This window comes from Canibacter zhoujuaniae (genome assembly GCF_011752005.1).
In the GTDB taxonomy this organism is placed as follows: Bacteria; Actinomycetota; Actinomycetes; order Actinomycetales; family Microbacteriaceae; genus Canibacter; species Canibacter zhoujuaniae.
Genome location: NZ_JAAIJZ010000001.1, coordinates 57672 through 171667 on the forward strand (window position 1 = coordinate 57672; position 113996 = coordinate 171667).

113 protein-coding genes, 2 tRNA genes and 1 other RNA gene (2 of these 116 cut by a window edge) are annotated in these 113996 nt (G+C 53.4%); 77 read left to right on the forward strand and 39 right to left on the reverse strand.

What is annotated here, in order from left to right; translation table 11 throughout:
- The 3 genes from HCR00_RS00260 to HCR00_RS00270 form a co-directional block, all read left to right on the forward strand.
- On the forward strand, positions 1-199 hold the final stretch of the coding sequence (locus HCR00_RS00260; protein ID WP_166985396.1) for an FtsB family cell division protein. 329 nt of this gene lie to the left of the window's left edge; only the last 199 of its 528 coding nucleotides appear in the window; its start codon lies off the left edge, out of view; the stop codon is at positions 197-199.
- Between the two features lie 7 nt (positions 200-206).
- Complete coding sequence (locus HCR00_RS00265) at positions 207-698, forward strand: DUF501 domain-containing protein (RefSeq protein WP_167141790.1); 492 nt, start codon at positions 207-209, stop codon at positions 696-698.
- A 108-nt stretch (positions 699-806) separates the two neighbouring features.
- A complete protein-coding gene (locus HCR00_RS00270) occupies positions 807-2141 on the forward strand; it encodes an NAD(P)/FAD-dependent oxidoreductase (protein WP_167141792.1) in 1335 nt (444 codons plus the stop codon).
- Positions 2142-2232: 91 nt separating this feature from the next.
- Here the strand turns inward: HCR00_RS00270 and HCR00_RS00275 are convergent, their stop codons facing one another.
- On the reverse strand, positions 2233-3753 hold the full coding sequence (locus HCR00_RS00275; protein WP_166985387.1) for a helix-turn-helix transcriptional regulator: 1521 nt from the start codon (positions 3751-3753) through the stop codon (positions 2233-2235).
- A 136-nt stretch (positions 3754-3889) separates the two neighbouring features.
- Between HCR00_RS00275 and HCR00_RS00280 the strand changes: the two genes are divergently transcribed.
- Complete coding sequence (locus HCR00_RS00280; protein WP_167141795.1) at positions 3890-5695, forward strand: phosphoenolpyruvate carboxykinase (GTP); 1806 nt, start codon at positions 3890-3892, stop codon at positions 5693-5695.
- 190 nt (positions 5696-5885) lie between these two features.
- Here HCR00_RS00280 and HCR00_RS00285 read toward each other — a convergent pair whose 3' ends face one another.
- Genes HCR00_RS00285 through HCR00_RS00295 form a run of 3 tightly spaced genes read right to left on the reverse strand, consistent with a single transcriptional unit; the run spans position 5886 to position 7790 of the window.
- On the reverse strand, positions 5886-6497 hold the full coding sequence (locus tag HCR00_RS00285) for a CbiQ family ECF transporter T component (RefSeq protein WP_167141798.1): 612 nt from the start codon (positions 6495-6497) through the stop codon (positions 5886-5888).
- Positions 6490-7158: an energy-coupling factor ABC transporter ATP-binding protein gene (locus HCR00_RS00290; RefSeq protein WP_167141800.1), complete on the reverse strand. Its 669-nt coding sequence runs from the start codon at positions 7156-7158 to the stop codon at positions 6490-6492. Before HCR00_RS00290 ends, HCR00_RS00285 begins: the two co-directional genes overlap by 8 nt.
- Before the next feature lie 32 nt (positions 7159-7190).
- A complete protein-coding gene (locus tag HCR00_RS00295; protein WP_167141803.1) occupies positions 7191-7790 on the reverse strand; it encodes a biotin transporter BioY in 600 nt (199 codons plus the stop codon).
- A gap of 114 nt (positions 7791-7904) precedes the next feature.
- Between HCR00_RS00295 and HCR00_RS00300 the strand changes: the two genes are divergently transcribed.
- Positions 7905-7986 (forward strand) — tRNA-Leu (locus tag HCR00_RS00300).
- Between the two features lie 42 nt (positions 7987-8028).
- Here the strand turns inward: HCR00_RS00300 and HCR00_RS00305 are convergent.
- Positions 8029-8667 (reverse strand): SDR family oxidoreductase, encoded by a 639-nt coding sequence (locus HCR00_RS00305; protein WP_167141806.1) that lies wholly within the window; start codon positions 8665-8667, stop codon positions 8029-8031.
- Positions 8668-8826: 159 nt separating this feature from the next.
- Here HCR00_RS00305 and HCR00_RS00310 point away from each other — a divergent pair, with 159 nt between their 5' ends.
- From HCR00_RS00310 to HCR00_RS00320, 3 genes are all read left to right on the forward strand, one after another.
- Positions 8827-9402, forward strand: a complete 576-nt coding sequence (locus tag HCR00_RS00310) for a LemA family protein (RefSeq protein ID WP_167141809.1) — start codon at positions 8827-8829, stop codon at positions 9400-9402.
- Between the two features lie 20 nt (positions 9403-9422).
- Positions 9423-10298, forward strand: a complete 876-nt coding sequence (locus HCR00_RS00315; RefSeq protein WP_166985366.1) for a M48 family metalloprotease — start codon at positions 9423-9425, stop codon at positions 10296-10298.
- Between the two features lie 160 nt (positions 10299-10458).
- On the forward strand, positions 10459-11949 hold the full coding sequence (locus HCR00_RS00320; RefSeq protein ID WP_166985363.1) for an aspartate ammonia-lyase: 1491 nt from the start codon (positions 10459-10461) through the stop codon (positions 11947-11949).
- Positions 11950-12057: 108 nt separating this feature from the next.
- On the opposite strand, the gene HCR00_RS00325 is transcribed toward HCR00_RS00320, so the two are convergent.
- On the reverse strand, positions 12058-12924 hold the full coding sequence (locus HCR00_RS00325; protein WP_167141810.1) for a fumarylacetoacetate hydrolase family protein: 867 nt from the start codon (positions 12922-12924) through the stop codon (positions 12058-12060).
- A gap of 59 nt (positions 12925-12983) precedes the next feature.
- Between HCR00_RS00325 and HCR00_RS00330 the strand changes: the two genes are divergently transcribed.
- The gene (locus tag HCR00_RS00330) at positions 12984-13349 is read left to right on the forward strand and encodes an FKBP-type peptidyl-prolyl cis-trans isomerase (protein ID WP_166985357.1); all 366 of its coding nucleotides are present in this window, start codon (positions 12984-12986) and stop codon (positions 13347-13349) included.
- Positions 13350-13356: 7 nt separating this feature from the next.
- Here the strand turns inward: HCR00_RS00330 and HCR00_RS00335 are convergent, their stop codons facing one another.
- Positions 13357-14196, reverse strand: a complete 840-nt coding sequence (locus tag HCR00_RS00335; protein WP_167141813.1) for an inositol monophosphatase family protein — start codon at positions 14194-14196, stop codon at positions 13357-13359.
- Positions 14197-14359: 163 nt separating this feature from the next.
- Between HCR00_RS00335 and rpsO the strand changes: the two genes are divergently transcribed.
- Positions 14360-14629, forward strand: a complete 270-nt coding sequence (gene rpsO, locus HCR00_RS00340; protein ID WP_167141816.1) for a 30S ribosomal protein S15 — start codon at positions 14360-14362, stop codon at positions 14627-14629.
- A gap of 166 nt (positions 14630-14795) precedes the next feature.
- On the opposite strand, the gene HCR00_RS00345 is transcribed toward rpsO, so the two are convergent.
- The 3 genes from HCR00_RS00345 to HCR00_RS00355 form a co-directional block, all read right to left on the reverse strand.
- Positions 14796-16313 (reverse strand): NCS2 family permease, encoded by a 1518-nt coding sequence (locus HCR00_RS00345; RefSeq protein ID WP_167141819.1) that lies wholly within the window; start codon positions 16311-16313, stop codon positions 14796-14798.
- Positions 16314-16469: 156 nt separating this feature from the next.
- Positions 16470-17864: an aspartate aminotransferase family protein gene (locus tag HCR00_RS00350; RefSeq protein WP_166985345.1), complete on the reverse strand. Its 1395-nt coding sequence runs from the start codon at positions 17862-17864 to the stop codon at positions 16470-16472.
- Between the two features lie 2 nt (positions 17865-17866).
- Positions 17867-18331, reverse strand: coding sequence for an Lrp/AsnC family transcriptional regulator (locus HCR00_RS00355; RefSeq protein WP_243854473.1), 465 nt, complete (start codon positions 18329-18331; stop codon positions 17867-17869).
- A 132-nt stretch (positions 18332-18463) separates the two neighbouring features.
- Here HCR00_RS00355 and prfB point away from each other — a divergent pair, with 132 nt between their 5' ends.
- The 7 genes from prfB (at position 18464) to HCR00_RS00390 (ending at position 23809) form a co-directional block, all read left to right on the forward strand.
- Positions 18464-19582 carry a peptide chain release factor 2 gene (gene prfB, locus HCR00_RS00360; protein WP_167141822.1) on the forward strand — a complete coding sequence of 373 codons (1119 nt, stop codon included), beginning with the start codon at positions 18464-18466 and terminating at the stop codon, positions 19580-19582.
- 65 nt (positions 19583-19647) lie between these two features.
- Positions 19648-20628: a cell division ATP-binding protein FtsE gene (gene ftsE / locus HCR00_RS00365; RefSeq protein WP_167141825.1), complete on the forward strand. Its 981-nt coding sequence runs from the start codon at positions 19648-19650 to the stop codon at positions 20626-20628.
- Complete coding sequence (gene ftsX, locus HCR00_RS00370) at positions 20625-21539, forward strand: permease-like cell division protein FtsX (RefSeq protein WP_166985336.1); 915 nt, start codon at positions 20625-20627, stop codon at positions 21537-21539. The genes ftsE and ftsX overlap by 4 nt, the downstream gene beginning before the upstream one ends.
- Positions 21540-22019 (forward strand): SsrA-binding protein SmpB, encoded by a 480-nt coding sequence (gene smpB / locus HCR00_RS00375; RefSeq protein WP_166985333.1) that lies wholly within the window; start codon positions 21540-21542, stop codon positions 22017-22019.
- Positions 22016-22582 (forward strand): 1-acyl-sn-glycerol-3-phosphate acyltransferase, encoded by a 567-nt coding sequence (locus HCR00_RS00380; RefSeq protein WP_167141827.1) that lies wholly within the window; start codon positions 22016-22018, stop codon positions 22580-22582. Before smpB ends, HCR00_RS00380 begins: the two co-directional genes overlap by 4 nt.
- An 83-nt stretch (positions 22583-22665) precedes the next feature.
- Complete coding sequence (locus HCR00_RS00385; protein WP_166985327.1) at positions 22666-23259, forward strand: hypothetical protein; 594 nt, start codon at positions 22666-22668, stop codon at positions 23257-23259.
- A 22-nt stretch (positions 23260-23281) separates the two neighbouring features.
- Positions 23282-23809, forward strand: a complete 528-nt coding sequence (locus tag HCR00_RS00390) for a methylated-DNA--[protein]-cysteine S-methyltransferase (protein WP_167141830.1) — start codon at positions 23282-23284, stop codon at positions 23807-23809.
- A gap of 69 nt (positions 23810-23878) precedes the next feature.
- Here the strand turns inward: HCR00_RS00390 and HCR00_RS00395 are convergent, their stop codons facing one another.
- The 5 genes from HCR00_RS00395 to HCR00_RS00415 all read right to left on the reverse strand — a co-directional run bounded on the left by HCR00_RS00395 (position 23879) and on the right by HCR00_RS00415 (position 31679).
- Complete coding sequence (locus HCR00_RS00395; protein ID WP_243854474.1) at positions 23879-24730, reverse strand: carbohydrate ABC transporter permease; 852 nt, start codon at positions 24728-24730, stop codon at positions 23879-23881.
- A 31-nt stretch (positions 24731-24761) separates the two neighbouring features.
- Positions 24762-25493, reverse strand: coding sequence for a carbohydrate ABC transporter permease (locus tag HCR00_RS00400; RefSeq protein WP_243854475.1), 732 nt, complete (start codon positions 25491-25493; stop codon positions 24762-24764).
- Between the two features lie 320 nt (positions 25494-25813).
- The gene (locus tag HCR00_RS00405; protein ID WP_167141832.1) at positions 25814-27067 is read right to left on the reverse strand and encodes an ABC transporter substrate-binding protein; all 1254 of its coding nucleotides are present in this window, start codon (positions 27065-27067) and stop codon (positions 25814-25816) included.
- Positions 27068-27230: 163 nt separating this feature from the next.
- On the reverse strand, positions 27231-29285 hold the full coding sequence (locus tag HCR00_RS00410) for a prealbumin-like fold domain-containing protein (protein ID WP_167141834.1): 2055 nt from the start codon (positions 29283-29285) through the stop codon (positions 27231-27233).
- 297 nt (positions 29286-29582) lie between these two features.
- Entirely contained in the window at positions 29583-31679 is a 2097-nt protein-coding gene (locus HCR00_RS00415; protein ID WP_167141837.1) for a hypothetical protein, read from the reverse strand.
- A 368-nt stretch (positions 31680-32047) separates the two neighbouring features.
- On the opposite strand from HCR00_RS00415, the gene HCR00_RS00420 reads away from it, so the two are divergent.
- The 5 genes from HCR00_RS00420 (at position 32048) to HCR00_RS00440 (ending at position 36186) form a co-directional block, all read left to right on the forward strand.
- The gene (locus HCR00_RS00420; protein ID WP_167141840.1) at positions 32048-32338 is read left to right on the forward strand and encodes a hypothetical protein; all 291 of its coding nucleotides are present in this window, start codon (positions 32048-32050) and stop codon (positions 32336-32338) included.
- Positions 32339-32526: 188 nt separating this feature from the next.
- Positions 32527-32769: a hypothetical protein gene (locus tag HCR00_RS00425; RefSeq protein WP_167141843.1), complete on the forward strand. Its 243-nt coding sequence runs from the start codon at positions 32527-32529 to the stop codon at positions 32767-32769.
- A gap of 3 nt (positions 32770-32772) precedes the next feature.
- On the forward strand, positions 32773-34443 hold the full coding sequence (locus HCR00_RS00430) for a cytochrome c biogenesis protein DipZ (RefSeq protein WP_167141845.1): 1671 nt from the start codon (positions 32773-32775) through the stop codon (positions 34441-34443).
- Positions 34424-35152, forward strand: coding sequence for a response regulator transcription factor (locus HCR00_RS00435; protein WP_166985300.1), 729 nt, complete (start codon positions 34424-34426; stop codon positions 35150-35152). Before HCR00_RS00430 ends, HCR00_RS00435 begins: the two co-directional genes overlap by 20 nt.
- The gene (locus HCR00_RS00440) at positions 35152-36186 is read left to right on the forward strand and encodes a sensor histidine kinase (protein WP_167141849.1); all 1035 of its coding nucleotides are present in this window, start codon (positions 35152-35154) and stop codon (positions 36184-36186) included. Before HCR00_RS00435 ends, HCR00_RS00440 begins: the two co-directional genes overlap by 1 nt.
- A gap of 341 nt (positions 36187-36527) precedes the next feature.
- Here the strand turns inward: HCR00_RS00440 and HCR00_RS00445 are convergent, their stop codons facing one another.
- Positions 36528-37187, reverse strand: coding sequence for a response regulator transcription factor (locus HCR00_RS00445; protein WP_166985294.1), 660 nt, complete (start codon positions 37185-37187; stop codon positions 36528-36530).
- Positions 37180-38220, reverse strand: a complete 1041-nt coding sequence (locus HCR00_RS00450) for a sensor histidine kinase (RefSeq protein WP_167141851.1) — start codon at positions 38218-38220, stop codon at positions 37180-37182. Before HCR00_RS00450 ends, HCR00_RS00445 begins: the two co-directional genes overlap by 8 nt.
- 553 nt (positions 38221-38773) lie before the next feature.
- On the opposite strand from HCR00_RS00450, the gene HCR00_RS00455 reads away from it, so the two are divergent.
- Together HCR00_RS00455 and HCR00_RS00460 are read left to right on the forward strand one after the other, a co-directional pair.
- A complete protein-coding gene (locus HCR00_RS00455) occupies positions 38774-39595 on the forward strand; it encodes a hypothetical protein (RefSeq protein ID WP_167141854.1) in 822 nt (273 codons plus the stop codon).
- Positions 39595-39882 carry a hypothetical protein gene (locus HCR00_RS00460; RefSeq protein ID WP_167141856.1) on the forward strand — a complete coding sequence of 96 codons (288 nt, stop codon included), beginning with the start codon at positions 39595-39597 and terminating at the stop codon, positions 39880-39882. Before HCR00_RS00455 ends, HCR00_RS00460 begins: the two co-directional genes overlap by 1 nt.
- Positions 39883-39970: 88 nt before the next feature.
- Here the strand turns inward: HCR00_RS00460 and HCR00_RS00465 are convergent, their stop codons facing one another.
- From HCR00_RS00465 to ssrA, 3 genes are all read right to left on the reverse strand, one after another.
- A complete protein-coding gene (locus HCR00_RS00465) occupies positions 39971-40717 on the reverse strand; it encodes an ABC transporter permease (protein ID WP_167141859.1) in 747 nt (248 codons plus the stop codon).
- A gap of 3 nt (positions 40718-40720) precedes the next feature.
- Positions 40721-41434 (reverse strand): ATP-binding cassette domain-containing protein, encoded by a 714-nt coding sequence (locus HCR00_RS00470; RefSeq protein WP_167141862.1) that lies wholly within the window; start codon positions 41432-41434, stop codon positions 40721-40723.
- A gap of 122 nt (positions 41435-41556) precedes the next feature.
- Positions 41557-41929, reverse strand: a transfer-messenger RNA (tmRNA) gene (gene ssrA, locus HCR00_RS00475).
- A gap of 193 nt (positions 41930-42122) precedes the next feature.
- Here ssrA and HCR00_RS00480 point away from each other — a divergent pair.
- From HCR00_RS00480 to HCR00_RS00490, 3 genes are all read left to right on the forward strand, one after another.
- Entirely contained in the window at positions 42123-42581 is a 459-nt protein-coding gene (locus tag HCR00_RS00480) for a carboxymuconolactone decarboxylase family protein (protein WP_208317284.1), read from the forward strand.
- A 62-nt stretch (positions 42582-42643) separates the two neighbouring features.
- Complete coding sequence (locus HCR00_RS00485) at positions 42644-43843, forward strand: trans-sulfuration enzyme family protein (protein WP_167141865.1); 1200 nt, start codon at positions 42644-42646, stop codon at positions 43841-43843.
- Complete coding sequence (locus HCR00_RS00490) at positions 43840-44250, forward strand: DUF4870 domain-containing protein (protein WP_167141868.1); 411 nt, start codon at positions 43840-43842, stop codon at positions 44248-44250. Before HCR00_RS00485 ends, HCR00_RS00490 begins: the two co-directional genes overlap by 4 nt.
- 164 nt (positions 44251-44414) lie before the next feature.
- Here HCR00_RS00490 and HCR00_RS00495 read toward each other — a convergent pair whose 3' ends face one another.
- From HCR00_RS00495 to pdxY, 3 genes are read right to left on the reverse strand one after another with little or no spacing between them, the layout of a single operon-like run.
- Complete coding sequence (locus HCR00_RS00495; protein ID WP_167141871.1) at positions 44415-46061, reverse strand: inorganic phosphate transporter; 1647 nt, start codon at positions 46059-46061, stop codon at positions 44415-44417.
- 57 nt (positions 46062-46118) lie between these two features.
- Positions 46119-46829: an SDR family oxidoreductase gene (locus HCR00_RS00500; RefSeq protein ID WP_167141873.1), complete on the reverse strand. Its 711-nt coding sequence runs from the start codon at positions 46827-46829 to the stop codon at positions 46119-46121.
- 2 nt (positions 46830-46831) lie between these two features.
- Positions 46832-47683 carry a pyridoxal kinase PdxY gene (gene pdxY, locus HCR00_RS00505; RefSeq protein ID WP_167141876.1) on the reverse strand — a complete coding sequence of 284 codons (852 nt, stop codon included), beginning with the start codon at positions 47681-47683 and terminating at the stop codon, positions 46832-46834.
- 55 nt (positions 47684-47738) lie between these two features.
- Between pdxY and HCR00_RS00510 the strand changes: the two genes are divergently transcribed.
- From HCR00_RS00510 to HCR00_RS00540, 7 genes are all read left to right on the forward strand, one after another.
- Complete coding sequence (locus HCR00_RS00510) at positions 47739-48572, forward strand: ABC transporter ATP-binding protein (RefSeq protein ID WP_424945184.1); 834 nt, start codon at positions 47739-47741, stop codon at positions 48570-48572.
- Positions 48557-50200, forward strand: a complete 1644-nt coding sequence (locus HCR00_RS00515; protein WP_167141879.1) for a hypothetical protein — start codon at positions 48557-48559, stop codon at positions 50198-50200. Before HCR00_RS00510 ends, HCR00_RS00515 begins: the two co-directional genes overlap by 16 nt.
- 26 nt (positions 50201-50226) lie before the next feature.
- Complete coding sequence (gene hemQ / locus HCR00_RS00520; RefSeq protein WP_166985258.1) at positions 50227-50922, forward strand: hydrogen peroxide-dependent heme synthase; 696 nt, start codon at positions 50227-50229, stop codon at positions 50920-50922.
- A gap of 160 nt (positions 50923-51082) precedes the next feature.
- A complete protein-coding gene (locus tag HCR00_RS00525) occupies positions 51083-51955 on the forward strand; it encodes a MetQ/NlpA family ABC transporter substrate-binding protein (RefSeq protein ID WP_166985255.1) in 873 nt (290 codons plus the stop codon).
- A 75-nt stretch (positions 51956-52030) separates the two neighbouring features.
- The gene (locus HCR00_RS00530; protein ID WP_166985252.1) at positions 52031-53071 is read left to right on the forward strand and encodes a methionine ABC transporter ATP-binding protein; all 1041 of its coding nucleotides are present in this window, start codon (positions 52031-52033) and stop codon (positions 53069-53071) included.
- Positions 53068-53739, forward strand: coding sequence for a methionine ABC transporter permease (locus HCR00_RS00535; protein WP_167141882.1), 672 nt, complete (start codon positions 53068-53070; stop codon positions 53737-53739). The genes HCR00_RS00530 and HCR00_RS00535 overlap by 4 nt, the downstream gene beginning before the upstream one ends.
- Before the next feature lie 9 nt (positions 53740-53748).
- Positions 53749-55314: a UDP-N-acetylmuramoyl-L-alanyl-D-glutamate--2,6-diaminopimelate ligase gene (locus HCR00_RS00540; protein ID WP_167141885.1), complete on the forward strand. Its 1566-nt coding sequence runs from the start codon at positions 53749-53751 to the stop codon at positions 55312-55314.
- A 30-nt stretch (positions 55315-55344) separates the two neighbouring features.
- Here HCR00_RS00540 and pdxR read toward each other — a convergent pair whose 3' ends face one another.
- A complete protein-coding gene (pdxR, locus tag HCR00_RS00545) occupies positions 55345-56709 on the reverse strand; it encodes a MocR-like pyridoxine biosynthesis transcription factor PdxR (RefSeq protein WP_167141888.1) in 1365 nt (454 codons plus the stop codon).
- Positions 56710-56792: 83 nt separating this feature from the next.
- Here pdxR and pdxS point away from each other — a divergent pair, with 83 nt between their 5' ends.
- Genes pdxS through HCR00_RS00560 form a run of 3 tightly spaced genes read left to right on the forward strand, consistent with a single transcriptional unit; the run spans position 56793 to position 59875 of the window.
- Positions 56793-57689, forward strand: coding sequence for a pyridoxal 5'-phosphate synthase lyase subunit PdxS (gene pdxS / locus HCR00_RS00550; protein WP_166985241.1), 897 nt, complete (start codon positions 56793-56795; stop codon positions 57687-57689).
- Positions 57683-58294 carry a pyridoxal 5'-phosphate synthase glutaminase subunit PdxT gene (gene pdxT / locus HCR00_RS00555; RefSeq protein WP_166985238.1) on the forward strand — a complete coding sequence of 204 codons (612 nt, stop codon included), beginning with the start codon at positions 57683-57685 and terminating at the stop codon, positions 58292-58294. Before pdxS ends, pdxT begins: the two co-directional genes overlap by 7 nt.
- Before the next feature lie 60 nt (positions 58295-58354).
- Positions 58355-59875: an APC family permease gene (locus HCR00_RS00560; RefSeq protein ID WP_167141891.1), complete on the forward strand. Its 1521-nt coding sequence runs from the start codon at positions 58355-58357 to the stop codon at positions 59873-59875.
- 45 nt (positions 59876-59920) lie between these two features.
- Here the strand turns inward: HCR00_RS00560 and HCR00_RS00565 are convergent, their stop codons facing one another.
- From HCR00_RS00565 to HCR00_RS00580, 4 genes are all read right to left on the reverse strand, one after another.
- Positions 59921-60739 carry an inositol monophosphatase family protein gene (locus tag HCR00_RS00565; RefSeq protein WP_166985232.1) on the reverse strand — a complete coding sequence of 273 codons (819 nt, stop codon included), beginning with the start codon at positions 60737-60739 and terminating at the stop codon, positions 59921-59923.
- A 103-nt stretch (positions 60740-60842) separates the two neighbouring features.
- Positions 60843-60915, reverse strand: a tRNA-Lys gene (locus HCR00_RS00570).
- Between the two features lie 121 nt (positions 60916-61036).
- On the reverse strand, positions 61037-62341 hold the full coding sequence (nhaA, locus tag HCR00_RS00575) for a Na+/H+ antiporter NhaA (protein ID WP_166985170.1): 1305 nt from the start codon (positions 62339-62341) through the stop codon (positions 61037-61039).
- Positions 62342-62455: 114 nt separating this feature from the next.
- Positions 62456-62722, reverse strand: coding sequence for a hypothetical protein (locus tag HCR00_RS00580; RefSeq protein ID WP_166984537.1), 267 nt, complete (start codon positions 62720-62722; stop codon positions 62456-62458).
- A 97-nt stretch (positions 62723-62819) separates the two neighbouring features.
- On the opposite strand from HCR00_RS00580, the gene ilvD reads away from it, so the two are divergent.
- The 17 genes from ilvD to HCR00_RS00665 all read left to right on the forward strand — a co-directional run bounded on the left by ilvD (position 62820) and on the right by HCR00_RS00665 (position 82936).
- The gene (ilvD, locus tag HCR00_RS00585; RefSeq protein WP_166985167.1) at positions 62820-64514 is read left to right on the forward strand and encodes a dihydroxy-acid dehydratase; all 1695 of its coding nucleotides are present in this window, start codon (positions 62820-62822) and stop codon (positions 64512-64514) included.
- Between the two features lie 41 nt (positions 64515-64555).
- Positions 64556-66352, forward strand: a complete 1797-nt coding sequence (locus HCR00_RS00590) for an acetolactate synthase large subunit (RefSeq protein ID WP_166985164.1) — start codon at positions 64556-64558, stop codon at positions 66350-66352.
- Positions 66353-66358: 6 nt separating this feature from the next.
- On the forward strand, positions 66359-66865 hold the full coding sequence (gene ilvN / locus HCR00_RS00595; RefSeq protein ID WP_208317145.1) for an acetolactate synthase small subunit: 507 nt from the start codon (positions 66359-66361) through the stop codon (positions 66863-66865).
- Between the two features lie 110 nt (positions 66866-66975).
- On the forward strand, positions 66976-67992 hold the full coding sequence (gene ilvC, locus HCR00_RS00600) for a ketol-acid reductoisomerase (protein WP_424945192.1): 1017 nt from the start codon (positions 66976-66978) through the stop codon (positions 67990-67992).
- Positions 67993-68079: 87 nt separating this feature from the next.
- The gene (locus tag HCR00_RS00605; RefSeq protein WP_166985159.1) at positions 68080-68523 is read left to right on the forward strand and encodes a hypothetical protein; all 444 of its coding nucleotides are present in this window, start codon (positions 68080-68082) and stop codon (positions 68521-68523) included.
- A 58-nt stretch (positions 68524-68581) separates the two neighbouring features.
- On the forward strand, positions 68582-68860 hold the full coding sequence (locus tag HCR00_RS00610) for a hypothetical protein (protein WP_167141894.1): 279 nt from the start codon (positions 68582-68584) through the stop codon (positions 68858-68860).
- Positions 68861-68928: 68 nt separating this feature from the next.
- Complete coding sequence (serA, locus tag HCR00_RS00615; protein WP_167141897.1) at positions 68929-70521, forward strand: phosphoglycerate dehydrogenase; 1593 nt, start codon at positions 68929-68931, stop codon at positions 70519-70521.
- A 312-nt stretch (positions 70522-70833) separates the two neighbouring features.
- The gene (locus HCR00_RS00620; RefSeq protein WP_166985150.1) at positions 70834-73119 is read left to right on the forward strand and encodes a polyribonucleotide nucleotidyltransferase; all 2286 of its coding nucleotides are present in this window, start codon (positions 70834-70836) and stop codon (positions 73117-73119) included.
- 173 nt (positions 73120-73292) lie between these two features.
- Complete coding sequence (locus HCR00_RS00625) at positions 73293-74642, forward strand: M16 family metallopeptidase (protein WP_243854476.1); 1350 nt, start codon at positions 73293-73295, stop codon at positions 74640-74642.
- Positions 74643-74669: 27 nt separating this feature from the next.
- Positions 74670-75419: a 4-hydroxy-tetrahydrodipicolinate reductase gene (gene dapB / locus HCR00_RS00630; RefSeq protein WP_167141900.1), complete on the forward strand. Its 750-nt coding sequence runs from the start codon at positions 74670-74672 to the stop codon at positions 75417-75419.
- On the forward strand, positions 75419-75895 hold the full coding sequence (locus HCR00_RS00635; RefSeq protein WP_167141903.1) for a tetratricopeptide repeat protein: 477 nt from the start codon (positions 75419-75421) through the stop codon (positions 75893-75895). Before dapB ends, HCR00_RS00635 begins: the two co-directional genes overlap by 1 nt.
- Positions 75896-76040: 145 nt before the next feature.
- Entirely contained in the window at positions 76041-77618 is a 1578-nt protein-coding gene (locus HCR00_RS00640; protein ID WP_167141906.1) for an APC family permease, read from the forward strand.
- Positions 77619-77646: 28 nt separating this feature from the next.
- Positions 77647-78453 (forward strand): thymidylate synthase, encoded by an 807-nt coding sequence (locus tag HCR00_RS00645; protein WP_166985138.1) that lies wholly within the window; start codon positions 77647-77649, stop codon positions 78451-78453.
- A gap of 23 nt (positions 78454-78476) precedes the next feature.
- Positions 78477-79112: a dihydrofolate reductase gene (locus HCR00_RS00650; protein ID WP_243854477.1), complete on the forward strand. Its 636-nt coding sequence runs from the start codon at positions 78477-78479 to the stop codon at positions 79110-79112.
- Between the two features lie 63 nt (positions 79113-79175).
- Positions 79176-80219 (forward strand): lipid II:glycine glycyltransferase FemX, encoded by a 1044-nt coding sequence (locus HCR00_RS00655; protein WP_167141909.1) that lies wholly within the window; start codon positions 79176-79178, stop codon positions 80217-80219.
- 16 nt (positions 80220-80235) lie between these two features.
- Positions 80236-81213, forward strand: a complete 978-nt coding sequence (gene dapA, locus HCR00_RS00660; RefSeq protein WP_166985129.1) for a 4-hydroxy-tetrahydrodipicolinate synthase — start codon at positions 80236-80238, stop codon at positions 81211-81213.
- 22 nt (positions 81214-81235) lie between these two features.
- Entirely contained in the window at positions 81236-82936 is a 1701-nt protein-coding gene (locus tag HCR00_RS00665; RefSeq protein ID WP_167142893.1) for a ribonuclease J, read from the forward strand.
- Between the two features lie 84 nt (positions 82937-83020).
- On the opposite strand, the gene HCR00_RS00670 is transcribed toward HCR00_RS00665, so the two are convergent.
- Both HCR00_RS00670 and murJ read right to left on the reverse strand, forming a co-directional pair.
- Complete coding sequence (locus HCR00_RS00670; RefSeq protein ID WP_167141913.1) at positions 83021-84184, reverse strand: lipid II:glycine glycyltransferase FemX; 1164 nt, start codon at positions 84182-84184, stop codon at positions 83021-83023.
- A 55-nt stretch (positions 84185-84239) separates the two neighbouring features.
- Complete coding sequence (gene murJ / locus HCR00_RS00675; protein ID WP_167141915.1) at positions 84240-85925, reverse strand: murein biosynthesis integral membrane protein MurJ; 1686 nt, start codon at positions 85923-85925, stop codon at positions 84240-84242.
- 107 nt (positions 85926-86032) lie between these two features.
- Between murJ and HCR00_RS00680 the strand changes: the two genes are divergently transcribed.
- The 10 genes from HCR00_RS00680 (at position 86033) to dapF (ending at position 96255) form a co-directional block, all read left to right on the forward strand.
- Positions 86033-88876: a DNA translocase FtsK gene (locus tag HCR00_RS00680; protein ID WP_167141918.1), complete on the forward strand. Its 2844-nt coding sequence runs from the start codon at positions 86033-86035 to the stop codon at positions 88874-88876.
- A gap of 13 nt (positions 88877-88889) precedes the next feature.
- The gene (gene pgsA / locus HCR00_RS00685; protein ID WP_166985116.1) at positions 88890-89462 is read left to right on the forward strand and encodes a CDP-diacylglycerol--glycerol-3-phosphate 3-phosphatidyltransferase; all 573 of its coding nucleotides are present in this window, start codon (positions 88890-88892) and stop codon (positions 89460-89462) included.
- Between the two features lies 1 nt (position 89463).
- Positions 89464-89967, forward strand: coding sequence for a CinA family protein (locus HCR00_RS00690; protein ID WP_243854478.1), 504 nt, complete (start codon positions 89464-89466; stop codon positions 89965-89967).
- Positions 89968-90096: 129 nt separating this feature from the next.
- Positions 90097-90420, forward strand: a complete 324-nt coding sequence (locus HCR00_RS00695; protein WP_167141920.1) for a helix-turn-helix domain-containing protein — start codon at positions 90097-90099, stop codon at positions 90418-90420.
- Between the two features lie 8 nt (positions 90421-90428).
- Entirely contained in the window at positions 90429-90650 is a 222-nt protein-coding gene (locus HCR00_RS00700) for a DUF3046 domain-containing protein (protein WP_166985110.1), read from the forward strand.
- Between the two features lie 257 nt (positions 90651-90907).
- The gene (gene recA, locus HCR00_RS00705; protein WP_166985107.1) at positions 90908-91960 is read left to right on the forward strand and encodes a recombinase RecA; all 1053 of its coding nucleotides are present in this window, start codon (positions 90908-90910) and stop codon (positions 91958-91960) included.
- Positions 91960-92772, forward strand: coding sequence for a regulatory protein RecX (locus HCR00_RS00710; protein ID WP_167141923.1), 813 nt, complete (start codon positions 91960-91962; stop codon positions 92770-92772). The genes recA and HCR00_RS00710 overlap by 1 nt, the downstream gene beginning before the upstream one ends.
- A 24-nt stretch (positions 92773-92796) precedes the next feature.
- Positions 92797-94344, forward strand: a complete 1548-nt coding sequence (miaB, locus tag HCR00_RS00715) for a tRNA (N6-isopentenyl adenosine(37)-C2)-methylthiotransferase MiaB (RefSeq protein ID WP_166985101.1) — start codon at positions 92797-92799, stop codon at positions 94342-94344.
- A gap of 36 nt (positions 94345-94380) precedes the next feature.
- Positions 94381-95358, forward strand: a complete 978-nt coding sequence (miaA, locus tag HCR00_RS00720) for a tRNA (adenosine(37)-N6)-dimethylallyltransferase MiaA (RefSeq protein WP_166985098.1) — start codon at positions 94381-94383, stop codon at positions 95356-95358.
- Between the two features lie 9 nt (positions 95359-95367).
- Positions 95368-96255: a diaminopimelate epimerase gene (gene dapF / locus HCR00_RS00725; RefSeq protein ID WP_166985095.1), complete on the forward strand. Its 888-nt coding sequence runs from the start codon at positions 95368-95370 to the stop codon at positions 96253-96255.
- A gap of 35 nt (positions 96256-96290) precedes the next feature.
- On the opposite strand, the gene HCR00_RS00730 is transcribed toward dapF, so the two are convergent.
- Positions 96291-96902: a class I SAM-dependent methyltransferase gene (locus tag HCR00_RS00730; RefSeq protein ID WP_166985092.1), complete on the reverse strand. Its 612-nt coding sequence runs from the start codon at positions 96900-96902 to the stop codon at positions 96291-96293.
- Between the two features lie 63 nt (positions 96903-96965).
- Between HCR00_RS00730 and hflX the strand changes: the two genes are divergently transcribed.
- Positions 96966-98495, forward strand: coding sequence for a GTPase HflX (gene hflX, locus HCR00_RS00735; protein WP_166985089.1), 1530 nt, complete (start codon positions 96966-96968; stop codon positions 98493-98495).
- Positions 98496-98558: 63 nt separating this feature from the next.
- Here hflX and lexA read toward each other — a convergent pair whose 3' ends face one another.
- Entirely contained in the window at positions 98559-99269 is a 711-nt protein-coding gene (gene lexA, locus HCR00_RS00740) for a transcriptional repressor LexA (protein WP_166985086.1), read from the reverse strand.
- A gap of 210 nt (positions 99270-99479) precedes the next feature.
- Between lexA and HCR00_RS00745 the strand changes: the two genes are divergently transcribed.
- Genes HCR00_RS00745 through HCR00_RS00770 form a run of 6 tightly spaced genes read left to right on the forward strand, consistent with a single transcriptional unit; the run spans position 99480 to position 103965 of the window.
- The gene (locus tag HCR00_RS00745; protein ID WP_166985083.1) at positions 99480-99878 is read left to right on the forward strand and encodes a hypothetical protein; all 399 of its coding nucleotides are present in this window, start codon (positions 99480-99482) and stop codon (positions 99876-99878) included.
- 12 nt (positions 99879-99890) lie between these two features.
- Entirely contained in the window at positions 99891-100964 is a 1074-nt protein-coding gene (locus HCR00_RS00750) for a histidinol-phosphate transaminase (protein ID WP_166985080.1), read from the forward strand.
- Positions 100965-100993: 29 nt separating this feature from the next.
- Entirely contained in the window at positions 100994-101602 is a 609-nt protein-coding gene (hisB, locus tag HCR00_RS00755) for an imidazoleglycerol-phosphate dehydratase HisB (RefSeq protein WP_166985077.1), read from the forward strand.
- 3 nt (positions 101603-101605) lie between these two features.
- On the forward strand, positions 101606-102262 hold the full coding sequence (gene hisH, locus HCR00_RS00760) for an imidazole glycerol phosphate synthase subunit HisH (protein ID WP_166985074.1): 657 nt from the start codon (positions 101606-101608) through the stop codon (positions 102260-102262).
- 40 nt (positions 102263-102302) lie between these two features.
- Complete coding sequence (priA, locus tag HCR00_RS00765) at positions 102303-103040, forward strand: bifunctional 1-(5-phosphoribosyl)-5-((5-phosphoribosylamino)methylideneamino)imidazole-4-carboxamide isomerase/phosphoribosylanthranilate isomerase PriA (protein WP_166985071.1); 738 nt, start codon at positions 102303-102305, stop codon at positions 103038-103040.
- A gap of 1 nt (position 103041) precedes the next feature.
- Positions 103042-103965, forward strand: a complete 924-nt coding sequence (locus HCR00_RS00770) for an SseB family protein (protein WP_166985068.1) — start codon at positions 103042-103044, stop codon at positions 103963-103965.
- Positions 103966-103976: 11 nt separating this feature from the next.
- On the opposite strand, the gene HCR00_RS00775 is transcribed toward HCR00_RS00770, so the two are convergent.
- Genes HCR00_RS00775 through HCR00_RS00785 form a run of 3 tightly spaced genes read right to left on the reverse strand, consistent with a single transcriptional unit; the run spans position 103977 to position 105398 of the window.
- On the reverse strand, positions 103977-104306 hold the full coding sequence (locus HCR00_RS00775; protein ID WP_166985065.1) for a branched-chain amino acid transporter permease: 330 nt from the start codon (positions 104304-104306) through the stop codon (positions 103977-103979).
- On the reverse strand, positions 104306-105013 hold the full coding sequence (locus HCR00_RS00780) for an AzlC family ABC transporter permease (RefSeq protein WP_167141926.1): 708 nt from the start codon (positions 105011-105013) through the stop codon (positions 104306-104308). Before HCR00_RS00780 ends, HCR00_RS00775 begins: the two co-directional genes overlap by 1 nt.
- 10 nt (positions 105014-105023) lie before the next feature.
- The gene (locus tag HCR00_RS00785) at positions 105024-105398 is read right to left on the reverse strand and encodes a DUF1844 domain-containing protein (RefSeq protein WP_424945193.1); all 375 of its coding nucleotides are present in this window, start codon (positions 105396-105398) and stop codon (positions 105024-105026) included.
- 237 nt (positions 105399-105635) lie between these two features.
- Here HCR00_RS00785 and infC point away from each other — a divergent pair, with 237 nt between their 5' ends.
- The 4 genes from infC (at position 105636) to HCR00_RS00805 (ending at position 107820) form a co-directional block, all read left to right on the forward strand.
- A complete protein-coding gene (gene infC / locus HCR00_RS00790; protein ID WP_166986483.1) occupies positions 105636-106241 on the forward strand; it encodes a translation initiation factor IF-3 in 606 nt (201 codons plus the stop codon).
- 63 nt (positions 106242-106304) lie between these two features.
- On the forward strand, positions 106305-106499 hold the full coding sequence (gene rpmI, locus HCR00_RS00795) for a 50S ribosomal protein L35 (RefSeq protein WP_166985056.1): 195 nt from the start codon (positions 106305-106307) through the stop codon (positions 106497-106499).
- Between the two features lie 62 nt (positions 106500-106561).
- Positions 106562-106942, forward strand: coding sequence for a 50S ribosomal protein L20 (gene rplT / locus HCR00_RS00800; protein WP_166985053.1), 381 nt, complete (start codon positions 106562-106564; stop codon positions 106940-106942).
- A gap of 80 nt (positions 106943-107022) precedes the next feature.
- On the forward strand, positions 107023-107820 hold the full coding sequence (locus tag HCR00_RS00805; protein ID WP_167141929.1) for a TrmH family RNA methyltransferase: 798 nt from the start codon (positions 107023-107025) through the stop codon (positions 107818-107820).
- A gap of 6 nt (positions 107821-107826) precedes the next feature.
- Here HCR00_RS00805 and HCR00_RS00810 read toward each other — a convergent pair whose 3' ends face one another.
- From HCR00_RS00810 to HCR00_RS00825, 4 genes are read right to left on the reverse strand one after another with little or no spacing between them, the layout of a single operon-like run.
- Positions 107827-109056, reverse strand: coding sequence for a Dyp-type peroxidase (locus HCR00_RS00810; RefSeq protein ID WP_167141932.1), 1230 nt, complete (start codon positions 109054-109056; stop codon positions 107827-107829).
- A complete protein-coding gene (locus HCR00_RS00815) occupies positions 109056-109616 on the reverse strand; it encodes a copper chaperone PCu(A)C (RefSeq protein WP_167141934.1) in 561 nt (186 codons plus the stop codon). The genes HCR00_RS00810 and HCR00_RS00815 overlap by 1 nt, the downstream gene beginning before the upstream one ends.
- Positions 109617-109659: 43 nt before the next feature.
- On the reverse strand, positions 109660-110232 hold the full coding sequence (locus tag HCR00_RS00820) for a copper resistance CopC family protein (protein WP_167141937.1): 573 nt from the start codon (positions 110230-110232) through the stop codon (positions 109660-109662).
- A gap of 25 nt (positions 110233-110257) precedes the next feature.
- Complete coding sequence (locus tag HCR00_RS00825; protein ID WP_167141940.1) at positions 110258-110902, reverse strand: hypothetical protein; 645 nt, start codon at positions 110900-110902, stop codon at positions 110258-110260.
- Positions 110903-111011: 109 nt separating this feature from the next.
- Between HCR00_RS00825 and pheS the strand changes: the two genes are divergently transcribed.
- Both pheS and pheT read left to right on the forward strand, forming a co-directional pair.
- Positions 111012-112052: a phenylalanine--tRNA ligase subunit alpha gene (pheS, locus tag HCR00_RS00830; RefSeq protein WP_167141943.1), complete on the forward strand. Its 1041-nt coding sequence runs from the start codon at positions 111012-111014 to the stop codon at positions 112050-112052.
- Positions 112052-113996, forward strand: the 5' portion of a protein-coding gene (gene pheT / locus HCR00_RS00835) for a phenylalanine--tRNA ligase subunit beta (protein WP_167141946.1). It continues 593 nt past the right edge of the window; 1945 of the gene's 2538 nt are visible here — the first part of the coding sequence; the start codon lies at positions 112052-112054; the stop codon falls past the right edge of the window. Before pheS ends, pheT begins: the two co-directional genes overlap by 1 nt.

Sequence of the window (113996 nt, forward strand, 5' to 3'; positions counted from 1 at the left end):
GACGCCCACCAAACATCACAAAACTGAAGAGCAGTTAACCCAAGCGCCGCAGAGCTGGGTGACAAATCTGCTTGCATCAGCCGTTATCGCGGGAACCGCAAAACAGATTGATGCTGAAAATGCTCCGCCTGATCCCGCCACTGATGCAACAGATCCGGAAGTGGATCCCGATACTGATCCTGCCGCTCCGACCGAATAGAGAATTGATGCCTCGTCCACCGTATACAAAACCAACCGCCGTCGATATCGCCACCGTGACAGAGCAGCTTGGCCGCCAAGCTCGTGGAGTTGTCGGTATCGCTGCCCGCACCGCAAGCGGGGAGCCAACCGTTGTTGCGACGGCGCCGCGGCTAGAAGACGGCACACCGTTTCCAACGTTTTACTATCTCTGCCACCCTGCGGCGGTAGCTGCCGCATCGCGCTTGGAGGCTAGCGGATTCATGGTTGAGCTGAATGAGCGCTTGGCTGACGATGCTGAGTTGCGCGCGCAGTATGAGAGTGCGCACACATCCTTTATTGCCGATCGCGACAGTGTCGGTGAAGTTGCTGAGATTTCAGGAGTGAGCGCCGGAGGAATGCCAACCCGTGTGAAGTGTCTGCACGCTCTTATTGCGCACGCGCTGGCGGCTGGCCCCGGAGTTAACCCGATCGGAGATATCGCGCTGGCAGCGAGCGATTTTGATCCCGCAGCACACTAATTGGTGACTGCAAAATTAGATAGATATAGTTGTTAATTGGGTGGAAATCCCAAATTACACGCGCAAAGCATAAAATTGCCGAGCATAAGTTCCAAGGAGCATACGTCTGTGACGAAGAAAATTCTGATCGTCGGTGGCGGTTACGCCGGTTTCTACACCGCATGGAAGCTTGAGAAGCACCTGCGTGAGGGCGAAGCAGAGGTGACCATTGTTGATCCGCTGCCGTACATGCAGTATCTGCCGTTCCTCCCAGAGGTAGCCGCGGGATCAATCGAGCCACGCCACGCCGTGGTGTCACGCCGTCGCCATCTCAAGCACACGAAAGAATTGCACGGCAAGGTAACCGGTATCAGTCACAGCGCAAAGAGTGCGACCATTCAGCTCACTGACGGCAGTACTACCGAGTTTGTCTACGATCACATTGTGATCACCACCGGCTCAGTGTCTCGCACCTTCCCGATTCCTGGTATCGCCGACAACGCAATTGGCATGAAGACGATTGAAGAGGCGGCAGCTGTGCGCGACCGTTTGGTTGGCAACTTTGAGCGTGCTGCGTCACTGCCTGCTGGTTCACCCGAGCGTCAGCGTTTGCTCACTGTGACCGTTGTTGGCGGTGGTTTTGCCGGTATTGAAACTATTTCAGAGTTGCGCAGCTTCGCAACCTCAATGCTGCAGCGTTACCCAGAGATCACTTTTGATGAAACTAAGTTTCACCTCATCGAAGCGATGGGGCGCATCATGCCAGAGGTGAGCGCAGAACTGGCTGACTGGGTGGTTGCAGACCAGACTCGTCGCGGTGTGGAAATTCACCTTGACACCCAGCTTAAGGACGCCACCGACGGTAAGATTCAGCTGTCAACCGGCGAGGCATACGAATCAGACCTGATCATTTGGACAGCTGGTGTTATGCCGCGTCCGTTCTTGCGCGACACCGACTTGCCTATTGGGCCACGCGGTCACGTTATCGGCAGCCCAACACTGCAGGTGACTACCGAGGAGGGTGCTGTCGTTGAGGGTGCCTGGACAGCCGGTGACACCTCGCAAACACCAGATATCTCGAACACTCCTGGGCCTGGCGGGTTCTGTGTTCCAAACGCACAGCACGCTGTGCGTCAGGGCAAGCTGCTTGCGCGCAACATTGTTTCCGCGCTGCGCGGTGAGGGGCTTGTGGAGTACAAGCACGACAACCTTGGCGCTGTTGCCGGTCTCGGCTTGAACACCGGTGTATTCCAGTCGCGTAAAGTGCAGCTGAAGGGCTACGTTGCTTGGCTGGCGCACCGTTTCTACCACGGTATGGCGATCCCATCCTTCGAGCGCAAGGTGCGCGTATTCGGCGGCTGGGTGGGTCATTTCTTCTGGCGTCGTGACGCAGTAGGAATTGAAGCAAATCAAGAGCCGCGCGCTGTGTTTGAAGAATTTGCGGCACGCCCAAAAGGTGACTAACGGCCTAAATTTTTAAATCTTTAGTCTCGCGCGCCCGACTAGACACAAACACTAAGTTAAGTCAGTTCGGGTGCGCGAGACTTTTTACGATCTATCCTTGAAATTCTGCGTCGTGACGGGTTAAGAACTCGTACATCTCGGCCTCGTCAACGCCCGGAAAAGTGCCTGATGGCAGTGGTGAGAGTATGTGCTGGTGCATTCGGGCGCTCGCCCAGCTTTTCCCCTCCCACCGCTCAGCCATTAGCTCATCAGGCCGTTTGCAACACTCCTCAGCAGGGCACAGCGAGACTGTGCGTTTCTGCGTATCACGGCCGCGAAACCACTTGGCGTCATCAAAGCTGACACCGCACGTAATCGAAAAACCGCCGTCGGTTTCACTCTCACCAGTCTGTGCGCTCGACCAGAAAGTGCCCTCAGGGGTGTCGGTGTACTGGTAAAACTCGTTAGTGCGATTCTTTCGCTTGAACGCAGTGCGACCACCCCAGTATTTGCAGATTAGCTGCCCTTCTTCGTTCCCGTAGCCGTCTGTTGGAAATTCAAGACCGTCATTCTGGTAGCCGCGCACCAACACTCCGGCGGCAGTCGCACGATAAAAATGGACGCGTAAATCTAAATGCTCGGTCGCGAGGTTGGTGAAGCGATGCGCTGCAGCCTCATGGGTGACACCAAATGCGTCACGCAGATCCTCAATTGCGAGGTTGCGCTCGCGTTTTGCAGCCTGCAAAAAGTCGGCGGTGCGCTTCTCTGGCATCAGGCAGGCGGAAGCAAAATAGTTGATTTCAAGACGCTGCTGCAGAAACTGTGCATAATCCCAGGGCGTTTCGTGCCCGAGCACGTGGTGCGCCATTGCCTGTAGCGCGAGTGCGCGCAGCCCGTGCCCGCCCGGAATTGATGCCGGCGGTAGGTAGATCCGCCCATTTTCAAGGTCGGTTATCGAGCGGGTGTTGCTTGGCAGATCATGCACAAACACCAGGGAGAAACCAAGCTTATTTGCCAGCACATCAACTGCGCGGTGGGTTAGAGCGCCGGTTGTGTGCCCAATGCTCGCCATTAAATCTTCGGCAATCTCTTCAATTTCGGGCAGATAATTATTGCGTGAGCGCATTTTATCGCGCAGCAGGGTGTTCGCCTGTTTTGCGCCCTCTGCGGTGGCGGCGCGCTGCTGTGCTTGGCGGTGAACCTCTTTACCCAAACCCACGATTGCTTCGAGCGTATCTGTGGGGACGGATTTGGGTGAGCGGATCTGCGGCAGACCAAGATTTTTATAGATTGTTGTGCGCTGCATTTGTTCGAGCGCAATTTCTAGCGCGGATCTGCGGTTTGGGGCTTCTGTGGCAAACAGTTTCTGAATATCGGTGCCGAGTTCGCGTGCAAGGGTTTGCAGTATCGTCAGCTTCGGTTCGCGTTTGCCGTTTTCATAGAGTGAGAGCTGGCTGGCACTTAAGCCAACGCTCGCGCCGAGCTGTTCAAGCGTGAGACCTGCGGCTTTCCGAAAATGTTTTAGACGCTTCCCGAGAATTAAGTTATCGATACCGGGACGATTTGGAGTGCCAGGCCCGGACTCTGCTACAGCAGTAAATTTTGCATTTTTTGAGACCCTTAAATCACTCATTTTTTGATTATATGTCAAAAAACTGTATTTTTGCCGCGAAATTTGGTGTTGCGGGTCTGTTGCAACCCGCAAAATTGAAGTAACCAATCGTTGCCGTGCGGGCAGAGTGCGGAGCGAACAAAACACAGGGGTGCAAATGACTGAGACAGTTCAGACTACAAACCAGGAAGTAATCGATTGGGTGGAATCGATTGTTTCTCTCGTCAAACCAAAAAATATTTACTGGTGTGACGGCAGTGCAGCTGAGTGGAACCAGCTGACAGAAGAGATGGTTGCAGCTGGCAGCCTCATCAAACTCAACCGCGATATTCGCCCCAACTCCTTTTTAGCGCGCTCAAGCGCTGATGATGTGGCGCGCGTGGAAGATCGCACCTTCATCTGTTCAAAAGAGCAGATTGATGCCGGCCCCAGCAATAACTGGCGTGATCCTAAAGAAATGATGGCTGAGCTAACACCGTTGTTTGACGGTGCTATGCAGGGGCGCACTCTGTACGTGATCCCATTTGCGATGGGCCCTGTCGGTGGCGCAATTACCCAGTTGGGCTTACAAATTACTGATTCACCCTACGCTGTGCTAAACATGCACATCATGGCTCGCGTAACGCCGGAAGTTTACCGTGAAATTGAAGCGGGGAAGCAGTGGGTGCGCACCGTGCACAGTGTTGGCGCGCCGCTTGCAACTGGCGAGCAAGACTCTGCATGGCCGTGCAATGAAACAAAATACATTTGCCACTTCCCAGAGACTCTGGAAGTCTGGTCTTTTGGATCCGGTTACGGCGGCAACGCCCTGCTCTCAAAGAAGTGCTTCGCGCTGCGTATTGCGAGCGTGCTCGGCCGTAATGAGGGCTGGCTCGCAGAGCATATGCTCCTGATTAAAGCCACTAACACCGAAACCAACAAAGCGTTCCACGTTGCGGCTGCGTTCCCTTCAGCCTGCGGTAAAACTAACTTTGCGATGCTGCAACCGACCATTCCCGGGTGGAAAATCGAAACCCTCGGCGACGATATTGCCTGGCTGCGCCCCGGTGCAGACGGTCGACTGTATGCGATTAACCCGGAAGCTGGGTTCTTCGGTGTTGCGCCGGGCACAGGTGAGTCAACCAACCCAACAGCTATGAACACACTCTGGGGCAACACGATTTACACAAATGTTGCGCTGACAGACGACGGTGACGTCTGGTGGGAGGGCAAAACTGACGCTGTGCCAGAGCATCTCGTCGACTGGCAGGGCAATGACTGGACACCAGCAGATAACCGCCCGGCAGCACACCCGAACTCACGATTTACTGTGCCGATTACGCAGACCCCAACTCTCGCCGATGAGTGGGCGAAAGCCGACAGCGGAGTGCCAATCGACGCAATTCTGTTCGGCGGTCGCCGCGCAACAAACATCCCGCTCGTTGCCCAGTCATTCGACTGGAAGCATGGCGTGTTTATGGGCGCGACCATCTCTTCAGAAAAAACTGCGGCGCAGGAGGGCACCGTTGGCCAGCTGCGGCGTGATCCGTTCGCGATGCTGCCGTTCTGCGGATACAACATGGCAGACTACTGGGGGCACTGGCTGGAGATGGGCGAGCTCCTTGGTGATAAAGCGCCTAAGATTTTCCAGGTCAACTGGTTCCGTAAGGACGCTGACGGCAAATTCCTGTGGCCGGGCTTTGGCGATAATTCACGCGTCCTTGATTGGATTCTCCGCTCGGTTAGCGGTGAAGTAGACGGCGAGGCGCTAGCGATTGGGCGAGTACCAGCAGCTGGAGAGTTAAAACTTTCCGGTCTTGAGTTGGAGCAGCGTGATGTAGACGCACTCTTTGACGTTGACGCTGAGTCGTGGCTTGCAGAGTGCGATCTGACCGAAGAATTTTTCGCAAAATTCGGCGACCGCGTGCCCGGCGAACTAAACCGACAGCTTGGGGCGTTGCGTGACAGGCTCGCAACCGCATAAAGACTTCACCTCTTCGGCAACGAACTGGTGAGCGGGCTCCCTACGGTTCTGCCCAATTTTACTGTAGGAGATACCCAAAGTAGGCCCCCGATTCTGCCCAATCGGGGGCCTACACCTATTTAGGGTAGCTGTAATTTCTTCGGCATAAACAGCCAAAGTTTGGTGCCCGAACTCGGGTAGAGACTTGAAACTACACTAAATTGCGTGCTTGCAGGGCCTTTGCGGTGTCTTCCGCGTGCTTTACAGCGCCGAGAATAACCGGCAGGGTGCGTGCTCGGATGCTGCTTTGGAGGCCGCGCGCGGTTGCCGCAATACGAGCATCCTCAACCAGACCTAGTAGCACTGGCAGTGCGGATATTGCGATTGCGGCTGCGAGCGCAGGGCGTTCAGGATCGATCCCGAAGAGACGCAGGGGAGTGCAGCAGGTTCTAAAAAGTTCGAGGAGCTCAGAGACTCTGGTCGTCAGTATTAAAACTGTTGCGTTTAACACACAGAGGATCATCACTCCAATCACACTAAAGAAGCTTGCAACGGAGGCTAACAGTAACTGTATAACTCCGAACACGAGAATTAGCAGCCAAATCTGCTGGAGTGGGCGCACTAATTCCCGGAGAGGTAGTTTCGTGGTCAGTCCGAGAATGAGTGTGAAACAGATAAGCGCCCAAATAACTTGTGGACTGCGCACGAATGCGGCGATCGCGCTAAAGAGAATAAGCGCGCTAACTTTCACCCCAGCGGGTGTATTATGCAGCCAGCCGGGGTTTGGCCAGTAAAGACCGAGAAAATGACCGCGTTTAACCACTCTGAGACAGCTTTCGGTAGCTGGAAATTACTGTTTCTGGGTTGCCATCTGCCGCAATTTTGCCATCCGCGATGAGCAGTATCCGGTCGGTTGTTGCGGCAAGCTCAAGATCGTGGGTTGCGATAAGAATCTGCACGCCACGCTCGGCTAGCTGTTTGAGCATACGGCTTACAAGCTCGGTGTTACGCAGATCTAACAGAGTGGTTGGTTCGTCCAACACTAAAACTTCAGGATCGGTTGCCATCACTGTTGCGATGGCAACTAGTTGCTGCTGGCCCGCAGATAACTCATACACACTGCGTGTTGCAAGATCTTCCAGCCCGAGAGATCGAAGCGTCTGAAACGCTGCGGCACGGCGTTCGCTGCGGGGCAGCTGCCGCAGCGAGAGCATAATATCTTCGATGACCGTTGGCATCAGCAGCTGCACACTAGGGTCGGTAAACACGAAACCAACCCGATCGGGTGCTGAAACCGTGCCGCTTGTCGGTTTTGTGAGGCCGTTAATAAGCTGTAGCAGCGTTGATTTACCAGAGCCGTTTGCGCCGATAAGAGCGACAATTTTTTCTGAAATCGTGACGTTTATGTCTGTGATGAGGTCGCGCGCAGGGGTGGCTGGCAGCGCACCAGCCACCCTTACCGACACTGCATCAAACTTAATCACTGCTAGAAACTCTTGCGCTGTTTTGGGCGCGCTTAATCGTCAGTTAGCAGTCGTGGAAAAGCTTTGTGCACGAACACTGCAACCGCTGCAGCAGCGAAGTTTTTAATCGCGTCGCCCGGCCAGAACGGCATATCTGCCTTGATCGCGTCAGCGGGTGCGAGATCGGCGTTTATAACTAGGCCGCCGATGCCGAGCGGGTGAATAGTGATAAAGCTAGCAACCAAACCAAGCAGGCCGAGAGTCAGCCAGAGCTTCACGCCGCTGAGTTTTAACAGACAGCGCTTTGCAACGATGCCGCACAGGAGCGCAAACAGCGGGAAGGCGATAATGTATCCGGCAGTTGGGCCGGCCAGCACGGTGAAACCGCCGGTGCCGCCAGCGAACACGGGGAGCCCAAGCAGGCCGAGTGCTACGTATAGCAGGGTTGCTGCAAAACCGCGCCAAGGCCCCAGAAGAAAGCCGGTCACGCCGATCGCAAAAGTCTGGAGGGTGATTGGCACCCCGAGCGATCCAACAGGGATCTTCAAAAACGAGAAAGCCCAAATTAATGCAGCAAACACTGCGATAAACGCAATATCGCGAGCGATATTTTTATTGCCGGCTCGTGCTGGCGAAGTGCTGGCTGATGACAACTATGTCTCCTTCTTTTTAGAAATTTAACAGCAGTTATCTATTCTTGCGCAAGATATATTCCCAGCGGGTGAGATGTCGCCCAGGCGCACAAAGTGCTATGCTCGATATCTGGCGCCCCTATGGTGGAATTGGTAGACACGGCAGACTTAAAATCTGCTGCCGCAAGGTGTGTCGGTTCGAGTCCGACTGGGGGTACAAATAATCAGCTCCCTTTTAAGCAGCTAATTGAATCTACGGCTATAAATTTGCGAGCGCTTCCTTAATGGGTGTTTCCCCATCACTCATCTGGATAATTTTTCCGATTGTGCGCGGCTGCTCTAACGCCTCTGCCAACACATGAGCAACATTGGGAATTGTGTTGGGCTGTGACTGTGAAACATGCACCGCAATCTTGCCAGAGCCAAACTCTGCCTCAACCAAATTTCCCGGTTGGACAATTGTGTAATCAAGTTTTGTTTGGTGCAGCAACCACTGATCCGCAAAAAATTTAGCAATGTTGTAATTGGTGATCTTTGCCAAATTTGGATCCGACCACTTTTCCGGCTCGGTCGCAAAAATAGAGCTCAGCATAATGAAGCGTGAGACGCCCGCCTGTTCTGCGGCCTGCATTAGTTTGACAGCTCCAAACGCGTCTGTTTGCAGCAGGTCTTTGCCGCGCGAGCCCGCTGTGAAATAAACCGCGCCACAGCCTTTCAGCAGCTGCGTGAGGTCAGCGACGCTTGCGTGCAGGTCAAGAGCGTGCGGAGTGACGCCTGGGCGGGTAAGCACCTTCTCGGGTTTGCGAGCTCCAGCCACAACGGTGTGCCCGTTTTCAGTCAACCGTTTGATCAGCTGTTCTGCGACTCGTCCAGTAGCTCCCGCAATGTATACGCGCATTATCTGCTCCTTCAATAGTAAATATTGTTGTCACGTCTAATGACTGTTTAGTGTAGAAGAATTTTCTCGGCAGTATCTGGGAGTGTTACACAGGCTGCGGTTATCCCTAGCGGCTGTAGTTTCAGGGGATCGTAACGATGCGACTGCTAGAGTTTGGGTATGGAAATTGGACTAATTCTTGGGCTCGTGGCAGCCGGTTTGTTGCTTGTACTCGGCCTGTATGTGGTCGTCACCTACAACTCGCTGGTTAAACTGCGCAACCGGGTTGATGAAGCCTGGAGTGATATCACTGTGCAGCTGAAGCGCCGGGCAGATCTCATTCCGCAGTTGGTTGAAACCGTGAAAGGGTATGCCAGCCACGAGTCGGGTGTGTTTGAAAGCGTGACTCGCGCTAGAGCCGCGACGATTAACGCACAAACCCCGGCTGAAGCATCGCAGGCAGAGGGGCAGATGCAGCAGGCGCTGAAGAGTATCTTTGCGGTTGCCGAAGCCTATCCACAGCTGCAGGCTAGTCAGAACTTCCTTGAGTTGCAGTCCGCGCTGGTTGACACAGAAAATAAAATCCAAGCCTCACGTCGTTTTTATAACGGGGGTGTGCGCGATTACAACACCAAGATCCAGCTATTCCCGAACAACATCTTTGTGCGCGGGATGGGCTTTAAAGAGCGTGATTTCTTTGAGGTTGAAGAGCTGGCGGCTATCTCTGAACCACCCCGCATTGATTTCGGCTCCTAAACACTTCATAAAGGGGGAGTATGTACAGCGCTATTCGCCGCAATAAGGTGAACACTATTCTGTATATGCTCATTTTCGTACTCATTATTGGCGGGCTTGGGCTGCTTGCCGGCTGGGCATACCGCAGCACTGCAGTGAGCGTTACTGTTGTTGCTGGCGCAATTTTATTTGCGATTTTCCAATACTTTATGGCGAGCCGGCAAGCGCTTGCGATGTCTGGCGCACAAGAGATTTCTGAACGTGACAATCCGCGTTTGTATCGCACCGTTGAGAATTTGTCTATCACAACCGGAATGCCAATGCCTAAGGTGTATGTCATTAACGACCCTGCTCCGAACGCTTTCGCCACAGGTCGCAACCCAGAGACCGCGTCAGTTGCGGCGACAACGGGCCTGCTAGAGATTCTTAACGACGCTGAGCTTGAGGGAGTTATGGCGCATGAGCTGGGGCATGTGCGCAATTATGACATTCGCGTCAATATGATTGTTTACGGTCTTGTGGTTGCTGTGGGCATTCTCTCTGATGTGCTGATGCGCATGGCCTTTTTTGGGCGGCAAAATAATAACAACAATAACCCGGTAGTGCTCGTTTTTGGCCTGGTCGCGATGCTTGTGGCGCCGCTGGTTGCAACAGTTGTGCAGCTTGCGATCTCGCGGCAGAGGGAATATCTTGCAGACGCAACCGGCGCGTTCATAACCAGACACCCGACAGCTCTTGCTAGCGCGCTACACAAGATTAGTAGTCATGCGCGTCCCCTTGAGCGCCAACAGTCATCGATGGCTCATATGTGGCTCGCCGATCCAACTCGCCCCGGAGCGATGCAGCGCATGTTTTCTACCCACCCGCCGATTGCGGATCGGATCCGCCGTTTAGTTGAAAGCGAATCAAAGTTCTAAGTTAGCTGCCTGCGCAGCTCTGTCAAAAATAACGGAATTTGCCGTTTCAGATTTAGCGCGTTTTAGTGCGCAAGCGACCTAGAGGGAGTAGCCTAGGTGCTAGCAAGTATTAGACCCCGATGCTTAGGTGTCGGCAGTGACAATGGAGTAGCAATACACAATGGCAGATTACCTCGCAACGCTAACACGCACCGAAACCGATTCACTCGGTTCAGTTGAGGTGCCAACCACTGCTTACTGGGGCGTGCACACGGCACGTGCGCTCGAGAACTTTCCGATCTCTAGGCGCCCGATCTCTGTCTATCCCGATTTTGTTAAGGCGTTCGCTTGTGTGAAGCAGGCTGCGGTGCGGGCCAACCTAGAAATTGGTGCGCTAGATGAGCAGAAAGCAACCTATATTGATCGAGCGTGTGAAGAGATCAAGGGCGGTGCGCTTATCGACCAGTTCGTTGTTGGCGTGGTGCAGGGTGGTGCCGGCACCTCGACAAACATGAACGCAAACGAGGTAATCACGAACCGTGCGCTTGAAATGGCAGGTCATCCGAAGGGTGATTACGCGTTCATTAACCCGAACGATCACACCAACCGCAGTCAGTCAACCAATGACACCTACCCGACCGCGATCAAAATTGCTTTGGTGTTTTCTATTCGTCATCTGCTTGAAGAGCTCGAACTGCTAGCAAGCTCATTCGAGAGCAAGGGCAAAGAATTTTCTAGCATTCTAAAGGTTGGTCGCACTCAGCTGCAGGACGCTGTGCCGATGACTCTCGGCCAGGAATTCAACGCATTTGGTGTGACCCTGCGTGAAGATCTAGACCGGCTGCAGGAAGCTGTTGAGCTGCTCTATGAAGTGAATATGGGCGCCACAGCAATTGGCACCGGGATTAACGCGGCTGTCGGATACAAAGAGGCTGTTATCAAGCATCTGCGCGAGGTGACGGGTATTCCGCTTGAAACGGCCGGCGACCTTATCGAGTCAACCAGCGACACCGGCGTTTTTGTGACATTCTCAGGGGCGCTAAAGCGTCTGGGCCTGAAGCTTTCAAAAATCTCTAACGACCTTCGTTTGCTCTCTTCAGGGCCGCAGGCGGGTCTCGGTGAGATTAATCTGCCAGCTCGTCAGGCTGGCTCATCGATTATGCCCGGTAAGGTTAATCCGGTGATTCCAGAGGCGGTGTCGCAGGTTGCATACAATGTTGCCGGCGCTGATGTGACTGTTTCGATGGCTGTTGAGGCCGGGCAGTTGCAGCTGAATGCCTTCGAGCCGATTATTGCGCACTCACTGTTCCAGTCAATTACCTGGCTCGAGCGCGCCTGCAAGACACTGCGTGTGAACTGTGTTGACGGTATCACCGCAAATGAGACACACCTCGCTGACACTGTTGCGCGTTCTGTCACCGTGATCACTGCCCTTGCACCGGTTATCGGTTATGCAGAGGCAGCCAAACTGGCAAAAGAAGCTCTCGCTAACAACGAACCTATTCGTGACCTGGTTGTCGCACGTGACCTGCTCGATGCAGATGAGCTTGAAGAGCTGCTGCAACCAGCGAAACTAGCGGGCCTGGCGCCAGATACCGATGCGGTGCGTGAAGCGCACAAAGTGTCGGATCGGAGCGAGGTTGACAGCACCAGCGCTCTAGGTGAGGGCTAAAAGACCTCTTAAGCGCAAAGCTAATTAAACAAATTTTGTGGGCCGGGTTGTTTCAAAAACAACCCGGCCCACAAAATTTATGCCAACCGAAGCGGCTTGGCGCATAGATTAAATCTCAACGGTGCGTGTTGTGAGCGCGCCAATACCCTCGATCGTGACAGTGCACTCGGTGCCCTCTTTGAAATAAAGCGGGGGTTTGCGGCTGCGGCCGGCACCGCCGGGGGAGCCGGTTGAAATAAGAGTGCCCGGTTGCAGTGTAGTGGCCTGCGAGAGCGACACAATCAGTTGCGCGACAGAGCGAATCATAAAACGGGTGTTTGAATCCTGCACGCGCAGCCCGTCAAAGTCTGTTGTGATAGCAAGATTCTGTGGATCAGGGATTTCATCAGCGGTTACCACAACCGGGCCAACCGGCGAAAAGCCGTCGAATGATTTACAGCGTGACCACTGCGGTTCTTGAAACTGCAGATTGCGGGCGGTCATATCGTTTACTACTGTGTAACCAAAAACGTAGTCGAGCGCTTCTTCAAGTTTGACGTTCTTTGCGGGTTTGCCAATGATGACGCCGAGCTCACCCTCATAATCAACCTCCCGCGTTACCGCCGTCGGAAGTTCAACGGTTGCTTCGTGCGCACCCAATGAGTTTGGAAACAGTGAGAAGAGCACCGGCCCGGAATCATTGTCCAGGCTTAATTCGCTAGCGTGCTCATCATAATTTAGGCCAACAGCTAGGGTCACCGGTGGTGCGATTACTGCTGGGCCCCAGGTGACGCTGTCTAAGGACACTCCAGCCTCTGGGCCAGCTGAGCTTAGTGCTTCACGGAGCAGGTCAAGAGCAGTCGCACCTTGATTGATGAGTTCTTGCAGTGTGCGTGCCGACTGCCCGAGCAAAGAAACTGGGATTGCGCGGTCGCCAGACACTACAGCGAGTTCAAGAACGGAGGTTGATGAATTCTTTATGTGCGCAAACTTCACCCTTTAAGCCTACCCAGTACTGTCTGAGATTTTTCAGGCATGTTTGCAAGAATTGAAATATGACTAATTTAGAACGCCCAGAAGTTCCTTTCCCAGAAGGGCCAGCACCGACTGAGCTCGTGATTGAAGACATCGTGGTTGGCGATGGTGCCGAGGCTGTTGCATCGTCAACTGTTGACGTGCACTATCTCGGTGTTGACTACGAAACCGGTGAAGAGTTTGATTCTTCATGGAGTCGCGGCGAGAGCATCAACTTTCCGCTCGCACAGCTCGTAGAGGGCTGGAAGCAGGGCATCCCAGGCATGAAGGTTGGCGGTCGCAGGAAGCTCATTGTGCCGCCACGTCTCGCATACGGTGTGGCACCCGGCCATCCACTCGCAAAAAAGACGCTGGTATTCGTTATTGACCTGCTTGGTGTGAAGTAATCCCCAGTTACTTAAGTGCCGGCAGCAACGGCTGCAGCGCTTTAACAGTTTCGGCCGGGCCCGCGATTAATAGTGGCGTGCCCGGCTTACTGCTTATAACACCCGCTGCGGCTGCTCCGGTTACTGTCGCTCCTGCTTCACGTGCTATTAGTTCGGCAGCCGCGTAGTCCCAAACTTTTAAGCCTGCTTCATAGTAAGCGTCGAGGCGACCAGCTGCCAGTGCGCAGAGATCGTATGCAGCAGAGCCGGAACGACGGATATCTCGCACCCGGGGCAGCACCTCTAAAAGAACTTCTGCCTGACGGGCTCGCTTCTTGGCGCTGTATCCAAATCCGGTTGCGATAAGGCTCTCAGACAGTGGCGCAGCCTCGTTGATCCGCAATTTTTTCCCGTTCAGAGCGGCACCCAATCCGGCCGCAGCTGAGAAGAGCTCTGCGCTGGTGGGCACATAGACGGCGCCGGCAACTGCGCGGTATCCTTCGCTGTAGCTGGTGTCGGCAACGCAGGCAGCGACACTAACGCAATAGTTCGGCTGGTTGTAGAAATAGTTGGTTGTGCCGTCAATCGGATCAAGGATCCAAGTGATGCCGGACGCGCCAGCGCGATTCGTGCCCTCTTCTCCGAGGATCGCGTCGCTGTGACGCCAGTCGCGCAACTCCGCAACAATAATCTGCTCTGCTGCTTGATCACCGAGCGTCACAATATCTACCGGTGAACTTTTAGCGGCAGCAACTGTTACGCCTTTTTCACGTAAGTTGCGGACGTGTGTGCCGGCATCACGAGCGACACGCTCGGCGAGATTCCTTAGCTCAGTGAGGTCGGAGTATGAGAGGGCATTGAGGTTCATAATTTTAAGCCTAGCGGGCGCTGGAGGGTGTCGTTTTGTTTGACTGTGTGGTGTTAAGTCAGATGCTAGTGCTAAGATTGAAAGGCTGCCGTATAACGGCCGCGGTTAGAGAGAGCCGGCACAAAGGGTGACCGGCGCCGCGCAGCAACACGAAAGGTGCCTCATGTCACTTGACCCGAAGGTAAAGCAGGAAATCATTGCAGAGTACGCAACCAAGCCAGGTGACACGGGTTCACCAGAGGTGCAGGTTGCTATCCTCTCACGTCGCATTAAGGATCTCACCGAGCACCTGAAGACCCACAAGCACGACCACCACTCACGTCGCGGTTTGCTGCTGCTCGTTGGTCAGCGTCGTCGTCTGCTCGGCTACCTGCAGAAGGTAGATATCGAGCGCTACCGCAGCCTCATTGAGCGCCTCGGTCTGCGTCGATAAATTACGAGTTTTAATAATTACCTCGGTTTGGTTCTTGTGAACTAAACCGAGGTTTTTTATTACCGCAATAGTTAACACCCATATTAAAACAGCAGATCCTTTTGCGGGGCATCGCTAAACCGCGAGACCCCGCAAAAGACTGTAGTGGGTTTATAGGTCAGTAGGCCTAACTCAAAAGACTCTCGAGAGGCCCACGTGTGAAGAATAGGATGAACCCAGCCGCAACGATAAACAGGATTGGGTGCACCCGCTTTGCCCGGCCACCAAAGAGATTAATCAGCACGTACGAAACAAAGCCGACACCAATGCCGTTTGCAATTGAATAGGTGAGCGGCATCGCAGCTATGGTTAGGAACGCTGGCAGTGCAACATAGAAGTCACTCCACTCAATTTCTGTCACCTGACTCATCATCATGGTGCCAACAAGCACAAGGGCAGCCGAACCGATCTCGATCGGAACGAGAGCGGTGAGCGGGGTAAAGAATGCGGTCAAAAACAGGAGAACACCTGTGGTTATCGAAGCTAGGCCTGTGCGCGCACCCTCACCAATACCGGCAGCGCTTTCAACGAAAACAGTTGTTGAGGAGCTTGAAGTTGCGCCACCAACAACCGCGCCAACACCTTCCACGAGGAAAGCGCTTTTAATGCGCGGAAACTCGCCAGCCTGATCTTGCAGACTTGCGCCTTTCGAGAGGCCGTTCATGGTGCCGATAGCATCAAAAAAGTTGGTAAAGACCAGAGTGAAGAGCAGCATAAGCGCAGAGATTATGCCAACGCGCGCGAATGATCCGAAAACATCGACCTGGCCAACGAGTGAGAAGTCTGGCAGGGTTACGATTGCCTCTGGCAGGGTGGGCACGCTCGACTCCCAGCCGATGCCATTGCTTTCAGGCGCATATTTTGAACCGATGGGGCTGATCGCCTCAAAAATAATTGATGCAATCGTGCCAATGACCAGAGCTATCAGAATAGCGCCGTTAACGCGACGGGCAACCAGCACCCCAGCGAGGATCAGGGTGAGCACAAAAATGACGGTTGGTGGGGATACGATCGAGCCGTCAGTTCCAAGCTGTACCGGTGGGCCGCCCGGGGTGCGGGTGACGAACCCGGCGTTTACAAACCCGATAAAAGCGATGAAGAAACCAATCGCAACGCTGATTGCAGCCTTTAGTGAGGCGGGTACTGCGCGGTAGATAGCCAGACGTGCGCCGGTCGCCCCTAGTAGGCAGATCACTAGGCCGTTAATAACAACGATGCCCATCGCCTCCTGCCAGGTGACAAGGCCCACAACATTTACTGCGAGGAATGAATTCATGCCGAGTCCGGCGGCAAAAGCAAACGGTAGGCGAGCGATAACGCCAAACAAAATGCTCATGAAGCCCGCTGCGAGGCTGGTGGCCGCGCCCACGAGCGCGGGGTCGAGTATCTGCCCGGCGATGTCTTCTTTGCCGCCGAGAATGATTGGGTTTAGCACCACGATGTAGGCCATCGCGAAGAAGGTGACGACGCCACCGCGGATTTCTTTACCGACGGTTGAGCCGCGCTTAGTGATCTCGAAGAATTTATCCAGTGCCGAGAGATTTCCGGCGGTTTTTGCTGTGCTTGTCACAGGAGTGATGTTCCTCAGGTGTATTGGACAGGGACCGCCTCCCTGCGAATTTGCTGAAAGGCTAATTTCTATCATAGGTCACGATATCCCTCCACAGCACGGTGGTGAGGGAGGGATCGCGGGGCAGGATTTTTCGATCAGAGCTTCTGCGCAGGTTTAAACGAAAGTGCCTCGGGAAGAAAAATCTTCCCGAGGCACTGCAACGCTAACTATTAATTAACTAGCTATAGCTTAGAGCTGCTTCGATGCGTCCTTCAGAACTGAACGCAGGATGCCGCCGATTTCTTCGAACTCTGCTGGGCCGATAGTTAGCGGTGGTGCGAGCTGGATTACCGGGTCTCCACGGTCGTCAGCACGGCAGTAGAGGCCGGCATCCCACAGGTGCGGTGACAGGTAGTCACGCAGCAAGCGGTTTGACTCTTCCTCGTTAAAGGTTTCCTTGGTGGTCTTGTCTTTCACAAGCTCGATACCAAAGAAGTAGCCCTCACCGCGCACGTCACCAACGATATCGATGTCGAGCAGCTTCTCAAGCTCCTTGCGGAACAGTGGGCTGTTCTCAACAACGCGCTCGTTAAGCTTCTCTTCCTCAAAAATGTCGAGGTTTTCGAGCGCCGCAGCACACGATACTGGGTGACCAGCAAAAGTGAAGCCGTGGTAGAAGGTGTTGTCAGTGTTGTTGAACGGTTCGTAGATACGATCGCTCACGATTACTGCACCGAGTGGTGCATAACCTGAGGTGATGCCCTTCGCGCTGGTAATGATGTCTGGGGTGTATCCCAGTGCATTACATGCGAAGAAGTCACCGATGCGGCCGTAAGCACAGATTACCTCGTCACTGACGAGCAGCACATCGTACTGATCGCAGATTTCACGGACACGCTTGAAGTATCCCGGTGGTGGTGGGAAGCAGCCACCTGAGTTCTGTACCGGCTCCAGGAAGACAGCAGCAACTGTCTCAGGGCCCTCAAACTCAATCGCTTCAGCGATACGGTTTGCAGCCCACTCACCGAACTCTTCGATGTTTTCACTTGGAGCACCCATTTCAGCGGCGCGGTAGAAGTTGGTGTTCGGTGCACGGTGACCACCCGGAGTCAGCGGCTCGTAGAACTTCTTCATATCTGGAATACCGGTGATAGCAAGTGCGCCCTGTGGGGTGCCGTGGTAGGCAACCGAACGTGAGATCACCTTATGCTTCATTGGCTTGCCCTGCAGCTTGAAGTAGTGCTTGGCAAGCTTGAAGGCAGTCTCAACGGCTTCGCCACCGCCGGTGGTGAAGAAGACGCGGTTGAGATCACCTGGTGCGTAGCCAGCCAGACGCTCTGCAAGCTCAATTGCTGCAGGGTGTGCGTATGACCAGAGTGGCATGTAGTCAAGTGCCTTCATCTGCTTCGCTGCTGCTTCAACGATGCGATCACGGCCGTGGCCAGCATTCACAACGAACAGACCTGCTAGGCCGTCAATGTACTGCTTGCCGGCAGCATCGTAGATGTGGTGTCCCTCACCGCGGGTGATTACCGGGATGCCGTCGTTCAGCACCTTGCGTGAGGTGAAGTGTGGCCAGAGATGTTTGCCAGCACTCTCCTGTAGGGCAGCTACGTTTACTGCTGCGTTTGGATCAAAAGACATGGTTATCGTGTTCCCCAGTCGTATTTCTGTTTCTTAATTGCCAGATACATAAATGTTTCTGTCTCAGCAACGCCCTCGACTGCACGGATTTTGCCGTTCAGTACTTCAATGAGGTCGTTGTCGTCCTCGCAGACCACTTCAATCATGATGTCAAAGCCGCCCGCCACCATTACGAGGTAGGAGACTTCTGGCATGTCTGCGAGTGTCTCAGCGACAGTTCTAATGTCGCCCGAGACGCGCACCCCGATCATCGCCAAACGATTAAAGCCCAGTCGCATAGGATCTGTCACTCCAACTATCTGCGCGATTCCGGAGTCTGTGAGCTTCTGCACGCGCTGACGCACGGCAGCCTCGCTAAGTCCCACAACCTTAGCGATTTCAGCATAGCTTTTGCGACCATCGAGCTGCAGTTGCTCGATAATCTGCTTTGAAATCCCATCTAAGGTGGGGGCTTGCTTGGTGTTCACACTCCGATTCTGACATATGTTTCTGGGAAATTCCACTTATTCCGAATTTAAAACGCAAAAACACAAACGTTTTTAGTCGTTAGATACTTTTGTGCGGTGACCCAGTTGCCCTCAGCTACACTAATAGGCAGTATGGCTGATTTTGAATTTAGCGCCCGTATTAGAGCGGCACGGCAAACCTTCGCCGACATTGCATCGGTTTCTGATATGGGAGCGCTCGCATCACAGATTGCTGATCTCGAACAGCAGGCCGCCGCGCCAGACCTCTGGGATGATCCAGAGGCGGCGCAGCAGGTGACCAGCCAGCTCTCCTATACAAAAACCAAACTCGATAAGCTCCGGCAGCTTGAGAGCCGTCTTGACGATCTTGAGGTGCTGCTCGAACTGGCCGATGAGAGCAACACAACAGAAGCGGCAGCGCTTGCAAAAGAGGCGGAGGCTGAACTTAAAGCTATTGAGACAGTAATTGCTGACCTTGAGGTGCAGACGCTGCTCTCTGGCGAATACGATGAATATCCGGCAGTGGTCACGATCCGCTCCGGTGTTGGTGGCGATGATGCAACGGATTTTGCCGAGATGATGCTGCGCATGTATTTACGCTGGGCTGAGCAGCACGGATACCAGACAAAAGTGCTGGACACCAGTTACGCCGAAGGGGCGGGCATTAAGTCAGCAACTTTCGAAGTGGACGCCCCCTATGCTTTCGGAACACTGTCCGTTGAAGCGGGCACTCACCGATTGGCGCGTATTAGTCCTTTCGGATCGGCGGACAAACGCCAAACCAGCTTTGCTGGCGTGGAGGTTATTCCGCTTATGGAGGAAGCGACAACAGTTGAGGTTCCTGAGAGCGATATCCGGGTGGATGTTTTTCGCTCCTCAGGCCCCGGCGGGCAGTCGGTTAACACAACCGACTCTGCTGTGCGGATCACGCACCTGCCAACCGGCATAGTGGTTTCGATGCAGAATGAAAAGTCGCAGATTCAGAACCGCGCCGCTGCAATGCGAGTGCTGCAGAACCGCCTGTTGCTGCTGCAGCGGGAAGAAGAGGCAGCAAAAAAGAAAGAGCTTGCTGGCTCTGTGACAGCTAGCTGGGGAGACCAGATTCGCTCCTATTTCTTGTACGGTCAGCAGCTGGTCAAAGATCTGCGCACCGGATACGAGTCTTCGCAGCCCGATGCTGTGTTTAACGGTGACCTTGACGGTTTTATTGCAGCCGGTATTAGATGGCGTTCGATGCAAGCAAATTCCTGAGAATCAGTAGGTTCTGGGCGTGCCGAGGCTTAATCTGCCGACCCTCCGCGTAACGTTAAGAGACCATGATTACTTTCGATAATGTCACTAAGCGCTACCGCGGCAACAGTAGCCCAGCGCTCGATAGTGTGTCTCTGCAGGTAGACCGCGGCGAGTTTGTGTTCATCGTGGGTGCCTCCGGCTCGGGCAAATCGAGCTGCTTGCAGCTAATACTGCGAGAGTCGCGTGCAAGCGAAGGTAAGGTGCACGTGCTCGGGCACGATCTGAACAAGATCTCGACCCGGAAAGTGCCTTTTTTTAGACGCAATCTCGGCACTGTATTTCAGGATTTTCGCCTGCTTCAAAATAAGAGCGTTTACGAAAACGTTGCGTTTTCGCTGCAGGTGATTGGAAAGTCGCGGGGCTACATCCAAGAGGCTGTTCCCGATGTGCTTGAAATGGTGGGCCTAGGCGGTAAGGGTAAACGCTACCCGCATGAGCTGTCGGGCGGTGAGCAGCAGCGTGTTGCGATTGCGCGCGCAATTGTGAATAAGCCCGCGATCCTCCTCGCTGATGAGCCAACCGGAAACCTTGATCCGGCAACCAGCCTCGGTATTATGCAGTTGCTGCAGGCGATCAATGCTGCAGGGACAACAGTTGTTATGGCAACTCACGAAGCGACCTTCGTGGACATTATGAAACAGCGTGTTATCGAGCTTGCCAACGGAGTTGTTGTGCGTGATGAACAGGGCGGCGGATACGGCGAAACTGCCTCTATCCCGATCGAGGATCTGCGCAAAGCTGGTCTGCGTGTGGCGCCGCAGACAGCTGCAGTAGAAACCGTTCAGCTTGCCCCGCCAGCTGTTGCCGAGCAGGCGCCAGTAGCGCAGCCGGTTGCGCCTGAGATAGCCGAACCCGATCTAACAGTAATTGACGCTGTCAGCGCAGAGCCAACACCGCCAGCACCGCCTGTGGAGCCGGTTGAGCCGGTGATTGAACCCGGAGTTGCAGAGCGTCTGGGGCTTGCGCAGCGAAACAACGACGACGAGGTGGGGCCGGTCCGATGAGATTCTCTTTTGTTATGGGCGAAGTGTTTCGTGGCTTGCGCCGCAACATCTCAGTTGTTGTGTCTGTCATTTTGGTGACTTTCGTATCGCTCACCTTCGTGGGGGCGGCAATTTTGATGCAGCTGCAGGTGCAGCAGATGAAAACCTTCTGGTATGACCGGGCGCAGGTCGCAATCTATATGTGCACCGACTTTGATGAATCTGCAACCTGTGCTGGCGCCGATGCGAACGAAGAGCAGCTTGCGGCGGTTACAAATGCGCTCGAGTCTGACAGTCTTGCGCCGTATGTTGAAGACTATTTCTTTGTCGATCACAATGCCGCATACGAAGAGTTTGTGAAGCAGTTTAAGGGCAATCCGATCGTAGAGATAACCCGCCCGGAACAGTTAAACCAAACGTATTGGGTGAAACTAAAGAATCCTTCACAGTCTGAAATTCTGGTAGAAACCTTCTCCGGGATTCCTGGTGTGCAGAGTGTTTCTGATCAGCGGAGTCTCCTTGACCGCATATTTTTGTTCCTGGGTGTTGCAAGCTACTCAGCTGTTGCGATCGCGGGTCTAATGTTGGTTGCGGCTGTGCTGTTGATCTCAACCACGATCCGACTGTCAGCCTTTAGCCGCCGGCGTGAAATTGGCATCATGCGTTTGGTGGGTGCTTCTAACCGCTTTATTCAAACCCCGTTTATTCTTGAGGGGGTTTTTGCTGCGGTTATCGGAGCGGTGCTTGCCGGCGCAGCAACTCTCGGAATAGTGAAGTTCTTTGTGCAAGACTTCCTCGTGACTCAGGTGCCGTTCACAAGCTACATCAGTCTTGAACAGGCTTTCATAGTGCCACCGATTCTGTTGGTGGTTGGTATTATTCTGTCTGCCGCAGCCGCCAAAGTCGCGATTACAAGATATTTGAGGGTTTAAATGTCAAAGCAGGCTAACGGCGAGCAGCTCATCGCCTCAAATAAGCGAGCTCGGCATGACTATCACATTCTCGACACATATGAGGCGGGTGTTGTGTTGACAGGCAGCGAGGTGAAGTCGCTGCGAGAGGGTCGCGCATCTCTCAACGAGGCGTTCTGCTTTATTGAAGCTGGTGAGGCGTGGCTCGAACACGCGTATATTCCTGAATACATTAACGGCACATGGACAAACCATGCACCGCGCCGCAAACGCAAGTTACTGCTGCACCGGCAGCAGATTGACAAACTATTTTCGAAGACTCGCGACGGCGGAGTGACGATTGTGCCGCTCAAGATTTACTTCCTGGACGGGCGAGTGAAGGTGGAGATAGCGCTCGCGCGAGGCAAGCGGGAGTACGATAAACGGCAGACACTCCGTGAAAAACAGGATAAGCGCGAAGCAGAGCGCGCAATGCGGCAGCGCAATAGACTGGGGGAGTGATTAGGTATTTCCTCGCGCGCCTATTTTGGGTGGTGAGTCCGTGGAAATTACGGACGGCCCCGGCGCCAAATGAACCAACGATTCTGATTGGTGCACCGCACACTTCCAACTGGGATTTTGTGTTTATGCTCGCAATTTCGTGGCGTCTTAAACTGCCGGTCAAATGGCTGGGCAAAGACACTCTCTTTAAGGGGTGGCGTGGGCCACTCATGCGAGGTCTTGGCGGAATCGCGGTGGATCGTAAAAACGCTGCCGGGCTGGTGCGCCGAATTATTCGCATGGCGAACTCCGGGCAGGTGTATGGCTTGGTTATCACCCCTGACGGCACACGGAAGGGGCACAGTCGTTGGAAGTCTGGGTTTTATCGGATCGCGATGGAAACAGGTATGCCCGTCACTCTAGGTTATGTTGATCGTCACACTAGAACGGTTGGGCTGGGGCCGACGCTTCAGATGACCGGTGATGTTGCAGCTGATATGGATCGCATTCGGGCGTTCTATGCGGATAAATCCGGATTCCATCCCCAATATCGTGTGGAACCGCGTTTAAACTCTGAAGACTAGGGTGCCTGCTTTTGCGGCAGTGAGCGGGATTATCTGATTCCGCGCTAAGCTTTTCTGTGTCGCTTGAACTGAGAGAAGTTGCTATGTCCGACATATTGCGTCTGATACCCAAAGCCATAAACCATCGTCCCCTGCCTCAGTCAACCGCGATAGAAGGAACAACGACGGTGCTTCTGCACGGTGCAATGGGATTTCCCGGTGAGCTTCGTAAACTTGCGCTGTCTCTCAATAAAGCCAAGATTCCATTTATCGCGCCTGTTTATGCAAAACTCGGCCCGCAGGATTTAAACGATGCTGTCGCACATATTTGCGAAGCGATGCCGGAAGGCGAAACGGTAAACGTTGTCGGTTATTCACTGGGCGGGCTGCTTGGTCTGCTTGTAGCGCAACAGTGCAGCGTGCAGAAACTCGTTGGGATTGGAGCGCCTTGGGCCGGAGAGCCTGACAGCCAGCTTGCGAAAGCGCTCTTTGGCGCTGTCACTGAGACACTGCAGCTGGATCTAAATATTACAGCGCCCGATGCGAGTAACGTTGTTTCAATATACTCAAATTCTGATCGGGTTATTAACCCTAAATTTTCTAGACGCGGCACAGAGGTGCCCTTCGACGGTATCAGTCACTGGCGGTTGCCGCGGCACTCTAAAGTTGTGCAGCGGGTGGTTGCTGAGCTGAGTTGAGTTGAGAGGCATAACGCAAGAGATGGCACGGCTCAATTACTGTGAAGTTGAATCACCGATAGGGCAGCTGCTGCTTATCGCATACGATGAAAACCTTGTGCGTATCGGATTAGACGCTGAAGATTTTGTCGAACTGCGCGCAGCCTATTCGCGAAAGTATCGACAAACGGCTGAGTGTTTTCCTGCTGCTTTTGCAGACGCTGTAGCGCAGCTTAAAGCATATTTTGCGGGAGAGTTGCGGGCTTTCTCGCTACCAGTTGACTTTGGGTCGGGCAGTGGTTTTCGACTGGCAGTGCAGAGATTCTTACCCCAAATAGAATACGGCCAGACGTTGAGTTATGGACAGATAGCTGAGTGCCTCGGCAATCCGGGAGCTGCGCGAGCTGTTGGAACAGCGTGCGCTTTGAACCCGCTTCCCATAGTGGTGCCCTGTCACAGAGTTGTGCGTGCCGACGGAAACATCGGACGCTACGCCGGCGGGGTGGCTGCGAAACAGTTCTTACTGCGACTGGAGAGCGCCGTAGAAAAACCTCCTGCCGGGCATCTGTAAAAGCTACCGGAGCAGATCAGTGTAAAGCCCCACGGCATCTTGCGAGGCGTGGGGCTTTACACCTGCGGTTTACTTCACAGCACCTGCAGTAAGACCACCAATTAGGCGCTTCTCGATGAGCATGAACAGAATTACCACTGGCACAACTGAAATAATCGAGACACCGAAAACATAGTGCCAAGAAGTTTCATACTGGCCAACAAACTTTGTCAGCGCCACTGATAGCGGCTGCAGCTCTGCGGAGTTGAGAAGCACAAGTGAGGCTGCGAATTCATTCCAGCAGGCAACGAACGCGAAAATGGTCGCGGTGACAATACCCGGCCAGACAAGCGGAAGGTTAATCCTTGTGAGTGTTTTCCACTGACTTGCTCCATCAACCTGCGCTGCTTCTTCAATCTCTTTCGGGATCGACGCAAAGAAAGAGTGCATGATCCATGTTGCAAATGAGAGGTTAAAAGCGGCATTAACCAGAATCATTGCAAGCCAAGTGTTATTGATGCCCAGCAAAGAAAACTCACGGAACAGACCGGCTGTCAGCACCGCGGGTTGAAGCATCTGCGTGACAATCACCAAAGAAAGGAAAACTTTCTTCATTGGAAAATTCACGCGGGCTGTATAGTAGGCCGCTGGCAGAGCAACCAGGAGCACAAGCAGGGTTGCGCCAACTGAAATGACGATCGTTGAGACTAGGTTATTGACAAGCGGAGTCTCGGGGGTGCTCCACATGTTGATGTAGTTTTCTAGATGCCATTCTTGCGGCAGATAGGTTGGGTTGACACTACGAATTTCCTGCTTTGACTTTACCGAGCCAAAGAACATAACAACATAGGGGATTAAAAATAGCACCGCCAACACCAGACCGCCACAGCAGCGCAGCAGCAACTGCGACAGCGTGAGTTGGTGTTTAGTGTATTTTTTCACACGATGACCTGTGGTTACTTTTGCGCCCAAATTAATCACCCTGCTTCAGTGGATTAACAACCTTGACATAAACTGCGACGATAATCATGACGATGATAAAACCGATTACCGAAAGCGCTGACGAGATGTGATACTGACCGCGATCTATGTATTTAAAGATCAAAGTCATCACTGTGTCAGCCTCGTTACCGGGCATTGCGCCGGCCATAACTCGCAAAATTGGAAGACTGTTAAATACGTTAATACCGTTAATTAGCACGGCCACCGCTAACGCTGAGCGCAGCTGGGGCAGCACTATTTGGAAGTATGTTCGGATCGGTCCTGCGCCGTCTACCCGAGCGGCCTCAATTACATCAGCTGGGACTGTAGCTAAGCCAGAAAGAAGGGTGTAGGTAGTGAACGGCAGTGAGACGAAAATTGCTACAACAATTGCAGCGATAAAAGCTGAGGTGGGATTTTTTGTGAAACCGTAAGGCTCGGAAATAATGCCTGTGTCCACAAAAAACTTATTGAAAATACCGATGAACGGCTCGAGACCGTAGTACACAACCATTGTGGTCATAACCACTGATGCAGCCCACGGAATTACAACTATCATGCGCACTATGCGACGCCCCGGAAAAGCTTTATTTAAAAGTTGTGCGATTGCTAACGACAGCACAACTGTGACGGCCACAACCACGACAACCCAAATGAGCGTGCGCAGAATAACACCGGGGAGTGCCGGATTCTCAAATAGGGTTGTGTAGTTTTCGAAACCCACAGAGCCTTTATCAATACCTGAGCGGGAGATCTTCCTTGTGGAGTTGAAGAACATCAACCCAGCCGGGAAGATCACTACTAAGAAAATTAGAAGCGTAGCTGGGCCAATCCAGGGTAAAGCCCGGACTGAATCACTCAGCCTAGTGCCGCGCGGTCTTAGAGCCACACCGCTGTGGGAGACCTGTTGTTTAGAAGTCATAATTCGGTTCAGTTCGACGGGATCGGAAAAGGTTTAAATCACGTAGCAGAAATAAGAGAAGTGGCCGTGCCCGTACAAGCAGGCACGGCCACTTCTGATAGTTTCAGTAACCTTAGCTGTTATTAACCAGCGTCAGCTTCAGACTGAATTTTCTTCAGCACGTCAGCAGGGTCTTGCGTGATGACGAGACCAAAGTTCTGCTTCATCGAAACAGCAGCATCCTGCCAGTGCGGATTTGCAGATGGGTAGAAGTTTGCGTCTGGGAGCAGCTCGAGGAAGGCCTTAATGTCTTCGTTTGAGCTCATCTTTTCGTTGCCAGAATCTGTTGTTGGCAGGAAGTTTTCAGTGGTTACCCAGTCGGTGTAAACATCGGTTGAGTAGAAGTAATCGAAGAAAGCCTTGATCGCTTCTTTCTTTTCTTCGCCGCCAGTGTTAAACGCTACAAGGTGGTCGGCAACACCTAGGGTGAACGGAGATCCGTCCTTGGTTGGGATAGATCCGACTGTGTAGTTCAGGTCTGGGTTGGTCTCTTTAATCTGCTTAACCGTTGGAGGCAGACCAATCTGGAAACCAATTTCGCCCTGGACAAAGACATCCAGCAGTGGGGTACGCTGTGAGGCCTGTGGATCAGGCTGGGTGGCCCCAGCATCGTAGAGGCCTTTAATGTACTGTGCTGCTTCAATATTTTTTGCTGAGTCGATGGTCAGCTTAGAAGCATCACCATAACCGCCTCCGGCGCCATAGAACCAGATCGCAGCTTCAGCCTGAGCTTCTTCAGACCCGAGTGGCAAGCCGTAGCCAGACTTGCCGGTGGTCTCTTTAATCTTGAGAGCTGCAGCTTTTAGGTCGTCCCAAGTCTTTGGCCACTCGGTGATGCCAGCCTTATCGAGGAGATCCTGATTTGCAAAGAGCGCACGTGCTGAAGCGATCAGCGGAGCGCCGTACTGCACGCCGTCAACAGAAGCATTCTCGATAAATGAATCAGTGAAATCGTCAAGGGTTTCTGGGCTGGTAACTTCAGAAATTGGGTAGAGTAGCTCTTCGCTCACAAAAGAGGTAAAGTCGCCGCCGTTGTAAATATCAGGAGCTTTGCCGCCCTGAATTCGGGTTGCAACGGTTTTGTCTAAGTCGTCCCATGACACAACTTCAAGGCTGACCTTCACGCCTTTATTAGCCGCTTCGAAGCCCTTAATAACTTTTTCCCACAGGCCCTTAGTAGCGTCAGAGTAGGTTGGAACGAGCATCGTCAGCTCAGTGCTGCCGGAGTCGTTGGATTCCCCGCTCGACGAAGCACCGCCGTTGGTGGCACATGCTGAGAGTCCTAGCGTGAGCGCAGAGCCAAGGGCTAATGCTTTGAGGGTACGCTTAAATTTCATTTGTTGTAAACCTTCCTTGGTTTAATCATTCCCGCACTGGAATTTGTTGCCTGCTGGCGCGTCAGCCTTGACACTCCTGCTGCACCTGAGATTGATGAGCTGCAACTCGTCTCACTCATCGCCATTCTATTGAATTCAGAAGAGTCTTTCAAATTCAATAAAACTAGTGACGATAGTTTCGGCGCAGTAGCGCACCTCCAGAAAGGATAAGAGCACCTGCGAGCACCACTAATGGGGTTAATTCTGCTCCCGTAGCTGCGAGCTTATGTGGAGCGGGTTTCGGCTCTTGAGGGCTGATTGGTGTTACCGGTTTAACAGGGTCTTCTGCAGGATTTGGTGGTGGAGTCAGATTCTGAGCTGGAACTCGCACATTTTGCACTGCAACTGTGACAGCTTCATAGCGCGTGCTGTCATCACGCTTACTAATCTCCACCAAAGTGTCAGCACTGTCAGGTAGCTGATAACCCTGCGGCGCCGCAACTTCGCGCAGCATATAAGTGCCGGGTTCAAGCAGATAGCCACGCTCGGTTTCGATGATCCCGTTGTCATCTGCGTGCGGGAGTGAAGCAATGAAGGAATCTGTCATAACTTCGTTAAGTGGTTGACCTGCGGTGTCAAACAGTGTTATCTGGCCGTTCTCATCACTTGTGAATGTTTTATCGATGAGCTTCATGCTGCCGTCATGCGACCACAGTTCAAATTTTGCCCCCGCCAATGCTGCGCCGGTCTCAGCATCAGTTTTTTGCGCCTGTAACTGGGCTGGAATCAACCGGAAGGTGCGGTAGAAATGCTTGCGCAGCTGCACACGCCCATCAGCGGCGTTAACCCCGTACTCAAATTCGATATTCGAAGTTTTTAGAACATCGGGGTTGTCAGCCACAGGCTCTTGTTTCAGATCGGTGCCAACAGCAACATATCCGGCTGCATTTGTTGTTGTGCGTTCTAGCCACTCATTTTCAGTCATGGCTAAGCCAAAGTTTGGGAACGCATCATCGAATTGACGTGCATTGAATGTATCACCCGCCCAGACTGTGCGACCAATAATATTGGCGGCCAAAATACTGTCGGGAAGATCCTCGGGCTGGTTTAGATCCAGAGGCGTGAAGCTCGCTGCCAGTTCTCGCGGCTCGATAGGCTGCGTCACGTCCGGCTCACCTGCGGCATTTATGAGTCCGCGTGCGAGACGGTAATCCTTATCAAGCACCGAGATCACCTCAACCTCTGGGATACGGTGCACACCCTCACGTAATGTGATTGTTCCGGCTGTGACACCTCTGGTTGAGAAGTTGTTGCGGAACTGGATTTGAGTGATCTGGCCTGCCGGAACGTCGAGCGTAAACTGGTAGAGCCGCTTAACTTCTGGGCCGTCTGTGTTTCGTGAGTACACTTTTTGCCAGACTGCTGTTTCGCGCCCCTGGGCATCCACAAGGATCTGTGAATCACGGGTATCAAACAGGGAGCTTGGCTGACCGTCAACCTTTAGGTCGCGTGCAGTCATGAAACTGAAAGACTCAGCATCAGCAAAGGTCTGTGTGTTTGGATCTTTAACCGTGCCAGCGCCAAAGGCGAAAAGTGCCGTGCTCGCCTCTTCGTAGGCTGATCTCATGTGATTGACACGGATGTTTACTGAACGATACAGGGTGTCACCCGGGGCAAAACCTGAGAACTGCGGTGTGAATCTATTAGTTCCGGGATAGGGGACTCCGAGACTGATCTCGCCGGTCTGTTGATTTTCGCGGAAATACATAGAGATTAGTTCGAGATCCGCAAGTCTGGATGGGGAATACCCGTTGATGAAAAAGAAACTATCGTAAACGGGTGATGTTAGAGCAGCTTGCATGCGCCCGGTTGCTGCTTGTTTTGCGTCGATATAGGCCTGTCGAACATTGCAGAATGTCCAGCTTGCGTTTACAATACGTCCATCATCGGTTGTGAACTTAATGTCGTTACCATCACGGTCTTGCAGTATTTCACGCAGCTCAACTGGGCATACTTCGGCGACGTGGTTCTGACCGTCATCGAATTTGGTGAGAGGTGCCGCATTATTGAGCGGCAACCCAGTTTGGGTTTCAGGAATGCCCCAGTCAGGCTCAGCAGCATAGGCTGTGGTTGTTGCAAACATAAAACCAGCTGCGAGAAAGAGTGTCAGCAGCAGCGAGACGATTGCTTTAAGGGGACGGTTGTTTAGCGGTAGCAAACCTGGGTTGGGGCTTGGCAAACTGCACCTTCTTGTTGTGGGGTAGTGGCAGGGGTTCTGGGTATCCTGAGCAAGCCTACCGCAACGCTAAGCAACCATCAATAGTTAATTATTGGTTATTTTCTCTGCTAACAGGCACAGGCCTTAGCAGCGCAAAAGTGGCTGTTTTTAATTCAAAAACCCGCTGAGTACCCTGCACTGCTACTTAATCTATAAAGACCAATTAGCTGTGTTTTTGCAGAGTATTCAGCGGGTTTTGATTTCGCCAGCAGCCCCAATTAGGGGTGCCGTGGCAGAGGGAATAAGCAGTAACGACAGTTAGTTACTGCGACGCTTAACGGTTATCATCGCTAAGCCCGATCCCAGAAGTAGCACGCTCGTCCACAGGATTGCGGTGTTTGAAGAACCGGTTTCAGCCAAAGTTTTTTTCGCTTTTACTTTGACAGGGGCCTTCGAGTTTTCCGGAGTTATTGGTTTCTCTGGGGTTGCCGGTGGATCCTGTGGTGTTGCTGGTGGATCCTGTGGTGTTGCCGGAGGTTCTGGTGACGTTGTTGAATCATCTGGTGGTGTTACAGAATCATCATCACAGCTCACATTTGAATCCACCGGAGCTTCGTAAACAATGCGTGTTGTGCCGTCTGCAAATGATTTACCTGCTGCAGCGGTAGCGGTTATCGAGCCGTCATCGTTGAGTTCCCAGGTAAGATCCTCAGTATTCTCCGGCAGCGTGTAGGCAGCATTATCAGGGCCACACTCATCTACTACAGGCGGCTTCGGAGGTGTAGGAACACAGCCCTGCCACGTTATCTCATTACCGACACGCGCATTTGTGTAAAGCGCGGTGTCTGGGTGATTGCCGGTCTCCCAGCCTGCCTGTGGCAGTGCTGGAGTTCCAGGTGCACAGTTTGGAAGATCCCCAAATGTATTCGCAGTATTCTGAGCCGTTCTTGCTGCACCAGCGTGATTAACCGCAAGTGCGGCCGATGTTGCTACCAGTGGCTGTGCGCCTGGCACGGCACTTTCCCAAGTCGCAAACTTTGGCTTTGCAACGGCATTCTCCGTTACGGTCACAGTCGCTTCAGCAGGCATGATAGGAGCATTCCAGGTGCCGCCCCCGGTCGTCGCCCAATCATAGCTTGCGCCTTCGTATGAGTAAGCACGGCGTCCAGACCAGTCAAGACCCTGCCAACCTGTTGTGTTTGCAAACTGTTGGGTGTAGGTGCCAGCCGGGTATGAAACCGTTCCACCAAATTCTTGCGTTTTGGCTACAGCTGCAGCGGCCTCCGGACCAAGATCTTTGGTGACGCTAAGCAGTGACACCTCCGGCATTGTCACCTGCCCTTGATATGGGCGAATCTGACCTGGTCGCCCAAAAGAGTTAGAGCAACCAATAGACCAGGTTTCGTACTGCAGACGCTCCCAACCTGGTTTCACATCAACGTAGATGGATGTTTTTGCACCATCGCGCACGAGGGGATACTCAGCAGAGTCTTTAGAGTATGTAAGAATCTCAAGCCCAGGTGCTTCAGCAGCAGCAATTTTTGAGACGCGTGGAACATCCAAATTGCGGGCATCACAACCCAAGGGACGAGTTGGAACCTCAACGTATGGACGCCACAGACCGTCAGTGTTTTCAGGTCGCCAAGTGTATGTTTCTGCTGAAACCGGCCAAATCTCGATCTTATCCAGCAAATCTGCCTGCGCAGGATCGGCATTAATCATCGAGTACACAGCTTTAAGCTGCCCGTCAACAACCTCATATTTTTCGAAACGCAGAGGCTGGGAAAGCTTGTAGAAAGACTTGTCGTAGGTTACAGCTTGACGTGCAACAACAGGATCCGCATCCGATTCACGGTTGACATTTTGGGTGACCCGTACAAGGTAGTCGGCGTAAGTTTTACCGAGGTTGTCTACAGCTTCAATGTAGAAATCTTCTGACTCCCAGTACTTCATGCTGAAGATTAGATAGGGGCGCCCATCTGCGGTGCGGTTTTCTGCAGGAATCGGATAGAACTTTTTAATTCGACCGTCAAAACGGCGGTTTTCTCCGCCGTCGTTTTGAGTTGCGGTGTCTTCCTTAATGTATGCGCCAACAGCTCCTCTGCGGTGCAGGAACTCGACACGCACGATTAGGTTATCGCCGTCATCTGTCCAGCAGGTCACACGCGCCCAATGACCCTGCAGCACGTTTGAGCACTGGTTTTCCACGGGTTGGAAAACTGGCGCATAGTGGTATTCGCTGCGGAACTCGGGGTTAATTTGTTCGCGAGTAAACTGCGGTTGCTCTGGCGTGTAAACAGGCAGGTCTGAAGTTTCAAGCGCTGTTGCCGCGGTTGTGCCTAGGAGGATGCTGCCGCCCATAACAAGAGCCAGAGCGCTGGCTCCTGAAAATAGCCTTTTAAATCTGATGTGCATGACACTAACTTTATCCTGCGTATGTTATCAGTCAAAATTTTTTCTAAGTGGAGGTGAAACGGGATTTAAGCTGAACGTATTCGAATTCATAGGACCTAATGGGCAGCGAAATATCGAGTTCTAATCCTGTGATATTGCTGGCGACACGTTGTGAAACATGACTTTTGTGGCAAAGTTGCGTCGGGGGTGATCTAATCTGAGAAAGCACACACTCTTAGGTTTACAGTGCACAGTGTAAGGGCTTTTGACCCCCGTCTTTAGCTCTTTTGGTCTTAAATTAGGGGAAATAGAATGTCTGTTCGCATGCGCATTACGACGCTGGGCGCGGTTATGCTGCTTTACGGTGTGTGCTTGGGAGGTAGGTCTTGATGTTTGGATCTAGACGATCGAAAGATGAGTTATTGGCTTGCTTGCATGATATTGAGGCGCAGCTTGCAGCTCTTCCAAGTCAAACGGAGGGAAATCTTCGCGCGCAAGAGGCTATTGAGCGGTTAAAGGCTGAGGGCGTTGCGGTAGAAGAAATCAATGTCGAGTTAGCTCAACATAATCTTCCGAGTGTGGAGGAGGTTGGAAAGAATGTTGCAGCCAGCTTGTTTCCTTTGTGGAAGCTGAATCGTAAACGTCGAAAGCTGGAAAGACAGCTTGCGCAGTTTGACTAGCAGCAAGCAAATACTTAATTAGTGCTTTCTAGTGCTGCTTCATGGGAGCCGGTGAGAATCGGTTCCCATTTTGTTTGCAGCAATTAGGCCTGGCTGTCGATATTCCCAATTCTTGACGGGTGAACACGTCATAATTTCGTAAGGATTTCACCCTAAAAGATGCCATATTCCCCTGTCAGACTTATGACATGAAGAAAAAACAAATTATTGCACTGGCCATCCTTCCGTTCGCTCTTGTTGGTCTGACTGCTTGCGGGCAGCAGGGCGATTCCATGATGAAAGACGATAAAAAGTCTTCGGAAGTTCAAAACGACAAGATGTCGGATGACAAGATGTCGGATGACAAGATGTCTGACGACAAGATGTCGGATGACAAGATGTCTGACGACAAGATGTCTGACGACAAGATGTCGGAAGATAGCAACAACTAACCTATGCTGCTCACTGCACTTATCTCACTTCTCGCAGGCGCACTCAGTGTGCTTGCGCCCTGTGTGCTCCCGTTCTTGCCCGTGATTGTCGGAGGCAGTCTCGGGCAGAATGAGGATCGTCGTCGGCCGTTTATTATCACCGGGTCTCTGGTGGTCTCGTTGGTGCTATTCACACTGCTTCTCAAAGCGAGCACGGCGCTGATCAATATTGATCCGCGTGTATGGACGATCGGATCAGGTGTTCTTGTGATACTCCTGGGGCTTACGATCCTGTTTCCGCAACTCTGGGCGCGTATTTCGGCACGTTTTGCGCTCACCAACAAAAGTCATAAGTTGTTACATGGAGCGCAGGAACAAAAGAGTAGTGTGCTGCAAGCAGTCGGTATCGGGGCCGCGCTTGGCCCGGTGTTCTCAAGCTGTAGCCCAACCTACGCATGGGTGATCGCAACAGTCCTCCCGGCGAGACCTGCTGAAGCGGTCTTTTATCTTTCCATGTATTGCATTGGCATGGCGGGATTATTGCTTGCGATCGCCCTGGCGGGTCGTAAACTCGTTGAAAAACTGAAATGGGCTGCAAACCCTAAGGGCTGGTTCCAGCGTGGTATTGGCGTGCTCATGATTGTTGTTGGTCTTTTTGTAGCCACCGGCTTTGATAAACAATTCCAAGCCTGGGCTGCGGATAAAGTGCCATCTGCTATCACAAATCTGGAACACTCGCTGCTGGATATGCAAAACAGCGACGAGCACGAAGAATCGAAGTCTAGTTCAGCTTCAAGTTCAAACAATCAAGCACCTGATTTTCAGGAGATTGAGTCGTGGATTAACTCAGATCCTCTTAGCAAAGAAAAGCTCAAAGGTAAGGTCGTGCTGGTTGATTTCTGGACATACAGCTGTATCAACTGTGTGCGCACCCAACCATATCTGAACGAGTGGTATGAGAAGTACCACGATAAAGGATTTGAGATTGTTGGTGTGCACGCCCCCGAGTTCGCGTTTGAAAAAGTGCGTGAAAATGTGGAGCGTGCAGTACAAGAAGCCGGTATTAAATACCCGGTCGCACTTGATAATGAATTCAAGACCTGGCGTGCCTACCAGAACCAGTATTGGCCAGCCAAGTACCTCATTGACCAAGAGGGCAATATTCAGTACACCCACTTCGGAGAGGGAGCCTATGAAGAAACAGAAAAGGAGATTCAGAAACTTCTGGGAACCTCGGGCGAAGTAACCGCTGAGAAAAATACGAAGAAGCGGATTGGCGCACAGACCCCTGAAACCTATCTCGGATATGCGCGTGCACAAAACTACGTCGGTAAGCTTGAGATGGGGGAGGCAGACTACCCCGGTGCGTCTTCACTCAACTTAGATCAGTGGACATTTAAGGGAAAGTGGAACACTACCGCAGAGTCCTCTGAAGCACTCGCAGATGGAGCAGAGCTAGCTCTGCGATTCCATGCCAAAGAGGTGTTTCTCGTTATGAGTGGCACTGCGGGGGCGAATGTGCAGGTGAAAGTGAACGGCAAACCCGTTACCGGTGGTGATGTGAAAGACGGCACCCTCACGATTGACGGTGACCGTATGTATAAACTCGTTGACCTGCCTGAATATTCAGAGGATGCTACGCTTACTCTAACGTTTGAGAAAGGCGTCAAAACCCATGCATTCACGTTCGGATAACCTCGCTGGCAACGCCACGCACGGGCGCCCGAAAGTGCTAGTTGTGGACGATGACGCAACTGTGCGTAAGGTCGTTACCGACTACCTCGACGCGGCAGGTTTGACTGCTGTCGAGGCCGGTGACGGCCTTGCCGCGCTTGAACTCGCAGAGACAGTCGATTTGATTGTGCTCGACCTTATGCTGCCAAAGCTTGATGGTCTGAATGTTGTACGTCGCTTGCGCGATGCTGCAATCCATGTGCCGGTGATTATGCTCACTGCTAAGGGTGATGCTGAGGATCGCATTCTCGGGCTTGAACTTGGTGCATACGATTATGTCACTAAGCCTTTCAGTGCTCGAGAGCTGGTGTTGCGTGTGCAGTCTGTGCTTCGCCGCACCGAGCCTGTAGAACAGCCCGAGGTGACGGTATTACAGGATCGTGAGCTCGAAGTTAATCTTGTCGCACGTACGGCAACGCTTGCGGGGGAACCGGTGCCGCTGTCACTTCGTGAGTTTGACCTGCTCGCGTTCTTTATGACATACCCTGGGCGGGTATTCTCGCGTGACGAGCTGCTACACGAAGTGTGGGGGTGGGGTTTTGGTGACCCCTCAACTGTCACCGTACATATTCGTCGGCTACGCGGTAAAATCGACCGTGACCCCGCACAGGCATCACGCATCACAACCGTATGGGGACACGGCTATCGTTTTGATACGCAGGGAGCTTAATGACCGAATCACTTGTGCTCGTCGTTGTTACTGCGCTTATCACGGGTGGTCTATCTGCCGGGATAGTCGTCTTGGTTGGGAAACGTTCACTGCGTCTCGCCCTCCTGCTTGCCCCGCTTGTGTCGTTACTTTCAGTTGGTGCTGGGTTAATCGTTGGTGTCGATCGTATGCTGATTCAGGGATCGATGACCTCGATTCTGCTGATTCTTGGAGGAGCGACACCCGTAGCGATTGTGTCTGGTGCTTTTGCGGCGCACCGCGTTGCGAAACAGCTTGAGCATAACGAAAAAGCGCTTGCTGAGGAGCGTGCTGCGCGCGAACTTACTGAGAGTCGCCGTGAAATGATGGCATGGATGTCACACGATATTCGTACGCCCATTGCAGGGATTCGTGCAATGGCGGAGGCGCTGTCAGACGGTATGGCTTCTGATCCAGAGGCCTACTATCGTGAAATACTGTCACAGGCCGAACGCACTTCAGACATGGTGAGTGATCTTATGTCGCTCGCCAATCTCGAACAGAGCATTCAGGGAATGCAACGCGAACCGGTTGATATGGCAGACGTCGTATCAGACCTCGTGATGGGTTTGCGGCCGCTGACGCAGGAGCGACATATTACACTCACCGGCTCCGCAGAAACAGCAGAGGGGAGCGCAGAGGTGCTCGGTGATGCATCACTGCTCAGCCGTGCGGTGCAGAACCTGTTGGTTAATGCGATTACCTACTCTGAGGCAGAGGGAACCGTGTCGGTGCGGGTGCGCGCCAATGATGCTGCAGTTGAAGTATGTGTGACAGACAGTTGTGGGGGGCTTGCTGCGGAGCATATCGATCGCATGACTGAACCAGGGTGGCGCGGTGACCTGGCCCGCACCCCGAGCACATCGTCAGGCAGCCCAGGTTCGGGTCTCGGCCTGGCTATTGCAAAACAAATCGTCACTGGACACGGTGGTGAGCTACGGATTGTGAACGCCGGGGAGGGGTGCGCTGTCACCCTTGCATTGCCCGCAGCGTTACGATGTTCGAGTATTTCGTAGACAAGATTTACATCGGATACAACTACCGAGAACACCGCTAAGAATTGACTTTTGCTGCGTTTACCAACTCGCTCGCTCAAACGCGAGTCAGCTTGAGTCAATAAGATCCTGGGTGACGTTATTGCTGATTCGATAATTAAGCAACTGCCTATAACTAACGTTAACTAATTCTTTTATTCAATACCTATGGCTAAAAGTACTCCATTGGGTAAACCAGTTTGACTCTTTTTCGCATATAACAAGCGAGAGATCGACACTTTCCCCTCCTGGAGCTATGCCGCTGCCGACGATGATACAAAGCGAGTATCGTGACGACAGTAGCTCGGCCAGACAGATTGTGTTTAGTATCCAGCTTTGATGGCGGTGATGGTGAGTTCGCCTCGATTGGTAAAGCCGGTGGCGGTGAAGAGTTCAGAAATATACGAACGCACTGTAGCTTCGGTAATCCCAAGCTCGCGGGCGATGGTTTTGTTTGGCAGGGCTTGAATGAGCAGATCAAACACGGCACGTAGATAGCCTGGGAGGTGGTCTACTTTTTGCCTGAAATCATCATAGGCGGGATCGTTTTTACCGGATGCCATATAAGACTCTGTGAGTATCTGGGTCGGGCGTGGCCCGAACACACGCTGGCCGCTGTGAGCTTGTTTGAGCAACTGGGCAAGCTCAGGAGCCGGAATATCTTTGGTGAGAAACCCTCGTACGTTATGTGCTAAGGAATGTGCGAGCGAACTTACATGTTCGAACGCCGTCAACATCACCACAGCAACATCGGGATACATTCGCCCGATTTCTTTTGCTGTGCCCACCCCATCTAGGACAGGCATATCCACATCTAGCAGTGCCACGTCTACTCGCTGGTCTACTAAGACCCGTAACGCCGCTTGCCCATTCTCGACAGCTGCTATCACAGTGATTCCATCTTGTAGGCTCAACAAGTTGGCAAGGCCGTCACGAATGATATGATCGTCGTCAGCGAGCAGGATACGAATGCCCTCACTCATCGGCACCTCCTACATTGCTGGGGGATAGGTTAGGAATAGTGGCGTTAATAATCCACTGGGATCCGGTAGATGCGAAACTTAAGTTTCCACCCTCGCTCTCAATCCGTGATTGCAAGTTCGCCAGTCCGAACACGCCTGTCAGTGCGTGATCAATCGGCTCTGTACTAATCTGATTACTCATCATTAACGCTACTTCGTTACCATCGAGATCCACGTAGAGCTCTACCGTGGATTCAGCTTGCCCATATTTCAGTGCATTGCTAGCTGCTTCACGCACGAATAAGGCAGCGGTAAGCAAAGTATGACGTGATAGCAGCTGGTCGATATCGACAACCATCTTCGTGTTGAGCGTGATAGATCGTAAGCGTAGCATCGCTGCGGATTCTTTTACAGCCGCGCTTAAACTTGGTGTATCTGCGCAAAGGTTGAGATCCATAATCATCGGCCGCAGCCGACGGGAAGCATCTTGAGCAATATTTGTAAGCGGATTGATTTTGCCAGCAATATCAGGGTGGGCTGCAGCAAGGTTTTGCGCCAATATCGCTATTTGGGCAAGATCCTTTGCGATCGTGTCATGCAATTGGGCAGCCAACTCGCCCCGGATTGAGTAGAGCGCTCGACGTGATTCCTCTCGAGCAGTCGCAAGCTCATGCGCAGTTTTTGATTCTTTATCGACGAATGCTCTGAGTGTTATACCGATAGCAAGCACAATTGCACCAAGAACTACTTCGCTTGCTGTGCGCGGTAATGGATTGTCGCTTAATACAATCCCGAGCAACGCCACCCCCACTAGTAACAAGCACACTCGAATTGCATGATGCTCAATCATCCAGACTACGGCGATAAGAAATATGCCAAACACGGGAAATGTGAATATGGAGCCGTAATCAGATAGACCCACGGCTACAAAAAGCGCGATATAAAAAAGATCTCCTAAAAGCCCAATCCACGGAGCCACAGCTAATACAAAAGAAAGTCCAACCAGAACAACAGTGGTGTAGTTACTCGGTGAATCAAGGCGTAGGGTCAGCATCAGTTCTAGGACTACCGTGACAGCAGCCGTATTGAAATATGCTAATTTATAGCCCCTTGTTCGTGGGCGTGTAGTACCACGAAAACCCTCGAAATCTCCTGCGCACATCACTTCTTCTTACATATACGCCAATCCGGAAACAATTTACACAATAGGTTACCGTAGCCCGCCTCCGCCACAGTCGTGCTCTTCGGTTCGATCTTTGGTTCGCCGGCAAATGCTACCGCGCCCGGCGTGGCAGTCAGCCCCATGCTCAGCAGCCCGGCAGTCGTCAGCGCCAACAACCGAGAACCAGTTTTCTTTGCAGATCCTGTCATCTCCGTCACCATAACTTTTCTGTATTGTCCAGTTTTCTTGGCTCTTCGAATCTACTAGTCGGCGGAACTTGTCAACACTGATGAATGTCAGGGTCGTACCTCGACATTCATCAGTGTTGCACGGCTGACACTTTATGGTGTGATGTCAACAGTTGCGACAAAGAACGCAGCCATGCCACTGACATACCTGTAAGAGCACTCAGCACAGCTGACCAGACACAGAAAGGAGAGTGTACATGAAAAAGACCGTTAAAGTGTTAACTTCAATCGCGACATCAGTATCGTTGGTATTCCTAAGTTCAGGGATTGCCGATGCTGCTCAAAGTGCAGATATATCTTTCACTAACGTACAGGAGGTGGAAGCAGCGCTCGAACAAGTTGCTATTAATAATGACTCGCTCATTATCGAGTCCTCTGTAATGCCGCATGAATCAATTGGCGCTATTTCACTCGGATCCGGCGAAGTGACTATCCCGGAGAATCTCAATGAGGGAATCACGTTTGATTCTCCGGATTCTTCAAGCATTACTGTCACTCCAGCTCCATCCGTTGAATGGGAAAAGGCAGTGCTGCTAGACAAAGGAGGCGTTACATACCTAAGTAAGGGTGGTTTTTCGGAGACCGTAATTGTTGGCGATGGGGGTGTGCAAATGCTAACGACAATTGGCAGTCCTAGCGCCCCAACGGAATATGAGTATCAAATTGATCTTGAGCAGGGGCAAATACTTGAATTCAAAGATGAGGTTCCGGCGGTATTTAATGCTGACGGTTCGCTAGCAGCCTTTGTGGAGAAACCGTGGGCTATTGATGCCAAGGGTAAACCCGTGTCCACGCATTACGAAATTGCTGGCGATACCCTTATTCAGATTGTGGATCATCAAGCACTCTCCGCAGACAGCTATCCGGTAGTAGCTGACCCATTTTTTGTTCCCGTATGGCTCCTACGCTGTCTCGTAGGTATGGGTATTAATTCTGCAAGTATTCTTCAATCAGCACAAATGGGTAGTTTTTGGTTAACATTTGGTAAGGCTGCATTTTACTGTATTCGAGGTCGATGATGTTGTTTAGGAAACAAGATGGAACGCAGCTTCGTGCTGAGTTGGAAGCGGTAAAAAGGGAGATTGCCGCTAGTCCGCTATCGCAAGATTCTGTGCAAGAAGCGCAAGCACTCATTGAAGAGATGAAAGCAGACGGTCGTGAGGCAGAGATTGATCAGGAACTCGCTCACCGTCACCTGCCCTCGGCGAGAGAGATTGGCACGCTTATCGCGCAGCACACATTTGCTCTAATTCGGCTAAACAGGAAGCGGATCAAACTGGAACGCAAACTAGGAGACTCGCTCTAGGCATCTCTCACTTAGAAGAGTCTCTCAGAATCGCGTGATTCTGAGAGACTCTTCTACATGGGAACAAACAGCAAGGATAATTTTAAAATTATCGTTCTTTGCTAACCCGATCAGACCTTTGCAACGCGAAAGTTCCAATCGAAAAACATACAAGAGCCCAAACAATCGCGAAAATTATGCTATAAACATCTGCATTCCGCACCCACTGAACGTGATATGTAAGCGGATTAATTTGCGCAATAAAAACCAGGTATTGTGGCGCAAAATCCAACTTGTAAAATAGCGGTGCGGAAAGAATAACCGGTAATGAGGTTAACGTGGATATCATATCTCTTGTGTAGTAGCTATCGACTAAAGCACCGATAGCAGCGCCAAGTCCAGCCCATCCCGCAACAATGAAAAATGCGATACCCACGCCTTTGAGCGTTATTATAAATGTGTGCCCCGTAACACCCATGCCGCCCGTTAGGCCCCAGGCAATCATCAGAATTCCCACTTGCACCAAGAAAACTAAGGCGCTCACAGCAATTATCGTCAGTAGATAAGCGCTCGGGCTTCCTCCTTGCATATTGAATATTGCATAAACGCCCCACTTCCTATCATTGGAGACATCAGAGACTGTGGAAGTGAATGTCCGAAACGCTAGTAAACAGAATATGCCTGTTAACGCATACAATGCATAATCTGTGAACAGGCCGTTCGACACTATGCCAGAAATGCCAGCCACTAGGAATATGAAGTAGGCCACAGGCTCGATGATCCGGCTTAAGTAAACGCTACGCCAATTCCACAAAGAAGCAAGATGGTATTTGGTCAGAATAAGTGATCTTTTCATTACCTACGCCCTGTCTTCTACACAAGCTTTAAAGGCATCCCAGAGATCGTTGCTCTGTGGCGCATATTCCATAAATTTGGCCGCTTCGATATCTTTAATGACTCGCCCACGATCAATCGCTATTACTCGTGTGCAGTAGTTAGCAAATTTAGATGTTTCGTGAGTGCTGACCAGTGCTGTTGCACCCGCCATAGTTTGCGATTTCAAGTATTTGAACACCGTATCGATTGCTGAAGGATCTAGCCCGGTTGTTGGCTCATCCAGAATCATTAACTTTGGGTTACCGATGATAGCGCGCGCAATCTGTGTTCTGCGCAGCTCGCCGCCAGATAAAGTCTCTGCAGTTCGGTCTAAATATCCCGCCAACCCGAGTAGCGAAGCAACCTGCTCAATCTGATCAGAGCGTCGAAAAGACCCAGTTCTCAGTTCAAAACCCAGAGAAATATTTTGGCGGACAGTTAGGGACCAATCGATGACCTCACACTGTGGACACCATCCGATTTGGGTGTTATCAACAAAAGTATTTAGCACACCTTTGGTTGGCTTAATCAGGCCTCCTAAAATATCGAACAACGTCGATTTGCCTGCGCCATTTGAGCCTATTACAGCAACCAACTCACCTGCAGAAAAATCGCCATTGAATTTTTCTAAAGCATACGAGCTATTCTTACCGTACTTCTTTGAAAGTTCCCGAGCAGAGAGTAACAGATCGTCCATGATTCATCCTCCGGAGCAAGCCTATCAGTAGAGCCCACCCAAGCTCGTCAACCATGAAAAGCATCAAAGAGGTTTTTCCGCATAATTCTCACCAAGAATGTGATGGTGGAATACATCCGGTCTGGTGGAGCCGCCGGGAATTGAACCCGGGTCCACTTCGATGATTCATAGCCTTCTACGAGCGTAGTTCGTTAAACGTTTTACTCGACCCCGTTCATTGTTACGAACACCTTGAACGACAGGCCCAGCTGCAGTAAAAAGTCCTGATTTAACCTGCAACACGTTAAATCAGCAAGCTCTCTGGATGACGCCAGAGGCAGGGGCGAGAGCAAACCCTGTCTGACGGACTTTCAGTCTCTCGCGCTTAGGCAGCGAGAGCGAAGTCGGTGCGCTTTGATTCTGCACCTATTTTTTGCAAGAGCGTTTACGAGATAACTTGCATCCTCGGCTCGCTTCTCTATGTCTCAAATCGACGTGTCGAAACCGATCGGCCCCTAATTATTGAGATTTGAAAGTGAAGCATTATAGCTATCAAATTTTCAACCATCATTCCACTAGCGTGGAGCTTCTAACCCTATCAAAATTATTGTTTGTCAGCAAAAGCTACACAGGTTTTAAAAATAACAGCGAAATAAACCAATACTCTCTAGGGTTATATTTGAGACTGTAAAGACGATAGGGAGTAAAAGTGAAGCGACCGTACATCGATAAGGTAACCCCAGCAGCGTGGAAATCTGCGCTGGCTTATAATGATGCAGTTTACGAAGCAATCCAGGGCCACGGCATCTCTGCGGCTGAGCGCGAGTTAATTATGGTTAGAGTTTCGCAACTGAACGGTTGCGCATACTGCCTCGAGGCGCATACAACCGCAGCACGCGAGGCGGGTCTAACATCCCAGCAGCTTGATCTGCTCCCTGCCTGGCGAGAAACAAATATTTACGATGAGCGCATGAAGGCTCTGCTCGCGGTTGCTGAAGCGGGCACACGCCTGCCACTCACAGAAGATTCTCTTGCGGATCTAGCTGGCGCACTACAGACTCTCGGCACAGAAGCATTTGCCGCCGCTGAGCTGCTCACCGCAACTATAAATATGTTTAACCGGGTGTCAATACTGTCTGGTCACCCCGTGCGAGAGCGCAAAAATTAACAACCTAATTAGCCAGCATCAGCAGTAGTCGACACAAAAGAACAGCGAAAGATTTTTTTAGCATGACACAACAGCCAGAGTTATCGCCAAGCACAAGACTGGTAGTGGGAGGGCGCCCAGCGCACGAACACAATGCTCCGGTGAACCCACCAATTCAGATGTCCTCAACATACCGGCAGGTGGGGCCATCGGGAATAGACAGCTACGCACGATTTACAAACCAGAGTTGGGATGGGCTCGAGCAGGTAATATCCGACCTTGAAGGCGGGCAGCTGCCCGGTTTGCTTTTTGCCTCCGGTATGGCGGCTGTCGCCTCCGTTCTCAACCTGGTGCCGGTCGGCGGAACTATTTTGATGCCAGCGCACACGTATATGGCCTCCGTCACAATCGCTAACCAGTTAGAGCAGCGTGGCGTTGTGAAAGTTGTTCGTCTAGATATAGAAAATACTGAGTCAGTGCTAGAAGACCTGACTAATGCTGCTGCAGCAGCAGGGGTTGACGCAAACTCGGTAAACTACGCAGCGCCAAAGGTGCTGCTGTGGCTGGAGAGCCCAACTAATCCAATGCTTGAAGTGGCTGACTTGCCTGCGATCTTATCCGCTGCGAAGAGTCTGGGCATTGTATCCGCAGTCGATAACACTTTTGCGACCCCGCTCGGGCAGCAGCCGTTGGCGTTGGGTGCAGACATAGTTGCGCACTCTGCAACTAAAAGTATCGCCGGTCACTCAGACGTTTTATTGGGTATCACCGTAACATCAAATAAAGAGCTTTATGATGCAATGCAGGCATATCGCACCAGCAATGGCGCTATCGCAGGGCCGTTTGAGGCGTGGCTTGGTTTGCGCGGTGTGCGCACGCTTGCTCTGCGCGTTGGAAAAGCTAATGCGAATGCGCTTGAGCTCGCACGGCGACTAAAAGACCACCCTGCTGTGCAGGCGGTTCGATACCCGGGGCTGCCGGAAGATCCGGGCTATGAGCGGGCTGCCGCTCAGATGCAGAGTTTTGGTTGCGTGCTCTCTATCACTTTGGACGCAACCCCTGAGCAAACCGACGATGTTTTGCGGGCGCTACAGGTGTGGACGCCCGCAACGAGCCTTGGTGGGGTAGAGTCGCTGGTTGAACGCCGTCGCCGACACGCTGCTGAGCCTGACTCGATACCTGAATCTCTGTTGCGGCTTTCTGTGGGTATCGAAGATGTTGAAGACCTTTATGCGGATCTGGTCACCGCAATTAATGCAACAGTGCTGGGAGAAGAAAAATGAATAATATAACAAACGTAACGCCTTCAAGCGAAGAGCGAAACATAGCAGTGATATCGCATGTTGCGATGCCGATTGGAACTATATTTTCAGCTGGCACAATTGGCTGGCTGGTTCCTTTAGTGCTTTACATCTTGAATCGGAAACGCAGTCAATTTATCAGGCAGGCATCAGCAAATGCGCTTAACTTTGCCATCATGATGTTTATTTGGTCTGTGGCTGCGTGGCTACTTATTTTAGTTGGCATTCCGCTGTCTGTGTTCGTGCTCCCAGTTGTTCTTGTAATCATAGGAGCCATAATCGCTTTTGCAGCTCTTGTGATGTCAATTGTGTTCCCGATTATTGCGTGTGCCGCTGCAAACCGTGGTGAGGTTTACCGCTATCCTTTAACCCCAAGTTTTGTTTCATAGTGTCAGCTATAACCAAAACCTGTGAGCAGTAAGTTTTCGATATTTAACTCGGCTACCAGACACAGTAAAGGAAGCATTTAGTAATCTGAAGCCCCACGGGTTACAGAGCAATATGGCCTGAACGTACAGAAGTACGTTCAGGCCATATTGCATTGTTGGGTTGCTTAAAAAATAAACTGCAGCACGGCCACACCGATAGCGCCGATTAAAGCAGCAACTGGCAGTGTGATGACCCAGGCAAGACCAATTGGGCGCATCATGCGCCAGTTGGCGGCGCTATTAACCATGCCAACGCCAAGCACGGCACCAATCAGGATGTGGGTTGAGCTAACCGGCAGACCAAACTGTGATGCCAGCATCACAATGATGGCAGCGGCAAGTTCGGCAGCAAAACCAGAGCTTGGGTGCATCTTGGTGAGGTTGGAACCAACCGTGCGGATGACATTACGGCCAATAAACCACAGGCCAACGATTAACGCAACACCAAAGGCGAAAAGCGCAGCGCTCGGGACGACAGCCTCCTCAGACACAGCGCCGGTGCGCAGCACATCAAGCACCGCTGCAAAAGGACCGATAGCGTTAGCGATATCGTTCGAGCCGTGAGAAAAAGCAAAGGCGGCCGCTGTAAACACCTGCATCCACGAGAAGAGTATAAAGGTCGCGCGAGAAAGATTCTTATCTTTTAAGGTGTTGGCAAACACCATGAGCGCAAACCAAGTCAGCGTGCCAACCATAATCAAAATAGTTATTGTTTGCACTTGAGAAAACTCTAAGTTTAAATTCTTCAGGCCCTTAAAGAGCAGCATGCTGGTGATAATGAGCGCGCCAGCCGCACCCAGCAGCGGCACCCACACTGTCAGCGCGCGGTGCGCCTGCACCTCAGAAACACCCTTATCAAGCTGTCGCAGAGCATGATCGTATTTCGCTTGAATAGTCGGATCGTCACCCTGTGCCAGAGCCTCACGCGCTTCCTTGGCAATCGCCTTTGACTCCTGCTTTGGCAGGCGTGCGTTTGCATAAGCCGAAAGCTGAATCAGGCCGATCCGGTCGATAGACTCCTCAGAAGCATTGGTCTGCTCCATAAAATCTTGTTTGAGCTGCGCGAGACGGCGATCCGCTTTTTCGTTGTAGAGCAGAATATACCGCTTAATAAACCCGAACAGGAGGTAGGCTGCAATGCCGCCGAGCAGCGGGGAAAGCACCCAGCTCGCAGCAATTTGCCCGATTTGATTCCACTGCACTGTTTCGAGCACACCATTGTTGCCCTTGATAAATCCGGTGGTGAGTGCGGCGCCGACGATAGCTCCGATAATTGAGTGCGTGGTAGAAACCGGCAGACCAAACTTCGTTGCGATCAGCAGCCACACCGCAGCCCCCAAAAGAGCGGCCATCATGATGTAGACAAGATCTAGGGGAGAGGATGTGAAAACATCTAGATTTACGATCCCGCTGCGCACCGTTTCGGTGACCTGACCGCCCGCTATTACCGCGCCAGCTACTTCAAAAATTGCCGCAACAAGCAGCGCCTGCTTCATCGTCAGCGTGCCGGCACCTACTGAGGTGCCAAAGGAGTTAGCGACATCATTACCGCCGATGTTAAAGGCCATAAACAGCCCGAGCGCGATAGCCGCGATTAGCAACATATTGAAGTTGCCGGCGGGCACGTAACCGTGCGCCCAAACCAGGAAGAAAATAAGCGTGGCGGCCATGATCGTGCCAAAGGTCAGATGCCACCAACGATCTTCACCAAGAAACTTTTGTTTGCTCAGATCTGTTGTTTCGCTGTTCTCGGCTGAAGTGCGATTAAGCATTTAGACGTGTGCTCTCTGTTCGTAGTTTGGACTTAAGCAACACTTAATTTTAACGTGCTACAGCGGACGCACGCTAATCATATCGACGCTTGCTGCAGCGGGCGCCAGAATAGCATTTTGGATCGCAGCGGCAACTGTCTCTGGCTGCAGGTAGTCTGCCGCATGATACTCACCATGCTCTGCCGCACGTAACTGTTTCTGCATATCCGTTGCCACACGACCCGGGTGCACGCTTGTCACCCGTACACCGTTGGGCGCTTCCTCCGCACGAAGTGAGTCGGTCACTGCCTTGAGCGCAAACTTACTGGCGGCGTATGAGGCATAGTTAGACCCTGCGTTTAGACCGGCGCCAGAGTTGACGGCAACAACCGTGCCGTGTGACTGCCGTAATTGCGGCAAAAGTCCGGCGGTGAGCTGCGCAACAGCGGTCACGTTAACCGCAAAAATATTTTGCCAGCTAGTAGCTGCTTCCTCATCAACGGCAGCTATCGGCCCGTAGCCAATCACAGCAGCTGAGTGCACTAAGGCATCGATACGATCAAGCTGCTGCAATTGTGCCACGAGTTTTGTGATATCGACGGCAGACGCAAGATCCGCCACAAAATATTGGGCGCTCGGAAAGTCAGCAGCCAGTTTCTGCAGCAGCTCGGCATTGCGTGCTACGAGAACAAGATGGAAGCTCTCTGCCAGCAGGGTAGCGGTGGCCAGGCCGATGCCGCGGCTGGCGCCGGTGATAACAGCAACAGGACGGTTGTTTTGCAGGGCCATAATTAGAGTACGCGTTCCGCGACGAAACTGTGCTTGGGGCTGACGTATGCCTCTTGTGATTGGATCAGCTGCAGTTCGCGGGTGCCGGCGGCTCGGGTGTTTTCAAGCAGCTCAAAAACGCTAGAGGTGGTGAGCTCGAGCGCCTCTTTGAGAGATTTGCCGCCTACGAAGTGTGACGCAAAAAGAGCCTGGGTAACATCGCCAGAACCGTTGGTTTTGCCGCCGAGGCGTGGTGTCTGAATGAGCCACCCCTCATCTTCGTGCACCGCGAGCATTTCGATAGTGTCGCTTGGCGCATCAGGGCGGAAGACGCTGGTGACAAGCACAGTCTTGGGGCCTATCGCCTGCGCTTTGCGCACAGACTCGAGCGTTGATTCAAGATCGCTCGGATCGGTGTTTGTTAAGAAACCCAGCTCAAACTGATTTGGGGTGATAATGTCTGCGTGCTGCACAACGCGATCGCGAATCAGCTCCTGCACCTCAGGAGAAACGAAGCAGCCTGAAAACCTGTTGCCGAGCACTGGGTCGCAAGAATAAACAGCCTGCGGATTGCGCTCGCGCACCTTTTCAACAGTGCCAAGAATCGCATCACCTATCGTATGGCTGCCCTGATAGCCGGAGATAACCAGGTCTGTGTCTGCTAAGCCGCCGCGCTCATCAATGCCGGTGATGACGTCGGTGACATCATCGCCACTGATGAGCGGGCCGCGCCACGCGCCGTAACCGGTGTGATTGGAGAACAGCACAGTGTTGACAGGCATCACCTCATGCCCCATGCGCTGCAGCGGGAAAACCGCCGCAGAATTGCCGACATGACCGTATGACACCGCTGATTGGATAGACAAAATACGCATACCGCTAACAATAGTGGAAATTATCTCGGCAGCCGATTTTTACTATCTTGCGTAAATGAACAGCACTGCTAGCCTTGAAAGTATGGATGATGAAGTGCTCAAAACAGTTGACGAAAATAACGATGATGCGAGCGCTGCAGCTCCTGCTTTGGTGATGCAGGAGCTGGCGAAATCTTACAGCGGGCGTTGGGTTGTGCAGGGCTTATCGCTCACAATCCCACGCGGATCGTGCTACGGCATTGTCGGACCAAACGGGGCCGGTAAAACTACTGCGTTAAGTATGGCTACCGGTCTTCTGCGCCCGGAGCAGGGGAGTGCGTCGGTGCTCGGGCACGATGTGTGGCGCGATCCCAACACTGCGAAATCTAAGATGGGTGTGCTCGCAGACGGTCTGCCCACTTTTGACCGGCTGACCGGTCGTGAGCTTTTAACTTACGTCGGTCTTATTCGTGGTCTGGATGCAGATACTGTTGAGCAGCGCACTAACTCACTGCTGGAGACTCTCGGTCTGGCAGACGCTGAGGGCAAACTCGTGACCGACTATTCAGCGGGTATGACAAAGAAGATTCTACTCGCTTGTGCGCTCATTCACGCGCCGCAGCTGCTAATTCTAGATGAGCCTTTGGAAGCAGTTGATCCTGTTTCAGCCCAGACGATTCGTGACTTTTTAACGGAGTATGTAAAGCGCGGGGGCACTGTTGTGATCTCCAGCCATGTAATGGAATTGGTTGAAGGTTTCTGCACGCACGTCGCGATTATTGCTGAGGGTCAGGTGCGTGCGGCGGGCACCCTAGACGAGGTGCGTGCTGGCGGCACTCTCACCCAGCGATTCATCGAAATCGTTGGGGCCGAAGCACACCAGGGAGATTTGTCATGGCTGAATCAGTGAAATTAATTACTGGGCTGCGGTGGAAGCTGCTGTCGCGCAGTTTTAAAAACAACTGGAACGTCATCCTAACAACCGGTTTGCTGATGCTCTATGGCCTAATGGCCTTAGTGGGTTATGGTGCCTTCCTGGTTTATACAACTGTAAGTGGTACGTATCTTACTAATGAATTTTTCTTTAACGTTGCCCGCGTTGGAGTGCTGATAGCTGTGCTGTGGCTTTCTGCTGCGTTTTTTTCGCTCGGCGGTGATAGCGCACTCGACGCCCGCAGGTTTGCAACCTTTGGTCGCAGCGCTAAATCTCTGCAGAAGCCGCTGCTTATTGCGGCAGCGATTTCTATTCCCTTCTGGGTGCTGGCTGTTGTAGTAGTGGTGCAAACCGTATTTCAGCTTATTTGGGGTTTCCAATTGCTCGGCACGGGGGCATTGAACGGGCTGAATGTCGTTTTATATTTGATCGTTTTGATTCCGGCATCAGCAGCCGGTTTGCTGCTGATGCTGCTCATTACCCAGACGATTAGCGCCTGGCGGGTGGGCTTACGTCTCTCAAAGCGTAAACGTGAACTTCTCACCGCTCTCAGTATCGTTGCGCTGATAATTGTTGCTTACGGCACCTCTTTACTGTTCCAGGCAGCAGATACGGATCTACTTACATCTATTGTGGAGGTCGGCGGCATATTTGCAGAAATTCTCAGCTGGACACCGCTCGGCGGGGCTTTCGCAATTGCTCCGGCGCTTGGATCTGGTGATTTTCTCGGCGCGATTTTGCGAGTTTTTGTGCTGTGTGCGAGCGCTGTAATCCTATGGAAACTGTGGGAGGTGGCTTTCGAACGCGGCCAACAGATGGCGTTATCCGGCAGCAGTGAAACAAAAGCTGCAAAGGTGACGGCTTTGGTGCCGCGCTGGTTACCGCAGAATGCACTTGGCGCGGTTGCAGGAAAGGCGCTGCGCTACTGGCGTCGCGATATACGCTACAGTTTGGCAATTTTGCTCACACCAGTGATGGCTGCGTTTTTTATTATGATGTCGGTGGTCCAAGATACCCCGTTTATGGGCTTTATGGGTGTGTTAATCGTGGCGTGGATGGGCGGTCTGATGCTAGCGAACGAGATTGGACAAGACGGCCCAAGCTCATGGGTGAACATCACGGCTGGTATTAATAACCGCGCTAATCTGCTTGGGCGCTACGTAGCGGCTGGCAGCGTGATGGCGCCGATGGTTTGCCTTGCGGCGATTATTGTGCCGGTGCTGCATAAGACACCACAATACATTGGAGTGATACTGCCGCTTGCGCTCGGCTTCCTGCTTGGCTGCTGGGGGGTCGCAATGCTTGTTTCGGTCTATCTGCCATACCCTGCGCCTGAGCCTGGGAGCGCCAAAAATAGTGGCGGTGGTGACGCGATAATTTCTAGTTTTGCTGCCATGTTCTTGGTGTTTGTGCCGTCTCTGCCGGCGCTCATTGTGATCGGTGTCGGTATCTTTACTGAAAATCTGACACTCATGATCGGCGGTGCCGCACTAGCGTTAGTCATAGGTGCTCTCACCTTCTATATTGCTTTGATATTCGCCGCAAAACGTCTTGATTCTCACTACGATATTGCGTTCCAAAAAACTAAGACCTTCACAAGTTAAGACTGCTACTAATAAGGGGCAAGTAGATGACAGCGATTGATCACTCAGCAGTAGCTGAAGAGGTAAACGCAGGAATAAACTACACAATTTACGCCGTTTTTCGGGTGGATCGCGGCAAGTCAGCACACACCCAGAACCCGACCGCAGAGATTCTGCAGCGCATGTCACAGCTGCCGGAGCTCACTATTCGCGGTTGGTACGATTTGGCCGGCTATCGAGCTGATGCAGATTTGCTGCTGTGGGCTCACGCTCCGAACCCTGAAGTGCTGCAGGAGGCATATCGCGTTATTGCCGAGGTGGGAGCTGGCCGTTTAGTTCCGGTCTGGTCAAACATGGCTGTGCACCGTGCAGCGGAGTTTAATCGGGGTCACGTTCCGGCGTTTCTCGCAGGGGAAACACCGCGTGATTATGTTTGTGTTTATCCTTTTGTGCGCAGCTACGACTGGTATCTCTTGCCGGATGAAGAGCGTCGGCAGCTCTTGCGTGAGCACGGACTCGCCGCACGTAACTACGGTGACGTTCTCGCAAACACGATGGCCTCATTTGCGTTGGGAGACTACGAATGGCTGTTAGCGTTTGAAGCTAACGACCTGCTGCGCATCGTTGACCTCATGCGAGAATTGCGTGCAACCGGCGCACGCCGTCATGTGCGCGAAGAGACCCCGTTTTTCACCGGTCGGCGAGAAGCAGCAGAGCAGTTACTGTCGCGTCTATTCGCCTAGCTCAGCACGTGTGGTCACTGACTAGCGCAGCCGATTGTTACGAGCGTATATTACGAAATATTAAATACTAATTGAAGCGTGCCTAAAGTGTTTCATACGCTAATAGGGTCACAGGCTGAAGCACGGCCTGCTTAAATCGATAGACAATTAAGGAAACACAATGGCAAGTTTTAAGAAACTATTTGCAGCAGCTGGCGTACTGGCATTGGCCGCAGGTCTCGCTGCCTGCTCGGGTGAGAGCAAGTCAGAAACCGTGCGGATCGGCGTAGTTGGCGCATCTGATGAATATTGGACCACTTTCGAAGAAGCAGTTGAGGCTGAGGGCATCGATGTTGAGCTCGTAGACTTCGGTGAGTACTCTCTGCCAAACCCGGCACTTGCTGATGGTGAGCTCGATATCAACCAGTTCCAGCATATTTTCTACCTCGCTAACCACAATGTGCAGTCTGGCGACGATCTAACCACTCTTGGCTCAACCGCGATCTACCCACTCGGTCTTTACTCAACCAAGCATGATTCGGTTGCAGACATTCCAGAGGGTGGAAAGGTTGCTATCCCTAACGATCCGGTTAACCGCGGTCGTGGACTGCTTGTGCTGCAGTCAGCTGGGTTGCTGAAGCTGAAGGATGGCGGCCACCCATTCGCAACCACCGAAGACATTGAGACAACAAAGGTTGAAATCACTGAGCTTGATGCTGCGCAGCTCGCACCCGCACTCGCCGATGTTGATGCAGCGATCATCAACAATGACTTCCTTGGTAACGCCGGTCTTACCGCCGGTGATGCGATCGCGCAGGACGACCCTAACGATCCAGCGGCTTTCCCATACGTTAACGTCTTCGCCGTAAAGAAGGGCGACGAAAACAACGAAACCTACAAGAAGATCGTTGAAATCTACCAGAACACCAAAGCTGTTCAGGACGGCGTAGTTGAAAACTCAGGTGGCACCGCAGTGCTGCTAAAGATCGACAACAAAGAGTTGCAGGACTCGCTGGCTAAGACCGAAGAGGCTGTTCGAAACAACAGCAAGTAGGCATAAAACAGAGGTTGCTGTGGCACGAAACGCTGATCGCGGGTCGTGCCGCAGCTTCGTTCTTGGAGGAAGCACATGTCAATGATCTCAATTCGAGATGTCTCGAAGATATACCCGGCAAGACGGAAGAATCAGGCCGATATTACCGCCGTTGACAGCGTCAGCCTTGAAATTCCACAGGGCAGCATCTACGGTGTTATCGGATACTCAGGCGCGGGAAAATCAACCCTTGTGCGGTTGATTAATGCGCTCGACCCGGCAACTAAAGGCTCTATAGTTGTCGATGGTCACGAAGTTGTTGGTGCGAGTGAAAAATCGTTGCAGGCACTGCGCACTGAGATTGGCATGATCTTCCAGCAGTTCAATCTGTTTAACTCGCGCACAGTTGCGGGGAATGTTGCGTTTCCGATGAAAATCGCAGGAATCCCGGAAGCAGAGCGGAAAGAGCGGGTGCGGGAGCTGCTCGAGTTTGTTGGGCTTGCGGATCGCGCCGACGCCTACCCTGATCAGCTGTCAGGCGGGCAGAAACAGCGGGTTGGTATCGCCCGGGCGCTGTCCACGAACCCAAAAGTGCTGTTGGCGGATGAAGCCACTAGCGCACTGGATCCGCAAACCACCTCTGATGTGCTCGAACTGTTACGGCGAGTAAATCGCGAATTGGGGATCACAATTCTCGTTATTACTCACGAAATGGATGTTATTAAGCACCTTGCAACCCACGTTGCTGTGATGGAAAACGGCCGTGTGATTGAAGAGGGGCCGGTCGAGCAGGTGTTCTCGAGCCCCGAGCATAAAACCACGCGCCGTTTTGTGAGCACCGTGATCCCTGGTATTCCCGTTGGGAAAGACCTCGAGCGCCTGATAGAAAAACACGGCGAGAATCTAATTACCGTTAGCCTTGGAGATTCAGCGGCGGCACGCACCGAAATTTTGGGGCGCTTAGTGCGCTCAGGCGCTGATGCTGAACTCGTCTACGGCAGTGTGAATGAGATCAATAATTATACTTTCGGGCATCTCACCTTTGCGCTGCACGGCACCGCCGAACAGATTGCGCAGGCAAAGCGTGCGGTGGCTGAAATCGCTGCTGTGCAGGAGCTTGGAGGGGAGGCAAAATGAACGACAAATTTGGTGACCTGATCAAACTGCTGCCGATGCTGCCAGAGCAGCTGTTGGCAACGCTGACACTGTCTGCCATCGCGCTGACAATCGGTGGCCTGGCGGGTCTAGTGCTGGGTGTTGCGCTCTATGCAACCCGACCGGGTAACGTGCTGGAAAATAAGGCGGTTTACAGCATCTTGAACTTCTTGGTCAACTTTGTGCGACCAATCCCGTTTATTATTCTGTTGGTGGCGCTGCAGCCTGTGGCGCGCGCGATTTTAGGAAGCGGAATCGGCACGCCGATGGCCGCGCTCGCGATGGTTGTTGCATCAACCTTTGGTATTTCCCGTCTGGTTGAGCAGAATCTCGTTACTGTGCCGCCGGGCGTTGTAGAAGCTGCCCGGGCGGCGGGTGCGAGCCGGTTTAGAACCCTGCTGACGGTGGTTATCCCCGAGGGCTTGGGGTCACTGATCCTCGGTTACACCTATGCTTTCATTGCGATTATTGACATGTCTGCGATGGCGGGTGCGATTGGCGCAAACGGTCTTGGTTTCTTCGCACTGCAATACGGCTTCCGGCAGTACAATACGTGGGTTACCTGGGTTGCGGTGCTGTTGATAGTGATCCTGGTGCAGCTTGTGCAGTTTGCCGGTAACCGTCTTGCACGGAAGGTTATGCGCCGATAAACTGACGGCATGTTTTTGCCTGAACTTGCTGAGCTGCTTGGAGCCCGCATCGTCCCTGTTAGGGGCGGTGCGGGCTTCGCAGTGTGTGATACGAAACTGCTGGATGCTGCAGCGTTTAACAAAACTGAGGTAACCGCAGTAACCCATAATTCTCAGTGGGTTACCCCGGGTGCGCTATTCGTGGCTATAAACGGTGATTCAGTAGACGGGCACAAGTTTGCTGCTGCGGCAGAGCAGGCGGGAGCTGTTGCTGTGCTTGGCGAGGGTCGAACCGCAGCCGACGAAAGCAATCTGCCCTATTTACAGGTGCCCAATGCGAGACAGGCTCTAGCAGACGCCGCGGTAGCGCTCACAGGTGATCCAAGCGCTGACCTTCGAGTGATAGGTATCACCGGCACAGACGGGAAAACAACCACCAGTTGGCTGACGAGATATATCCTGCGCGCTACGGGCACCTCAGTTGGGATGCTGTCAACGGCCGGATACGAGCTTGCAGACGGCGAATTGCAGCAATTTGAAGGGCGTTTTACCACTCCAGAGGCGCCGCAGGTGCAGCAGATTCTTGGTGAAATGCGAGATCAGGGAGCAACTGCGGCGGTGATCGAATCTTCCAGCCATGCGCTGCTTATGGAGCGAGTGCGCGGTGTGAAGTGGGATGTCGCTATCTGGACGCACATCAGCCCAGAGCATCTCAACACTCACGGCGGCATGGAGGGCTACTTCGCAGATAAGCGCAAGCTTATCGAAGCTGCCCCTTTCGCGGTGTTGAACGCTGATGATCCCTGGTGTGAGCGGCTGCGCGGTATTGCGCCGGAAGAGACCACCTACGGTGTCGACAGTGAGGCAGAATGGCGTGCTCTAAATATTGCGGAAACAGCATCGGGGATCGACTTCACGCTGCAATACCCCGGTGATGACCGCGAGGGCAACAACGTTGATGCCTTTGCGCAGACACAGGCGCATCTGCCAATGCTCGGAAGATATAACGCATACAACGCGCTAGCAGCTATTGCAGCGGTTAATCGACTTGGCGTGTCTGTGCCTGATGCGCTTAGAGCCTTGCGTGAATTCCCGGGTGTTCCTGGGCGCATGCAAACTGTGCAGGAACCGCAGTCTGACATCAACGTTGTGATTGACTTTGCGCACGCAGAGAAGTCGCTTGAAAAAGCCTTGCAGGCGTTGCGCGAGGTGACCGAGACTGAGCTGTGGGTTGTTGTTGGTGCTGCGGGTGGCACACGCGACCCCAGTAAACGTGAACCCATGGGCAGGATTGCGACAACGATCGCCGATCATGTTGTGTTTACCGAGGACGACCCCTACTTCACTCCTGTGCAGGAGATTATTGCGCAAATGACAGCGGGGGCGGATGCTGCAGGTAATAGCAACTACACGGTTATTGAGGATCGCACTGCAGCGATTAATTTTGCCGTTACGAATGCGCCAGCAGGAGCAGTGGTTTTGCTCGCGGGCAAAGGGCCAGAAAGCACGATTGAACGCGCGCACGGATCCGCCCCCTGGTCGGAAATTGCAGCAGCTAAAACCGCTCTGAATCTACGCAACTCTATGCGCGGATAGTGTTTAACGGGCCACCCAGCTGTTAAACCTCTATGCCTTAGCGGCTGCGGTAATTGCGTGCAGTGCGCTGATTAGCTCAGCATCTGGTAGCGCGCCAAAACCGAACACAATACCGTTTTGGTAGTTTTGGCCAGCCCAGTATGCATCCAGTGTGCGCACGCGGTACCCTTGCGCTGCTACAGCGGCTGTCACTAATTCAGCGGGGCGCTCTGTCAGCAGAACACTGTGCAGACCGGCATTTATCGGCAGCAGTTTTGCGGCATTTAAATTGCTCAGCAGCTCTTGCACTAAATTGCGACGGCGTTGATAGACACGTTTGGCGCGCTGTGTGTGACGCTTTAAATGACCGCGTGCGAGAAACTCAGAGAGGGCTGCTGCGGTGACAGTGTTTACGGGAGAGCCAAGATCTTGCTGCGTTCGTTGTAGCAGGGGGCGCATGGCTGGGGGTGCGATTAGATATCCAACATTTAGTGCGGGATCGAGCAGGGCTGAGAAACTTCCCAACAGTATCGTGTGCTGCGGCGCGAGACTTGCTAGCGTTGGGAGCGCTGAACCGTTATACCGCAGCTCTGAATTAAAGTCATCTTCAATTAAGAGTGTGTTAGTTTGGGCGGCCCATGTCGCTAACGCCACTCGCTGCTCGCCCGCTAACGGGTCACCGCTAGGATACTGGTGATTGGGAGTGACCAGGGCTGCATCGGGAGCACTCACTGCCGAAAGTTTGGGTGAGATTGTGGTCATGTGTTTACCCAGTGCGGAAAGCGCTAAGCGCAGGCCCGGGTAGCCGGGTTGTTCCACTCCCACTGTGCTGATTGCTGCACCGAGTGTTGTGCTTAAGAGCTGCAGGCCGCTTCTTGCTCCAGCCGTTAAAATTACATCTTTCGGATCCACCAGCATGCCGCGACTGTGGCGCAGGTGGTCGGTGATTTGAATGCGCAGATTTGTCAGCGGATCAGCTTGGGTGTGTTTTAGTGCATCGCGCCAGACGGCGCGCCAGGCGGGAGTGTTGAGGAGAGTAACGTCGGGGGCGCCCGGTTTTAGGTCGATGAGATCGGGTGCACTGTCGTATGCCTCACTTGGTGCTGCATATTGGTTTTTGAGCGCGGTTGCTGCCGAGTACTCTGAAAATGCGAGTGCCGGATTTACGCGCGTGCCCGAACCTCTTAGCGGCAGGAGAATTCCTTCGGCTGCAAGCTCTTCAAAAGCTGCGATCATTGAACCGCGTGACACTCCCAGCTGCCCGGCGAGCGTGCGGGTGCTCGGAAGGTTGTCTCCCGGGGTTAGTGCTCCTGTTTGCAGCAGAGAGCGAATCCCCTCCGCGATTTGTAGGGGCACGGCTAGCTCTCTGCTCTTATCGACTGTTATCGAGATTTCTGTGGTCGTTTCAGATCGCACACTCAAACCTGCCTAAGTGGTCTATTGCAACACGCAAAGTTTGGCATATTGCTTAGACCACTTTAGCGCGATTGAATGTTGCTATGACTGATAACAACACTCAAACAGCAGGCACTCGTGTGAAGCGGGGTCTCGCAGACATGCTCAAAAACGGTGTCATTATGGACGTCGTAACCCCGGAACAGGCGCGCATCGCTGAAGATGCCGGCGCCAGCGCAGTAATGGCACTGGAGCGCGTGCCGGCCGATATTCGCGCGCAGGGAGGCGTTGCTCGCATGAGCGATCCCGACCTAATCGACGGAATCGTAAATGCTGTCTCGATCCCGGTAATGGCAAAGGCGCGTATCGGTCACACCGTGGAAGCGCAGATTTTGGAATCGCTCGGCGTCGATTTTATTGATGAGTCAGAGGTGCTGAGCCCCGCTGATTACACACACCACATTAATAAATGGAATTTTGATGTGCCATTCGTGTGTGGCGCAACAAACCTCGGCGAAGCGCTGCGCCGCATCACAGAAGGCGCGGCAATGATTCGTTCTAAGGGCGAAGCCGGCACCGGTGACGTGTCTGAAGCGGTGCGCCATATGCGAACTATCCGCGGTGAGATTAACCGCTTGCGCAGCCTCGACCGAGATGAGCTCTTTGTTGCTGCCAAAGAATTGCAGGCGCCATACGACCTGGTGGCTGAGGTTGCAGAAACCGGCAAACTCCCGGTTGTGATGTTTGTCGCCGGGGGAGTTGCAACTCCTGCTGATGCTGCTCTTGTGCGGCAGATGGGCGCTGAGGGTGTCTTTGTTGGATCCGGTATCTTCAAATCAGACAATCCAGAAAAGCGCGCAGCGGCAATCGTAAAGGCAACAACCCTCTACGACGATCCGGCAGCACTGGCTGAGGTCAGCCGTAATCTCGGCGAAGCAATGGTCGGTATCAACGTCGCCGATATTCCCGCCCCGCATCGACTCGCGGAACGTGGATGGTAGCCGGCGCAGAATCCACCACTGCTGCGAGCACACTGCTGATTGGTGTGCTCGCACTGCAGGGTGGGGTAGAGGAGCATATTGCTGTGCTGACAGAGCTCGGCATTGCAACGCGCAGAGTGCGCAGGCCCCTCGATCTTGCGGAGCTTGACGGGATTATTATTCCCGGCGGTGAATCCACTGTGATTGATAAATTGGCGCGCTCATTCGGGCTTGCTGAGCCTTTGAAAAACGCTATAACTGATGGGCTACCAGTATTTGCAACCTGTGCCGGGTTAATCTATCTCGCACAGAATATCGAGGGGAAAGCTCCGGGGCAGGAAACACTCGGAGTGCTGCCTGTCACAGTCAGGCGCAATGCGTTCGGGCGGCAGACAGAATCGTTTGAGACAAGCCTTGTTGTTGACGATCTAGAGGTGCCGGCTACCTTTATTAGGGCCCCTGAGGTGGTGTCGGTTGCTCCTGGAGTTGAAACTATTGCGCAGCTACCTGGTGGGCGTGTTGTCGGGGTGCGTGCCGGTAATATAACAGCCTTTTCTTTTCATCCAGAAGTAGATCGAGATGCTCGTTTGCACCAGCAGTGGGTGGCTAGGATCCCTCGAAAATAGCGATCCCTGCCCGTTAAGAGTATGATTTTAGCGGAACAACACAACTGCGAAGGAGCAGGCATGGAGAGATCTGCACTCAGCACTGAGGCACAAAGTGGCGGTAAGAACCTCGGTAAAGGCTTAGCAAACGGCGCTCTAGGGGTGGTCGGCTCAACCATAATCGGTCTCGCCTCAACCGCGCCGCTTTACTCACTTGCTGCGACTTTGGGGTATGTAATCATCGCGGTTGGAGCACAGGCGCCAATCGTGTTTATTATCGCCAGCATCCCGATGATTTTCGCCGCATTGGCCTATCAGGAGTTAAACCGCGAGATGCCCGATTGCGGCACCACTTTTGTTTGGGGCACAAAAGCTTTCGGGCCGGTCATCGGCTGGCTTGGTGGCTGGTCTGTTGCCGTCTCCTCGGTGATGGTGCTCGCGAACGTCGGTGAGATTACCGGCCAATACTTCTGGCTTCTGCTCGGTAATGAAGAATTCGCTAGCAACCGGGCCATTGTTGTGACCACCTCTGTGATTTTTATTGCTGTGATGGTGGGAATCAGCATTATTGGTGTGCAAATCGGTGAGAAGCTTCAGATGGTTCTCGTTGGGATCCAGATATTTGCGATGGTGCTGTTTGCGGTGCTTGCTCTCGTGCACGCTTTGAAAGGCACATACGAAGGATCAACTGACTTCGACTGGGCATGGTTTGATGTCACGCAAATCAACAGCTACTCAGGGTTTATTGAGGCCGTGCTGCTCGTCCTCTTCATCTACTGGGGTTGGGACACCTGCCTCGCGCTTAACGAAGAAACCAAAAACCCACGCACCACTCCAGGCAGAGCTGCGATGCTGTGCATCATCGTCTTGATTGTGCTGTACGTGGGTGCCGGGGTTACCGCAATGATGTTTGCCGGTTTTGGTGATACCGAGTTTGGCTTGACGAACGCTGCACACCTGGATGATGTGTTTAGCGTTCTCGGTAGCGCACTGTTTGGCCCGTGGGGTTGGTTCCTGCTGCTGTCGGTGATGCTGTCTGCGGCGTCATCAACACAGACCACGATCCTGCCCACCGCACGCGGCACCCTGTCGATGGCGGTGTATCGTGCGCTGCCAGATAAATTTGCGCAGCTGCACCCACGCTGGAAGACGCCGTGGTTTTCAACTCTAATTCTGGGCATTGCTGCTATCGGCTACTATGTGCTTGTCTCAGCAATCTCTGAAGATGTGCTGGCCGACTCTCTCACCTCAATGGGGCTCGCAGTTGCGCTCTACTATGCGATTACCTCATTTGCGTGTGTCTGGTACTACCGTGACACGCTGAAAGACAGTGCTCGAAACCTGTGGATGCGCGGCATTATCCCAGCTCTCGGCGGTCTGATGCTCGGTTATGCTTTCATCCAGAGCGCGCTAGATATGCTCTCAGAGGGATACAGTGAGACGGTTATCCTTGGGCTTGGTGGCGCCTTCGTGATAGGAATCGGAGCCATCCTCTTCGGTATGCTGCTGATGGCGGTGTGGTCTCTCTTCCCTGGAAGCAAACCATTTTTCCAGGGCCGCAGTCTAAACCGCGACACCCCTGTGCTGGTGCCAGACGAGTAGACCGGAGCGGAGTGTAACGCAGCGCAGATGATCGGGTAGCGAGGGTTAACGCACCATCTCTAATACCCTGTCGTGTAGTTTGCCGTTGCTTGCAAAAGCGCTACCCGACCAGGCGGTCTCGTTGCCCTCGATATCCGTGAATTTGCCACCTGCTTCGCTCACAACAACTGCAACAGCGGCAACATCGTATGATTTGATATCGAACTCACCGACGATATCGAGCAGACCTTCGGCAAGCGCCATATAAGAGTATGCGTCACCGTAAGCGCGATCACGCCACACTGCGCGGCGCAAGTTTAATAGCGCATCCAGTTTGCCAGCCTCTTCCCACTGTTGGATGCTTTGAAAACTGAGAGATGCGTCTGCCAAATCAGCGACCCCGCTCACAGACAGCCGCTGTGGCGGATTGGTGCCAACCTGTTTAAACGCACCGTGCCCCTTTAACGCCCACCAGCGAGTATTCAGAGCGGGCATAGACACAACCCCGAGCTCCGGTTTGCCATCGACCTCTAAGGCGAGCAGCGTTGCCCAGTTAAAGATGCCGCGTAAGAAGTTATTTGTGCCGTCGATTGGGTCAAGAATCCATTTTCGAGTGCTCGTGCTGTTGGCTTCAGGGTCGGTGTGAGCAGGGCTGTTTCCCGCACCGGTTTCTTCACCAAAAAATTGGTCGTTCGGGCGATCCGCAAGAATTTTTGCGCGCAGTGCCTCTTCCACCGCTTTGTCGGCATCTGTGACGTAGGTGCGGTCAGGTTTGGTGCTGACTTGTAGGTCTGCAGCTTGGAAGCGGGGGAGTGCGATACTGTCAGCGAGAGAAGCGAGTGAGAGCGCGAACTCTAAATCGGCTGTGGTTGCAGAGCTAGACATCTTCGGCCTTTCGTGAAAGCGGGTGCTGCAGAAATTAGTATAGGGACTATCGAGTAGAGAAAGTAAAAACCCTGGAAAATCAATGATTTTCCAGGGTTTTTCGTACACCCCCCGGGACTTGAACCCGGAACCCACTGATTAAGAGTCAGTTGCTCTGCCAATTGAGCTAGAGGTGCGCGTTGCTTTTGACAACAGATAAAACTTTAACACAGCCGCTGGTCGGAAGCAAAACACAATTTAGTCAGCGTGTCTGCGCAGTGGTTAAGCTGTAGCAGTGGCGATTCCACCGTTACGGGTTCAGTCGTCCTGTAGCTCCGACAGCTGTTTCTCGTTGCGCTCAACCGCAGCCTGTCGCTGTTTCTTCGGCTGGTAAAGCAAGATAGAAGCCAAACCTACCGCAAGGAGTGAGGCGCACATAACAGCAAGACGCGCAGTATCCTGATCTGCCGGATCGGTGAAACTGAGTTCGGCAATCAGCAGGGCAACTGTGAAGCCAATACCGGCGAGAGATGCGACACCGATGAGCTGTCGCCAGGTGATGGAGTCATCAAGGTTTGCGCCATTAAATCGTGTTACCAGCCATGTCGTGAGAGTGATCCCGATTGGCTTGCCAAGCACCAAACCGGCAATCACGCCGAGAGCAATCGGGTCAAACGGAAAACGAGCTTCTCCATGGATCGACACCCCTGCTGAGAAGAAAGCAAAGACTGGCACAGCAATTCCGGCAGAGAGCGGAGTGAAACGATAAGCCAGACGCTCAGCGAGATTCAACCCGTGTTTGCCCTTGACCGGCACAGTAAACCCGAGGATAACTCCGGCAATCGTCGCGTGCACTCCAGAGATAAGGAAGAAAGCCCACGCAACAACACCAAGAGGCAGCAGAAGAAACCAAGCTAGCCAGTGATGCTCATCGAAGAATTTTGTAAATTTTTGCGTCAGGAAAGCGTAGATAAGGATTGGGACGGCTGCCGCTGCAAGCGCCCAAAGCTGAATTTCGCTGGTGTAGAAAAGCGCGATTATGAGGATAGCTATAAGATCGTCTACCACCGCGAGTGTTAGCAAAAACATGCGCAGCGCTGTTGGCACGCCGGGAGCAATCAGCCCGAGCACAGCGACTGCGAAGGCAATATCGGTAGCGCCCGGAATGGCCCAGCCGTGAGCGCTTGGCTGCCCGAAATTGAAGGCGAGGTAAAAAAGCGCAGGAGTCGCTACACCGCCAAATGCGGCAGCGATTGGAACAATCGCGGTTGAGAATTTACGCAGTTCGCCGTGCACAAACTCGTGTTTCAGCTCGAGGCCGACGAGGAAAAAGAAAATAGCGAGCAGACCATCTGCCGCCCAGTGCCCGACGCTCAACCGCAGCCCGAGCTCTTCGGGCCCAATATAGGTGCCACGCAGGTTAAAGAACCAGTCTGCGGCGGGTGAGTTCGCGAGGATAAACCCGAGCAGTGCTGCGCCCATGATGATGAGCCCACCAATCATTTGCGAACGCAGTAATTTGCCGACGCGGTTTACCTCACGTTTGCGAGCCAGGCGCAAAATTCTGCGCCTGCGGCTTTGCTGACTGGGAGCAGACTCTACGTGCTGGGTTGTTTCTGCCACTGCTGCCTCGATTCAGGTTATAGAAACAGTAAATGTTGGAGTTCCCGAAGCGTACTGTTGCTGATTATGAAAACTAACGGTAAATAGTTTGCGTAATCGGCCGCTAGAGTGCCTTTATCTTACTCGTTTTGCGGCCTTCTTAGCCGCCTTTTCACGTTTTGCGTGCTCTTTACGAGCTGCTTTTCCACGTGCGATGTAGTCTTTGTCATTTTCTGACTTGCGCACTGACGCAACGGCGAGGATAAAGCTGAGCACCCAGCTCAACCAGACTACATAGCGGCGCCAGTCTGCTGGCATTTCTTTTGTCTGTTTGCGCACACCGAGTGCACCAAGCAGTGAGCCAATCACACCCATATTAGTAACGTAGCGACCAACACCCATTTTGCTGCCTTTCTACAGAATTTAAGCGAAAACTGACACCTAGCCTACCGTGCCGGTCTCGTCACAATCTGTGTGTTTGAGGGCTAGAATAGGTTGCATGGCTGAAATCGATATGAAACCTCGCAGTCGCGATGTTACCGACGGTATTGAAAAAGCTGCCTCGCGCGGAATGCTGCGTGCGGTCGGTATGGGTGATGCTGACTGGGATAAGCCGCAAATTGGTATCGCAAGCTCATGGAACGAGATCACTCCGTGCAACCTAAGTCTTGATCGTTTGGCACAGGGCGCTAAAGAGGGAGTGCACGCAGGAGGCGGGTATCCGTTGCAGTTTGGCACCATTTCAGTGTCAGACGGAATCTCTATGGGCCACGAGGGCATGCACTTTTCATTGGTGTCGCGCGAGGTGATTGCTGACTCCGTTGAAACGGTAGTTATGGCAGAGCGCCTTGACGGCACTGTTGTGCTGGCAGGCTGCGATAAATCACTGCCGGGGATGCTCATGGCGGCAGCACGCCTTGATCTGGCGTCGGTTTTTCTTTATGCCGGATCGATTGCACCGGGTTGGGTGAAACTCAGTGACGGCACCGAAAAAACGGTAACTATCATCGATGCTTTCGAAGCTGTTGGCGCTTGCAAGGCGGGCACACTCTCTGAAGAAGACTTAAAGCGCGTAGAGTGTGCAATCGCCCCTGGTGAGGGTGCTTGCGGTGGAATGTATACCGCTAACACTATGGCGTGTGTTGCAGAAGCTCTTGGGATGAGTCTGCCGGGCTCAGCCGCACCACCGAGCGCTGACCGCCGTCGCGACTACTACGCGCACCGCTCTGGCGAAGCGGTCGTAAACATGCTGCGCCAGGGGATTACCGCTCGCGACATTATGACGAAAGAAGCGTTCGAGAACGCAATCGCTGTTGCGATGGTGCTTGGCGGCTCTACAAACGCTGTTTTGCACCTGTTGGCGATAGCGCGTGAGGCTGAGGTTGAGCTTACACTCGATGACTTTAACCGCATCGGTTCTAAGGTGCCGCACCTGGCCGATATGAAGCCGTTCGGTCAGTATGTTGCACAAGATTTTGATCGTGTTGGTGGCATGCCAGTGATCATGAAGGCGCTGCTTGATGCGGGTCTTTTGCACGGTGACGTCATGACAGTCACGGGTAAGACGATGCGCGAAAATCTTGAAGAGCTCAACCCTGCACCGCTCGACGGTGAGGTTGTGCGCACACTCGATAATCCACTGCACGCAAACGGCGGCCTAACCATTCTTGGTGGTTCTCTTGCACCTGAGGGTGCGGTCGTGAAAACCGCTGGTTTCTCGCTTGATGAGTTTACCGGCCCAGCCCGTGTGTTTGACCGCGAACGGGCAGCGATGGATGCGCTGACCCGTGGTGAGATCAGTCATGGTGATGTTGTGGTGATCCGATACGAAGGCCCGAAGGGTGGCCCGGGAATGCGCGAAATGCTCGCGATTACCGGCGCGATCAAGGGTGCTGGGCTCGGCAAGGATGTGCTACTCTTGACGGACGGACGATTCTCAGGTGGCACAACCGGCCTGTGTATTGGTCACGTTGCGCCAGAGGCCGTTGATGGTGGCCCTATTGCTCTGGTGCGTGATGGAGACTTAATTAAGGTTGATATCACTAATAAGACGCTCGATCTGCTGGTAGATCCCGCTGAGCTAGAAACCCGAAAGAACAATTGGGCTCCGCTGCCGCCACGCTACACTAAGGGCGTGCTCGCCAAGTATTCCAAACTTGTGCGCTCAGCCTCAGAGGGTGCCGTGACCGGCTAAAACATAAATTAGTTTTTATTTCTTCTACCAGGAAAGAGCAAATGAGCACTGTCTCAGGAAGCGAAAATCCACAGTCAATAGCCGATAGTATCCGCATGTCCGGTGCAGAAGCGGTGTTGCACAGCCTATACAACTTGGGCATCACAGACGTCTTCGGTCTGCCCGGTGGTGCACTGTTGCCGTTTTATGACGCGCTAGCAACCACTGAACTCGACCTGCGTCACATTCTTGTAAGGCACGAACAGGGCGCCGGTCACGCAGCTGAAGGTTATGCCGCTGCAAGTGGCAAGGTCGGCGTCTGTATCGCAACGAGCGGCCCGGGCGCCACGAACCTTGTGACCGCGGTCGCTGATGCCTACATGGATTCAGTGCCGATGATTGCCATCACCGGCCAGGTTTTCTCGCACCTGATGGGCACTGATGCGTTTCAAGAGGCAGACATTATTGGCATCACGATGCCAATTTCAAAGCACTCATTCCTCGTAAAGACAGCGGCTGAGGTGCCGAAGGCGCTTGCCGCGGCGTATCATCTTGCAACATCCGGCCGCCCAGGCCCCGTTGTCGTGGACATCACTAAAGATGCGCAAATTGAAGAGTTCGATTTCGTTTGGACCCCGAATGTAGACCTTGCCGGCTACCGTCCTGGCACTAAGCCGAATAGCAAGCAGATAACAGCCGCAGCAGAACTGATCGCCGAGGCTGAGCGCCCAGTGCTTTACGCCGGTGGCGGTGTAGGGCGAGCGGGAGCTTCTGCAGAGCTCAAAGCGCTTGCAGAGCTGACAGGCGCCCCGGTCGTTACCACCCTGATGGCCCGCGGCGTCTTTCCGGACTCACACCCACAGATGCTTGGAATGCCCGGTATGCACGGCACAGTGCCAGCCGTTTTGGCGCTCCAAGAAGCCGATCTGCTGATCGCGATTGGAACTCGCTTTGACGACCGTGTGACGGGGAAGGCGGCAGACTTTGCACCACTCGCAAAGGTGATCCACGCCGATATTGATCCGGCAGAAATTTCAAAGATCCGTTTCGCGGATGTGCCAATCGTGGGTGATGCAAAAGAAGTCATCTCTGATTTGATTGGTGCCGTCTCAATTCAAAAACGCAACGGGCAGGGGCGCAGCCTTGACGCATGGTGGAGCCGTCTGAACGAGCTGCGCGAAACGTATCCGCGTGGTTACCAGCCAACCAGTGACGGTCTTATCGCGCCGCAGAAGGTTATCGAACGCTTGGCGGAGCTCTCAGGCCCCGAGGCTGTGTTTGCAACTGGTGTTGGGCAGCATCAGATGTGGGCTGCACAGTTCTTAAACCACGAACGCCCCAACGCATTCTTGAACTCAGGCGGTGCTGGCACAATGGGCTACTCCGTGCCAGCAGCGATGGGTGCAAAGGTGGCGCAACCCGATCGCGTTGTGTGGGCTATTGACGGCGATGGCTGTTTCCAGATGACCAACCAAGAGCTTGTGACCTGTGTCACAAACAACATTCCGATCAAGGTTGCAATTATCAATAACTCTAGCCTCGGTATGGTGCGACAGTGGCAGACCATGTTCTACGACGGGCGCTACTCGCACACCGAGTTGAATACCGGCCACGATACAATACGTGTGCCTGATTTCGTGAAACTCGCAGAGGCCTATTCGTGCCACGCTATTCGTGTGGAGCACGAAGATGAGATTGATGACGCTATTAAAACGGCGCTGGCGATTAATGATCGCCCGGTAGTGATCGACTTTGTTGTGAGCGCAGACGCTATGGTGTGGCCGATGGTGCCCCAGGGGGTTTCCAACAGTGAAGTGCAGTACGCTCGTGAGGCGAGCCCAGAATGGGAAGAGGAGTAAATCACAATGACCCGTCGGGTACTTAGCCTCTTGGTTGAAGACAAACCGGGTATTCTCACTCGCGTTGCAGGGCTCTTCGCACGTCGCGGATTCAACATCGAATCGCTCGCTGTGGGGCCAACCGAAGTTGCTGGTCTCAGCCGCATTACAGTGGTTGCTGACGAAGATGAGCTGCTCCTAGAACAGCTCACGAAACAGCTAAACAAACTCGTTAATGTCTTGAAGATTGTCGAGCTTGAAGAATCCGCGTCGGTGCAGCGCGACCACCTATTGATTAAGGTGCGCGTTGATAACAACACCCGCTCGCAAGTGCTTGAGGCGGTAAACCTCTTCAGAGCTCGCGTTGTCGATGTTGCTAACGATGCGCTTGTTATCGAAGCTACAGGAGACAGCGGAAAAATTAACGCGCTGCTGAAGTTCCTCGAGCCTTACGGCATCAAAGAGCTCGCGCAGTCAGGGTTAATTGCTATCGGCCGCGGCCCGAAATCGATTACTGAACGGGCTTTTAAATAAGCGCCCGACGTATGGATACGGCGCCACAGGCCGCGATCCGCAAGAAAACTAAAAAGATTTGCTGGTAGCCCAGCGCAACTAAGGAAATAAAGGAGTAAGCATTGGCTGAAATGTACTACGACGATGACGCGGATCTGAGCATCATCCAGAGCAAGAAGGTAGCGATTGTTGGCTACGGCTCACAGGGTCACGCGCACGCGCTTAACCTGCGTGATTCTGGCGTTGAGGTTGCGATTGCGCTGCGTCCTGATTCAAAGTCTGTCGCAAAGGCTGAAGAAGCAGGTTTTGCTGTGAAGTCTGTTGCAGAGGCAGCTGAATGGGCTGACCTGATTATGATTCTGGCGCCGGATCAGCACCAGGCAGATATCTACAACGCAGACATCAAGCAGTATCTGACTGCAGGTAAGACGCTTGCGTTCGCGCACGGCTTCAACATTCGCTTCGGGTACATCGAAACCCCAGAGGGCGTTGACGTGATCCTTGTTGCACCAAAGGCTCCAGGTCACACTGTGCGTCGTGAATTTGAGGCTGGCCGCGGTATTCCAGACATCATCGCTGTTGAGCAGGATGCGTCTGGCTCTGCTTGGGACACCGCAAAGTCATACGCAAAGGCTATTGGTGGCACCCGCGCAGGCGTTATCAAGACCACATTTAAAGAAGAAACCGAAACCGATCTTTTCGGTGAGCAGGCGGTGCTCTGCGGTGGTGTTTCACAGCTTGTGCAGTACGGCTTTGAAACTCTGACCGAGGCCGGATACCAGCCAGAAATTGCCTACTTCGAGGTGCTGCACGAGCTGAAGCTCATCGTTGACCTGATGTGGGAGGGCGGCATCGCCAAACAGCGTTGGTCTGTCTCTGACACCGCTGAGTACGGTGACTATGTATCAGGCCCACGGGTTATTCAGCCGTCTGTCAAGGAAGCTATGCAGGAAGTGCTGGCAGATGTGCAGAGCGGTGCATTTGCGAAGCGCTTCATCGATGATCAGCGCGCAGGCGCTCCAGAGTTCAAGGAGTTGCGTGCAAAGGGTGAACAGCACCCAATCGAGAAGACCGGTGTTGAACTGCGCCGCCTCTTCGCTTGGCAGCAGCAGGACGAGGATTACACCGACGGTTCAGCCGCTCGCTAAAATCCTTATATAGCGCTTTAACCCGCTCACCGTTTGCGAACTGCAATGGTGAGCGGGTTTTTAGGTTCAGCAGGTTATGCTGGTTGGGTGCGAGACAAAAAACAGGAGTCGGCAAGTGGTGCTCTCGGCGGCGGCTGGCAGATATCTGGTGGAGCAGCGTCAGATAAAGATATAACTGAGTCAGCTTCTGCTCTTGCTCCAACTGTGAGGGTAAAAGAACGCCGCAGCATCGCGCCCACGACACTGATTTTCTCGCTGGTCTACCTGGTTATGTTTGCCGGCTGGGTGACCTGGGGTGTGTCACGTATCGCCTGGGGCTTAACACTGCAGCAGTTCACGGGTAATACCGCTCTAGTGTGGGGGCAGCTTGTCTATTTTGGTGCGGCTTTAGGGGTTTTAGCTTGGTTCGCTTTATCTCTGCTATTGCTTAAAAATAGTGCTATGACCCGTATCATTGCCCTGCTGCTCGGAGCGCTGCTTTTGATGCCGTGGCCATTTTTCTATCTGCTGTGGGGTGCTAACGGTGGTTAAAAAAAGCTTAGGACTGACATCTTTTACGGGAGCGCTCGCAACTGTATTGCTTGGGGCCATGGTTTTTCTGCTTGGAGCCGCCGTTTGGGTGGCAATCGGAAATCTGATCGGCATGCTCAATTACCAGACAGCGGACGGCAAAGGATTTGTGTGGTGGGTGCTGGTGCCGCTTGTGCTGACGGTTATTGTGCCGGTTATAAGCGTAGCTTCTGCCTGGTTTATGCGAGCACGAGGCGTTTTTGTGCAGCTCCTGCTGCTCTCTTTGGGCTTGGGTCTTTTTTCGATCCTCAATATCTACACTGAAATGTTAAGTGTGCTTTGGTTGCAGCTTCGATAGCCGACTAGAATTATAGACAGAGCTTAAAATTCCGTAGCTCCCAGGTCTTTCCACAGAGGAGAATTTCATTGGCAACTCCAACTGTGCTCATCGCAGAGCAGCTGTCGCCCGCAACAATCGCCGCCCTCGGCCCAGATTTTAACGTCGTGAACGTTGACGGCACCGACCGTGCCGCGCTGCAGTCGGCGCTGGCAGAGGCTGATGCGATTCTAGTGCGTTCGGCCACGCAAGTGGATGCAGAAGCGATTAGCTGGGCTCCGAACCTGAAGGTTATCGCACGCGCAGGCGTGGGTCTCGACAATGTTGATATTCCAGCCGCAACCCAGGCTGGTGTGATGGTTGTTAATGCGCCCACCTCTAACGTGATTAGCGCAGCAGAGCTTACCGTTACCCACATTTTGGGGCTCGCGCGGAAGTTGCAGCCGGCGCACGCTTCGCTCGCCGCTGGTGAATGGAAGCGCAGCGCGTTTACCGGCACAGAAATGTATGAAAAAACCGTTGGAATTATCGGTCTGGGGCGCATTGGGGGCTTGGTTGCTGAACGCCTGAAAGCTTTTGGTGTTGAGCTGCTCGCGTATGATCCGTATGTGTCTGCAGCTCGTGCGCAACAGCTGGGAGCGCAGCTGGTCTCTCTCGAAGACCTTGTCGCAAAGTCTGACTTCATCACTATTCACATGCCGCGCACACCAGAGACGGTAGGCATGATCGGCGCAGAGCAGCTAAAGGCAATGAAAAACACCGTCTATGTTGTGAACGTTGCACGTGGTGGCTTGATTGATGAAGCAGCCCTGCTTGATGCGCTAAACGCGGGTGAGATCGCTGGTGCGGCGCTCGACGTATTCGTTCAGGAACCGCCGGTTGATAATCCGTTAATCGGTCACCCGCTCGTGCACCTCACGCCGCATCTTGGTGCTTCAACCGAAGAAGCGCAGGAAAAGGCCGGTGTTTCCGTGGCGAAAAGCGTGCGCCTGGCACTCGCGGGGGAGCTCGTGCCAGATGCTGTAAACGTTGCCGGTGGCGCGATCGATGAGTATGTGCGCCCGGGGCTACCGCTAACCGAAAAGCTGGGTCAGGTTTTTGCCGCAGTTGCTGATGCTCCAATTGCTTCGATCGACATTAACATCTCCGGTGAACTTAGTGAATACCAGGTTGAAGTGCTGCGCTTAGCAGCTCTAAAGGGGATCTTTACGAACATCGTGAGTGAGCCGGTTTCTTACGTTAATGCTCCGCTGCTCGCTGAACAGCGCGGGGTTGAGGTGCGCTTTAACGTTAGTGGTGAAGCTGAACGCTATCGCAATATCATCGAGCTGCAGGGATCCACCGTTGATGGCACGCAAGTGTCTGTTGCCGGAACACTCACAGGTCCAAAACAGGATGAGAAGATTGTTGGCATCAACGGCTACGACCTGGAGCTGCCGCTTTCCGAGCATCTGCTTGTGCTGCAGTATGAGGATCGTCCCGGCATCGTTGCGAAGTACGGCACAGTGCTTGGTGAGGCTCAGGTTAATATTGCAGGCCTCCAAATAGCGCGTGACGACAAGAGCGGCAGAGCTTTGTCGGTGCTTGCGATTGATTCTGCGGTCACCCCTGAACAGGCGAAGCAGGTTGGTGAGGCAGTCTCCGCCGACTTTGTGCGCACTGTTGATATCACCGAGCAGTAGTCTGCGGTAGCGCAGTAAGAGTAAACCTGCCGAATTATTTAAGCTCCTGAGTTGCGTTGGTGGATGCAGAATCACCGCGTAATTTTAGCGTGCCCTGCTAGACTGACAGCAGGCGAATAGCCTAAACTAGCTGATTTTGTGGTGCTTCTATTTAACCTGAAGCTACTGCGCGATCCGCTTCCAGATAAATAGTGCATCCAGCGAGCTGGTGTTCGGTTGTTGTCTACTCGCGAGAGGGTGGGTTTCAACTGACTATCGGCTCGCTCCCAAACACTGTAATTGTGTGGGGCACTTCGATAGAAAGGAGGATCCGTGGAGGGTCCAGAAATTAAATTTGCAGAGGCCGTGATTGACAACGGCAAGTTCGGCAAACGCACCGTGCGTTTTGAAACCGGGCGTCTTGCGCAGCAGGCACAGGGCTCTGTTGCTGCATACCTTGATGAAGAGACTATGCTGCTCTCAGCTACCAGCGTTTCTAAGCAGCCTCGTGAGCACTTCGACTTTTTCCCGCTGACTGTCGACGTTGAAGAGCGCTCCTACGCAGCCGGAAAGATTCCGGGCTCATTCTTCCGTCGTGAGGGCCGCCCCTCAACCGAGGCGATCCTCGTTTGCCGGCTGATTGACCGCCCACTACGTCCGTCTTTTGTTGACGGTCTGCGCAACGAAGTACAGATTGTTGTTACTGTGCTGTCAATCGCGCCGGGGGAGTTCTACGATGCGTTAGCAATTAACGCCGCATCAGCTTCAACCCAAATTTCCGGGCTGCCATTCTCTGGCCCAATCGGCGGTGTGCGCATGGCGCTGATCGAAGATCAGTGGGTTGCGTTCCCAACTGCGAAACAGCTTGAAAGCGCTGTTTTCGATATTGTTGTTGCCGGTCGCGCGGTTACTAAAGCCGACGGGTCTAACGATATTGCAATCATGATGGTTGAGGCTGAGGCCACTGAAGTCAGCTGGGATCTCATCCAGGCTGGCGCAAAGAAGCCTGATGAGGCGGTCGTTGCAAACGGTCTCGAAGCAGCAAAACCGTTTATTGCTGAGCTTGTGCGGGCCCAGGAAGAGCTTGCACAGCAGGCTGCTAAAGAAACCGAAGACTACCCAACATTCCCGCCGTACGCCGACGAGGTGTACGCTGCAGTTGCTGAGCTTGCAGAAGCAGAGCTTGTAAATGTTTATCAGATCGCTGACAAGCTTGACCGGCAGGATGCTGACGACCAGCTCAAAGAGCGTGTGAAGGAAGCTATCGCTGAGCGTGTTGAGGCTGGCGAATTTGAAGAGAGCGCACTCGACCAGGTGTCGGCCGCATATAAGTCAGTGACCAAGAAGATAGTTCGCGGTCGCATTCTGGCTGAGGGAGCACGTATTGACGGCCGCGGTCTGCGTGATATCCGCAGCCTTGACGCAGAAGTGCAAGTGATCCCGCGCGTTCACGGTTCGGCAATCTTCCAGCGCGGCGAGACTCAGATCCTCGGTGTTACAACCCTGAACATGCTGAAGATGGAGCAGCAGATTGACTCACTGTCACCTGCTACCTCGAAGCGCTACATGCACCACTACAATTTCCCACCCTATTCAACGGGTGAGACCGGCCGCGTTGGTAGCCCGAAGCGTCGTGAGATCGGGCACGGCTTCCTAGCGGAGCGTGCGCTTGTTCCAGTGCTGCCAAGCCGTGAGGAATTCCCTTACGCGATTCGCCAAGTGTCAGAGGCGCTGGGCTCAAACGGTTCAACCTCGATGGGTTCTGTTTGCGCTTCTACTCTGTCGCTGCTAAACGCTGGTGTGCCGCTGCGCGCACCGGTTGCTGGTATCGCTATGGGTCTTGTGAGCGATGAGGTTGACGGTGAAACCCGATATGCTGCACTGACAGACATTCTTGGTGCTGAAGATGCGCTCGGTGATATGGATTTCAAGGTTGCCGGTACCAGCGACTTTATTACAGCTATTCAGCTGGATACAAAGCTTGACGGTATCCCTTCAGACGTGCTGGTTGGTGCGCTGGGTCAAGCGAAAGAAGCGCGCGAGGTAATTCTTAACCTCATCACTGATGCGATTCCAACACCGGACGAGATGGCGCCAACCGCCCCACGTATTATTACTGTGAAGATTCCGGTTGACAAGATCGGTGAACTGATTGGCCCGAAGGGTAAGACAATCAACTCGATTCAGGATGACACTGGCGCAGAAATCTCAATCGACGAAGACGGTACCGTCTACATCGGTGCTGACAACGGTGATGCGGCTGAGGCGGCACGTGCACAGGTAAATGCCATTGCCAACCCGCAAAACCCTGAGGTTGGCGAACAGTACCTGGGCACCGTAGTCAACCTTCGTGAGGGTCTCGGTGCGTTCGTATCACTGCTGCCAGGCAAAGACGGTCTGCTGCACATCTCTGAGGTGCGCAAGCTGAATGGCGGCAAGCGAGTGAACGATCTTGAAGATATTCTCTCGGTTGGCCAGAAGATCCTCGTTGAAATTAGTCGTATCGATGATCGCGGTAAGATCTCACTGGTTCCAGTGCTGGAAGAGCAGACAGCAGCTGTAGCAGAGGGTGAAACTGCGGCAGCGAAAGATGACGCAACTGAAACCGCTGCTGAGTAGTTAAACATTTTCGTTTAATTGCGCCCGCGCTTTAAGAAGGGTAGCTACTTTTCAGTCTTTTGACTGTAGTGGTTACCCTTCTTCTGGTTTTAGCCGGGAATTTTTAACGCTGGGCACCCTGTGTCTGCTGGTGTAGCGAGAGAATCGAAATAGGCGCAGGCTAGACTGGTTGCGTGCTGAACGAACCATTCTTAATGCCCTTAGAGCAGTCTGAACTGAGCGTTGATCTTGACGGATCCCTGCTGCAGCGCACAGTGTTGCCAAACGGGCTGCGCATTATTACTGAATCAATACCCGGCGCACGCAGCGCAACCATCGGATTTTGGATCGGGGTGGGCTCACGAGACGAGCAGGCTGAGAATCCGGCGGCGCCAGCAAGTTTAGGATCAACACACTTCCTCGAACATTTGCTTTTTAAAGGCACACGCACCCGCACAGCTTTTGAAATCTCAGAGGCTTTTGACCGTATCGGAGCAGACAATAATGCGTTAACCGCGAAAGAATACACCTGCTACCACGCAAAAGTGCGTGACCGGGATGTGCCGCTAGCGGTTACCCTATTAGCCGATATGGTGTGTGACAGCCTCATCGAAGAGGGAGCTTTCGAGACCGAACGCGGAGTCATCCTTGAAGAGCTCGCGATGGCAAATGACGACCTCGGTGATGTTGCGCACGAAGCTTTTTTTGAAACAGTGCTGCCAAATCATCCGCTCGGGCGCCCAATCGGGGGCACTCCCGCCGATATTAATGCAGCACAGCGCGAGAGCGTATGGGAGCACTATACGCAACACTACAGCCCGCGCACACTCGTGGTTTGTGCAGCAGGAGCAATTACTCATACAGAATTTGTTGCACACGTCGCAAACGCTATTCAAGCAGCCGGAGGCATCTGGGCAGATGATAAGGATGCTGCTCCAGCACCGCGCCGCGATCGGCAGCAGAAGGATGCGATTACAGCTGAGCCAGCGCGTTTTGTGCAGCGTGAAAGCGAGCAGGTGCACATACTTCTTGGCGGCCCCGGCATAACCTCGAGCGACGAACGTCGCTTTGAGTTCGGTGTGCTCAATTCTATTCTCGGTGGCGGCATGAGCGGGCGACTCATGCAAGAGATTCGCGAGAAGCGAGGGTTGGCTTACACCACATACAGCTTTGGCGGCAGCTACTCGAGCGCTGGGGTATTCGGAATTTACGCTGGTTGTGCGCCAGAGAACACTGCACAGGTGATAGAGATCGCGCGTGGCGAACTCGAAAGTATCGCAGCACACGGGGTTAGCGAACAAGAACTGCAGCGTGCGCAGGGGCAACTGATAGGTGCCGCGGCGCTCGCATTTGAAGACAGTGAAACACGCATGGCTAGGCTCGCTCGAGCAGAGCTCGGCTCGGGTGAATTCTGGCACCTTGATGCGTCGCAGGCAAAACTCGAGGCTGTAACCGCTGCGCAGGTGCAGCAGGTCGCGGCAGATCTAGTCAAAAACTCAAACACTCTGGTGCTAGTTGGTGACGTGGCGAGCGCCGGCTACTAACTAAGCGATTTAATGCGAAGGGTAATAATGTCAAAGGTAGTGATTGCTGGAGGCCGCGGCCGCTTGGGCAGTCTAATAACAGAAATTGTTGAGAAAGAGGCCGGTTTTGAACTAGCTGCCTCACTCGGACGGCAGGCCACTGCGGAAGAATATGCCGCTGGCGACATATTAATTGACGTCACCAACTATGAGGTATCAAAAGAAATAGTTTTTGCGGCGCTAGAGCGCGGCCAGCGAGTGCTTGTGGGAACCAGCGGCTGGCAGCAGGAGGCGCTTACCGAACTGCAAGAACACGCGCTAGAGTGCGGATCTGCTGTTACGGTGATTCCTAACTTTTCACTCGGCTCTGTGCTCGGCAGCGCGCTAGCAACGCTAGCCGCACCCTATTTCGAATCAGTTGAGATAGTTGAAACGCACCATGCGGCTAAAGTAGATTCACCGTCCGGCACAGCTATCCGCACTGCGGAGATGGTCAGTGCCGCCCGCAGCAAGAGCAGTATTAAAGCAGCGCACACACAGGCTGCGTTTGTCGACCAGGAGGCGCGCGGGCAGCAGGTAGCGGGTGTGCCAGTGCACGCAATTCGACAGCACGGTATTCTTGCGACGCAGGAGGTGCGCTTTGGCGGCACGGGGGAGTCTCTTGAGATAGTGCACCGCACTTTTTCAAAGGAGAGCTACCGCGCGGGGGTTGTTGCCGCTCTTAAAGCATTGCAAACTCAAGACCCCGGACTTATCGTGGGGCTTGATCGCGTGCTCGGTTTGGAGTTTGCTAACTAATGACAGAAAAAACAAGCACCACAGTGCTGGCACAAAAGTTTGGTATCGCACTGATTATGCTGCTCATCACAATTTATGTGATCGCTGTTATCTGGCGGGTGGTTGCACTGGTGCAGATTGCAGACCCCATTGCCTGGCTCTTTGCTCTCGGGCTGACAGTTACAGCCGGCATCGGGGTCTGGGCGGTAATTATTGAACTGCCCTTTGCTTTTCGGGCGGCTGAACTAAGCCGCAGGCTGGAAGTGGCCGGCCGCGATGTTTCCGACCTGGGCCTTGTCGCAAACGCTTCAGGGCGCCCAGATCGCGGCTCTGCGATAGCGGTGATGGATCGCCTGAACTCTGAGGTTGACGCTGATCCGCAAGACTGGATGGTGTGGCATCGCCGTGGCATAGTCCGCCGAGCCGCGGGGGACGGCAGAGGAGCGCGCGCGGATGTGCGGCAGGCGATAAAACTAGCTAAAGCTAAATCTTCGTGATTTCTGCGGACTTTATTTAAAATTTCTGCAAAAAATTCAGCCCGACTAAGATGTGTCGAATGGATCTTCCGGTTTGAGTGTAAATTTAAAAAGCATTGACTCATAAGTCGACTATCTATCGGTTGTAACCGAAAGCGGAGGAACCATGTCTGCAACCACCCCTCCTACCCGTGCGCTTGATTCGGTCACCGGTATGAGCCGTAAGGGGCTCAAAACCGGTGATATCGGTGTGCTTGGCGCAATTGTCGTTGGTTTTTCTGTTTGTGCTCCTGCTTACACCCTGACCGCGTCAGTGGGTCCTGCAGCGAGCGAGGTTGGGGTGCAGACACCCGCAATTTTCCTTGTTGGCTTTATCCCCATGCTGCTTGTTGCGCTTGGCTACCGGGCGCTCAACGACGCACTTCCAGATTCAGGCACTTCATTCACTTGGGGGACCCGCGCATTCGGCCCGTGGATCGGTTGGATGGCCGGCTGGGGTTTGATCGCCGCAACCGTGCTTGTGCTGTCAAACCTTGCCGGTATCGCTGTGGAATTTCTGTTTCAAGTGATTGCAGAAATTACCGGCGACCGCGCAATCGCTAAGCTGTCAGAAAACGTCGGGATTAACATTCTCGTATGCCTCGGGTTTATGGCGCTTGCCACTTTCATCAGCTATCGCGGCATGACCAGCACTAAGGTTTTCCAGTTTATTACCGTGATTTTCCAAGGGCTTGCGCTCGTCTGGTTTATTACCGCGATGTTTATCGGCGCCGCAGACCCGGCGAACACCGCGGCGCTCACGCCAGAGCTCAGCTGGTTTAACCCCTTCGCAGTGGATAGCTTCAGCGCATTTGCGGCAGGTATCGCCGTTTCAATCTTTGTCTACTGGGGTTGGGACACAGTGCTCACCATGGGTGAGGAGACAAAAGAATCTAAGGGCCGCATCTCCACTGCGTCGCTCGCTGCGCTGATCCTGGTCGTGATTATCGTGCTGCTTTATGTGGCCACCGCGACCGCAACCGTAGCTTTCGCAGGTCTTGGCGATACAGGCACGGGGCTTAGCAATCCTGAAATTCAGGAAAATGTTTTTGCGGCGCTCGCACACCCGGTAATGGGGCCGTTCGCAATCGTGCTGTTCGTTGCAATTTTGGTCTCTGCAATGGCCTCTATTAACTCAACCGCTATTTCGCCGGCGCGCACCCTGCTCGCGATGGCGCACTACGGCGCCCTCCCGCAGAAACTAAAAGAGATTCACCCGAAGTACAAATCACCGCACGTGGCGCTGCTAACCTCAGCGATCGTAGCATCAGCCTTTTATGCAATCATGCGATTCATATCTGAAGACGTGCTGTGGGACACCATCACGAGCCTGGGTATTATGGTTTGCTTCTACTACGGTATTACCGCGCTTTCAAGCGCCTGGTATTTCCGAAATACTGCATTCAAGCAGGGCCTAGGCGCAGCGCTTTCAAAGGTGCTGCTGCCGGGTCTTGGCGGTGTAGTGCTGCTCGTTGTTTTCTTCAAAACGATGTTTGACTCAATCAACCCAGAGTTTGGTTCGGGCTCAAACATCGGTGGCGTCGGGCTCGTGTTCATCCTGGGTATGGTGGTCATCAGTATCGGTATTTTGCTGATGATCCTGCAGGCGGTGCGTGAACCTGGATTCTTCCGCGGCGAGACGCTGCGCAAGGGGGATGACGCAGAGACGCAGGTTATAGAGGTTTTTGACGACGGACTGGAATAATCTACATAGTAGAAAGGTTCTAGGTACCGTGACTAAAAACATCAAAACCCCTTACGAAGATCTGCTTCGAGACGTGCTTGAAAACGGCACTGCAAAAAGCGATCGCACCGGGACGGGGACGCGTAGCGTGTTTGGAAGGCAGATCCGTTTCGACTTAAACGAAGCGTTTCCGCTTATTACAACCAAACGAGTGCACTTTAAGTCTGTCGCGATTGAGCTTCTGTGGTTTTTGCGCGGTGAGAGCAACACCAAGTATCTAACCGACAACGGTGTGACCATCTGGGATGAGTGGGCTGACGAAAACGGTGATCTGGGGCCGGTTTACGGTGTGCAGTGGCGCAACTGGCCAACTCCAGACGGTGAATACATCGATCAGATTGCAACACTGGTTGAAAATCTAAAACGTGACCCAGACAGCCGCCGGCATATTGTGTCAGCTTGGAACGTTGCAGCTCTGCCAGAGATGGCTTTGGCGCCGTGTCACGCATTCTTCCAGTTTTATGTTGCCGACGGTAAGCTGAGCTGTCAGCTGTATCAGCGGTCGGCGGATATGTTCTTAGGGGTGCCTTTCAACATTGCCTCCTACGCACTGCTAACAATGATGCTTGCACAGCAAACAGGTCTAGAACTTGGCGAGTTTGTCTGGACCGGCGGTGACTGCCACATTTATGACAACCACGTCGAGCAGGTGCGCACCCAGCTTGCACGTGCGCCATACCCATACCCGCAGTTGAAAATTAAACAGCGCGACAGTATCTTCGATTACGAGTTTGAGGACTTCGAACTTATCGGTTACGAGCACCATCCGGGCATCAAAGCTCCGGTCGCGGTTTAGTAAAACAGTTTGCGGATCCTGCGATGAATACCGATACCCGGAAACACGACTGCAGCCCTGAAATGCTATTTAACGTGCCTGTTGCAGAGCTTGCTCAACTAGCGCGACAGGCTCTAAACCCTGGTGATATCGGTCTTATTTGGGCGCAGGCGAGTGGCACCTTACCCGGCTGGGAGCAGACGCCTGGCGGGGGAGCGATCGGACGTGCCGGACAGATGCCCTGGCACGTTCCTGCCGATCTCGCCTGGTTTAAACAGGTCACCTTTGGCGCTCCGGTGATTATGGGACGGCGCACCTGGGAGTCGCTGCCGGAGCGATTCAGGCCGCTTCCGGGACGCAAAAACTATGTTGTAACAAGTGCTCATGCCGACACAGTAAACAGTGCGACATTTGCGGGCGCAAACATTTTGCGATCCTTAGACGAACTGGACAGCCAGGCAGCCGCCACACCGGTTTGGGTTATCGGCGGCGGGCAGCTCTACCAGACAGCGCTCCCTCGAGCGAAAGCTGTGGTTATCTCGCAGTTCAGTCTTGCGGTTGCAGATGCTGATACCTGGGCTCCGTCGCTTGATCCGCAAGAATGGTGTTTGGCGGCGGTGTCTGAGCCTAGTGCGCACACAGAATTTCCGGTGCGCTTCTCACTGTGGTGCAGGCGTTAATTACTCTTTATTCGGGCCGAAGAGATCAGCTCCTATACAAGCTCTGCTGGTAGTGTTGAATGTATGACTGCCCGGTGGGAAATTAGGAGTGTTAATAGCCGTGAGTATGCAAACTCCGCCGAGAAGGCAGGGCTTAATCTTCCGATAGAACAAACAGAACACTGGGGTCGTGTTGACGAAATCCAAGCAAATAGGAAACACCTAGGCTACTACTTAGTGTTTTTTGATGGCGATTTGGTAGCGCAGTTTCGGGCGACCAAAATGGACTGGCATGCAACATTTTTTGTGTGGCTGCGTCACGGCCCGGTTTGGCTTGCAAAGCCGAGCGCGGAGCTGGAAAAAGGCTTTTTAGAAACGCTGGAGCAGTTTGCAAAACAAGAGTGGCAGGGAGCGCTGCACTTACGGCTAGATCTGTTCCATCGCGCGGTGCACAACAGTTATATGCCCTATTCGCTATCAACGCACGACCGCACCGTCGTTATTGACACTACTGTTTCTGATAGGGCAGCTGCTGACGAAGTATTGCAGGAAGAAATTATCGCAAAGTTTAAGTCGCGCGGCCGCAAGCAGGCGAGACAGTCATTGCGTGACACAGAGATTGTCTGTGCAGATGAGACGGACGCAGCCTTTAGAGACTTCAGCCCCTACCATCGGGTTCTGGTTGAAACGAGCAACCGTGACGGTTTCACAGCCTGGAGTAGTCAGCACTATCAGGAGATGCTAGAGGCATTGGGGAAAGAAAATGCGCGTCTTTATGCTTCTCGAATTGACGGAGAGCTCACCTCGTGGATGCTCGTGACGCTCAGCGGTAAATACGCCTGCTACTTTTACGGAGCTTCAACAACCGCATCAATGAAGCGCAGTGTCAACGAACGACTGGTTGTGTTTGTGTGTGTTGATATCGCCAAACGAGGATGCGAAGCTATGGACATGATGGGGATCGGCTCAGAACTGAACCCGTCATTAAACGGTCTAAATGTGTATAAAACAAAGTTTTCTACTGCGGTGGTGGAAGTTGCCCCAACTCAAGATGTGCCGCTTGCAGTATTCCGTTACAGGTTAATGATGGCCGCTCGTGCGACACTGCAGCGGTTAAAGCAACGCTAAACGATAGGCTAGATAGGTGATTAAACAAGAAAACCCCTTTGGGCAGGTATTGGTTGCGCTTGTCACTCCGATGGATAAGGACGGCGAGGTTGACTGGGACGCGACGGAAGCGCATATCGACCGTTGCATTTCTGATGGCGCTGACGGCATCGTCGTGACCGGCACCACAGGCGAGACTTCAACTCTGACCGACCCTGAAAAAATTAAGCTCGTTGAGGTAGCAAAGTCTGTTTCAGCGGGTAGAGCAAAAATAATTACCGGCGGTGGCTCAAACGAGACCGCCCATGCGATCGAGCTCTATCAAGCCAGCGAGAAAGCGGGTGCTGACGGGGTTATGGTTGTGACCCCGTACTACAACAAGCCGACACAGGCCGGACTTTTAACGCACTTCAGAATGGTGGCAGACGCAACTGATTTGCCGGTTCTGCTCTATGACATTCCCGGTCGCACCGGCGTTCCAATTAAATACGAAACTATTTTGCGGTTGGCAAAACACCCAAACATTCTTGGTGTGAAAGACGCTAAGGGCGACTTCAGCGAGGTTAGCCGTGTGCTGAATCAAACTGACCTCCTATACTTCTCAGGAGATGACGCAAACGTTTTGCCGCATCTTGCTATTGGTGCAACCGGTTTGGTTGGTGTGACAGCGAACATTGCCGCCGGGCCGTACCGCACTATTGTTGATGCGGTTAATAGGGGAGATTTGCACGCCGCACGCGAGATGCATAAACAGCTGGAGCCGCTTGTGCGCGCAGTTATGACCCATGTGCCCGGCACTATTTCAGCTAAATACATTTTGCATGGTCTGGGGCGCATCGGTAGCCCGCGCGTGCGTTTGCCGCTGGTCGGCCCAGAAGAGTGGGAGGCAGCGACAATTGAAGATGACTTGGCGCTTGTGAAAAACCTGCCGGGGGTAGATTTCTCAAACTTCCGACCAGATCGCAACGCCGCTGCCGGGGGCGCTCTACCAAAAATCGCCGGCACCACCCGTTAGTTTATTTGCCGTTAAGGGAGCAATTTTGATCGAAATACAGTCACCGCCCAAACTCAAAAAGGGCGCGCTGCGCACCTATCCACTGGGTGGCCTGGGTGAGGTTGGGCGCAACATGACTGTTTATGAATTCGATGGCAAATTGCTTATCGTAGACTGTGGTGTGCTCTTCCCAGAGGTTGAGCAGCCGGGAATCGATCTAATTCTGCCCGACATCACGCTACTCGATAATCGACTCCAAGACATCGTTGGGGTGGTGCTCACTCACGGGCATGAGGATCACATCGGCGGCATCCCTTACCTGCTCAAGCGCCGCGCCGATATTCCACTCTACGGCTCGCAGCTGACGCTGGCTTTGGTTGCAGCAAAGTGTAAAGAACACCGTCTGCAACCAAAGTTAAACGTCGTTGCCGAGGGCGATAGGGTTGCAGCTGGCGGCGGTTTCGACCTCGAATTCGTGGCGGTAAATCATTCGATTCCTGACGCGCTCGCTGTCGCTATTCGCACCCCAGCTGGGCTGGTGCTTGCAACCGGCGACTTTAAGATGGATCAGCTGCCGCTCGATGGGCGGATTACCGACCTCAGGGCGTTTGCGAGGCTCGGGGAAGAGGGCGTAGACCTCTTTCAAACCGACAGCACAAATGCTGATATTCCCGGGTTCACGCCGCTCGAAAAAGAAATTGGGCCGGTGCTCGAGAGTGTGATTGCGGGCACTCCTGGAAAAGTTGTTGTGGCGAGTTTCTCAAGTCACGTGCACCGCGTGCAGCAGGTTTTGGAGGCGGCCGCGCACAACCAACGCAAGGTTGTTTTGCTTGGCCGCTCAATGCTTAGAAACATGAAGATCGCTGAGGAACTTGGGTACCTAGACGTGCCGCCGGGCGTTTTAGTGACTCTCAAAGATGCCGAGGAAATTCCAGATGAGCATCTTGTATACATGTCTACCGGTTCGCAGGGGGAGCCGATGGCGGTGCTCAGCCGGATCGTAAAGGGCAATCACCAGGTTAGTGTCTCACACGGTGACACTGTGATCCTGGCCTCCAGTTTGATACCTGGAAACGAAAACGCAGTGTTCCGAGTGATCGATGGTCTCATGCGACTCGGCGCAAAGGTCGTGCACAAAGGAAACGCCCGTGTGCATGTTTCTGGCCACGCTGCGGCGGGGGAGCTGCTTTACTGCTACAACATTGTGCAACCAAAAAACGTGATGCCCATACACGGTGAATATCGCCATCTTGTTGCAAACGCAGCACTCGCGATTGAAACCGGCGTGCCAACCACGCGCACTCTGATCTGTCAGAACGGAACCGTTGTTGACCTGCAAGACGGCAGGGCTAAAATTACGGGTCAGCTGGAGGTTGGATCCCTCTACGTAGACGGTCAGACGGTTGGTAAGGTAACCGACGATGATCTGCACGAGCGGCGGGTGCTAGGGACCGAAGGATTCGTCTCGATTATCACCGTCGTGTCTAAAAAGACAGGGCAGATAGTCTCAGGCCCGGATATTCACACCAAGGGAATGGCGGAAGACGACAGCGAATTTGACGTTATCAAACCAAAGATAGTTAACGGCATACAGGATGCATTCCAAGCGGCAAAGCGCGATGGTGCAGCCGCGCCAGACAGGCAGAAACTGCAGCAGATTGTGCGCCGCATCGTTGGCCGGTGGGTGGGAACCAAACTGCGCCGCCGGGCGATGATCGTGCCGGTCGTTGTGGAGGTTGACTAAGAAAACCTCTGCGCTCTTAACTGAGTGAGGGTTTAATAAAATACCGGGGCAGAAGATTTCTGCCCCGGTATTGTTTTACAGCCCTTAAATCATTTGTGAATCTTTGTATTTTCGCGCATGCAAGCGAGAAGCAATGCCAGCGCCGACCCTGCTCCATAGTTTGTATTTAGTCTCGTTGAAGATTAGTTCAACGCGACCAACAAGCGTGCTGCGCCGTTTACTAAAAGACAGCTTAAAACGCCCAAGCGAGTAGTTAATGTGATCGGTGTCACTCTGTGCGGTGACCGGGGCCACACCGAACATATTGTAAGAAGTTGCGCCCAGCTTCTGCATTTCGAGCATGATTCGCCAGTGCAGATAGTTTGCAGAGCCAGCAGACTGCAGAGCGCGATCCGATCCGCCATCTTTGTAGGTTGCGTTTTTGCCTGTTAACACAACGAATGCGAGCACAGAAATTTCACCGTTATCAACGGCAGCGTAGAAGCGCCCACGACCCTGGTCAGCAAAACCTTTCCAATAGCTTTCAAGATAGGCGCGCGGCCGAATAACAAGATCGGTGCGGCCACCACCCACCTTGTGCATGAGCTTCCACATCTTATCGAACGTCTCTTGCGTGGCCGGCAACTCCCTAAACTCGACCCCTTCACGCTCCCCACGACGCACCATATTGCGACACTTCTTATCGAATGACGCGAGGAGCTCATCCGCTGTCTGATCGAGGTCAATCACAGCGGTGATAGCGTCCATGCGGCCACGCTTCAGATCTGTCACGGGCACCGATAGTCGGCTTTTAATAGTGTCAAGAGCCTCTTTTTCAGGAATTAAAGATGCAAAACTCGGTGGGAGAGTGTGGCGCCCTGCGACAGTATCTGGATCATCGGCCGGAATGACGGGCAGAGTTGGCTCAGCGCTCACCGCAAAAACAGTCGGCTCATGTGTTTTAACGTATTCTTCAAGCGCCTTTAACCCCGCACCAACCTCTGCTGCATCTTGCAGAGCCGGCGCGGTTGGAAGATACCAAAACTTACCCAGAAGGGGAATCCGGCGTTCAAGCACAAGACCAGCAAACGCGGGTTTGCCGTCCGTTTCCCAGATAAGAAAGCGAGGGTGCCAACCGTACTGTGATTTCACTCTTGCAAAAACTCTGGAGTTGCTGAATTCGCCGCCGAGAGGATTCTGCTCGCTTAACTCATCCCAGTTTTCTTGCTCGGCACGCGAGGCTGCACGCACTGTGTAGACGGATGTCATGAATATTCCTTAAGTCGCTGTTCTGTCACCCAAAGCCTAATTTGTTGTAACTGGTTTACGGACGTGACTGTCGGTGTGTGAGTTTTTTACGCAGCGCAAGCGTAGCGGAATGCCCGCTGATGATGAGGAACAAGACGTAAAGCGCAAGCGTCAGTATGCCAACTACGACACAGATCAAAATTGAGCCGACGAAATTTAGCTCTGATCCGATAACGTTGGGGAGCGCTAACGGCGTTATCAGACGATCTAACTGCAGGGTGATTCCAAGCACGGAGACGGAATCGGGGATCACATAACGCGCCATCAGAAGCAGCGCTAATAATATTGCTGCAGCAGTTGCAAACAGTGCACGCAAACTGTCTTTTAGAGTCTCAGCGTCGAGCACAGCGCCGATATGCCGCTTTAGCGTTAAGTGAGTTAGCGCATAGAAGAGAATATAGCCGAGCGATACTGCAAGACAGGCGAGCCAGGCTGCGTCAGCAGTTTCAAAAGCGAAGGTAAAGCTGACAAGAATAATAATTACGCTTGTGTGCAAAACATTTAATAAGAAGGGGGTTTTTGTGTTGCTCCGCGCGAAGAAGCCGCGATTTAACACGAACACCAGACTGTACGGCAGCTGACTGATTGACAGAGCGAGTAAAACTATCGCAACCGATCCGACCACAGCAGAGTCAGCTGTTGGCTGCAGCACCCGCGAAATAGGGAATGAGAGCAGCGCAAAAATTGCGATGATAGGGGCGGTTATAAGCACTGTTAACGAGAACGCTCGGCGCAGTTGCATCCGATAACCGTGTTCATCACCGTTCTGCACCTTTTCACTCATCGAAGTGAAGGAAGCCATAACTAGTGAGACAACAATTGTGGCGTGCGGCAGGCTGAGAATCAGTGTGGCAAGCTCTACCGCCGCAAGACCAGCCTCTCCAGACTGCGCACGGTTCATCGCAATGCCCTGATAGATACCGGTAATCTGAGTGGCAACCATTGAAGCCAGCGTCCATGATGCAACACGGCCAATCTCACCGAGACCAAAGCCACGCCATTTAAAGTCGAGCTGCATTTTTATACCAGCCCGTTTAAACGCAAACAGCAGCACAATCGCCTGGGCTGCAACACCGAGGCTTGCCGCGCCCGCAATCAAAAACTGCGGCGCAAAATCAGTGCTGCCAAACACCCGTTCACCGTTTGGATCGGCGCCAAAGAAATAGATGAAAAGCAGCAGTGCGCTAATGTGAATCACATTGTTTAAAACAGGAGCCCAAGTGTACGGCCCAAAAACGCTCTTTGCGTTAAGCACCTCACCGGCAACCGTATAGAGCACAAAAAAGAGCACCTGTGGAGCCAGCCACAGTGCAAAGGCGAGCGCGAGACCGCGATGCTCGGCAGACCAGTCCGGTGTTAAAAGACGCACAATGAGCGGTGAGATGAGGGCGGTTAAGAGAGTAAGCGCTGATCCGACAACAAGTGAGAGCGTAATTAGCTTCTGAATATAGGCCTGACCGCGATCCTTTGCGAGCGCCGCCTTCGTTATCTGCGGCACCAGCACAGCGGTTAGGGCGCCGGTTATCACCAGTGAATAAACCAGACCGGGAATGCGTGTTGCAGCAGAGTAGGAGTTCGCGACAAAACCGAGCGAACCGATCGCGTAGACGAGCAGCATCTGCCGCATAAGCCCTAAGACTCGTGACGTAAGAGTGCCAGCTGCGATGAGAGCGCTAGAGCGACCGAAACCTTGTTTTGCCATCAATACCAAGAATAGCCGCAAGCTCTTGCTCTTCGAGAGCCAAAGAAAAAGGGGCGCGCCGCCTAGGCACAGATAAAGTTATTTACCGCTCGTTTAGATTAGTAGCTATGAGTTCGTCTAGTTCTAAGCGCGGGAATACGCGGAAAACCGGGGGTGCTAGGAGCACCTCCACCGCTCGCACCCGAAAGCTTCCGGAAACCGCAGCTAAGGAGGTTGCAAAACCTGAAAAAAACGCTTTGGTTACCGTCTGGACGGCTTCCGCCCACGGTGCCGGGGCGCTGGCGCGTGCCTTTCGCCTAGAAAAGATGGATCCGGCAGATAGGCGAGACGGATTTCCGTTTGCTTTGCTGCTGTTGGGTGTTGTTGGAATTGCGCTTGAGTGGTTTTTAGCGGGCAATCAAACCGCTCAAGTGATCAGCGATTGGACCCTTGGCGGCATGTTTGGGCAGCTTGTATTTGGCTTGCCGCTCTTAATGATCGCCTTTGCGCTGTGGCTTTTTAACAACCCGTCAACAGTGCACGATAATCGCCGCATCGCTGTTGGCCTGACGCTACTCGTGTTAAGCGCCTCTGGTATTGCCCACGCGCTCGCCACAGTGCGGCCGCAACCGGCTGAGGGCCTGCCCGCACTCGCTGCTGCTGGCGGCTTGTTGGGTTGGTTGTTGGGTGAGCCGTTGGCGTTGGTGCACAAATGGTTTGCTGTGCCGGTGCTAGCGCTGCTTGTGGTGCTCAGTCTCCTGATCATCACCAAGACTCCGCCAACGCGAATTGGTCGGCGTCTTATTGAAGTCTGGGACTGGCTGTTGGGTGAGCCGCGCGAAGCTGAGGCACAAAAAGACCAGTCTGGTGGGGGCAGCCCAGACACCGCGGTGATGCCACCGCACTTCGCTGAGCAGCAGGAACTTGAAGGGCAGACACTTGCTGCAGCGCAAGAGGCAAAACCGAAGCGGCGGCGCAAGAAAAACGAAACAGTTCTTTTTGACGTTGAGAGTTTTGAACCGCAGGAGCCGCGCATTCCAACCGACAAACTGCCGTGGTGGCGCAGGCCAAACTCTGAGGGTGCGGGACTCACCGAAAACTTTGTGGATCCGCACGAGCTGCTGGACGGCGGAAACCCTGAATCTGGTGTGCACGGTGAGGTTGCTTTTGAAAGCGCGTTAGAGGGTGATCCCACTGTGTCACAGCGGCACACCGCTGATGTGATTGCTGAGCTTGAGGCAGCGGAACAGATGCTGCGCGATACCGGTAATATGGGGCATCGGTCGAGCGGCCTGTACGCCGATGAAGAAAGTGATAACGCAGAGTCGGCAACTGTGGAAACACCGGCGGGGCCGCAGGATCGTCCGTTTTCGTTAAATCCGCCAGAAGCCGCAAGCGATCAGCAGCGATACGTGCTGCCGAGTGTGCAAACGCTAAACCGCGGCGAAGCGCCAAAGACAGACTCAGCCGCCAACAGTGAGATTATTGCTGCAATTGATCGAGTATTTGCGTCATTTAAGGTCGATGCGAAGGTCGTGGGCTTTTCTCGCGGTCCGACGGTTACCCAGTATGAGGTAGAGGTCGGCGCTGGGACAAAGGTTGAACGCGTAACTGCGCTCGCAAAGAACATCTCATATGAGGTTGCCTCGAATGAGGTTAGTATTCTGTCGCCGATCCCGGGCAAAAAAGCTATCGGCATTGAAATTCCCAATCGCGACCGTGAAAATGTGGTGCTCGGCGACGTGCTGCGCTCTCCGAAGGCCGCTTCGTCAACCCACCCGCTCACTATCGGTGTTGGTAAAGACGTTGAGGGCGGTTTTGTTGTCGCCAATCTCGCAAAAATGCCGCACCTCTTAGTTGCCGGTTCAACCGGGTCTGGTAAATCAAGCTTTATCAATTCGATGATTACAAGCCTGCTTGTGCGCTCGACCCCCGAAGAAGTGCGCATGGTGCTCGTTGATCCAAAGCGCGTGGAACTTAGCAACTATCAAGGGGTGCCGCACCTAATAACCCCAATCATCACCAACCCGAAGAAAGCTGCAGAAGCTCTGCAGTGGGTTGTGAAAGAGATGGATATGCGTTACGACGATCTTGAAAGCTTTGGCTTCAAGCACGTCGACGACTTCAACAAAGCTGTGCGCGATGGCTCGATTCGGCTGCCAGAGGGAAGTAAGCGGGTTTTGAAACCGTACCCTTACTTACTGACTGTGGTAGATGAGCTTGCGGATCTGATGCTGGTTGCGCCCCGCGACGTTGAAGAATCCATCGTCAGAATCACACAGCTAGCGCGCGCCGCTGGGATCCATCTTGTGCTTGCAACGCAGCGACCATCCGTCGATGTGGTAACCGGCCTAATTAAGGCAAACGTGCCGAGCAGGCTCGCCTTCGCTGTTGCTTCTGCAACCGATTCGCGAGTTATTCTGGACCAAACAGGTGCAGAAAAACTAATCGGTCAGGGTGATGGTTTGTTCTTACCGATGGGCGCAGGGCATCCGGTGCGTGTGCAGGGTGCCTGGGTGACTGAAAGCGAAATTCGCAGTGTTGTGGAGCACGTGAAGTCGCAAGCACGCCCTGAGTACCGCAAAGATGTTGAACAGGTTGTTGCGAAGAAAGAGATCGACGCCGACATCGGTGACGACCTTGAGGTGCTACTGGCAGCTATTGAGCTGGTTGTTAACAGCCAGCTTGGTTCCACTTCAATGCTGCAGCGTAAACTACGCGTTGGTTTCGCTAAAGCGGGTCGCATCATGGACCTAATGGAATCGCGTGAAATTGTTGGCCCCTCGCAGGGCTCGAAACCGCGTGATGTGCTCGTAACTCCCGACCAATTGGAAGAAATTTTGGCGCGAGTTAGCGGTCAGGAACCGCCTACACGAGCAGATCATTCTGAAAACACAGATTTTGCAGAGACAAATTCAGATGCAGAATCGGAAGACGCTTGGCAGCTAACCGGGCGTGACGATAGATTCTGAGGTGGTGAGAGCGGTGACTACCAAACAGCCAAACCTTAACCTTCCGAACACAATAACCGTGCTCCGTATTTTTGCGACACCTATTGTGCTGTGGCTGCTGCTGACTGACAGGGGTGAACTCGGGCCGGAACGCTGGTGGGGTGCAATACTGTTCATAATTTTTATGGCGAGCGACGCATTCGACGGCTACTGGGCGCGTTCGCGTGGATTGGTCACCGACCTGGGCAAGCTTCTAGATCCGATCGCCGATAAGGTGCTGACCGGTGGTGCCTTGGTTGTGCTCTCAATCTTGGGGGAATTACCCTGGTGGGTGACAATTGTTGTGTTAATCCGTGAGATCGGGATCACGATTCACCGTTTACTAGCCGCGCATACAGTAGTTCTTGCAGCGGCATGGTTGGGTAAGGTTAAGACTGTGCTGCAGTCGATAGCGATCCCTCTTGCAATTGTGCCGCACTGGATCTGGACGGGTGAGCCCGGGATTTGGGTAAACACACTAATTATGAGTGCCGCAGTTGTTATGACTATTGTCAGCGGTATTGACTACATAGTGAAACTACCCGCTGCAAAGAAGAAGGCAGAGTAACTTGGCCCTGTCTTCTGAGCTGACATCTCTTGCTGCGGAAGTGGTTAAGAGGCTAGCGGAAAAGGGTGAACGCGTTGCGGTGGCTGAATCGTTGACGGGCGGACTGTTAGCGGCAACATTGGTTTCTGTGCCGGGCGCCTCAAAGGTGTTTGTTGGCGGGGCGGTGACATACGCCACGGAAGTAAAACACGCTCTGCTCGGAGTGTCATCGGATGTGTTAGGCACATACGGCCCGGTGTGTGCTGACGTGGCAGAACAAATGGCCAGCGCTGTGCGTGAAAAGCTTGGGGTGACAGCTGACTACGGTGTTTCCACAACGGGGGTAGCAGGCCCCGATCCAGATGCCTTTTCTGGAATCGAGGCGGGCGTTTTCTACATCGCTTGCGCGACTGGTCGGGGTGTTTTAGCAGAGCGTCATAAAGTTGCAGGGGATCGTGAAACGGTGCGAAAATCGGCAGTGACGGCCGCTCTACATTTGCTTCTTAACCAGATTGCGGCGGCGTAACTGTTTTCAGCGGTTTGTGAACTTGAGTGGATTATTATCAAATTCATAAGCTTGTGGGAATAATTATCGTCCCCCGTTGTTGTAGGTTTTAAGTCCTGAATTAAACGAAGTTTAAGAGAAGAGGTCAAGATGGTATTGCTGCGAGAGCAACTTGGCGATGTTTTGCGTGATTTCCGCACCCAGCAGAACCAGACTCTTCGAGCTGTGTCTGGCGAGGCGCGTGTTGCTCCCGGGTATCTGAGCGAAATTGAACGCGGTCAAAAAGAGGTTTCCAGTGAAATACTGCTTGCTGTTTCGACCGCGCTGCAGGTTCCGCTGTCGGTGATCTTCAATGAGGTGAGCGAGCGGGTGGCGATGCGTGAGCAGTTGAATTCCGGAGTGTCTCCGATAATTCCAGATACTGTGCCTGCCGATTTGCTCAAAAAGTATCATGGCTCTGAATTAATCGGTTAGCGGCGCAATTGAAAGCTAGTGAGTTTCGGCGCGCTGTAGAGGAAGAGTTTGGTGTTAGCTACAGCTCTGTGCTGATACGCGATCATTGGCTTGTTGCGCTTGGTGGAACTGCGCAGGAAGCTCTCGAAGCCGGAGTTCCGGCAAAAACTGTGTGGCTCGCGCTCTGTGATGATTTTGCAATTCCTGAAGATCGTCGGCACGGGCGTGGGCTGATTGATCCGCAGAAATAACAGTTTCAGACGTAACCTAAACTTTCTCGGCGCGCCAAAATCGAATAAATGTTCGATATTGGGTATGTTTGTAACAGCACAGCTGCTGAGATAGTTCTCCACAGATCTAATAAGGCCACTATAAAGTCATATACCTCTGGGGTAGCTTCAAAGTAACTGGCTACTTGCCTTGTCTGCGCTAATTAATTTTGGCGTCGAGACAGTCTGTAGGCGGCAACCCAGGTGCGCTACTGCCACCGCGACTTGATGGAGGAAAAATGGCCGATAAAACTAAAATAAATTCACTCGAAACTGCGCTTGCTCAGATTGACAAGCAGTTTGGCAAAGGCGCAATTATGCGCATGGGTCAGATTGAGCGTGAAGCGGTGGAGGTGATCCCAACCGGGTCGGTAACGCTTGATGTCGCGCTCGGCATTGGTGGTTTGCCGCGTGGGCGCATTATTGAGATTTTTGGGCCTGAATCCTCTGGTAAAACAACCCTGACTTTGCACGCTATCGCCAATGTGCAGGCTGCTGGTGGAATTGCAGCATTTATTGACGCAGAGCACGCCTTAGACCCCGTTTACGCACAGAAACTCGGGGTGAATATTGATGAGCTGCTTGTGTCGCAGCCCGACAACGGCGAGCAGGCGCTAGAAATCGCAGATATGCTGATTCGCTCTGGCTCTGTCGACTTGATTGTTATCGACTCTGTTGCCGCACTGGTGCCCGCTGCTGAAATCAAGGGTGAGATGGGTGACTCACACGTTGGTCTCCAAGCCCGGCTTATGTCGCAGGCGCTGCGTAAGATTACTGGTGGCCTGCACAACACAAACACAACAGCTATTTTCATTAACCAGCTGCGTGAGAAGGTTGGTGTGATGTTTGGCAGTCCGGAAACCACCGCGGGCGGAAAGGCGTTGAAATTCTATGCCTCAGTGCGGCTTGACATTCGCCGTGTGCAAACCATTAAAGAAGGCAGTGATGCCGTCGGCAACCGCACTAAGGTTAAGGTCGTTAAGAACAAGATGGCGCCGCCGTTTAAGATCGCAGAGTTTGACATCCTCTATGGTGAGGGCATCTCTCGGGAAGGATCACTTATCGACCTGGGTGTCGAGAACAATATCATCAAAAAGAGCGGTGCTTGGTTTACCTATGATGGTGATCAGCTCGGGCAGGGCATGGAAAAAGCTCGCCGCTTTTTGAAGGAGAACCCAGAGGTTGCTGCCGAGATTGAGCAGAAAATTTTGATTAAGCTCGGAGTGATTGAAGATCCGGCTGCGCAGAATCAAGAGGCAGCTGAAGGATCCGCAGAGGTCAAATCAGCGTAATGCCGGTTAGGTTCGAAGATGATGATGCTATGGCGGATAACTCCGCCATAGCATCTGGAATTGAAACTGCAAACGCTTGGACAGCGCGGCGTGCCAGGTCGCAGCAGGGTGCAAAAGTCACCGATATTAGTGCATGGCGGGCGCGTGCTGAAAACGAGCAAACCGCCGAAAAAACTCAAGACAATAAACCCCGCAGCTCAAAAGACACAGTCATCGCCTCGCTTCAAAAACAACTAAAAACGCTAGACAAGCCTTCGCAGCCGCTTCCACCTGCGGAGCGTGTGCGAAATGAGCAGATCATAGATGAGCAGAATCTTATCTCGGTAGATTTTGGTGATCGGGCTACTCGTGAGGCCGCAAAAGATGCTGCAATTAAGTTGTTAGCCAGAAAACAACTGTCTGTTAAAGAGCTCGAAAATGAGTTGCAAAAACAGGAGTTCAACCACACACTGTGCGCTGAGGTAGCCGCTGAATGCGAAGCTGAAATGCTGATCGATGAGCTGGCACTCGCCAGAGCGATCGTAGAGAACAATCGCGGCCGCAAAGGTAAAAGTGCGCAGCAGATTAAACAGAAATTAGTGCAGAGACGACTCAGCGAGAGTGCGATAGCAGCAGCACTTGCAGAAATCGACGAAGCAGAAGAAAAGCAGCTAATTTGCGACACAGCGTTCGACAGAGCGCAGCGCTTAAATGATCTAGACTTTGCGACAGCAGAACGCAGACTTCTAGCTTTTCTAGCAAGACGCGGCTGGAGCGGTTATGAGACACGCGAAATAGCCCGTGAGGCATTGCGTGCCGCGGGCATTGATTAATGGGGTTTATTAGGATAGGTAGTTATGACCATCGACCTCAACAAGCCATTAAAGATTGATCTGTCACCGGCAGCATTGCGTGCAGATGGTAGCCCACGCACATATGAGGTGACCACATACGGTTGTCAAATGAATGTGCACGATTCAGAGCGGCTCTCAGGAGCGCTGGAGGCAGCCGGATACATTAAGAATCCCGCTGGTGAACAGGCTGATGTGGTGGTCATCAACACCTGTGCGGTGCGTGAAAATGCTGATAATCGTCTTTATGGCAACCTCGGAATTCTTGCGAGTAAGAAACGACAGCATGAGGGTATGCAGATTGCGGTCGGTGGCTGTCTAGCGCAGAAAGATCAGGGCACAATCTTAAAGAAAGCACCCTGGGTTGATGTTGTGTTTGGAACGCATAACATGGGTTCACTGCCTGTGTTGCTTGAGCGTGCATGGCACAATAAAGAAGCTGAAATCGAGATTCTTGAATCACTTGAAACTTTTCCCTCGACACTCCCCACCAAGCGTGATTCGGCTTCAAGCGGCTGGGTGTCTATTTCAGTAGGTTGTAACAACACCTGCACCTTTTGTATTGTGCCGAGCCTGCGCGGCAAAGAAAATGATCGCCGCCCGGGCGATATTTTGAAAGAAGTGCAGGCACTGGTTGATGACGGCGCGATCGAAGTAACTCTGCTCGGGCAGAACGTCAACAGCTACGGAGTTTCTTTCGGAGACCGGCAGGCTTTTAGCAAGTTGCTGCGCACCATGGGCACGATTGAGGGCTTAGAGCGCGTCCGGTTTACCAGCCCGCACCCGGCGGCATTCACCGATGATGTTATTGACGCTATGGCAGAAACCCCCAACATAATGCCGCAGCTGCATATGCCTTTGCAGTCTGGATCAGACCGCGTGTTGCGGGCGATGCGCCGCTCATACCGCAGCAAGAAATTCTTAGGCATCTTAGAAAAAGTGCGCACCAAAATTCCGCACGCCGCAATCACAACCGACATCATCGTCGGGTTTCCCGGTGAGACAGAAGAAGATTTTCAGGAGACCATGCGTGTTGTTGAGCAGGCACGGTTCCAAAGTGCCTTCACTTTCCAATACTCCATCAGGCCCGGCACACCAGCAGCAACAATGGAGAATCAAATACCAAAAGAGGTTGTGCAGGAACGGTATGAGAGGCTGGTTGCCCTGCAAGACCGGATCGCTTTTGAAGAAAACCAAAAACTTGTTGGAACTCCTGTTGAGGTTCTCGTAACTGCCAGCGAAGGCAGAAAATCTGCAGAGACCAACCGTCTCGCTGGTCGCGCAAGAGACAATAGACTCGTGCACTTCGTTGTGCCAGAGGGAGCCGACGCACCCAGGCCTGGTGATATTGTGAACACAACCGTCACCTCGGCGGCGCCATTCTTCCTAATAGCGGATGATTACGAGAACTACAGGCTGCGTCGCACCCGCTCAGGTGACGCATGGGATCGCAGCCAAGCTGAGACCTGTGGGGCACCAACACCGGGGGCTGCCGGCGGGCGTGGTGGTGCGGTGAATCTCGGTATGCCAACAATTGGTGTGCGCAGAGCCTAAGCTGCTGCACGGGAACACGGTAGATTTTAGGGCCTAATGTCGCATCTTAAAGGTCTAACCGCGATAGCGCCGCCGGTTGTCGCAGTTTTCGGCGCAACCGCAACCGGAAAAAGCGCGCTGGCCGTTAACCTTGCCTGCAAGCTACGTGCGCTGGGCTCTCCTGCCGAGGTTATAGGTGCCGACGCAATGCAGCTCTATCGGGGGATGGATATCGGCACTGCAAAACTTACAGCGGAAGAGATGCGGGGTGTACCACACCATCAAATTGACGTTCTCGATCCGCGTGAGGAAGCGAGCGTTTTCGCCTATAAGAATCAAGTAGCAGAATTGATTAGCAAGCAGCGTGCAAGCGGTATCGTGCCGATAGTAGCCGGCGGCTCCGGGCTCTACGTAAATGCTGCGCTTTATGACTTAGAGTTTGCGCCGCACAGCAGCAGTGTCAGAGAAGAATTAGAAACCTACTACGCTGAAAAAGGCTTACAAGAACTGCAGCGGCTGATAGAGCGCGAAGATCCAGAGGCTGCAAAGGGCGTTGACCTGCGCAATCCACGCCGTATTATCCGTGCCTTAGAGATAAAAAGAATCACCGGCAAAAGCGCCATAACATCCCTCCCAGAAGCGCCGAAACTCAAGCATCCGACACTTTTGGTGCACACCGTAGAGGATCGTGCAACACTGGTTAACCGGATAGATACCCGGGTTGAGGCGATGTGGGCGGACGGCATAATCGATGAGGTAAAACGCCTTGAAAAGTTGGGCATCAGAGAGGGTAAAACCGCAAGCCAGGCGATCGGCTATGCGCAGGCGCTGCAGCAGCTTGACGGTGAAATTATCGAGGCTGCTGCAATCGCTGAAACCCAGCTTCTGACACGACGCTACGCACGCCGCCAGGTGAGCTGGTTTAAACGCTTAGCTCTGCAAAAAGAGGTGAGCAGCGCAGACTCGAGAAGCGAACTGGCGCAAACCGCCCTGCTCGCAGACATTCTTAAAATTTGGCGTGAGTCTGCAAGCTAGGATTTAAACATGTCCATCACTCTCCAGTTTGCGAAAGCTCACGGCACCGGTAACGACTTTGTGCTTTACACCGATGCCGACGGGGCAAATCAGCTCTCCCCAGAACAGATCGCGTTCCTATGCGACCGCCGGTTTGGTGTCGGCGGTGATGGGCTCATTCGTGCTGTGCGCACACGCAATCTTCCTGAAGCAAAAGAACTAGCGGCAGCTCACCCAGAAGCCGAGTGGTTTATGGACTACTACAACGCTGATGGTTCTACAGCGCAAATGTGCGGCAACGGTGTGCGCGCTTATGTGCACTATCTTCTGACCGAGGGCCTGATAGATCCGGAACGTCGGGAAACTATAGCTATTGGAACTCGCGCAGGGGTAAAGGATGTTCTCGTCGGTCGCGGTGGCTACAGCGTCGACCTTGGTCGTTGGCGGTTGGATGGCAGTGCAGAAGTGACCACGCAGTGTGAGACGGTCGCCCGCCCTACGCTCGGCATTAATCTTGGCAATCCGCATGCGGTTGCTGCGGTTCCCGACAAAAATGTTTTAAACAGTCTCGACCTCACTAAAGCACCTGCGCTTAATCCAGCTCCGGCAGAGGGAGCAAACGTTGAATTTGTTGCCCCAGACGAGCAACTTATTAAAGATGGGGTTGGCCAGATCTCTATGAGAGTTTTTGAGCGTGGTGTCGGCGAAACTCTTTCTTGTGGCACCGGCGCCGTTGCAGCGGCGCTCGCCTTTCGACAGTGGGGTGGCAGCGAAATGCCGAATAATTGGCGTGTCGGTGTGCCTGGCGGCGTGCTGGCCGTGCGCATGTTCCCGACTGAAGAGGGAGAACACGTCTCGCTGAGCGGGCCTGCAGAGATTGTTTACAGAGGAGAAATCACACTCCCAGCAGCAGTCTAAGAGGATCAACTGCTGCTGTTCTTACTGTTTTTATGTCAGGCTGTGCGTGTTACAGCGATAACATGGAAGCCTTTGTCGCGAGCAAACCGTGACACAGTGTGGGTGCTAGCAAATTCAGTTGCAAGCCACTTTTCAAACGACAGCGCCCCAAGATTCTTAGCGACAACCAGGTAGGCGATTCCGCCAACGACAAGACGCGGTAGATAAGTGCGCATCAAACTGTGTAGCACCTCTTTGCCAACCCGAATCGGTGGGTTAGAACGAATTTCATCAAACATTACGTCTTGCGGAAGCTGATCCGCCCGGAGAGCACGGACATGATCGAGAGCGAGTTTTTCAGCATTGCGCGCTGTGAGCTCTAGCGCCCGCTCGTTGACATCGAGCGCAAACACATCAAGCTCTGGGGAGTTGAGCGCCGCATCCAGCGAGATTGCGCCCCACCCGCAGCCGATATCCAACAAGTTTCCGGCACCCGGTGGCGCGGGCACAGACCGCAGCAGCACCGCTGTGCCGCGATCCAAACCATCGTGGCTGAAGACGCCGCGCGCAGAGAGCACTTCATGCTCGCGGCCGCCAAGCGCAACCGAGATGGGGTAGGGCGTAAACTCGCCTCCCGGCGTTGCAGAAAAATAATGCTCGCTCACCATATGAGTATCGCACTAATCGATCCGGTATTCCTAGTCAGGTGTATAGCGTAAGATTTAGGGAAGATGGACACTGAAAAATTCAACGCTGAAGATGATTTCTCGCAATCTGATGATGTGATCAAGCGGATCCTTTCGCGCTCTCAAAACAGCGCGCATGTGATTCGCGATGGTCGCGCCCAAGCATTAGGTGACGAAAGTTTTGATGCGCTCACAGATGCAGATATTGACATCGCGCTTGAGCGTGAAGAGCGTGCCGGTATGCGGCGCGTTTCGGGTCTATCAACTCAGCTGGACGATATTACCGAGGTGGAGTATCGCGATCTGCAGCTTGAGAACGTGGTTTTGGTTGGGGTTTATTCACAGGGGAGTCTTGCTGATGCAGAAAACTCTCTTCGCGAGCTTGCAGCACTTGCCGAAACTGCTGGCGCCAAGGTGCTTGAGGGGCTTTTGCAGCGCCGGCCGCATCCGGATCCTGCGACATACCTCGGGAAGGGAAAGGCGCAGGAGCTGAGAGAGCTTGTTGCCGAGCTGCGTGCCGATACTGTGATTGCCGACTCTGAGTTGGCTCCGAGTCAGCGTCGTGCGCTTGAAGATGTTGTGAAAGTGAAGGTTATCGACCGCACAGCTGTGATCCTTGATATTTTTTCGCAGCACGCGAAGAGCCGTGAGGGCAAAGCGCAGGTGGAGCTTGCGCAGCTTGAATATCTGTTGCCGCGATTGCGTGGCTGGGGTGAGTCGATGTCGCGGCAGGCTGGCGGTCAGGTTGGTGCTGGCGGTGCGGGTATGGGTTCTCGCGGTCCGGGCGAAACTAAAATTGAGCTTGATCGCCGCCGTATTAATACCCGCATGGCGAAGTTGCGGCGTGAAATTGCGCAGATGGCACCCGCGCGCCAGACTAAGCGTGCCACGCGCAGACGGGGTGATGTTCCCACAGTGGCTATTGCGGGATACACGAACGCTGGTAAGTCGAGTCTGTTGAACCGTCTCACCGGCGCCGGTGCGCTGGTGCAAAACCAGTTGTTTGCAACTCTTGATACGACTGTGCGCCAGGCTACCGCTGCAGACGGCCGCAATTTCACCTACGTCGACACGGTTGGATTCGTGCGCTCTCTGCCGCATCAGTTGGTCGAGGCTTTTCGGTCGACCTTTGAAGAGGTCTCTGAGGCGGATGTGATTTTGCACGTGGTTGATGCTTCACACCCCGATCCCGCATCTCAATTAAAGGTTGTGCGTGAGGTGATCGGTGAGGTTGATGCGGCTGATATTCCAGAGATTGTGGCTTTTAATAAGGCTGATCTGATAGATGATAATCAACGCTTAGTGCTGTTGGGCTTAGCTCCCCGAGCAATTTTTGTTTCTGCAAAAACCGGTGCTGGTGTAGATGAGTTGCGTGCTGCTGTGGATGCAACCCTGCCCAGACCAGCGCACGAGGTTGTTGCGGTAATTCCATACGAGCACGGCGAAGTGGTCTCAGAACTCCACGAACGTAACCGGGTGATTTCGCTTGATTATGTTGAAAATGGAACTCGTGTGCGCGCACAGGTATCTGATGAAATGTATGCGAGGCTGCAGCCCTACCTAATCGATGGTTAAAAGGCTTGCGGATCAGCTAGCGCAAAAAATTTAACAGGGGATTGCTGCTGCTCTTGCCTGTCGTTACACCGCGCGGAACACAGCAATCACCTTGCCGAGAATTTGGGCGGTATCTCCCAGAATCGGCTCGTAGGCAGAGTTTTGTGGCAGCAGCCAAAGGTGGCCGTCACGGCGTCGGAAAGTTTTGACCGTAGCCTCGCCATCAAGCATTGCCGCGACTATTTCACCATTTTGGGCATCAGCCTGCTCGCGGATCACTACATAATCACCATTGCAGATTGCCGCGTCGATCATTGAATCGCCAACGACTCGCAGCATGAAGATGTTGCCCTCACCAACAAGAGACTTTGGCAGCGGCATGGTGTCTTCGACCTGTTCTTCGGCGGTGATCGGCACACCCGCAGCGATTTGCCCAAGCAGTGGCACCATAGTGAACGATTCACGCAGTAAAGCGACTGAAGTCTGTTCATTGTGCGCGGGGTCAACGGTGGGGCGCTGCTGTGGTTTGGTGGTGAGATTGCTTGTAGTGTCAGCGGTAGCTTCTGTGTCAATGATTTCGAGGGCGCGGCTGCGGCCCTGCGCACGACGAATGTAGCCACCGACTTCAAGCACTTTGATCTGATGTGAGACGCTCGCTAGCGAGTTTAGATCGCAATGAATGCCGATCTCACGCAGTGAGGGAGCGTAACCGTGCGCGCCAACATATTCAGTTATGTAGTCGAGCACCGCTTGGGTGCGTTTTTTGAGCGGCTTATTCTCGTCAGACTGGCGCATTCTCGGTGCTCCTGAATTTAAGGGCGTTATAAAGTCATACACCCTCATGATTAGCTGGTTGTTAATTAACACCGTAGGCGCAAACACTTGATTTTACAAGTCAAAACGCCTCGTTATAGAAACTTTATTCCAAAAATTTGTTCTAATAAAGTTTTCGGAATAAACTGAACATATGTTCCGAACAAATGTTCGGCAATTGGAGGGTTAAAAATGAGCAACACAATTTACAACACCACTGTTCAAGACTCTCAGTCCACGCACTTGAGACTCACGCGCAGAGGTAAGGCTGTGTTTTCTGCATTCGGCCTTGGTGCACTGCTAGCCGGCGGTTTATTTATTTCTGCTATCAACTCAACGGCCGCTGAGGCGACCGCCGAAGTGTCGGGGGCTGAGTTCGGTTATGTTGTTCCAATGCCGGGGGAGTCACTGTGGCAGATTGCTGCTGAGATTGCACCAAAAGCAGACCCGCGTGACACTGTTGCCGACATTGTCGCTTTGAACCAACTACCATCGTCTGCAGTGCAGGCGTATGAGCCGGTTGCAGTGCCGCTTGAGTTTAATGATGCTGAGCGTGTTTTTAGTGCCGCTGAGGTTGGGATTCTCGACTGATAGCATCTTAATATGACAGATCTGCAAGACTTGCCGCTGCGTGATAGCCTCCGCGGGCAGACTCCTTACGGTGCTCCACAGCTTGATGTTCCGATTGCGCTCAACGTAAACGAGAACACGCACGGGGTGCATCCGGAGGTGCAGAAGCAGATTCTTGCTGCGCTGTCTGACGAGCTTAGCGGCCTCAATCGTTATCCCGACCGTGAGTTTAGGCCGCTGCGCGAAGCACTTGCAGACTATTTAGGTGATGGTCTGAGCGCAGATAATATTTGGGCAGCTAACGGTTCTAACGAAGTGCTGCAGCATATTCTGCAGGCCTTTGCTGGTCCCGGCCGCTCAGTTCTGAGTTTCGGGCCGACCTATTCTATGTATCCGCTGCTCGCAGCAGGCACCGACTCTGAATATATTGAAATCCCTCGCGAAGAAGGTTTTCTGCTCAGCCCAGAGTTTGTGGCTGCCAAGATTGCTCAGCACAAGCCGGACGTGGTTCTGCTGTGCGGCCCAAATAACCCAACCGGCACAACGCTGTCGCGCGAAGCGATTATTGCAGCATATGATGCCTTTGATGGAGTGCTCGTAATTGACGAGGCATACCATGAGTTTGAGACAGATCTCCCAAGCGCAACCACTCTGCTTAACGGCCGCCCACGGTTGGCGGTGTCGCGCACGACGAGCAAAGCTTTTGCCTTTGCTGGTGTGCGGCTCGGGTATTTAGCGGCCGATCCTGCTTTTATCGATGCTTTGCGATTGGTGCGCCTGCCGTATCACCTCTCTGCATTGACGCAGGCGGCAGCGCTAACAGCGGTGCGCAACGCACCTCTCATGCTTGAAGCAGTGGCAGAGATCCGTGCGCAGCGTGCGTTAGTCGTTGCCGAGCTGCAGAGTTTGGGGTTGCGACCGTGGCAGTCGGGCGCAAACTTTTTGCTCATTGACGGCTTCGATAACCCGTCCGCTGTCTTTGACGCGCTCCTCGACCGAGGCATTCTGGTGCGTAAAGTTGCAATACCCGGGCACTTACGTCTCACAATAGGCACCGCAGCTGAGAATAAAGCGGTGCTGGCAGCGCTTCGCGATATTCTTAAATGAGACACATCAGGTGATATAGAAAGAACGTCATGGTTGCAACTGCACGGCAGATCACTAAGTCCCGTAAGACCAGTGAGTCGCAGATTTCCTTAGACCTAAATCTCGACGGCTCAGGTCTGGCTGACATCGATACCGGAGTGCCTTTTTTTGATCACATGCTTGATGCCTTTGCTAGGCACTCGTTAATCGACCTGCGTGTTCGTGCGTCGGGAGACACACACATTGACGTGCATCACACAGTTGAAGACACCGGAATTCTCTTAGGCCAGGCAATTCTCGAAGCGCTCGGTGATAAGACCGGTATCTCCCGCTACGGTGACGCTCTAGTGCCACTTGATGAGGCACTCGCGCAGGCGGTTGTTGATATTTCTGGTCGCCCATACCTCGTGCATACAGGCGAGCCAGAGGGCTTTGAATACCACCTTATTGGAGGACACTTCACCGGCTCGATGGTGCGGCATTTCTTTGAAGCACTCACTTTCAATGCGCGTCTAACCGTGCATCTGCGGCTGCTAAACGGTCGGGATCCGCACCACATTGCTGAGGCCGAGTTCAAAGCATTTGCCAGAGCTTTCCGCACCGCAAAGACGATTGATCCGAATATTAAGGGTGTTCCTTCAACTAAGGGCGTTCTCTAGCGTATGAACAGCCCGGTGGTTGCGGTTCTCGCATACGGATCAGGCAATGTGCACAGCGCAGTAAAAGCGCTGCAGGCAGCTGGCGCAGAGGTTAGGCTGACCGCTGATCCAAAATTTATTGCGACAGCAGATGGTTTGTTTGTTCCCGGTGTTGGGGCGTTTGACGCTGTAATGCAGCAGCTGACCGCGGTAAACGGTGTTGCAGCTATCAACGAACGCCTCGCAGACGGTAAACCCGTTATGGGCATCTGCGTGGGGCAGCAAATACTATTTGAATCAGGCACTGAGCGGCAGGTGCATTCCGCTGGTCTCGGCATCCTGTCCGGCAGCGTTGCAGCATTGCCGGCAAAAACACTGCCGCACATGGGGTGGAACACCGTCGCAGTCGATCCGCGTTCAACGCTGTTTGCAGGCCTTGCAGACGAAGCTTTTTACTTCGTGCACAGCAACGCAGTAAGCAGCTACGAGAACGGTGGGGTAAGAGCTCTGTCTCCCGCTCTCGCGGGTGAAGAGGTGCTGCTAACAACAGCCGAACATGAAGGAGCGAAATTTATCGCCGCTGTTGAGTGCGGGCCATTGAGCGCAACCCAGTTTCACCCTGAAAAATCAGGCTCTGCCGGGCTGAAGCTGCTGTCAAACTGGATAAACTCGCTTAGGTAGCTCATTTAAAAATACGCCACTCACACACGTCAGGAATCTTATGACCGAAAACAACGCCAAGCTTGAACTTCTGCCCGCTGTCGATGTACGCGAGGGGCAGGCCGTCAGACTCGTGCAGGGAGCAGCCGACGCGGTTACCGGCTATGGTAGCCCTGTTGATGCGGCACTGGATTGGGTTAATGCCGGCGCTGAGTGGATTCACCTGGTTGATCTAGACGCAGCTTTTGGCACCGGTAGCAACACCGAAGTGTTGCGTGAAGTGATGGCGGCTACCGGTGATGTAAAGATCGAGCTTTCGGGTGGTATCCGCGACGATGAGAGTCTGCAGCGGGCTCTTAAACTAGGCGCTACCCGTGTGAACCTCGGCACCGCTGCGCTCGAAAATCCCGACTGGACTGCGAAGGTTATTTCAGAATACGGCGAGAAAATAGCCGTCGGGTTAGATGTGCGTGGTGACACCCTTGCCGCTCGTGGCTGGGTAAAAGAGGGCGGAAACCTCTGGGAGGTGCTGGATCGTCTCGAAGCTGCCGGCTGTGCTCGGTATATTGTGACCGATGTTGCAAAAGATGGCACTCTTGCCGGCCCAAATCTTAATCTGCTGCAGCGCGTGTTAGAGCGCACTAACAAGCCCGTTGTTGCTTCGGGCGGGGTTGCTGAGCTTGCAGATATCGAAGCTCTGCGCACACTTGTTCCGCTCGGTCTGGAGGGCGCAATTGTGGGTAAAGCACTCTACGCCGGTAAGTTCACACTCGAAGAGGCTCTTGCAGTAGCTTCATAACATGGCAATCAAAAAACTTCCGTCAACCGGTGATCGGCCGCAACACACGCCGACTCCAACCGGTCTGCCCCAGGGGCAGACCGCGGGGGGAAGTGGTGACTCGGCGGGTTTCCCTTGGGCGGGGCGCAGCTTCGACCACCACGGCACAGCTTTTGCTAACGACGACGGCCAGACCCCTGCAGAGTATGCCGGTGCCAGAGAGCGCTTTATTGCACGAGTTGCTGGCTATACGGACGCTGTCGCCGCTGCTGATCCGACACTCGTAGCGCAGGCTCTCACGCGATTAGCGGAAGCTGAGAGAAAGCTGCTTGCAGAGTTTGCAAAAATTCGGGTTTTGATTCCACTCGTTGCTGAGGGAGGTGACTTTGGTGTCACCGACTCCGGGAAAATTGTCGAAAAAACCCAAGAGCTTTCTATTGTGACGGTAGCCGCGCCCGACGGCCGCACCGCAATGCCTGTTTTCACCTCAACAGAAACTATGCGCGCCTGGGATGGCACGGCAAGACCCATTCCAGTGCCGGTGCCGCAGGCGGTTATCGCAGCCGCTCAAGAGGAGACACCCTTAATCGTTATTGACCCTGCAAGCTCTGCTACGCGAGTGGGGGTTAGAGCTCCACGGTTTGAAGAGATCGCCAGCGGAAAGGTCTTACTTCCTGGCTGGGCTGATAATCAGTTTGCGAAAACGGTGCAAGAATTTGCAACCAGCGCAGATAAGCGGGTCAGATTCGCGACTTTGATGCCATTAGATCCGCGTTTGGATCTCACCAATGTTGAGGCTGAACTCGTGCTTGGGATTGCGCCGGGTCACTCGCGTGAAGCAGTGCAGAGTATCGCTGCAAACATTAGTGCGGCATGGGAGTCAAACACTGTGCTTTCGAAGCGAATTGATAGTGTAAGGCTTAAATTTGTGCCTGCCGGTAACTAGCTGCAGAGCCGTTATAGCAGATTAGTTAAAACAACGAAGGTCACAGTTCCTGCAACAACTGACAGGGTTGTGTTGCGCTTGGTCAGAAGATGAACGATAACTGTGACCGCTAAAGATACCGGCGCAATCCACCACTGTTCGGAAGCTGTAAATGAATCACGAAAAGTGATCGCCGACAGAATTAGCAGGATGCCAACCGGCATCCAGGCGCCGAATAGGCGCACCACAACAGACCGTCGCAGTGGACGAAGAATCATGAAGGGCACAGCGCGTAATAGAAAGGTGATAGCGCCGCTCAATAGCGCAGCGATAATTATATAAATTGAATTTGGCTGGTGCATTAAACCTCGCCTCCCAAAGCCGGCCCTTTGGCAGACCTGTAGTTAAACACTGCGCGCACCGCAAGCAGAGCAGCAAAGATAAGCAGTGATAACAGCAGGTCGAAGTCTCCCGGCATTAACATTCCGGCTGTCACGGCGATACCCGCTAATACTGAGCTCGGCAACTGTCGGCGACTGCTGAACGCGTCGATAAACATCACCGTAAACAGCGCGCAGAGAGCAAACTCAAAACCGTGTAGATCAACTGGCAGAGCTGAGGCAATAACCACACCGAGCAGTGATCCCCCCAACCAATAGAGGTGACTGATTACCTGCATCGTGACGACACGGGTGCCGGTGAGTTCAGCGGTGTCTTTACCCGAGTAAGTGGCGTAAACCTCATCGATCAGGCCAAACACCGAGTAAAAACGAGCCACCGGGTTTTTCACCAGATGGAGAGGGAAGGAGAATGCGTAAAATACATGCCTGAAATTTATTGCAAACACCAGCGCTGCAATTGTTAAAAGTGATGCGTCTGAGGCAAACAGTGAGAGCAGCATAAACTCGACACTGCCAGCATAAACAATAAGGCTGGTGAGCGGCGCAACCCACCACTGCAGGTCGAGCTCAATTGCAAGCATGCCGAGGGCGATCCCGAGTGGGAAAATACCAAGCCCAACCGAGAGAGAGTCTTGAAAACCGAGTTTAAACTGTGCTGTTTCCGTCATCCTACTGAAGTTAGATAACCGAACCGGTCCACTTCTCGCCCGGGCCAGCGCCGGGGGCGTCGGGGAAAGTTGATGCTTCGCGGAATGCAAGCTGCACTGAGCGCAGCCCGTCGCGGAGACCGCGCGCGTGCACGTCACTAATCTCCGGTGCTGCTGCTGTGATGAGGCCTGCAAGTGCGTTGATCAGTTTGCGCGCCTCGTCCAAATCGGTTTCTTCCTCTGGATTGTCTGCCAAACCAACCTTTATCGCAGCGGCGCTTAACAGGTGCACGGCAGCGGTTGTGATAACCTCAACCGCTGGCACCTCAGCAATATCGCGGGTTGCGTTAGCCACATCTGCCGCTGCATGAGTGTTCACATTTTCAGAGTTTGATGCCCCAGTCATGCTCATAATTAAACCCTACAACCTGCTATAGTTGGAAGTGGCTCTCAGAAATTCTGAGATTTGAAGCGGATAATCTCCCACCTGCGCACTCGTTAATAAAGAGGTTGCGGGTAGTTGGCACTCCGTCCCGGCAGCCAGTCGGGATAGCTTGAGGGTGCAGAGTAGTTCCTACTCTATGTTCGTTTCGTGGTGTGCTTAAAGCAAGCGCACAGCCATCACCAAACGAAGGAGCTAGCAATCAGCGAACCACGTACGAATGAGCGAATCCGCGCCCGCGAGGTAAGACTCGTAGGTCCAAGCGGAGAGCAGGTGGGTGTCGTCGATATCAACACCGCACTCAATCTTGCCCAGCAAGCGGATCTCGACCTCGTCGAGGTTGCCCCTAATTCAAAACCGCCGGTAGCCAAGATTATGGACTACGGCAAGTTTAAATACGAGGCAGCGCAGAAAGCGAAAGAGGCTCGTCGCAATCAGGCGAATACAGTGCTTAAAGAAGTGCGTTTCCGCCTGAAGATTGACACTCACGACTACGAAACAAAAATGAAGCGCGCTATTGGATTCCTCTCAGCGGGAGACAAAGTCAAGGCGATGATTCAGTTCCGTGGTCGCGAACAGTCTCGGCCAGAGCTCGGTGTGCAGTTGTTGCAAAAATTTGCTCAGGATATTTCTGAGCACGGCTCCGTAGAGTCAAACCCACGCATCGACGGGCGAAACATGGTGATGGTTATTGCACCGCTAAAGAACAAGTCTGAAGCACGTGCCGCGCAGAATGCGCGCCGTGCAGAAGAGAAGGCTAATCGTCGCGCTGCTCGTGCAGAGAAGAGCGGCCAGTCTGCCTCTTAAGAAAGACTAGCTCTAACTTTTACTGCGCGCCTTTCGTGCAGTACTAACTCACAAGGAGAAATAATGCCTAAGCAGAAGACCCATTCGGGCGCTAAAAAGCGTTTCCGTGTAACCGGCAGCGGCAAGATCATGAAGCAGCAGGCTGGTATGCGTCACAACCTCGAGGTGAAGGCGTCTAAGCGTAAGCGCCGCCTGAACGCTGACCAGGTACTGGCTAAGGGTGACGTCAAGCAGGCTAAGAAGCTGCTAGGCCTTTAAAGGCTGGGGCAGGAAGTATTTCGCCGCTTAAGGTTAAAAGAATTTAAAGGAAATAAACACAAATGGCAAGAGTAAAGCGCGCAGTCAACGCGCACAAGAAGCGTCGTACAGTTCTCGATCGCGCATCAGGCTACCGCGGTCAGCGGTCACGTCTCTACCGCAAGGCTAAAGAGCAGCTGCTCCACTCATACGAGTACTCATTCAACGATCGCCGTAAAAACAAGGGCAACTTCCGCCGCCTTTGGATCCAGCGCATCAACGCCGGTGCTCGTGCAAACGGCCTTACCTACAACCGTTTTATCCAGGGCCTGTCTCTGGCGGGTATCGAGGTAGACCGTCGCATCCTGTCAGAGCTTGCTACCAACGAGCCAGCAACCTTCGCACAGCTTGTGCAGGCGGCTAAAGACGCTTTGCCTGAAGACACTTCTGCACCAAAGGCATAACCTGTAGGTGTTTTGTGGATCGGGCCGCTCTTTTGGGAGCGGCCCGATTTGTGTTTAGAAGTTCACTGTAAAGTTTTTATGTGATCGAAAACCCAAAATCTGCACAAATTAAAAAGGTGGCGGTGCTGCAGCAGAAAAAGCAGCGGCTCCTGACAGGGCGTTTTATCGTTGAAGGCCCACACGCCGTAGAGGAAGCATTGCGCTTCCAGCCTGCGGGGGTGCGGGTTATTTACACAACGCACGCCGGCCGCTCACGTTTCGAGAACTTGGATCGTGATGCTGATGCCGCCGGTGTGCGGATCGAAATGGTTAGTGAACAGGTGCTTGCCGCTCTTAGTGACACTGTAACACCGCAGGGGGTTGTTGCTGTTGTTGATATTCAGAACCCGCCTGTTGCTGAAACGGTGACAAGCGCAAAACTTGTGGCTGTGTTAATTGATGTGCGTGACCCGGGGAATGCCGGAGCTGTGCTGCGGGCGGCAGACGCTGCCGGAGCTGACGCCGTAATTTTTGCGGGGGAGAGCATCGATCCGTGGCACCCGAAAGTGGTGCGAGCCACAACCGGTTCACTGTTTCACCTCCCAATCAGCTATGAGCGTGACAGTGTGCAAGTTTTAGACACACTCACAGCTGTGGGGCTGCTAACGATTGCGGCAGACATTCGCGGCACCGATTTGCAGCCGCTCGACCCGATACTCAGTCAGCGCACCGCATGGATTTTTGGCAATGAAGCACACGGTTTAAAAAGCGAAGAACGCGAACGCTGTGATCATGTGCGAAAACTTCCCATATACGGGCAGGCTGAGTCACTAAATCTTGCTACCGCTGCTGCTGTCTGTCTCTACACGAGCGCCTTCCAACAGCAGGCTGGTGCGTGAATTAGGCTAAGCAAACAGGGTTTCCCCGAGCATTCCGCCTTTTTGCCAACCGGGCGGAAGCGCAAACACCGCTGATCCAATATGTGTCACCCAGGTGTTGAGCAGATCAAGCTCATCTAACCGCTGTTGAATCGGCACGAACTGGCGCAAGGGATCCTGTTGAAAACAGATAAACAGCAGCCCCTGTTCGCTACCCGCATCATAGTTGTATGAGCGGCGCAGAATCCGTTCTGCGCTCTGTGTGCTGTGCGCTCTGCGAATGTGCGCACCGGCATGAATTATCGGTAGCCCAACAGCGTTGGTGGCCTCAAAGTCGGGTTCGTCAAACTCTGAATTTCCGGTGAGGGGAGAACCGTTTGCAAGTGTGCGCCCAACAACATTTTCACGCCCGACACGATCTACCTGATCCCAGGTGTCCATCTCCATGCGGATGCGCCGCAGCACAAAAGCTGTGCCACCGGAGAGCCAGCTGGCAGCAGAATCTAGCCAAACAGTCTCACTCATGTCACTGTCGCTAGTAACATTTGGGTTTACTGTGCCGTCTATCTGACCCATTAAGTTACGCATTGTGGTTCCGCTCTTTTCAGAACCGTAAGCGCGTCTAAAGCCGTCTTGACACCAGAAGAGGGATGCAAAACCGCGCACCGTTTTTTGCAGCATCCGTGATGCGTGTGCAACAGTGAGCGCATCGTCGCTGCATATTTGGAGCAGCAGATCGCCACCAACAAACTCTTCCTGCAGTGCGTCACGGCTGAAATCCGGCAGCGGGGCAAGCCACTCCGGAAGACGCCGCGGATTAACACGTCTTACTAGCTCTGCGCCGAAACCAACTGTGACTGTGAGACCTGCCGGGCTTGCCGCTAGCTGCGGTTCGTTATCAGCGAGTGCTCCCTGCCCGGTCGTCAAAGCTTCAATGTCGTCCGTTAGCACGCGCAGCAGACGTTTTAATGCAGCAGCGTCTGTTGCAGCGTGCAGATTAAACGCCAGCAGCCTGGCGTGACTCTGCGGCTCAGTTGTGATACCCGCTTGATGCACACCGTGACAGGGGATTACCGTATCACCGTTAAGAGACTGCTCAGCATGTTTCGGGGCGCGTGCTGAGCTGTTTAAGGCGTGCGCCGCAAAGACGGAGGCTGCGCCAACACCGAAACCCGCTGCCGCACCAGCCAAAAGTGAGCGACGGCTGACGCCGGTTGTTACACCAGCGTCAGCCTGCGCATCTTTATCGCTTGTCATTAGTGGTCGTGATCGTGGTCGTGTTCTGCCTCATGCTCGGCATAACCCTCTTCTGCGCCAGCGTAATCGCGTGCTTCGGCTGTCAGTTCAAAAGTCGAGCCGTCGCTGAAGGTGAGGGTGAGAGCCACTGAATCACCGGCGAGGATATCGCGCTTTAGATCCATCAGCATGAAGTGATACCCGCCCGGCTCAAAGGCGACCGTCTCGTCTGGCCCAATCACGAGATTAGTTGCGGTCTCCTGCATCATGCCGTTTACAACCTCATGCACCTGAACTGAGCCAGCGCTGTCGCTGGTCACACCGGTCAGTTCGAGCGGAGTTTCACCTTCGTTGTGCAGCTCACCAAAGACAGCCGTCATCTCACCTGCAGCGGCAGATTTTACCCAAGTGTGATGAGTGTGCATATGCGCTTCATTGTGAGCGTGCGACTCATGCTCCGCGTGTGACTCGTGTGCGTCTGTCGATGCTGCATCGGTGTTGTTAGCGCAAGCACCGGTAGCGAGCGCGAGGGCGACAAGAGCGGTCGCAGCGGCTGATTTGCGAACAGATGATTTAAACATAGAAATGTCCTTAAAAATTTTTTAAAACGTAAATTAATCTTGATTATTTGCGCGCGCTGTTATTGCGCTGGTACCAGACGATAACCGCGATAACAATCGCAGCAAAGACGAACACAGCGATTGAAGCCCAAACTACTGCTGCCGCACCGGGAGGCTCCTCTTCTGCCGCAGTGGTAGCCTGGCCTACCTGCTGGTTCTTAAGCCCTGCAGCGTAGTCGGCGAGCTCTTTGGCTGTGACATCACCAACGCCAAACACATAGCTTCCTTCTATCGGGTGACCGTCTGAGGAGACAACACGCCAAGCAACCGAATAGAGCCCGTTCAGCTCAGCAGAAATCGGCAGCGTCAGAGTGTCACCGTCAATCTTTAACTCACCCGTCGAAACCTCACCCTGCTGCTTTGCACTAATGGTGACCACATTGCCGCCAGCGATGTCTGTCACCGCTGCGCTAAAACGCAGTGTCAGCTCGCTGGGAGACGCGCCCAAAATTTCATTTGCGGCGGGTGTGGAATCAACAAGTCTGTCGTGCGCAGACGCAGCCGTAACCGGCAGCACAGTCGCAAAAACTAAAACGCACAGCGCGACTAGAGGGCGCAAAATTTTACTAATAGACATATTTTCCCCTAGAAACAATTATTTGTTAGCAATAACTGTTGTGCGCTGGCGGTCCACGAAAGCGCATACCGGAGAAAGTAAAATCCTTAATTTTTAGGGAGGGTCGATGCTCCGCACCCGGCAGCTCAACAGAGAGCTTGGGGGGCAAAATGTGCGATACGGTTGCACGATGCAGACAAAACTGCAGCCTGTGCCGCAGATATGACACGGTCTGCTGCACACGATCCGCACCCTTAGCAGCGTTGAGCAGAAGCAGCGTAGTGAGAGCAGCTACCACAGCGTGCGCTAAAAACATTTGCGCACCGCTCAAGAACAGCTCGCTGGTATGACCGGTGACGTTAAAAACAAACTTAGGCACAGCGTGCGAATGCTGGTGTGAGCTGGCAAGAAACCCGGTCGGCGAGAGGCCGGCCATCCCAACAAACACCCAGTGGAAGAGAGTCTGCGTTAACAGCACAGACAGCGTCAGCAGCGGAGCACGCCAGCGGCGACCGGTTGCAAGCAGCGCAAACGGCCAGGCAACGAGAGTGGTGCACACAATTGCTGTCAGACTTGGTGCAGCAGCACCGGCGAGCGTATGCGCCAAAGCACCGACACTGCTTGCAAACAGCGCAATCACACCAGCGACAAAACCGCGACTGGCGTGACTTTCAAAAACACTAGCTTGCATACTGCTTAAATTATAGATCTATTGCACAGCTAGCTTGCGAGCACGCGCACCCGCACCGCCAGTGTGCGCACATAGCCGGCCGTTCAAAACGGCACTAGAATGAGTATTTGTGTCAGATGTGAACCCAATTAGCCAAGAAACCGTTCAAGAAGCTGTTACGCTCGCGCTCGCAGCGTGTGAGGCCGCACAGAATCTATCTGAGTTAAAAGCGGCAAAAACTCAGCACACAGGTGAGCAGTCTGCTCTTGCGAAACTAAATTCGCTGATGCGTGAGGTGCCAAAGGAGCTGAAAGCTGAAACCGGCAAGCTAATGGGGCAGGCGCGCGGCCGGGTGGAAAGCGCCTACGCACAGCGCGAAGCAGTTTTGGCAAAACAGGAAGCGGAAGCGCGGCTGCGCGCAGAAACTGTTGACGTGACCGCCACCGCACCGCGTCGCGCGGTGGGGGCGAGGCATCCGCTTGCGCAGTTGATGGAAGAAATTTCAGACATCTTCATCGCTATGGGTTGGGAAGTGGCCGAAGGCCCAGAGCTCGAACATGAGTGGTACAACTTTGACGCCTTAGGTTTTGACCCGGATCATCCCGCCCGCGCTGAAGCTGACACTTTCTATGTCAGCCCAACTGACGCACACCTGTTGCTTCGCACGCACACATCCCCGGTGCAGGTGCGTGCCTTGTTGGATCGCGAGCTGCCGCTTTACGTTGTTGCGCCGGGGCGCGTCTATCGCACAGACGAGTTGGACGCAACGCACACCCCTGTGTTCCATCAGATTGAGGGAATCGCTATCGACCGAGGTTTAACGATGGCGCATTTGAAGGGCACGCTTGAGCACTTTGCGCGGCGCATGTTTGGTGAGGAAGCCAGGATCCGGCTGCGGCCAAACTTTTTCCCGTTTACCGAGCCGAGCGCAGAGATGGACGTCTGGTTTCCGAATGCACGCGGCGGTGCGAGATGGATCGAGTGGGGTGGCTGCGGCATGGTTGACCCTAACGAGCTGTTTGCGGTTGGCTTAGACCCTAATGAATACCAGGGGTTTGCGTTTGGTATGGGTATCGAACGGACCCTCCAATTTAGGAACAACATCAACGATATGCGCGACATGGTTGAGGGCGATGTGCGCTTCAATGCACAGTTCGGAGGACTTATCTAATGCGTATCCCACTCAGCTGGTTGAACGAGCACGTAGAGCTTAAGGACCCATCGCTTGACGCTGTGCACGCTGCGCTTGTGAGCGTTGGCTTTGAAGAAGAAGACACACACAGCTTTGATTTTTCCGGGCCGATCGTTGTTGGTGAGGTGCTGGAACGCACTCCCGAAGAGCACTCGAACGGTAAAACAATTAACTGGTGTCAGGTGCGCGTTGCGCCCGCCGGTGAAACCGCAGCAGATGGCGGCGCGGATGTGCGGGGTATCGTCTGCGGTGCACACAATTTTGAGGTTGGCGATAAAGTCATCACAACCCTGCCCGGTGCTGTGCTGCCCGGCAACTTCCAGATCGCCGCGCGCAAAACATACGGGCACGTCTCTGACGGGATGCTTGCATCCGCCCGCGAATTAGGTTTGGGTGAGGATCATGACGGTATTATCACCCTCCGCAGGTTAGGGCTTGATGCGCCGGTTGGAACACCTGCGCATGACGTGCTTGGCACCGGTGACAGTGCGGTGGAAATAAATGTCACCCCGGATCGCGGATACGCTTTTAGCATCCGCGGTGTAGCTCGCGAATACTCACACGCAACCGGCGCAAAGTTCACCGATCCAGCAATCGAACTGACTGCGCGCAGTAAGCAGTCTGAGTTTTCCGGTTTCCCTGTGAAACTTGACGACCAGGCACCGATTCGCGGTCGTGCTGGTGTGCAGGGCTTTGTCGTGCGCAAAGTAACAGGCGTAGATCAGTCGCGCCCGACACCGCAGTGGATGGTTGCGCGCCTGCTGCTAGCCGGTCAGCGCCCGTTGAGTCTTGCCGCTGACATCTCAAACTACGTCATGCTTGAACTGGGCAACCCACTGCACGCATACGATGCCGCAAAGGTTCAGGGCGGCCTCGGTGTGCGTCGCGCCACCGCGGGAGAAACCCTGGTCACGCTTGACGGAACCACGCGCAAACTTGATACAGAAGACCTCGTCATCGTCGATGACAGCGGCGTAATCGGTCTGGCCGGTGTTATGGGCGGCGAGAGCACTAAGACCACCGCGGAGACAACCGAGGTGCTAATTGAGGCGGCCACTTTTGACCCTGTTTCAATTGCGCGCTCTGTGCGTCGCCACAAACTGCCGAGTGAGGCGGCGAAGCGTTTTGAGCGCAGCGTTGATCCGTTGGTTGCTGAAGCGGCAGCGCAGCGTATGGTTGACCTGCTCGTTGAATACGGTGGTGGCTCTGCATCTGCGGAGGGTGCGCGACTTACCGCAGCGCATGAACCTGTGACGATAGAGCTAGCAGCTGATGCACCGCAAAAACTTGTTGGTGTCGACTACAGCGCTGAAAGCATAACTACGGCACTAGAAATGATTGGGTGTGAGGTTGCGGCTGTAGACGGCGGCTACCGAGTGACCGCACCGAGCTGGCGCGCAGATCTGACACGTCCGGCAGATCTTATCGAAGAGATAGCGCGTATCAACGGCTACGATCAAATTCCATCGCAGCTGCCTGTTGCACCTCCAGGGCGCGGGCTCACCCGTGCGCAGCAGCTGCGTCGGCGTGCAGCAAACTTTGCTGCAGCGGCCGGTCTGACAGAGGTTATTATCGCGCCTTTTGTTAGCCAGGCACAGCTTGAAACCTTTGCTGCCGAGGATTTTAACTACAAAGTAAACGCGGTGCGGCTCACTAACCCGCTGGACGGTCAGGCACCGTATCTGCGGGTGTCACTGCTGCCGGGGCTTATCACAGCAGCGCAGCGCAACCACTCCCGCGGGCTGGTTGATGTGGCGCTGGTTGAGTTTGGTTCAATCTTTGTGGCAGAAAACGGTAACACGAAGATCGGCACCAAGACTGTGCCGCCGATGGCACAGTTGCCGTCTCCTGAGGTTATCGCTGAACTTAATGCATCACTGCCTGACCAGCCGCGCATGGTTGCCGCCCTCATGACCGGGGCTG

What these genes read in the sequence shown, in the direction of transcription:
- HCR00_RS00265 (WP_167141790.1), top strand. Translation starts at nt 207, where the DNA reads ATGCCTCGTCCACCGTATACAAAACCAACCGCCGTCGATATCGCCACC.
- HCR00_RS00275 (WP_166985387.1), bottom strand. Translation starts at nt 3,753, where the DNA reads ATGAGTGATTTAAGGGTCTCAAAAAATGCAAAATTTACTGCTGTAGCA.
- HCR00_RS00280 (WP_167141795.1), top strand. Translation starts at nt 3,890, where the DNA reads ATGACTGAGACAGTTCAGACTACAAACCAGGAAGTAATCGATTGGGTG.
- HCR00_RS00305 (WP_167141806.1), bottom strand. Translation starts at nt 8,667, where the DNA reads ATGCGCGTATACATTGCGGGAGCTACTGGACGAGTCGCAGAACAGCTG.
- HCR00_RS00310 (WP_167141809.1), top strand. Translation starts at nt 8,827, where the DNA reads ATGGAAATTGGACTAATTCTTGGGCTCGTGGCAGCCGGTTTGTTGCTT.
- HCR00_RS00315 (WP_166985366.1), top strand. Translation starts at nt 9,423, where the DNA reads ATGTACAGCGCTATTCGCCGCAATAAGGTGAACACTATTCTGTATATG.
- HCR00_RS00320 (WP_166985363.1), top strand. Translation starts at nt 10,459, where the DNA reads ATGGCAGATTACCTCGCAACGCTAACACGCACCGAAACCGATTCACTC.
- HCR00_RS00330 (WP_166985357.1), top strand. Translation starts at nt 12,984, where the DNA reads ATGACTAATTTAGAACGCCCAGAAGTTCCTTTCCCAGAAGGGCCAGCA.
- HCR00_RS00335 (WP_167141813.1), bottom strand. Translation starts at nt 14,196, where the DNA reads ATGAACCTCAATGCCCTCTCATACTCCGACCTCACTGAGCTAAGGAAT.
- rpsO (WP_167141816.1), top strand. Translation starts at nt 14,360, where the DNA reads ATGTCACTTGACCCGAAGGTAAAGCAGGAAATCATTGCAGAGTACGCA.
- HCR00_RS00345 (WP_167141819.1), bottom strand. Translation starts at nt 16,313, where the DNA reads ATGATAGAAATTAGCCTTTCAGCAAATTCGCAGGGAGGCGGTCCCTGT.
- HCR00_RS00350 (WP_166985345.1), bottom strand. Translation starts at nt 17,864, where the DNA reads ATGTCTTTTGATCCAAACGCAGCAGTAAACGTAGCTGCCCTACAGGAG.
- prfB (WP_167141822.1), top strand. Translation starts at nt 18,464, where the DNA reads ATGGCTGATTTTGAATTTAGCGCCCGTATTAGAGCGGCACGGCAAACC.
- ftsE (WP_167141825.1), top strand. Translation starts at nt 19,648, where the DNA reads ATGATTACTTTCGATAATGTCACTAAGCGCTACCGCGGCAACAGTAGC.
- ftsX (WP_166985336.1), top strand. Translation starts at nt 20,625, where the DNA reads ATGAGATTCTCTTTTGTTATGGGCGAAGTGTTTCGTGGCTTGCGCCGC.
- smpB (WP_166985333.1), top strand. Translation starts at nt 21,540, where the DNA reads ATGTCAAAGCAGGCTAACGGCGAGCAGCTCATCGCCTCAAATAAGCGA.
- HCR00_RS00385 (WP_166985327.1), top strand. Translation starts at nt 22,666, where the DNA reads ATGTCCGACATATTGCGTCTGATACCCAAAGCCATAAACCATCGTCCC.
- HCR00_RS00390 (WP_167141830.1), top strand. Translation starts at nt 23,282, where the DNA reads ATGGCACGGCTCAATTACTGTGAAGTTGAATCACCGATAGGGCAGCTG.
- HCR00_RS00405 (WP_167141832.1), bottom strand. Translation starts at nt 27,067, where the DNA reads ATGAAATTTAAGCGTACCCTCAAAGCATTAGCCCTTGGCTCTGCGCTC.
- HCR00_RS00415 (WP_167141837.1), bottom strand. Translation starts at nt 31,679, where the DNA reads ATGCACATCAGATTTAAAAGGCTATTTTCAGGAGCCAGCGCTCTGGCT.
- HCR00_RS00420 (WP_167141840.1), top strand. Translation starts at nt 32,048, where the DNA reads ATGTTTGGATCTAGACGATCGAAAGATGAGTTATTGGCTTGCTTGCAT.
- HCR00_RS00425 (WP_167141843.1), top strand. Translation starts at nt 32,527, where the DNA reads ATGAAGAAAAAACAAATTATTGCACTGGCCATCCTTCCGTTCGCTCTT.
- HCR00_RS00430 (WP_167141845.1), top strand. Translation starts at nt 32,773, where the DNA reads ATGCTGCTCACTGCACTTATCTCACTTCTCGCAGGCGCACTCAGTGTG.
- HCR00_RS00435 (WP_166985300.1), top strand. Translation starts at nt 34,424, where the DNA reads ATGCATTCACGTTCGGATAACCTCGCTGGCAACGCCACGCACGGGCGC.
- HCR00_RS00440 (WP_167141849.1), top strand. Translation starts at nt 35,152, where the DNA reads ATGACCGAATCACTTGTGCTCGTCGTTGTTACTGCGCTTATCACGGGT.
- HCR00_RS00445 (WP_166985294.1), bottom strand. Translation starts at nt 37,187, where the DNA reads ATGAGTGAGGGCATTCGTATCCTGCTCGCTGACGACGATCATATCATT.
- HCR00_RS00450 (WP_167141851.1), bottom strand. Translation starts at nt 38,220, where the DNA reads ATGCTGACCCTACGCCTTGATTCACCGAGTAACTACACCACTGTTGTT.
- HCR00_RS00455 (WP_167141854.1), top strand. Translation starts at nt 38,774, where the DNA reads ATGAAAAAGACCGTTAAAGTGTTAACTTCAATCGCGACATCAGTATCG.
- HCR00_RS00460 (WP_167141856.1), top strand. Translation starts at nt 39,595, where the DNA reads ATGTTGTTTAGGAAACAAGATGGAACGCAGCTTCGTGCTGAGTTGGAA.
- HCR00_RS00465 (WP_167141859.1), bottom strand. Translation starts at nt 40,717, where the DNA reads ATGAAAAGATCACTTATTCTGACCAAATACCATCTTGCTTCTTTGTGG.
- HCR00_RS00470 (WP_167141862.1), bottom strand. Translation starts at nt 41,434, where the DNA reads ATGGACGATCTGTTACTCTCTGCTCGGGAACTTTCAAAGAAGTACGGT.
- HCR00_RS00485 (WP_167141865.1), top strand. Translation starts at nt 42,644, where the DNA reads ATGACACAACAGCCAGAGTTATCGCCAAGCACAAGACTGGTAGTGGGA.
- HCR00_RS00490 (WP_167141868.1), top strand. Translation starts at nt 43,840, where the DNA reads ATGAATAATATAACAAACGTAACGCCTTCAAGCGAAGAGCGAAACATA.
- HCR00_RS00495 (WP_167141871.1), bottom strand. Translation starts at nt 46,061, where the DNA reads ATGCTTAATCGCACTTCAGCCGAGAACAGCGAAACAACAGATCTGAGC.
- HCR00_RS00500 (WP_167141873.1), bottom strand. Translation starts at nt 46,829, where the DNA reads ATGGCCCTGCAAAACAACCGTCCTGTTGCTGTTATCACCGGCGCCAGC.
- pdxY (WP_167141876.1), bottom strand. Translation starts at nt 47,683, where the DNA reads ATGCGTATTTTGTCTATCCAATCAGCGGTGTCATACGGTCATGTCGGC.
- HCR00_RS00510 (WP_424945184.1), top strand. Translation starts at nt 47,739, where the DNA reads ATGAACAGCACTGCTAGCCTTGAAAGTATGGATGATGAAGTGCTCAAA.
- HCR00_RS00515 (WP_167141879.1), top strand. Translation starts at nt 48,557, where the DNA reads ATGGCTGAATCAGTGAAATTAATTACTGGGCTGCGGTGGAAGCTGCTG.
- hemQ (WP_166985258.1), top strand. Translation starts at nt 50,227, where the DNA reads ATGACAGCGATTGATCACTCAGCAGTAGCTGAAGAGGTAAACGCAGGA.
- HCR00_RS00525 (WP_166985255.1), top strand. Translation starts at nt 51,083, where the DNA reads ATGGCAAGTTTTAAGAAACTATTTGCAGCAGCTGGCGTACTGGCATTG.
- HCR00_RS00530 (WP_166985252.1), top strand. Translation starts at nt 52,031, where the DNA reads ATGTCAATGATCTCAATTCGAGATGTCTCGAAGATATACCCGGCAAGA.
- HCR00_RS00535 (WP_167141882.1), top strand. Translation starts at nt 53,068, where the DNA reads ATGAACGACAAATTTGGTGACCTGATCAAACTGCTGCCGATGCTGCCA.
- HCR00_RS00540 (WP_167141885.1), top strand. Translation starts at nt 53,749, where the DNA reads ATGTTTTTGCCTGAACTTGCTGAGCTGCTTGGAGCCCGCATCGTCCCT.
- pdxS (WP_166985241.1), top strand. Translation starts at nt 56,793, where the DNA reads ATGACTGATAACAACACTCAAACAGCAGGCACTCGTGTGAAGCGGGGT.
- pdxT (WP_166985238.1), top strand. Translation starts at nt 57,683, where the DNA reads ATGGTAGCCGGCGCAGAATCCACCACTGCTGCGAGCACACTGCTGATT.
- HCR00_RS00560 (WP_167141891.1), top strand. Translation starts at nt 58,355, where the DNA reads ATGGAGAGATCTGCACTCAGCACTGAGGCACAAAGTGGCGGTAAGAAC.
- HCR00_RS00565 (WP_166985232.1), bottom strand. Translation starts at nt 60,739, where the DNA reads ATGTCTAGCTCTGCAACCACAGCCGATTTAGAGTTCGCGCTCTCACTC.
- HCR00_RS00580 (WP_166984537.1), bottom strand. Translation starts at nt 62,722, where the DNA reads ATGGGTGTTGGTCGCTACGTTACTAATATGGGTGTGATTGGCTCACTG.
- ilvD (WP_166985167.1), top strand. Translation starts at nt 62,820, where the DNA reads ATGGCTGAAATCGATATGAAACCTCGCAGTCGCGATGTTACCGACGGT.
- HCR00_RS00590 (WP_166985164.1), top strand. Translation starts at nt 64,556, where the DNA reads ATGAGCACTGTCTCAGGAAGCGAAAATCCACAGTCAATAGCCGATAGT.
- ilvN (WP_208317145.1), top strand. Translation starts at nt 66,359, where the DNA reads ATGACCCGTCGGGTACTTAGCCTCTTGGTTGAAGACAAACCGGGTATT.
- ilvC (WP_424945192.1), top strand. Translation starts at nt 66,976, where the DNA reads ATGTACTACGACGATGACGCGGATCTGAGCATCATCCAGAGCAAGAAG.
- HCR00_RS00610 (WP_167141894.1), top strand. Translation starts at nt 68,582, where the DNA reads ATGGTTTTTCTGCTTGGAGCCGCCGTTTGGGTGGCAATCGGAAATCTG.
- dapB (WP_167141900.1), top strand. Translation starts at nt 74,670, where the DNA reads ATGTCAAAGGTAGTGATTGCTGGAGGCCGCGGCCGCTTGGGCAGTCTA.
- HCR00_RS00635 (WP_167141903.1), top strand. Translation starts at nt 75,419, where the DNA reads ATGACAGAAAAAACAAGCACCACAGTGCTGGCACAAAAGTTTGGTATC.
- HCR00_RS00640 (WP_167141906.1), top strand. Translation starts at nt 76,041, where the DNA reads ATGTCTGCAACCACCCCTCCTACCCGTGCGCTTGATTCGGTCACCGGT.
- HCR00_RS00650 (WP_243854477.1), top strand. Translation starts at nt 78,477, where the DNA reads ATGAATACCGATACCCGGAAACACGACTGCAGCCCTGAAATGCTATTT.
- HCR00_RS00655 (WP_167141909.1), top strand. Translation starts at nt 79,176, where the DNA reads ATGACTGCCCGGTGGGAAATTAGGAGTGTTAATAGCCGTGAGTATGCA.
- HCR00_RS00670 (WP_167141913.1), bottom strand. Translation starts at nt 84,184, where the DNA reads ATGACATCCGTCTACACAGTGCGTGCAGCCTCGCGTGCCGAGCAAGAA.
- murJ (WP_167141915.1), bottom strand. Translation starts at nt 85,925, where the DNA reads ATGGCAAAACAAGGTTTCGGTCGCTCTAGCGCTCTCATCGCAGCTGGC.
- HCR00_RS00680 (WP_167141918.1), top strand. Translation starts at nt 86,033, where the DNA reads ATGAGTTCGTCTAGTTCTAAGCGCGGGAATACGCGGAAAACCGGGGGT.
- HCR00_RS00695 (WP_167141920.1), top strand. Translation starts at nt 90,097, where the DNA reads ATGGTATTGCTGCGAGAGCAACTTGGCGATGTTTTGCGTGATTTCCGC.
- recA (WP_166985107.1), top strand. Translation starts at nt 90,908, where the DNA reads ATGGCCGATAAAACTAAAATAAATTCACTCGAAACTGCGCTTGCTCAG.
- HCR00_RS00710 (WP_167141923.1), top strand. Translation starts at nt 91,960, where the DNA reads ATGCCGGTTAGGTTCGAAGATGATGATGCTATGGCGGATAACTCCGCC.
- miaB (WP_166985101.1), top strand. Translation starts at nt 92,797, where the DNA reads ATGACCATCGACCTCAACAAGCCATTAAAGATTGATCTGTCACCGGCA.
- miaA (WP_166985098.1), top strand. Translation starts at nt 94,381, where the DNA reads ATGTCGCATCTTAAAGGTCTAACCGCGATAGCGCCGCCGGTTGTCGCA.
- dapF (WP_166985095.1), top strand. Translation starts at nt 95,368, where the DNA reads ATGTCCATCACTCTCCAGTTTGCGAAAGCTCACGGCACCGGTAACGAC.
- HCR00_RS00730 (WP_166985092.1), bottom strand. Translation starts at nt 96,902, where the DNA reads ATGGTGAGCGAGCATTATTTTTCTGCAACGCCGGGAGGCGAGTTTACG.
- hflX (WP_166985089.1), top strand. Translation starts at nt 96,966, where the DNA reads ATGGACACTGAAAAATTCAACGCTGAAGATGATTTCTCGCAATCTGAT.
- lexA (WP_166985086.1), bottom strand. Translation starts at nt 99,269, where the DNA reads ATGCGCCAGTCTGACGAGAATAAGCCGCTCAAAAAACGCACCCAAGCG.
- HCR00_RS00745 (WP_166985083.1), top strand. Translation starts at nt 99,480, where the DNA reads ATGAGCAACACAATTTACAACACCACTGTTCAAGACTCTCAGTCCACG.
- HCR00_RS00750 (WP_166985080.1), top strand. Translation starts at nt 99,891, where the DNA reads ATGACAGATCTGCAAGACTTGCCGCTGCGTGATAGCCTCCGCGGGCAG.
- hisB (WP_166985077.1), top strand. Translation starts at nt 100,994, where the DNA reads ATGGTTGCAACTGCACGGCAGATCACTAAGTCCCGTAAGACCAGTGAG.
- hisH (WP_166985074.1), top strand. Translation starts at nt 101,606, where the DNA reads ATGAACAGCCCGGTGGTTGCGGTTCTCGCATACGGATCAGGCAATGTG.
- priA (WP_166985071.1), top strand. Translation starts at nt 102,303, where the DNA reads ATGACCGAAAACAACGCCAAGCTTGAACTTCTGCCCGCTGTCGATGTA.
- HCR00_RS00770 (WP_166985068.1), top strand. Translation starts at nt 103,042, where the DNA reads ATGGCAATCAAAAAACTTCCGTCAACCGGTGATCGGCCGCAACACACG.
- HCR00_RS00775 (WP_166985065.1), bottom strand. Translation starts at nt 104,306, where the DNA reads ATGCACCAGCCAAATTCAATTTATATAATTATCGCTGCGCTATTGAGC.
- HCR00_RS00780 (WP_167141926.1), bottom strand. Translation starts at nt 105,013, where the DNA reads ATGACGGAAACAGCACAGTTTAAACTCGGTTTTCAAGACTCTCTCTCG.
- HCR00_RS00785 (WP_424945193.1), bottom strand. Translation starts at nt 105,398, where the DNA reads ATGACTGGGGCATCAAACTCTGAAAATGTGAACACTCATGCAGCGGCA.
- rpmI (WP_166985056.1), top strand. Translation starts at nt 106,305, where the DNA reads ATGCCTAAGCAGAAGACCCATTCGGGCGCTAAAAAGCGTTTCCGTGTA.
- rplT (WP_166985053.1), top strand. Translation starts at nt 106,562, where the DNA reads ATGGCAAGAGTAAAGCGCGCAGTCAACGCGCACAAGAAGCGTCGTACA.
- HCR00_RS00810 (WP_167141932.1), bottom strand. Translation starts at nt 109,056, where the DNA reads ATGACAAGCGATAAAGATGCGCAGGCTGACGCTGGTGTAACAACCGGC.
- HCR00_RS00815 (WP_167141934.1), bottom strand. Translation starts at nt 109,616, where the DNA reads ATGTTTAAATCATCTGTTCGCAAATCAGCCGCTGCGACCGCTCTTGTC.
- HCR00_RS00820 (WP_167141937.1), bottom strand. Translation starts at nt 110,232, where the DNA reads ATGTCTATTAGTAAAATTTTGCGCCCTCTAGTCGCGCTGTGCGTTTTA.
- HCR00_RS00825 (WP_167141940.1), bottom strand. Translation starts at nt 110,902, where the DNA reads ATGCAAGCTAGTGTTTTTGAAAGTCACGCCAGTCGCGGTTTTGTCGCT.